Source organism: Methylobacterium sp. ap11 (assembly GCF_900110515.1).
GTDB classification, from domain to species: domain Bacteria; phylum Pseudomonadota; class Alphaproteobacteria; order Rhizobiales; family Beijerinckiaceae; genus Methylobacterium; species Methylobacterium ajmalii.
Map to the genome: position 1 here is coordinate 223233 of NZ_FOEB01000005.1, position 111704 is coordinate 334936.

Annotated in this window: 111 protein-coding genes (2 of these 111 cut by a window edge); 57 read left to right on the forward strand and 54 right to left on the reverse strand. The window is 70.9% G+C overall.

Annotated features, from left to right (window positions below; translation table 11 throughout):
* Positions 1–5, forward strand: the end of a protein-coding gene (locus BMX97_RS09475) for a cyclase dehydrase (RefSeq protein WP_091748535.1). 553 nt of this gene lie to the left of the window's left edge; only the last 5 of its 558 coding nucleotides appear in the window; its start codon lies beyond the left edge, outside the window; the stop codon is at positions 3–5.
* Between the two features lie 92 nt (positions 6–97).
* Here the strand turns inward: BMX97_RS09475 and BMX97_RS32780 are convergent, their stop codons facing one another.
* Positions 98–262 (reverse strand): hypothetical protein, encoded by a 165-nt coding sequence (locus BMX97_RS32780; protein ID WP_177202169.1) that lies wholly within the window; start codon positions 260–262, stop codon positions 98–100.
* 308 nt (positions 263–570) lie between these two features.
* On the opposite strand from BMX97_RS32780, the gene BMX97_RS09480 reads away from it, so the two are divergent.
* The gene (locus BMX97_RS09480; protein WP_091748538.1) at positions 571–1515 is read left to right on the forward strand and encodes a hypothetical protein; all 945 of its coding nucleotides are present in this window, start codon (positions 571–573) and stop codon (positions 1513–1515) included.
* 299 nt (positions 1516–1814) lie between these two features.
* On the forward strand, positions 1815–2672 hold the full coding sequence (locus BMX97_RS32785) for a GNAT family N-acetyltransferase (RefSeq protein WP_244538355.1): 858 nt from the start codon (positions 1815–1817) through the stop codon (positions 2670–2672).
* Between the two features lie 66 nt (positions 2673–2738).
* Here the strand turns inward: BMX97_RS32785 and BMX97_RS09490 are convergent, their stop codons facing one another.
* Positions 2739–4361, reverse strand: a complete 1623-nt coding sequence (locus BMX97_RS09490; RefSeq protein WP_091748544.1) for a hybrid sensor histidine kinase/response regulator — start codon at positions 4359–4361, stop codon at positions 2739–2741.
* 385 nt (positions 4362–4746) lie between these two features.
* On the opposite strand from BMX97_RS09490, the gene BMX97_RS09495 reads away from it, so the two are divergent.
* The gene (locus BMX97_RS09495; RefSeq protein ID WP_091748547.1) at positions 4747–5274 is read left to right on the forward strand and encodes a peroxiredoxin; all 528 of its coding nucleotides are present in this window, start codon (positions 4747–4749) and stop codon (positions 5272–5274) included.
* On the opposite strand, the gene BMX97_RS09500 is transcribed toward BMX97_RS09495, so the two are convergent.
* Positions 5256–6170, reverse strand: coding sequence for a LysR family transcriptional regulator (locus BMX97_RS09500; RefSeq protein ID WP_091748550.1), 915 nt, complete (start codon positions 6168–6170; stop codon positions 5256–5258). The genes BMX97_RS09495 and BMX97_RS09500 overlap by 19 nt on opposite strands.
* 100 nt (positions 6171–6270) lie before the next feature.
* Between BMX97_RS09500 and BMX97_RS09505 the strand changes: the two genes are divergently transcribed.
* Positions 6271–7413 carry an aldo/keto reductase gene (locus tag BMX97_RS09505; protein WP_244538356.1) on the forward strand — a complete coding sequence of 381 codons (1143 nt, stop codon included), beginning with the start codon at positions 6271–6273 and terminating at the stop codon, positions 7411–7413.
* A gap of 3 nt (positions 7414–7416) precedes the next feature.
* On the opposite strand, the gene lpxB is transcribed toward BMX97_RS09505, so the two are convergent.
* The 15 genes from lpxB to BMX97_RS32015 form a co-directional block, all read right to left on the reverse strand.
* Positions 7417–8607, reverse strand: coding sequence for a lipid-A-disaccharide synthase (gene lpxB / locus BMX97_RS09510; protein WP_244538357.1), 1191 nt, complete (start codon positions 8605–8607; stop codon positions 7417–7419).
* Complete coding sequence (gene lpxI / locus BMX97_RS09515; RefSeq protein ID WP_091748560.1) at positions 8604–9533, reverse strand: LpxI family protein; 930 nt, start codon at positions 9531–9533, stop codon at positions 8604–8606. Before lpxI ends, lpxB begins: the two co-directional genes overlap by 4 nt.
* Positions 9533–10381 carry an acyl-ACP--UDP-N-acetylglucosamine O-acyltransferase gene (lpxA, locus tag BMX97_RS09520; RefSeq protein WP_091748563.1) on the reverse strand — a complete coding sequence of 283 codons (849 nt, stop codon included), beginning with the start codon at positions 10379–10381 and terminating at the stop codon, positions 9533–9535. Before lpxA ends, lpxI begins: the two co-directional genes overlap by 1 nt.
* Positions 10378–10842: a 3-hydroxyacyl-ACP dehydratase FabZ gene (fabZ, locus tag BMX97_RS09525; RefSeq protein ID WP_048434935.1), complete on the reverse strand. Its 465-nt coding sequence runs from the start codon at positions 10840–10842 to the stop codon at positions 10378–10380. Before fabZ ends, lpxA begins: the two co-directional genes overlap by 4 nt.
* A gap of 175 nt (positions 10843–11017) precedes the next feature.
* Positions 11018–12073, reverse strand: a complete 1056-nt coding sequence (lpxD, locus tag BMX97_RS09530) for a UDP-3-O-(3-hydroxymyristoyl)glucosamine N-acyltransferase (protein ID WP_091748567.1) — start codon at positions 12071–12073, stop codon at positions 11018–11020.
* Positions 12074–12249: 176 nt separating this feature from the next.
* Positions 12250–14790, reverse strand: coding sequence for an outer membrane protein assembly factor BamA (gene bamA, locus BMX97_RS09535; protein ID WP_091748570.1), 2541 nt, complete (start codon positions 14788–14790; stop codon positions 12250–12252).
* Between the two features lie 340 nt (positions 14791–15130).
* Positions 15131–16291 carry an RIP metalloprotease RseP gene (gene rseP, locus BMX97_RS09540; protein ID WP_091748573.1) on the reverse strand — a complete coding sequence of 387 codons (1161 nt, stop codon included), beginning with the start codon at positions 16289–16291 and terminating at the stop codon, positions 15131–15133.
* Between the two features lie 139 nt (positions 16292–16430).
* Positions 16431–17594, reverse strand: coding sequence for a 1-deoxy-D-xylulose-5-phosphate reductoisomerase (dxr, locus tag BMX97_RS09545; RefSeq protein ID WP_091748576.1), 1164 nt, complete (start codon positions 17592–17594; stop codon positions 16431–16433).
* The gene (locus tag BMX97_RS09550; RefSeq protein ID WP_091748578.1) at positions 17591–18454 is read right to left on the reverse strand and encodes a phosphatidate cytidylyltransferase; all 864 of its coding nucleotides are present in this window, start codon (positions 18452–18454) and stop codon (positions 17591–17593) included. The genes dxr and BMX97_RS09550 overlap by 4 nt, the downstream gene beginning before the upstream one ends.
* Complete coding sequence (locus tag BMX97_RS09555; protein ID WP_091749003.1) at positions 18454–19260, reverse strand: isoprenyl transferase; 807 nt, start codon at positions 19258–19260, stop codon at positions 18454–18456. Before BMX97_RS09555 ends, BMX97_RS09550 begins: the two co-directional genes overlap by 1 nt.
* 80 nt (positions 19261–19340) lie before the next feature.
* Positions 19341–19904, reverse strand: a complete 564-nt coding sequence (gene frr / locus BMX97_RS09560) for a ribosome recycling factor (protein ID WP_091748581.1) — start codon at positions 19902–19904, stop codon at positions 19341–19343.
* A gap of 181 nt (positions 19905–20085) precedes the next feature.
* Complete coding sequence (gene pyrH, locus BMX97_RS09565; RefSeq protein WP_091748585.1) at positions 20086–20844, reverse strand: UMP kinase; 759 nt, start codon at positions 20842–20844, stop codon at positions 20086–20088.
* Positions 20845–21104: 260 nt separating this feature from the next.
* Positions 21105–22028, reverse strand: a complete 924-nt coding sequence (gene tsf / locus BMX97_RS09570) for a translation elongation factor Ts (RefSeq protein ID WP_091748589.1) — start codon at positions 22026–22028, stop codon at positions 21105–21107.
* Positions 22029–22175: 147 nt separating this feature from the next.
* Positions 22176–23225, reverse strand: coding sequence for a 30S ribosomal protein S2 (locus BMX97_RS09575; protein WP_060848112.1), 1050 nt, complete (start codon positions 23223–23225; stop codon positions 22176–22178).
* 730 nt (positions 23226–23955) lie between these two features.
* Positions 23956–24219, reverse strand: a complete 264-nt coding sequence (locus tag BMX97_RS32015; protein ID WP_143074596.1) for a hypothetical protein — start codon at positions 24217–24219, stop codon at positions 23956–23958.
* A 112-nt stretch (positions 24220–24331) separates the two neighbouring features.
* Between BMX97_RS32015 and BMX97_RS09585 the strand changes: the two genes are divergently transcribed.
* On the forward strand, positions 24332–26458 hold the full coding sequence (locus BMX97_RS09585; protein WP_091748595.1) for an FkbM family methyltransferase: 2127 nt from the start codon (positions 24332–24334) through the stop codon (positions 26456–26458).
* 469 nt (positions 26459–26927) lie between these two features.
* Here BMX97_RS09585 and BMX97_RS09590 read toward each other — a convergent pair whose 3' ends face one another.
* The 4 genes from BMX97_RS09590 to ispG all read right to left on the reverse strand — a co-directional run bounded on the left by BMX97_RS09590 (position 26928) and on the right by ispG (position 31964).
* The gene (locus BMX97_RS09590) at positions 26928–27134 is read right to left on the reverse strand and encodes a hypothetical protein (RefSeq protein WP_091748598.1); all 207 of its coding nucleotides are present in this window, start codon (positions 27132–27134) and stop codon (positions 26928–26930) included.
* 98 nt (positions 27135–27232) lie between these two features.
* Positions 27233–28453 carry a bifunctional phosphopantothenoylcysteine decarboxylase/phosphopantothenate--cysteine ligase CoaBC gene (coaBC, locus tag BMX97_RS09595; protein ID WP_091748602.1) on the reverse strand — a complete coding sequence of 407 codons (1221 nt, stop codon included), beginning with the start codon at positions 28451–28453 and terminating at the stop codon, positions 27233–27235.
* 6 nt (positions 28454–28459) lie between these two features.
* Positions 28460–30430: a potassium transporter Kup gene (locus BMX97_RS09600; RefSeq protein ID WP_091748605.1), complete on the reverse strand. Its 1971-nt coding sequence runs from the start codon at positions 30428–30430 to the stop codon at positions 28460–28462.
* A gap of 214 nt (positions 30431–30644) precedes the next feature.
* Complete coding sequence (gene ispG, locus BMX97_RS09605) at positions 30645–31964, reverse strand: flavodoxin-dependent (E)-4-hydroxy-3-methylbut-2-enyl-diphosphate synthase (protein ID WP_091748608.1); 1320 nt, start codon at positions 31962–31964, stop codon at positions 30645–30647.
* A gap of 420 nt (positions 31965–32384) precedes the next feature.
* Here ispG and BMX97_RS09610 point away from each other — a divergent pair, with 420 nt between their 5' ends.
* From BMX97_RS09610 to BMX97_RS09615, 3 genes are all read left to right on the forward strand, one after another.
* Positions 32385–33518, forward strand: a complete 1134-nt coding sequence (locus tag BMX97_RS09610; RefSeq protein ID WP_091748611.1) for a patatin-like phospholipase family protein — start codon at positions 32385–32387, stop codon at positions 33516–33518.
* 57 nt (positions 33519–33575) lie between these two features.
* Entirely contained in the window at positions 33576–33704 is a 129-nt protein-coding gene (locus tag BMX97_RS34165; RefSeq protein WP_143074597.1) for an acetyltransferase, read from the forward strand.
* A 317-nt stretch (positions 33705–34021) separates the two neighbouring features.
* Positions 34022–34684, forward strand: coding sequence for a LuxR C-terminal-related transcriptional regulator (locus BMX97_RS09615; protein WP_091748615.1), 663 nt, complete (start codon positions 34022–34024; stop codon positions 34682–34684).
* Positions 34685–34761: 77 nt separating this feature from the next.
* Here the strand turns inward: BMX97_RS09615 and BMX97_RS09620 are convergent, their stop codons facing one another.
* Complete coding sequence (locus tag BMX97_RS09620) at positions 34762–36006, reverse strand: DNA topoisomerase IB (RefSeq protein WP_177202170.1); 1245 nt, start codon at positions 36004–36006, stop codon at positions 34762–34764.
* A gap of 135 nt (positions 36007–36141) precedes the next feature.
* Here BMX97_RS09620 and BMX97_RS09625 point away from each other — a divergent pair, with 135 nt between their 5' ends.
* From BMX97_RS09625 to BMX97_RS09635, 3 genes are all read left to right on the forward strand, one after another.
* On the forward strand, positions 36142–37293 hold the full coding sequence (locus BMX97_RS09625) for a glycosyltransferase (RefSeq protein ID WP_091748617.1): 1152 nt from the start codon (positions 36142–36144) through the stop codon (positions 37291–37293).
* On the forward strand, positions 37293–37937 hold the full coding sequence (locus BMX97_RS09630) for a class I SAM-dependent methyltransferase (protein WP_091748620.1): 645 nt from the start codon (positions 37293–37295) through the stop codon (positions 37935–37937). Before BMX97_RS09625 ends, BMX97_RS09630 begins: the two co-directional genes overlap by 1 nt.
* A 265-nt stretch (positions 37938–38202) precedes the next feature.
* Positions 38203–38991 (forward strand): GGDEF domain-containing protein, encoded by a 789-nt coding sequence (locus BMX97_RS09635; RefSeq protein WP_177202171.1) that lies wholly within the window; start codon positions 38203–38205, stop codon positions 38989–38991.
* Positions 38992–39007: 16 nt separating this feature from the next.
* Here BMX97_RS09635 and BMX97_RS09640 read toward each other — a convergent pair whose 3' ends face one another.
* The 5 genes from BMX97_RS09640 to BMX97_RS09660 all read right to left on the reverse strand — a co-directional run bounded on the left by BMX97_RS09640 (position 39008) and on the right by BMX97_RS09660 (position 44630).
* Positions 39008–39850, reverse strand: a complete 843-nt coding sequence (locus BMX97_RS09640; protein ID WP_091748626.1) for an ABC transporter permease — start codon at positions 39848–39850, stop codon at positions 39008–39010.
* Between the two features lie 7 nt (positions 39851–39857).
* Positions 39858–40715, reverse strand: coding sequence for an ABC transporter permease (locus BMX97_RS09645; RefSeq protein WP_210187628.1), 858 nt, complete (start codon positions 40713–40715; stop codon positions 39858–39860).
* A 62-nt stretch (positions 40716–40777) separates the two neighbouring features.
* Positions 40778–41845 carry an ABC transporter ATP-binding protein gene (locus BMX97_RS09650; RefSeq protein WP_091748633.1) on the reverse strand — a complete coding sequence of 356 codons (1068 nt, stop codon included), beginning with the start codon at positions 41843–41845 and terminating at the stop codon, positions 40778–40780.
* A gap of 363 nt (positions 41846–42208) precedes the next feature.
* Entirely contained in the window at positions 42209–43384 is a 1176-nt protein-coding gene (locus BMX97_RS09655) for an ABC transporter substrate-binding protein (protein ID WP_091748636.1), read from the reverse strand.
* A gap of 343 nt (positions 43385–43727) precedes the next feature.
* A complete protein-coding gene (locus BMX97_RS09660) occupies positions 43728–44630 on the reverse strand; it encodes a GGDEF domain-containing response regulator (RefSeq protein WP_091748639.1) in 903 nt (300 codons plus the stop codon).
* Between the two features lie 102 nt (positions 44631–44732).
* Here BMX97_RS09660 and BMX97_RS09665 point away from each other — a divergent pair, with 102 nt between their 5' ends.
* Positions 44733–45098 (forward strand): hypothetical protein, encoded by a 366-nt coding sequence (locus BMX97_RS09665; RefSeq protein WP_091748642.1) that lies wholly within the window; start codon positions 44733–44735, stop codon positions 45096–45098.
* 7 nt (positions 45099–45105) lie between these two features.
* Here BMX97_RS09665 and BMX97_RS09670 read toward each other — a convergent pair whose 3' ends face one another.
* Entirely contained in the window at positions 45106–46074 is a 969-nt protein-coding gene (locus BMX97_RS09670) for an IclR family transcriptional regulator (protein WP_244538358.1), read from the reverse strand.
* 316 nt (positions 46075–46390) lie between these two features.
* On the opposite strand from BMX97_RS09670, the gene BMX97_RS09675 reads away from it, so the two are divergent.
* The 5 genes from BMX97_RS09675 (at position 46391) to BMX97_RS09695 (ending at position 51716) form a co-directional block, all read left to right on the forward strand.
* Complete coding sequence (locus tag BMX97_RS09675) at positions 46391–47590, forward strand: branched-chain amino acid ABC transporter substrate-binding protein (protein ID WP_091749009.1); 1200 nt, start codon at positions 46391–46393, stop codon at positions 47588–47590.
* Between the two features lie 292 nt (positions 47591–47882).
* Positions 47883–48836, forward strand: coding sequence for a branched-chain amino acid ABC transporter permease (locus BMX97_RS09680; RefSeq protein ID WP_091748645.1), 954 nt, complete (start codon positions 47883–47885; stop codon positions 48834–48836).
* On the forward strand, positions 48833–50161 hold the full coding sequence (locus tag BMX97_RS09685; RefSeq protein WP_091748648.1) for a branched-chain amino acid ABC transporter permease: 1329 nt from the start codon (positions 48833–48835) through the stop codon (positions 50159–50161). Before BMX97_RS09680 ends, BMX97_RS09685 begins: the two co-directional genes overlap by 4 nt.
* Positions 50162–50187: 26 nt before the next feature.
* The gene (locus tag BMX97_RS09690; RefSeq protein WP_091748651.1) at positions 50188–50979 is read left to right on the forward strand and encodes an ABC transporter ATP-binding protein; all 792 of its coding nucleotides are present in this window, start codon (positions 50188–50190) and stop codon (positions 50977–50979) included.
* A 14-nt stretch (positions 50980–50993) separates the two neighbouring features.
* Positions 50994–51716 (forward strand): ABC transporter ATP-binding protein, encoded by a 723-nt coding sequence (locus BMX97_RS09695; protein ID WP_091749012.1) that lies wholly within the window; start codon positions 50994–50996, stop codon positions 51714–51716.
* A gap of 114 nt (positions 51717–51830) precedes the next feature.
* On the opposite strand, the gene BMX97_RS09700 is transcribed toward BMX97_RS09695, so the two are convergent.
* Together BMX97_RS09700 and otsB are read right to left on the reverse strand one after the other, a co-directional pair.
* The gene (locus tag BMX97_RS09700; protein WP_060845649.1) at positions 51831–52250 is read right to left on the reverse strand and encodes an FKBP-type peptidyl-prolyl cis-trans isomerase; all 420 of its coding nucleotides are present in this window, start codon (positions 52248–52250) and stop codon (positions 51831–51833) included.
* An 81-nt stretch (positions 52251–52331) separates the two neighbouring features.
* Entirely contained in the window at positions 52332–53084 is a 753-nt protein-coding gene (otsB, locus tag BMX97_RS09705; protein WP_060845650.1) for a trehalose-phosphatase, read from the reverse strand.
* A gap of 516 nt (positions 53085–53600) precedes the next feature.
* Here otsB and BMX97_RS09710 point away from each other — a divergent pair.
* Positions 53601–55559 carry a putative bifunctional diguanylate cyclase/phosphodiesterase gene (locus BMX97_RS09710; RefSeq protein WP_091748653.1) on the forward strand — a complete coding sequence of 653 codons (1959 nt, stop codon included), beginning with the start codon at positions 53601–53603 and terminating at the stop codon, positions 55557–55559.
* 278 nt (positions 55560–55837) lie between these two features.
* Here BMX97_RS09710 and BMX97_RS09715 read toward each other — a convergent pair whose 3' ends face one another.
* The 4 genes from BMX97_RS09715 to BMX97_RS09730 all read right to left on the reverse strand — a co-directional run bounded on the left by BMX97_RS09715 (position 55838) and on the right by BMX97_RS09730 (position 59363).
* Positions 55838–56464 (reverse strand): hypothetical protein, encoded by a 627-nt coding sequence (locus BMX97_RS09715; protein ID WP_091748656.1) that lies wholly within the window; start codon positions 56462–56464, stop codon positions 55838–55840.
* Positions 56442–56960, reverse strand: a complete 519-nt coding sequence (locus BMX97_RS09720; RefSeq protein WP_091749015.1) for a c-type cytochrome — start codon at positions 56958–56960, stop codon at positions 56442–56444. The genes BMX97_RS09715 and BMX97_RS09720 overlap by 23 nt, the downstream gene beginning before the upstream one ends.
* A gap of 86 nt (positions 56961–57046) precedes the next feature.
* The gene (locus tag BMX97_RS09725; protein WP_091748659.1) at positions 57047–58816 is read right to left on the reverse strand and encodes a PQQ-dependent dehydrogenase, methanol/ethanol family; all 1770 of its coding nucleotides are present in this window, start codon (positions 58814–58816) and stop codon (positions 57047–57049) included.
* Between the two features lie 88 nt (positions 58817–58904).
* On the reverse strand, positions 58905–59363 hold the full coding sequence (locus BMX97_RS09730) for a copper chaperone PCu(A)C (protein ID WP_091748661.1): 459 nt from the start codon (positions 59361–59363) through the stop codon (positions 58905–58907).
* Positions 59364–59623: 260 nt separating this feature from the next.
* On the opposite strand from BMX97_RS09730, the gene BMX97_RS09735 reads away from it, so the two are divergent.
* Positions 59624–60073 carry a cupin domain-containing protein gene (locus tag BMX97_RS09735; RefSeq protein ID WP_091748664.1) on the forward strand — a complete coding sequence of 150 codons (450 nt, stop codon included), beginning with the start codon at positions 59624–59626 and terminating at the stop codon, positions 60071–60073.
* 53 nt (positions 60074–60126) lie between these two features.
* On the forward strand, positions 60127–60927 hold the full coding sequence (locus BMX97_RS09740; protein WP_091748665.1) for an SDR family NAD(P)-dependent oxidoreductase: 801 nt from the start codon (positions 60127–60129) through the stop codon (positions 60925–60927).
* Between the two features lie 28 nt (positions 60928–60955).
* Here the strand turns inward: BMX97_RS09740 and BMX97_RS09745 are convergent, their stop codons facing one another.
* The 4 genes from BMX97_RS09745 to BMX97_RS09760 are packed head-to-tail and all read right to left on the reverse strand — an operon-like array spanning position 60956 to position 64050.
* Positions 60956–61738: an ABC transporter ATP-binding protein gene (locus tag BMX97_RS09745; protein WP_091748668.1), complete on the reverse strand. Its 783-nt coding sequence runs from the start codon at positions 61736–61738 to the stop codon at positions 60956–60958.
* Between the two features lie 14 nt (positions 61739–61752).
* Positions 61753–62463 (reverse strand): ABC transporter permease, encoded by a 711-nt coding sequence (locus BMX97_RS09750; RefSeq protein ID WP_091748671.1) that lies wholly within the window; start codon positions 62461–62463, stop codon positions 61753–61755.
* Positions 62460–63164, reverse strand: coding sequence for an ABC transporter permease (locus tag BMX97_RS09755; protein ID WP_091748674.1), 705 nt, complete (start codon positions 63162–63164; stop codon positions 62460–62462). Before BMX97_RS09755 ends, BMX97_RS09750 begins: the two co-directional genes overlap by 4 nt.
* 31 nt (positions 63165–63195) lie before the next feature.
* The gene (locus BMX97_RS09760) at positions 63196–64050 is read right to left on the reverse strand and encodes a transporter substrate-binding domain-containing protein (RefSeq protein WP_091748677.1); all 855 of its coding nucleotides are present in this window, start codon (positions 64048–64050) and stop codon (positions 63196–63198) included.
* A 260-nt stretch (positions 64051–64310) separates the two neighbouring features.
* Here BMX97_RS09760 and BMX97_RS09765 point away from each other — a divergent pair, with 260 nt between their 5' ends.
* Positions 64311–64811, forward strand: a complete 501-nt coding sequence (locus BMX97_RS09765; RefSeq protein ID WP_091748680.1) for a GNAT family N-acetyltransferase — start codon at positions 64311–64313, stop codon at positions 64809–64811.
* Between the two features lie 4 nt (positions 64812–64815).
* Here BMX97_RS09765 and BMX97_RS09770 read toward each other — a convergent pair whose 3' ends face one another.
* The 3 genes from BMX97_RS09770 to BMX97_RS09780 form a co-directional block, all read right to left on the reverse strand.
* Entirely contained in the window at positions 64816–65463 is a 648-nt protein-coding gene (locus tag BMX97_RS09770; protein ID WP_091748681.1) for a pyridoxamine 5'-phosphate oxidase family protein, read from the reverse strand.
* A gap of 153 nt (positions 65464–65616) precedes the next feature.
* The gene (locus tag BMX97_RS09775; protein WP_060846219.1) at positions 65617–66222 is read right to left on the reverse strand and encodes a PepSY domain-containing protein; all 606 of its coding nucleotides are present in this window, start codon (positions 66220–66222) and stop codon (positions 65617–65619) included.
* Positions 66223–67008: 786 nt separating this feature from the next.
* Positions 67009–67227, reverse strand: a complete 219-nt coding sequence (locus tag BMX97_RS09780) for a DUF6894 family protein (RefSeq protein WP_091748683.1) — start codon at positions 67225–67227, stop codon at positions 67009–67011.
* Positions 67228–67399: 172 nt separating this feature from the next.
* Here BMX97_RS09780 and BMX97_RS09785 point away from each other — a divergent pair, with 172 nt between their 5' ends.
* The 3 genes from BMX97_RS09785 to eutC are packed head-to-tail and all read left to right on the forward strand — an operon-like array spanning position 67400 to position 70440.
* Positions 67400–68266 (forward strand): transglutaminase-like domain-containing protein, encoded by an 867-nt coding sequence (locus BMX97_RS09785; protein WP_091748684.1) that lies wholly within the window; start codon positions 67400–67402, stop codon positions 68264–68266.
* Between the two features lie 21 nt (positions 68267–68287).
* Entirely contained in the window at positions 68288–69658 is a 1371-nt protein-coding gene (locus BMX97_RS09790; protein WP_091748685.1) for an ethanolamine ammonia-lyase subunit EutB, read from the forward strand.
* Positions 69655–70440, forward strand: coding sequence for an ethanolamine ammonia-lyase subunit EutC (eutC, locus tag BMX97_RS09795; RefSeq protein ID WP_091748686.1), 786 nt, complete (start codon positions 69655–69657; stop codon positions 70438–70440). Before BMX97_RS09790 ends, eutC begins: the two co-directional genes overlap by 4 nt.
* Before the next feature lie 37 nt (positions 70441–70477).
* Here the strand turns inward: eutC and mtaB are convergent, their stop codons facing one another.
* Together mtaB and dapF are read right to left on the reverse strand one after the other, a co-directional pair.
* Entirely contained in the window at positions 70478–71725 is a 1248-nt protein-coding gene (gene mtaB, locus BMX97_RS09800; protein WP_091748687.1) for a tRNA (N(6)-L-threonylcarbamoyladenosine(37)-C(2))-methylthiotransferase MtaB, read from the reverse strand.
* Positions 71722–72609: a diaminopimelate epimerase gene (gene dapF / locus BMX97_RS09805; RefSeq protein ID WP_091748690.1), complete on the reverse strand. Its 888-nt coding sequence runs from the start codon at positions 72607–72609 to the stop codon at positions 71722–71724. Before dapF ends, mtaB begins: the two co-directional genes overlap by 4 nt.
* A gap of 271 nt (positions 72610–72880) precedes the next feature.
* Between dapF and BMX97_RS09810 the strand changes: the two genes are divergently transcribed.
* Entirely contained in the window at positions 72881–73669 is a 789-nt protein-coding gene (locus tag BMX97_RS09810) for a GyrI-like domain-containing protein (RefSeq protein WP_091748693.1), read from the forward strand.
* Between the two features lie 78 nt (positions 73670–73747).
* Here BMX97_RS09810 and BMX97_RS09815 read toward each other — a convergent pair whose 3' ends face one another.
* The 3 genes from BMX97_RS09815 to BMX97_RS09825 are packed head-to-tail and all read right to left on the reverse strand — an operon-like array spanning position 73748 to position 75284.
* Positions 73748–74347, reverse strand: coding sequence for a DsbE family thiol:disulfide interchange protein (locus tag BMX97_RS09815; protein ID WP_244538359.1), 600 nt, complete (start codon positions 74345–74347; stop codon positions 73748–73750).
* Positions 74344–74514, reverse strand: coding sequence for a heme exporter protein CcmD (gene ccmD, locus BMX97_RS09820; RefSeq protein ID WP_091748696.1), 171 nt, complete (start codon positions 74512–74514; stop codon positions 74344–74346). The genes BMX97_RS09815 and ccmD overlap by 4 nt, the downstream gene beginning before the upstream one ends.
* Positions 74515–74516: 2 nt before the next feature.
* The gene (locus tag BMX97_RS09825; protein WP_060847474.1) at positions 74517–75284 is read right to left on the reverse strand and encodes a heme ABC transporter permease; all 768 of its coding nucleotides are present in this window, start codon (positions 75282–75284) and stop codon (positions 74517–74519) included.
* A gap of 147 nt (positions 75285–75431) precedes the next feature.
* On the opposite strand from BMX97_RS09825, the gene BMX97_RS09830 reads away from it, so the two are divergent.
* The 4 genes from BMX97_RS09830 to BMX97_RS09845 all read left to right on the forward strand — a co-directional run bounded on the left by BMX97_RS09830 (position 75432) and on the right by BMX97_RS09845 (position 76870).
* Complete coding sequence (locus tag BMX97_RS09830; RefSeq protein ID WP_048429188.1) at positions 75432–75605, forward strand: DUF1328 domain-containing protein; 174 nt, start codon at positions 75432–75434, stop codon at positions 75603–75605.
* A gap of 141 nt (positions 75606–75746) precedes the next feature.
* On the forward strand, positions 75747–76208 hold the full coding sequence (locus BMX97_RS09835) for a GNAT family N-acetyltransferase (RefSeq protein WP_091749020.1): 462 nt from the start codon (positions 75747–75749) through the stop codon (positions 76206–76208).
* A gap of 79 nt (positions 76209–76287) precedes the next feature.
* Positions 76288–76563, forward strand: a complete 276-nt coding sequence (locus tag BMX97_RS09840; RefSeq protein ID WP_091748699.1) for a BrnT family toxin — start codon at positions 76288–76290, stop codon at positions 76561–76563.
* A complete protein-coding gene (locus tag BMX97_RS09845) occupies positions 76550–76870 on the forward strand; it encodes a BrnA antitoxin family protein (RefSeq protein WP_091748702.1) in 321 nt (106 codons plus the stop codon). Before BMX97_RS09840 ends, BMX97_RS09845 begins: the two co-directional genes overlap by 14 nt.
* A 2-nt stretch (positions 76871–76872) precedes the next feature.
* Here BMX97_RS09845 and ccmB read toward each other — a convergent pair whose 3' ends face one another.
* Positions 76873–77541 (reverse strand): heme exporter protein CcmB, encoded by a 669-nt coding sequence (gene ccmB, locus BMX97_RS09850; RefSeq protein ID WP_091748705.1) that lies wholly within the window; start codon positions 77539–77541, stop codon positions 76873–76875.
* Entirely contained in the window at positions 77541–78188 is a 648-nt protein-coding gene (ccmA, locus tag BMX97_RS09855; protein ID WP_091748708.1) for a heme ABC exporter ATP-binding protein CcmA, read from the reverse strand. Before ccmA ends, ccmB begins: the two co-directional genes overlap by 1 nt.
* A 412-nt stretch (positions 78189–78600) precedes the next feature.
* On the opposite strand from ccmA, the gene acnA reads away from it, so the two are divergent.
* The 10 genes from acnA to BMX97_RS09905 all read left to right on the forward strand — a co-directional run bounded on the left by acnA (position 78601) and on the right by BMX97_RS09905 (position 89565).
* Entirely contained in the window at positions 78601–81300 is a 2700-nt protein-coding gene (gene acnA / locus BMX97_RS09860; RefSeq protein WP_091748711.1) for an aconitate hydratase AcnA, read from the forward strand.
* 147 nt (positions 81301–81447) lie between these two features.
* Positions 81448–81753, forward strand: a complete 306-nt coding sequence (locus tag BMX97_RS09865) for a hypothetical protein (RefSeq protein WP_048429181.1) — start codon at positions 81448–81450, stop codon at positions 81751–81753.
* 73 nt (positions 81754–81826) lie between these two features.
* Positions 81827–83029: a glycosyltransferase gene (locus BMX97_RS09870; protein ID WP_091748714.1), complete on the forward strand. Its 1203-nt coding sequence runs from the start codon at positions 81827–81829 to the stop codon at positions 83027–83029.
* 229 nt (positions 83030–83258) lie between these two features.
* Positions 83259–83978, forward strand: coding sequence for a metal ABC transporter permease (locus tag BMX97_RS09875; protein ID WP_244538360.1), 720 nt, complete (start codon positions 83259–83261; stop codon positions 83976–83978).
* A 354-nt stretch (positions 83979–84332) separates the two neighbouring features.
* Complete coding sequence (locus BMX97_RS09880; RefSeq protein ID WP_091748717.1) at positions 84333–84545, forward strand: NepR family anti-sigma factor; 213 nt, start codon at positions 84333–84335, stop codon at positions 84543–84545.
* Positions 84546–85097: 552 nt separating this feature from the next.
* Positions 85098–86330 carry an alpha/beta hydrolase gene (locus tag BMX97_RS09885; protein ID WP_091748720.1) on the forward strand — a complete coding sequence of 411 codons (1233 nt, stop codon included), beginning with the start codon at positions 85098–85100 and terminating at the stop codon, positions 86328–86330.
* 130 nt (positions 86331–86460) lie between these two features.
* Positions 86461–87066 carry a glutathione S-transferase gene (locus tag BMX97_RS09890; protein WP_091748723.1) on the forward strand — a complete coding sequence of 202 codons (606 nt, stop codon included), beginning with the start codon at positions 86461–86463 and terminating at the stop codon, positions 87064–87066.
* A 221-nt stretch (positions 87067–87287) separates the two neighbouring features.
* On the forward strand, positions 87288–87521 hold the full coding sequence (locus BMX97_RS09895; protein WP_244538361.1) for a hypothetical protein: 234 nt from the start codon (positions 87288–87290) through the stop codon (positions 87519–87521).
* A gap of 128 nt (positions 87522–87649) precedes the next feature.
* Positions 87650–88438 carry an SDR family NAD(P)-dependent oxidoreductase gene (locus BMX97_RS09900; protein ID WP_091748729.1) on the forward strand — a complete coding sequence of 263 codons (789 nt, stop codon included), beginning with the start codon at positions 87650–87652 and terminating at the stop codon, positions 88436–88438.
* Between the two features lie 239 nt (positions 88439–88677).
* On the forward strand, positions 88678–89565 hold the full coding sequence (locus BMX97_RS09905) for a DUF3313 domain-containing protein (protein WP_060847486.1): 888 nt from the start codon (positions 88678–88680) through the stop codon (positions 89563–89565).
* A gap of 125 nt (positions 89566–89690) precedes the next feature.
* Here BMX97_RS09905 and BMX97_RS09910 read toward each other — a convergent pair whose 3' ends face one another.
* Positions 89691–90872, reverse strand: coding sequence for an amidinotransferase (locus tag BMX97_RS09910; protein WP_091748732.1), 1182 nt, complete (start codon positions 90870–90872; stop codon positions 89691–89693).
* A gap of 297 nt (positions 90873–91169) precedes the next feature.
* On the opposite strand from BMX97_RS09910, the gene BMX97_RS09915 reads away from it, so the two are divergent.
* From BMX97_RS09915 to BMX97_RS09940, 6 genes are all read left to right on the forward strand, one after another.
* Positions 91170–92258, forward strand: a complete 1089-nt coding sequence (locus BMX97_RS09915; protein ID WP_091748734.1) for a lysylphosphatidylglycerol synthase domain-containing protein — start codon at positions 91170–91172, stop codon at positions 92256–92258.
* A 4-nt stretch (positions 92259–92262) separates the two neighbouring features.
* Positions 92263–92907 carry an MlaC/ttg2D family ABC transporter substrate-binding protein gene (locus BMX97_RS09920; protein WP_244538362.1) on the forward strand — a complete coding sequence of 215 codons (645 nt, stop codon included), beginning with the start codon at positions 92263–92265 and terminating at the stop codon, positions 92905–92907.
* A gap of 116 nt (positions 92908–93023) precedes the next feature.
* A complete protein-coding gene (gene hpnI / locus BMX97_RS09925; protein ID WP_091748740.1) occupies positions 93024–94208 on the forward strand; it encodes a bacteriohopanetetrol glucosamine biosynthesis glycosyltransferase HpnI in 1185 nt (394 codons plus the stop codon).
* Positions 94209–94302: 94 nt separating this feature from the next.
* The gene (gene hpnJ / locus BMX97_RS09930) at positions 94303–95739 is read left to right on the forward strand and encodes a hopanoid biosynthesis associated radical SAM protein HpnJ (protein WP_091749026.1); all 1437 of its coding nucleotides are present in this window, start codon (positions 94303–94305) and stop codon (positions 95737–95739) included.
* Between the two features lie 192 nt (positions 95740–95931).
* Positions 95932–96792 carry a hopanoid biosynthesis-associated protein HpnK gene (hpnK, locus tag BMX97_RS09935; protein WP_091748743.1) on the forward strand — a complete coding sequence of 287 codons (861 nt, stop codon included), beginning with the start codon at positions 95932–95934 and terminating at the stop codon, positions 96790–96792.
* Between the two features lie 70 nt (positions 96793–96862).
* A complete protein-coding gene (locus BMX97_RS09940; protein ID WP_177202172.1) occupies positions 96863–97654 on the forward strand; it encodes a molybdate ABC transporter substrate-binding protein in 792 nt (263 codons plus the stop codon).
* A gap of 51 nt (positions 97655–97705) precedes the next feature.
* Here the strand turns inward: BMX97_RS09940 and BMX97_RS09945 are convergent, their stop codons facing one another.
* Entirely contained in the window at positions 97706–100840 is a 3135-nt protein-coding gene (locus BMX97_RS09945; RefSeq protein WP_091748749.1) for an autotransporter family protein, read from the reverse strand.
* Positions 100841–101173: 333 nt separating this feature from the next.
* On the opposite strand from BMX97_RS09945, the gene BMX97_RS09950 reads away from it, so the two are divergent.
* The 8 genes from BMX97_RS09950 (at position 101174) to BMX97_RS09985 (ending at position 108202) form a co-directional block, all read left to right on the forward strand.
* Entirely contained in the window at positions 101174–101599 is a 426-nt protein-coding gene (locus tag BMX97_RS09950) for a DUF2852 domain-containing protein (RefSeq protein ID WP_091748752.1), read from the forward strand.
* Between the two features lie 178 nt (positions 101600–101777).
* On the forward strand, positions 101778–103028 hold the full coding sequence (locus BMX97_RS09955) for a GTP cyclohydrolase II (protein WP_091748755.1): 1251 nt from the start codon (positions 101778–101780) through the stop codon (positions 103026–103028).
* Positions 103029–103087: 59 nt separating this feature from the next.
* Positions 103088–104317 carry a URC4/urg3 family protein gene (locus BMX97_RS09960; protein ID WP_244538363.1) on the forward strand — a complete coding sequence of 410 codons (1230 nt, stop codon included), beginning with the start codon at positions 103088–103090 and terminating at the stop codon, positions 104315–104317.
* 38 nt (positions 104318–104355) lie between these two features.
* A complete protein-coding gene (gene upp / locus BMX97_RS09965) occupies positions 104356–105018 on the forward strand; it encodes a uracil phosphoribosyltransferase (RefSeq protein ID WP_091748761.1) in 663 nt (220 codons plus the stop codon).
* An 87-nt stretch (positions 105019–105105) separates the two neighbouring features.
* Positions 105106–106113: an NAD(P)H-quinone oxidoreductase gene (locus BMX97_RS09970; protein WP_091748764.1), complete on the forward strand. Its 1008-nt coding sequence runs from the start codon at positions 105106–105108 to the stop codon at positions 106111–106113.
* A 111-nt stretch (positions 106114–106224) separates the two neighbouring features.
* Complete coding sequence (locus BMX97_RS09975) at positions 106225–106542, forward strand: hypothetical protein (RefSeq protein ID WP_091748768.1); 318 nt, start codon at positions 106225–106227, stop codon at positions 106540–106542.
* Between the two features lie 206 nt (positions 106543–106748).
* Entirely contained in the window at positions 106749–107660 is a 912-nt protein-coding gene (locus tag BMX97_RS09980) for a dienelactone hydrolase family protein (protein ID WP_143074598.1), read from the forward strand.
* A 122-nt stretch (positions 107661–107782) separates the two neighbouring features.
* A complete protein-coding gene (locus BMX97_RS09985; RefSeq protein ID WP_060847500.1) occupies positions 107783–108202 on the forward strand; it encodes a response regulator in 420 nt (139 codons plus the stop codon).
* A gap of 5 nt (positions 108203–108207) precedes the next feature.
* Here BMX97_RS09985 and BMX97_RS33600 read toward each other — a convergent pair whose 3' ends face one another.
* The 3 genes from BMX97_RS33600 to BMX97_RS10000 are packed head-to-tail and all read right to left on the reverse strand — an operon-like array spanning position 108208 to position 110211.
* The gene (locus BMX97_RS33600; RefSeq protein ID WP_244538364.1) at positions 108208–108684 is read right to left on the reverse strand and encodes a RidA family protein; all 477 of its coding nucleotides are present in this window, start codon (positions 108682–108684) and stop codon (positions 108208–108210) included.
* Positions 108685–108709: 25 nt separating this feature from the next.
* Positions 108710–109159: a hypothetical protein gene (locus tag BMX97_RS33605; RefSeq protein WP_091748771.1), complete on the reverse strand. Its 450-nt coding sequence runs from the start codon at positions 109157–109159 to the stop codon at positions 108710–108712.
* A gap of 23 nt (positions 109160–109182) precedes the next feature.
* A complete protein-coding gene (locus BMX97_RS10000; protein ID WP_244538368.1) occupies positions 109183–110211 on the reverse strand; it encodes an AI-2E family transporter in 1029 nt (342 codons plus the stop codon).
* A gap of 336 nt (positions 110212–110547) precedes the next feature.
* Here BMX97_RS10000 and BMX97_RS10005 point away from each other — a divergent pair, with 336 nt between their 5' ends.
* The 3 genes in view from BMX97_RS10005 to BMX97_RS10015 are tightly spaced (at most 24 nt apart) and all read left to right on the forward strand, a layout consistent with a single transcriptional unit that may run on beyond the window.
* The gene (locus BMX97_RS10005; RefSeq protein WP_060847504.1) at positions 110548–110835 is read left to right on the forward strand and encodes an acyl carrier protein; all 288 of its coding nucleotides are present in this window, start codon (positions 110548–110550) and stop codon (positions 110833–110835) included.
* A 24-nt stretch (positions 110836–110859) separates the two neighbouring features.
* The gene (locus tag BMX97_RS10010; RefSeq protein ID WP_091748777.1) at positions 110860–111324 is read left to right on the forward strand and encodes a 3-hydroxyacyl-ACP dehydratase FabZ family protein; all 465 of its coding nucleotides are present in this window, start codon (positions 110860–110862) and stop codon (positions 111322–111324) included.
* On the forward strand, positions 111321–111704 hold the start of the coding sequence (locus tag BMX97_RS10015; RefSeq protein WP_091748780.1) for a beta-ketoacyl-ACP synthase. 768 nt of this gene lie beyond the right edge of the window; 384 of the gene's 1152 nt are visible here — the first part of the coding sequence; its start codon is at positions 111321–111323; the stop codon falls past the right edge of the window. Before BMX97_RS10010 ends, BMX97_RS10015 begins: the two co-directional genes overlap by 4 nt.

The following is a 111704-nucleotide window of genomic DNA, read 5'->3' on the forward strand; positions in this document are numbered from 1 at the left end:
GGTGAGGGCGAGGCCCTCGCTTCCGGTCACGCAGGCCGGTGCCAAAAAAGAGAGGGCCGCCTTTCGGCGGCCCTCCTGCTCCGGTCGGTCTCGACGCTTATTCCTTGTCGCCGCGATGGATGCCCTTGTCGCGGTTCTCCTTCAGCCGGCCGTCATCCGAATGCTGGACGGTGCCCTGGTTCGGCGCATCGGGATTCTTGTGGTTATGGCGACCGTTGTCGTCAGTATTGTGCGACTGAGACTGCTGCTTATTGTCGGCCATATCCGTATCTCCCGTGATATGCGGCGCACCGCGGTGAGTGTCTCGATAACATATGATCGGGATGCGGGTTCCTGGGCGAATCGCGTGACTGCGCGCGGCGGAGCGCGACATTCCGTCGGGCGTCGTTTCTCGTCGCAGGGGGCCGGATAGACCTTGAATTCGAGCCGAGCCTTGCCAGGCGGCATCACGCGGCGGCGGGTCTCCGCACGGCGCGCGGCACCCGCGATTCTGCCTGTCAGGACGGCGTTGACGAGCGGAATGGTCGTGCCTATCAATTATAGCAACAGCTATAATGATGAGCCGTTGCGATGCGCCATACCTGTGTCCCGCTTCCCTTCCGCATCGCAGGTTTCGTCCTGCCCCGCTTCATCCTAGCCTGCCTCGCGGCCGGGATGGCGGGCTCGCCCGCCCGCGCCCAGTCCCTGCCCACCGCCGCCGAGAACCTGACCCCCGGCGACCTCGACAGCGAGCACCTGTTCGGCTTCACCGAGGGCAGCGACCTCGGCGTGCCCGGCGAGGCGGAGCTCGAATGGGAGACGAGCGGGCGGCTCGGCCGGCGCCTCGGCCGCTTCCTCGCCGTCGACAGCGGCCTCGCCGTGAAGGTGCCGCTGACGAACGACTTCCGCCTCGCGCCGGGCCTCACCTTCAGCGCCCATAACATCGGGCATGACATCGGGGCGCCGGATGCCCCGGCCCGGACCACCGGAGGCATCAACGGCGGCTTCCTCGAGACCCGCCTGCGCCTGATGGACCGTCGCGCCGCGCCGTTCGGCCTGACGCTCGGCATCGTGCCGGGCTACGGCACCGTCGATGGCGGCTCCGGCGCGCCGGCACGCAGCTTCGGGACCGATGTCGCCCTGCTTGCCGACCGGGAGCTGATCCCCGGAACCCTGGTCGCCGCGGTCAATCTCGGCTTCGCCGTCTCGTCGACCCGGCCGAAGGCCACGGACGAGCAGGTGCTCGGATCGGGCCTCGAGGCGTCCGGGGCGCTGTCCTACCGGGTCTCGCCCGGCCTCTTCGCCGGCGCCGAGGTTCGCTACGCCCGGGCCTACGAGGGCCCGGCCCTCGGCCGGCTCGTCGGCGAGGCGGTCTATCTCGGGCCCACCCTCTACGCGACCCTGTCGCCGCGGGCCTGGGCCTCGTTCACCTGGGGCGTCCAGGTCGCCGGGCGGGCGGTCGACGCGCCCGGCCCCCTCGACCTGTCGAGCTTCGACCGGCACCAGATGCGCCTGCGCGTCGGCTACAGCTTCTGACAATGGGTGCGCGCCGCACCCGGGTTTCCGTTGCCCTCGTCGACAATCTCCCGTAGCGTCATCGCATGAGCCCGACCCGCCCGACGATGACCGTCCGAGGCCGACGCTGCGTTCGACGCGGTCGGCGTGACGGGGGCGTGTAGCTCCTCGCCAGCTTGAGCGGCCTTCGCGCTGCTCGCTTGCACCCACACCGGATCGCGTCCTCCCGAGCCTCGCGGCCGTGAGCGCGGCGGGGCGTCACCTGCCCCGTGCGGTGGAGCCCGATCCCTCGGGGCCGGGGCGCAAGAAGGCGAACACCCGTGAAGACCATCAACCCGCCGAGCGTCTGGACCGTGCCGGAGCCGTTCCGCACGATCTACACCCACGCCGCCGAGGCCCCGGCAGGCCGCAGCCTCTTCGTGTCCGGACAGTTTGGCGTCGCGCCGGACGGGCGGATGCGCGAGGATTTCGCCGGGCAGCTCGCGCAGGCGATGGACAACGTCGAGGCCTTGCTCGCGGCGGCCGGGATGGGACGGCCCGACATTGCCAAGGCGACGTTCTTCCTCACCCGCTCCGGCGATCTTCCGGGGCTCGGCGAGATGCGGCGGGCGCGCTGGGCCTCCGACACGCCCGCCGCCGTGACCGTCCTCGTCGTCGCGGGCCTGGCGCGGCCGGATGCGCTGGTCGAGGTCGAGGTGACGGCCGTCGCGACCCCGCCGGACGCGCTCGCCCTCGGGACCCTGCGCCCCGCGACGAGGGCGGACGTCCCGGCGATCCGGTCCCTGGTGCGGGCGGCCTACGCGAAGTGGGTGCCGGCGATCGGCCGGGAGCCCGTGCCGATGACGGCCGATTACGCGCAGGCCGTCCGCCTGCACCGCTTCGACCTGCTGGAGCGGGACGGCGCGCTCGTCGCCCTGGTCGAGACGATCCCCCGGCCCGACCATCTCTGGGTCCAGAACCTGGCGGTCTCCCCCGCCCATCACGGCCAGGGCCTCGGCCGGGCGATGCTGCGGCGGGTCGAGGACGTCGCCCGCTCGCTCGGGCACGGTGCGATCAAGCTGGTGACGAACCCGGCCTTCGCCGGCAACGTCGAGTTCTACCGGCGGGCGGGCTTCGTCGTCGAGCGCGAGGAGCCGTTCCGGGGCGGCGTCGCGGTCCACCTCGCCAAGACGCTCTGACGAGGCGCCCCGAGCGCAAGCCGGCCCGGCACCGGGCCGGCCCTGCGACCGTGCGCGCGGGGGTCGCTACCCCACCCCCGTCGGCCCGTCGAGCGCCAGCCGCACCCGGCGCGCCAGCTCCATCCGGCGGTAGGGCTTGTTGATGATCTCGAACTCGCTGCCGCCGGCATCGGTGCGCTCGATCGAGGCCTCGGCGTAGCCGGTGGTGAGCAGCACCCGGATGCGGGGCTGGCGTTCGCGGGCGGCGCGGGCGAGGAGCACGCCGTTCATGCCCCCGGGCATGATCAGGTCGGAGAACAGGAGATCGACCTTCTCGCTCTCGTCGAGGAGGTCGAGCGCCTGCCGGGCGTCGTGGGCGACGAGCACCGTGTAGCCGAAATCCTGCAGGATCACCTTGGCGGTGTCGGCGACGTCCTGGCGGTCGTCGACCACCAGGATGGTTTCGGTGCCGCTGCGGTCGACGGCCCGCGGCGCCGGGCGGCGCTCGGCGGTGACGACCTGGTCGGTGGCCGGGAAGAGCAGCCGCACGGTGGTGCCGCGGCCGACCTCGGAGGTGATCCGCACGGTGCCGCCGGACTGCTTGGCGAAGCCGTACACCATGGCGAGGCCGAGACCCGTGCCGCGGCCCTCCTCCTTGGTGGTGAAGAACGGCTCCATCACCCGGGCCAGGATCTCGGCCGGCATGCCGAGGCCGGTATCCTGCACCTGCACCACCGCGTAGGGGCCCGGCCGCACCATCAGCAAAAGGCCCATCTCGTCGTCGATGGTCAGGTTCTCGGTCTTGATCGTCACGGTGCCGCCGCCCGGCATCGCGTCGCGGGCGTTCAGCAGCACGTTGAGGAGCGCCACCTCGGCCTGGGTCGGGTCGATGCGGCAGTTCCAGAGCTCGGGCGACAGGTCGGTCCGCATCACGACGTGGTCGCCGAGCGTGCGCCCGGTGATCTCGTTCATGCCGCGCACGAGGTTGTTGAGGTTGAGCGCCCGCCCGTCGAGGCGCTGCTTGCGGGCGAAGGCGAGGAGCTGGTGGGTGAGCCGTGCCGCCCGGTCGGTCGCGGCGCGGATCGCCGCCCCGGCGCCGAGAAGCCGGGTCACGTCGATCGTCGGGTGCTCGGCCAGCGCCAGCACCACGTCGGTGTAGCCGCTGATGACCTGGAGGAGGTTGTTAAAGTCGTGGGCGATGCCGCCGGTGAGCTGGCCCAACGCCTCCATCTTCTGGGCCTGGTGCAGCGCCAGCTCGGCGTCGCGCCGGCGCGACACGTCGAGCTGCGAGCCGAAGAAGTAGACCAGGTCGCCCTTCTTGTCGTAGACCGGCGAGACGAACAGCGCGTTCCAGAAGGTCGAACCGTCCTTGCGGTAGTTCAGGATCTCGGTGGCGATCTCCTTGCGCTCGGCGATGGCGCGGCGCACTTCGGCCACCGTCTCGCGATCGGTCTCCGGTCCTTGCAGGAATCGGCAATTGGTGCCCACGAGCTCTTCCGGCGTGTAGCCGGTCATGCGCAGGAAGGCCTGGTTGGCGAAGATGATCGGGTTGTCCGGCTGGTGCGGATCGGTCACGATCATCGGCATCCGCGTCGTCTCGACGGCGGCGAAGAAGATGTCGGAATGAGTGTCGTTCACGGCGCGCGGCCCGCGCGAGGTCACGGCCGGCCCCAGCCCGCCGAGGTCCGGCTTCTCCGATATATCCACCATCCGGGGCCTCCTAGCCGCTGGCTCAGCCTCGCGACACGCGGTCAGGCCTCTATCCGCCTGACCAGATAGGCACGGGCGAAGGATATCAACCGACCCTAAAGGATAGTGCACGACTTCCCGGAGCGCGACTTTGTCGCGGGATCCTTACGGAACGATCGCGTGAACGGTGGGAGTGGCATGGTCCCGTCCGATCTTCGGGCAAGGGCGCTGCCGATGCCTGGGCCCGACTTGCCTGCATCCGGGAGGGTGTTCCCAAGAGACCGGCCCGATCTGACGCGGCGGGCCGGTTTTGCCGTGGCGGCGGAGGGTTTCCGGGGCTAATCTTGCGGCGCGCGTTTCAGTCGTACGCGATCCGTTTTCCACCTCTCCAGCCCGCGAGGTTCCGATGCCGCCCGCCACCGTCCCGGATGTGACCTTCCACACCCGCGTCAGGAACGACGCCCTCGGCGGCCCCAACCCGTTCGAGTGGAAAGACCTCACCACCGCCGAAGTGTTCGGCGGGCGCAGCGTCGTGCTGTTCGCGCTCCCCGGCGCCTTCACGCCGGCCTGCTCGGACGACCACCTGCCGGGCTACGAGCAGCATGCCGACGCCTTTTCCGCCCTCGGCATCGACCAGGTGATCTGCCTGTCGGTCAACGACGCCTTCGTGATGTTCCAATGGGCGAAGTCCAAGGGCATCGAGAAGGTGTTCATGCTGCCCGACGGCAATGCCGACTTCACGCGCCAGATGGGCATGCTGGTCAAACGCGGCCGCCAGGGCATGGGGATGCGCAGCTGGCGCTACTCCATGCATGTCGAGGACGGCCGGATCGCCAAGATGTTCGTCGAGCCGGGTTTTCGCGACGACCCGCCGGGCGTCGGCCTGACGGTCTCGGATGCCGGGACGATGCTCGCCTACCTCCGGAGCCGGTAGGCGTCGGGTCGGGCGCGCATCGCCTCGACGAAGGCCCGGAACGCGGCGCTCGGCTGGCGGCGGCTCGGGTAGTACAGGTGGTTGGGCGGCAGGACCGGCGCCCACCCGGCCAGCACCTCGACGAGGGCGCCGGCCGCGATTCCGTCCTCGACGCAAGCGAGCGGCAGGCAGGCGACGCCGAGGCCGGCGAGCGCGGCATCCCCCATGACCCCGACGTCGTTGGTGACGAAGGCGCCGGGCACCGCGCGCTCGAACCGGTGCCCGTCCCGCACGAACTCCCAGACGTGGACCGTGCCCGACGAGGTGTAGCGGTAGCACAGGCAGCGGTGCCGGCCGAGATCCCCCGGCTCCCGCACGCCGCCGTGGGACGCCAGGTAGGCCGGGGCGGCGACGAAGACGAGCGGTACGGCCGCGCTGATGCGGACCGCGATCATGTCGCGCTGCAGCGCGACCTCGTGCCGGACCCCGCAATCGAACCGCTCGGCCACGATGTCGGTCAGGCCGTCGTCGACGACGAGCTCGACCGAGACGTCCGGGCAGGCGGCCGCGAAGGCGGGCAGGCGCGGCAGCACGACGTGCACGGCCGCCGTGCGGTGCGCATTGACCCGGATGCGGCCGGCGGGCCGGGCGCGGGCGGCGTCCAGGCCGCCGAGCGCCTCCTCGACCGCCGCCATGGCGGGGCGCAGGCTCAGCAGCAGGTCCGCGCCGGCCTGCGTCGGCGCCAGCGAGCGGGTGGTCCGGTCGAGGAGCCGCACACCGAGCTTCGTCTCGAGGGACCGCATGGAATGGCTGAGCGCGGAGGCCGACAGGCCGAGCCGGACGGCCGCCCGGGCGAAGCTGCCCGCCTCGACGATGGCCGCGAAGGCGGCGAGCCCGGACCAGAGATCACGATCCACTGCTGAGAATCCTTCAGCAACCCGTGCGGTCAGCCCCGTCTAATCCGCAGGCCGGACCCGGTCCATCTCGGGGGCAGCCCTCCGAGCGGCGATCCCTCGGATGCCCCGCCCCGACGAGACAGGATTCTTCCCGATGGACCTCCACTCGCTTCGCGCCCTCGGCCGTTCCGGGCTGCTCGTCAGCCCGCTCGCGCTCGGCACCATGACCTTCGGCACGCCGCGCTGGGGTCTCGACGAGGCCGGCAGCCGCGCGGTGTTCGACCGCTACGTCGGCCTCGGCGGCAACGTCATCGACACCGCCGACGTCTATGCCGGCGGCCGGTCGGAGGAGATGGTCGGCCGGTTCGTCGCCGAGGCCGGCCTGCGCGACCGCTTGGTGATTGCGACGAAATCCGGGTTCGCGACCGGGCGGGGCCCGCATGCCGGCGGCAACGGCGTGCGCCACGTCCGCGCCGCCCTCGACCGGTCGCTCGCGCGGCTGCGCACCGACTTCATCGACCTCTACTGGGTGCATGTCTGGGACGGGATCACCCCAGCCGAGGAACTCCTGGAGACGATGACCGCGCTGATCCGGGCCGGGAAGATCCGCTACTGGGGCCTGTCCAACACCCCGGCCTGGTACGCGGCCGAGATCGCCACCATGGCGCGGCTGCGCGGCCGGCCGATGCCGGTCGGACTGCAGGAATTCTACAGCCTGGTCGAGCGCGGGGCGGAACGGGAGCACCTGCCCTTCGCCCGGTCGGCCGGCCTCGGCCTCGTGCCGTGGAGCCCGCTCGCCTACGGGCTCCTGACCGGCAAGTACGACCGCGCCGCGGTCGAGGCCGGCTCGCGCCGCCGGGACGGCGTGCCGAACGAGGCCGCGGCGGCCGAGACCGCACGCCCGGCCGACGACAAGCGCCTCGACGGCGACAACCCCTTCGGCGACAGCCTGTTCACCGCGCGCAACTGGGACATCGTCGAGGTCTTGAAGCGCGTCGCCGCCGAGGCGGGCGAGACGCCGGCCCGGGTGGCGCTCGCCTGGGTGATCGGCCGGCCGGGCGTCGCCTCGACCCTGATGGGGGTGAGCCGGGCCGATCAGGTGAGCGACAACGCTGCGGCGCTGACCCTCGCGCTCTCGCCCGAGCACCTGGCGGCGCTCGATGCGGCGAGCGGCGGCGGGCCGATGCTCTCCGGCCTGTCGCGGCCGCCCTTGCGCGATCGGGTCGTGTTCGGCGGCGCGGCCGTCCGCGGCTGGGGCGAGTAGGGGTCAGGCCGGAGAGCGTCGGCCCGCCGCCGCCAGCACGATCCGGGCGGCGCTGCGGCTCGGATCGTCGCCGTCGGGCAGCCGCATCGTGGCGTCGAGGCGGGCGAGCGCGCCCTCCTGCGCCGCCCGGGCCGGACCGTCGGGCAGGAGGGGCCCGAGCGCCGCCGCCAGCCGCTCGGGCGTGCACTCGGCCTGGATCAGCTCGGGGATCGCGTTCTCGCCCAGGATCAGGTTCGGCAGCACGATCGTCGGCACCTGGATCAGGCGGCGCACGATCACCTCCTCGATCTTGGGCACCTGGTAGGCCACCACCATCGGCACGCCGGCGAGCGCGAGCTCGAGGGTCACCGTGCCCGACGCCGCGAGCGCCGCGCGCGCGCGCCGGAAGGTCGCGAGCTTGTCGGCCTCGCCGTCGATCAGCCGCGGGCGCAGAGGCCAGGTGGCGGAGAGGCGCTCGATCAGGGCGCGGTGGCGGGCGACCGCCGGCAATTCGACCGTGAAGGCGTGGCCCTGCGCCCGGATCCCGGCCAGGGTAGCGCCGAAGACCGGCATCAGCCGCTCGATCTCGCTGCGGCGCGAGCCCGGCAGCACCGCCAGAACCGGCTCGGGCCCCCGGCGGGCCTGCTGCTCCGCCGGGTCCGGGCGCAGCTCGCCAAGGCGCTCGATCAGCGGATGACCGACATAGGTGCAGGCCGGACCACCGAGGCGCCGGTGGGCGTCGGGCTCGAACGGCAGCAGGGCGAGCACGTGGTCGATGTAGCCGCGCATGGTCTTGGCGCGCCACGGCCGCCAGGCCCAGACGCTCGGGCTGACGTAGTCGACCACCGGCAGGTCCGGCAGCTGGCGGCGCACCCGGCTCGCCACCGCGTGGGTGAAGCCCGGGCTGTCGATGATGACGAGCACGTCGGGACGGGCGGCCACGCAGGCCCGCACGGTCTGGCGGATGCGCCGCATCAGCAGGCGGATGCGGGCGGCGACCGCCAGGTAGCCGATCACCGCCACGTCCTCGAGGGGAAACAGCGAGGCCATGCCCTCCGCCGCCATGGCGTCGCCGCCGACGCCGGCGAGCGCGAGGGGACGGTCCGAGACGGCGTTGAGCGAGCGGATCAGCTTGGCGCCGAGCTGGTCGCCGGATTCCTCGCCCGCCACCAGCCAGATCGTGAGGGGACGCCCGGTCGGGGCCGCGTCGCTCACGGTGCAGGCTCCCGGGACGCCCGGTCCCATGGGGCAGGCTCCGGATCGGGCGGCAGGCCGAGGAGGAAGAGGCCGAGCCGGTCGGCCAGCGCCGCCGTCTCGGCGCGGTCGAGCACCAGGGTGTCGCCGGCCCCGACCGCGATGCCGATGCAGCCGGCCTGCGCGGCGCGCTTCACCGTGCGCGGGCCGATCGCCGGCAGGTCGACCCGGAGGTCCTGGCCGTCCTTGGCCCGCTTCACCAGCACCATCGCGGCGGGTGCGCGCCCGAGGCCGAGGGGGCGGCGGGCGAGCGTCCGCGCGCGATCGAGCATCCGGTCGGTGCCCTCCGGTCCCTCGACCGCCAGCACCCGCCGGCTCGCCACCACGGCGGCCTGGCCGACATCGTGCGGCGACAGGCTGGCGAGCAGCGCCCGGCCGGCCGCCACCGAGGCGTCCGCCGCCTCGTCGGGCCCCAGCGCCCCGAAACGGCCGACCGGCGCCATCAGGCCGGGGGCGAGGTCGCGCACGCCGAGCACCTGCAGGCCGTGCTCCTCGAGCAGCGCCAGCACGCCGCGCAGGAGGTGGTCGTCGCCGCCGGAGGCCAGCGAGCGCAGGGTCTCGCGGTTGCGGTAGGCGGCCAGCGTGTTGAGGAGGGCGGCGGGGCTCGGCCGCGCCACGGCGCCGGCCAGCGTCACCCCGGCGGGAGTCCAGCCGCACAGGGTGTCGAGGGCGCCGCGCACGTCGAGGAGATCGACCGTGGCATCGGCCCGCCGGCGGGTCGCCGGGTCGGCGAAGCCCCGGATCGCCAGCACGCGGCAGGGCCGGCCGGCCCGTTCCAGGGCCTCGACGATGAGCAGCGGCAGCCGGCCGGAGCCGGCCACGATGGCGACCGGCCCGGATGCTTGCGAGGCGGGCGGGCGATCGGCGCGGGCCGCCGCGGCGGCCATCACGCCGGACCCGGCGCCTCGCGCGGGGTGCAGACCGAGCGCTTGCCGCCCTCGCGGATGAAGGCCAGGATCTCCTGCACGATCGGGTGCTGGTCGAACTCCGTCGCCACGTCCTCGACCCGCTCCATCAGGGTGCCTTCGAGGGCGAACAGCAGGCGGTAGGCCTTGCGCAGCGCGTGGATCTCCTCGCGGGAGAAGCCGCGGCGCTGCAGCCCGATGATGTTCAGCCCCGACAGGTGGGCGCGGTTGCCCACCGCCATACCGTAGGGGATCAGGTCGTTCTCGAGGCCCGACAGGCCGCCCACGAAGGCATGCGCGCCGACCCGGGCGAACTGGATCACCGCGGCGCCGCCGCCGAGGATCGCGTAGTCCCCCACCTGGCAATGGCCGGCCAGCATCACGTTGTTGGAGAACACGACGTGGCTGCCGACCCGGCAATCGTGGCCGACGTGGCTGTTGGCGAGGAACGCGCAGGAATCGCCCACCACCGTGGCGAGACCGCCGCCGGCGGTGCCGGGATTCATCGTCACGCCCTCGCGGATCTGGCAATCGGCGCCGATCGTCAGGGTCGAGTCCTCGCCGCGGAACTTCAGGTCCTGCGGCGGGTGGCCGATCGACGCGAAGGGGTAGATCCGGGTGCGGGCACCGACGGTGGTGCGGCCGGCCACGACGACGTGGCTCACGAGCCTGACGCCGTCGCCGAGCGTAGCCTGCGGCCCGACATGGCAGAACGGCCCGATCTCGACGCCGGCGCCGATCACCGCGCCGTCCTCGACCACCGCGCTCGGATGGATGCGGGTCTCGGGCAGGTCGTCCTGCCGTCCCTCGCCGGTCTGGATCTCGCTCATTCGGTCACCAGCATCGCGCCGATCTCGGCCTCGGCCACCAGCACGCCGTTGACCTTGGCCTCGCCCTTGAACCACCACATGAAGCGGCGGTTGCTGGTCTTGCGCATGTGGTACTCGACCACGTCGCCCGGCACGACCGGCTTGCGGAACTTCGCCTTGTCGATGGTCATGAAGAAGACCTTGCTCGGCTTGGCGTCGCCCTTGAGCTTGTGGGCGCAGCAGATCGCGCCGGCGGTCTGGGCCATGCCCTCGATCAGCAGCACGCCCGGGAAGACCGGGGCGGCCGGGAAATGGCCGGTGAAGTGCGGCTCGTTGATCGTGACGTTCTTGATGCCGATGCAGCTCTCGTCCCGGTCGATCTGCACGATCTTGTCGATCATCAGGAACGGGTAGCGGTGGGGCAGGAGCTCCATCACCCGCAGGATGTCGGCCGTACCCAACTCGGCAGGCATCTCGGTCATGGTGTCTGGCTCCCTCATGGCGGCCCCGGAGACGCTCCGGTCGTCGGTGCGTCGTCTTTGGCGAGAAGCGGCGCGGATGCAAGCGATTTGCGGCGGGAGCGCGGCGGAGGCTCCGCTCCCGGTCCACGCCCCGTCCCGTGCCCCGGAATCCCGCTCCCGGCCGGCCCGACGGGCTTCAGCCCTCGCCGCCCTCGTCGCGGGCGCGCGCCGCGAGGTTCTTGAGCGTCGTCATCTCGCGGAACCACTCGCGCACGGGCTTGGCCGGCGTGCCGCCCCAGCGCGAGCCCGCCGGCACGTCCTTGTTGACGTTGCTCGACCCGGCGATCTGCGCGCCCATGCCGATGCGCAGGTGGCCGACCACCCCGACCTGGCCGCCGAGCACGACGTAGTCCTCGAGCGTGGTCGAGCCCGAGATGCCGACCTGGGCGACGATCACGCAGTGGCGGCCGATGACGACGTTGTGGGCGATCTGCACCAGGTTGTCGATCTTGGTGCCCTCGCCCACAACCGTGTCGCGGCTCGCGCCCCGGTCGATCGTGGTGTTGGCGCCGATCTCGACGTCGTCCTGGATGATGACCCGGCCGACCTGCGGCACCTTGAGATGGCCGCCCGGCCCCATGGCGAAGCCGAACCCGTCCTGGCCGATACGGGCGCCGCCATGCACGATCACCCGGTTGCCGAGGAAGGCGTGCAGCACCGAGGCGCCGGGGCCCACGGCGCAGCCCCGCCCGATCCGCACGCTGGGGCCGACGACGCAGCCCGCCGCCAGCACCGTCCCGGCGCCGATCTCGGCCTCGGGCCCGACCACTACGCCGGGATCGACCACCACGCCGGGCTCGAGCCGGGCGGTCGGGTGGACGAAGGAGCCCGGCGACACGCCGGTGGCGCCGAACAGCGAGGTCGGGCGCGCCGCGCTCGGAAAAAGCCGGGCCAGCACCTGCGCGAAGGCGCGATAGGGCTGGGGCGTCACCAGGGCGACCGTGCCGGCCGGCACCCGGGCGGAGAAGCGCGGCGAGACCAGGCAGGCGCGGGCGCGGGTCGCCGCCAGCGCGTCGCCGTACTTGGCGTTGTCCATGTAGGCGAGGTCGTCGGGACCCGCGCTCTCGAGCGGGCTCGCGGCCCGGACCACCGCCTCGCCGTCGGTCCCCGGCGGCAGGGTCGCACCGGCGAGCGCCGCGATCTCGCTCAGGGAGACGGGGCCCGAGAGGGGGAAGAAGACCGGTTCCGACATCGCCTGCATCCACTGGGGCCGGGTGCGCCGGAGGGTCGGCCCGCCCGTCCTTATCGAGGGGAGGGCGCCCGGACTAGCGGCATAATCGGATGGGTACAAACGAAAACGGCCGCCGGGCGGGCTGCCCGGCGGCCGTCGATCCCGGCGGGGGTGCCATCGGCACCCCCGCGATGTCCTCAGAAGCGCGAGCCGCCCGAGAAGCGGAACGCCTGCGTCTGGTCCTTGCCGACCTTGCCGAAGTAGGTGCCGTCGGCGCCGAAGACCTTCTGGCCCTCATCCTTCGAGAGGGCGTAGGCGTAGTCGAAGCGGATCGGGCCGAGCGGCGAGTTCCACAGGATCGAGGCGCCGACCGACGAGCGGATCGTGGCCTTGTCGCGGACGTTAACGCATTCCGGCTCGACGGTGATCGCCGTCGCGCTGAAGTTGCAGCCGCCGGTCGGGCTGAAGCCGTTGATGAAGCCGTCGCCGTTGACGTCGAAGGACCGGCGGCCCTTGTAGCCGAACAGCGTACCGGCATCGGCGAAGACCGCGCCCTTCAGGCCCAGATCGCGCGGCAGACCCCAGATCGGGAACTGCACCTCGACCGAGGCGCCGACATAGGTCGTGCCGCCGATCGCGTTCGAGCGGGCATCGCCCGAGCCGACGTCGCGCGGGCCGATGCCGTTCGGCGCGAAGCCGCGCACCAGCGACGGGCCGAGGAAGAACTGGTCGGTGACGCGGAGCGAGTTGCCCTCGGTCGGCTGGACGTGGCCGCCCTGGAACTTCACGAAGCCGACGACGTCCTCGTACAGCTCCTTGTAGTAGCGGGCCTCGCCGGTGACGCGGAAGAACTTCGAGTCGCCGCCGATGCCGGCGTATTCGGGCTTCAGCTCACCGTAGAAGCCGTTGCGTGGCAGCTGCAGGTTGTCGAGGGTCGAGTAGGCGAGCGTCACGCCGGCGAGCGAGGTGAGGGTGGAGCCCACCGCCTCCTTGAGCGCGATCGACGCTTCGCCGTCATAGGCGCAGTTCGGGTAGGCCGGGAGGCCGCCGACGTCACGACCGTTGTAGATCGTGCCGGCGGGGTTCAGCGCCGTGTAGCCCGGGATCCCGAACGAGCAGTCGTTGTACGGCCGCTTCAGGGTGTTCGGGATCTTCAGGTCGGTGTTGTAGATCGAGTAGCGCAGCGTGATGCCGAACTCCTCGGTGATCGGCAGGCCGAGGCGGAGCTGGCCGCCGACCACGTCGGTCACGTAGCGCGAGTAACGGGTCTGGTCGCTGTACTTGTTGAAGACGTCGAAGCCGGCCGCCAGGCGATAGCCCAGGAAGTACGGCTCGGTGAACGAGAAGTCGACGCCGCGGGTGTACTGGCCGGCGGTGCCGGCGAGGCGGACGTACTGGCCGCGGCCGAGGAAGTTCGACTCGGAGACCGAGACCTCGCCGATGATCCCGTCCGCCGTCGAGTAGCCGCCGGCGACCGAGAACGAGCCGGTCGGTTGATCCTCGACGTCGATGTTCACGACGACGCGGTCGGGGGCGGAGCCGGGCTCGTTGGAGAACCGCACCTTCTTGAAGAAGCCGAGGCCGTTCAGGCGCCGCTCGGCCCGGTCGACCAGGACGCGGTTGTAGGCGTCGCCCTCGGTGAGGTCGAGCTCGCGCCGCACGACGTAGTCGCGGGTGCGGGTGTTGCCGCGCACGTTGATGCGCTCGATGTAGACCTTCGGGCCGTCCTCGACGATGTAGCCGAGGGCGACGGTGCCGGTGGCGCGGTCGCGCTCGCCGGTCGGGCGGACCTGGGCGAAGGGATGGCCCGAGCGGGCCACCGAGGTGGTGACGCCGGTCAGCGTCTTCTCGACGTCCTCGGCGTTGTAGACGTCGCCCACGCCGGTGCGCAGCTCGTCGCGCAGGACGGTGCCGTCGACGCCCGGGATGCGCGAGTCGACCGAGACCGCGCCGACGCGGTACTGCTGGCCTTCCTCGACCGTGATGGTGACGATCCAGCCGCCGGCGGCGTCGTCGTAGCGCGAATCGGCCGAGGCGATCCGGAAGTCGGCGTAGCCGTTCTTCAGGTAGTAGCGCCGGATCAGGTCGAGGTCGTTGGCGAGCCGGTCGGGGTCGTAGACGTCCGAGGTCTTGACGAAGCTGAGGAGGTTCATCTCCGACAGCGTCATCAGGTCCTTCAGGCGACCGTCCGAATAGGCCTGGTTGCCGACGAACTTGATCTCCTTGATGCCGGTCTTGTCGCCCTCGTCGACGGTGTAGACCACGTCGACGCGGCCGTTCGGCAGGTCGACGGTGCGCACCGAGACCTTGGCCGAGCCGCGGCCGGCGCGGCGGTACACCTCGCGGATGCGCTCGAGATCCGAGTTGACCTGCGCCTGGCTGTAGGGCCCGCGCGACTTCGACTCGACGATGCCCTCGAGCGTCGCCTTCTCGACCTTCTTGTTGCCTTCGAAGAAGACGCGGTTGATCGTGTTGTTCTCGCGCACCGAGACGACGATGCGACCGGCGCTGTGCGACACGCGCACGTCCGAGAACATCCCGCTGGCGATCAGGTTGCGGCGGCCCTCCTCGGGCGACACGCCGACCACGTAGGAACGGACCGTCTCCGCATCGATCCGGGAATTGCCCTGGACGACGATCTGCTGCGCGAAGGCGCTGCCGCTGGCGGCGATGGTAGCGGCCATGACAATGGCGCCCTTCGCCGACGCACGCCGGCGCTTACCCGTCATCGACATCATAAATGGCCCGTCTCATTTTTTGTCGGCACGGGTTTGCACCCGCAGACGATCGAACTCTCGCGAGGTCGAAGTCCCCTGGTCCTAGCCCTGCTTCTATCGGGAATCCCCGGCGACGCAAACGCCACGCTCCCGACCTACCGGGATTTTGCCCAGACGTTGCCTTCCTGTCACGGCCCACGGCCAAGCTTTTCACAAGGCACGGTCAGCGCGCGATGAATGCCGCCCCGGAGCGAAAGCCCCGGAATGGAACGCTTTTTACGAAAATTGCGTCGATTCGCGAAAAGCACCGCCCGCGGGTCGCGCGGGCGGTGCGGCCTCCCGGGGGGAGGGGAGTCCGGCCTCAGGTGCCGCGGTTGAAGGCGGCGCCGATGTGCAGGATGTCGTTCCAGGTCGCGAACAGCATCAGCATCAGCACCAGCGCGAGCCCGATGCGGAAGCCGATCTCCTGCGCCCGCTCGCTCAGGGGGCGGCCGCGGATGATCTCGACGGCGTAGAACATCAGGTGCCCGCCATCGAGCATCGGCACCGGGAAGAGGTTGATGAGCCCGATCGAGACCGACAGGACCGCGATCAGCCCGACGAGGGCGCCGATGCCGCCGACCTTGGCGGCCTGGCCCGAGACCCGGGCGATGCCCATCGGCCCCGAGAGCTGGTCGGCGGATTCGCGTCCCGTGATCAGCTTGCCGATGTAGCTGAAGGTGCGGTCGACGACGAAGTAGGTCTCGGCGACGCCGATCTTCAGCGAGTCGAGGGCGCCGTACTGCACGAGCTTCACGTCGGCGGCGTCCCGCGGGCCCTGGATGCCGAGCCGGCCGATGCGCTGGGTGCCGAACGGTGTCTTGTCCTCGTAGACGTCGGGCGTCGCGGTGAGCGGGGTGGTGACCCCGCCGCGCTCGACCGTGAAGTCGAGCCGGTCGCCGGCCGCGCCCGAGACGGTGCGCTGCATGTCGGCGAAGTTGTGGATGGCGCCGCCGTTGATCGTCAGCACCACGTCGCCGGCCTGGAAGCCGGCCCGCTCGGCCGCGCTGCCGGCCTGCACCGCCGAGACCCGGGGCGCCACCTCGTAGCGGCCGGTGGCGTAGACCGCGCCGGCGAAGACCGCGATGGCGAGGAGGAAGTTGGCGATCGGCCCCGCCGCCACGATGGCGACCCGCTTCCAGACGTTCTTGCCGTGGAAGCTGACCGCGTGGTCGGCCGGGTTCATCCGCGCCATGGCGCCCTGGTCCGGCACGCTGGCGCCGTTCATGTCGCCGACGAACTTGACGTAGCCGCCGAGCGGGATCGCCGAGAGCTTCCAGCGGGTGCCGCGGCGGTCGTTGAAGCCGACGATCTCGGGCCCGAAGCCGATCGAGAAGCTGGTCACCCCGACGCCGCACCAGCGCCCGACCAGGAAGTGGCCGAGCTCGTGGATGAAGACCACGACGGTCAGGACGAACAGGAACGGCACGATGTAGCCGAGCAGGTTCGTCGTCGCGCCGCCGACGGCGTTGAGCAGATCCATGGTCACCTCGATGCGGCGCGGCGGGCCCTCCCTGGCCCGATCCGGCCACCTTGCCGATCGTCATTCATACAGAGTCCACGGGCCTGCGAACAGGCTCCGCGTCGACCGAGGGTTAACTTGACGGAAGCTTGACGGGCGCTCAGGCGGCGAGTGCCGCCGTGCTCCAGCCGCGCACCTCGGCGTCGATGGACAGCGCCTCCTCGACGTCCGCCGGCGCCGTGGGGAAGCGGGCCGCGAAGTGCTCGCAGGCCCGTTCGACCAGGGCGGCGATGTCGTAGAAGCCGATGCGCCCGGCGATGAAGGCCGCGACCGCGATCTCGTTGGCCGCGTTCATCACCGTCGGCTGGGCCCCGCCCGCCGCGAGCGCCGCCTTGGCGATGCGCAGGCACGGGAAGCGCTCCTCGTCCGGACGCTCGAAGGTGAGGCTGCCCGTCGCCGCGAGGTCGAGGGGCTTGCCGCGGGCGATCGTCAGGCGCTCGCCCAGCCCCAGGCAATGGGCGATCGGCACCCGCATGTCGGGGACGTAGAGGCCGGCCGTGACGGAGCCGTCGCGCCAGGTGACGAGGGCGTGGACGATCGATTGCGGGTGCACCACCGCGTCGAGGCGCTCCGCCTCGATGCCGAACAGGTGGTGGGCCTCGATCAGCTCCAGACCCTTGTTCATCATCGTGGCGGAATCGATGTTGATCTTCATCCCCATCGACCAGGTCGGGTGGGCGGCGGCATCCGCCGCGCTCGCCGCGGCGATCTGCTCGCGGCTCGCGGTCCGGAACGGCCCGCCCGAGGCGGTGATGGTCATCCGGGTGATCTCGTCGATCCGCCCGGTGCCGATCGACTGCTCGAGCGCGTTGTGCTCGGAATCCATCGGCAGGATGCGGGCGCCGAACGTCTTGGCGTCGCGCATGAAGGCGTCGCCGGCGCAGACCAGGCTCTCCTTGTTGGCGAGCGCCACGGTGCGGCCGAGCCGGATCGCCGCGCAGGTGGGAGCGAGGCCCGCCGCGCCGCTCACCGCCGCCACGACGAGGTCCGCGTCCCGGGTCGCCGCCTCGATCACCGCCGAGGGGCCGGCGCCGTTCGCGATGCCGGAGCCGGACAGCGCGTCGCGGAGCGCCGGGCCGGCATCGGGATCGGCGATCGCCGCGAACTCGGCGTTCAGCTCGCGGGCGACGCGGGCGAGCGCCTGCGCGTCGCGGCCGCCCGCCACGGCGCCGACCCGGAACCGGTCCCGGTGCTGGTCGAGCAGGTCGGCGGTGGAGCGCCCGATCGAGCCGGTGGCCCCCAGGACGGATACGGTGAGGGTCATGGATGTCCCGTGAGAGAGAGGCCGGCGAGCAGGAGGCCGGCGAGGAGCGCGACGGCGAAGAAGCCGTCGAGGCGGTCCATCACGCCGCCGTGGCCGGGGATCAGGCGGCCGGAATCCTTGGCGCCGTAGGCGCGCTTGAGGGCCGATTCGGCGAGGTCGCCGCCCTGGCTCATCACCGAGGCGACGGCGGAGAGCGCGCAGGCCAGCGGCAGCGACAGGGCGTCGGTGGCGCCGAGGTGACGGGCACCGGCCGCCACCGCGCCGCCGACGATCGTCGCGCCGAGGAGCCCGCCGCAGAAGCCCGACCAGGTCTTCTTCGGGCTCACCGCCGGCCACAGCTTCGGCCCGCCGAGCGAGCGGCCGGTGAAGTAGGCGGCGATGTCGGTGGTCCAGACCACCCCGAACAGCCAGAGCGGGCCGGCGAGCCCGATGCGGGGATCGTCGCGCAGCAGTACCGGCACCAGGGTGACGACGAGGGCGCAGGCGAGGCTCGCCGGCGCCCAGATCCGTCCCGCGGCGGGCCGGGCGAGGAGCGCCAGGAGCGCGAGGCCGAGCGCGGTCGCGCCCAGGAGCCAGGGCGTCGGGACCGGCAGCCGCGCGCCGGCGACGACGCCGAGGAGCACGAGGCCGGCGATCGCCAGGAGCGGCCGGTGCGGTGCCGTCCGGGTGATGGCCATCCACTCGCCGACCACAGCGAGGCCGGCCAGGAACCAGACCACCGCGAAGATCCAGCCGCCGTTGAGGGTGGCGCCGAGCACCAGGAGGCCGAGCACGATGCCCGACACCGTGCGGGCGCCCAGTTCCGTCGCCGGCCAGGCCGGGCGGCCGCCCGGGAGTTTCGTCCCGTCAAAGCCCGCCATCAGCCCGCCCGGGCGCTCAGGCCGCCGAAGCGGCGGTCGCGGCTCTGGAACTCGCCGATCGCGGCGAGGAAGGCGGCGTGGTCGAAGTCCGGCCAGAAATCGGGCACGAACACGAACTCGGAATACGCGGTCTGCCAGGTGAGGAAGTTCGACACCCGCTGCTCGCCGGAGGTGCGGATCACCAGGTCGGGGTCGGGGATGCCGTCGGTGTCGAGCGCGCCCGTCATCGTCGCGGCGTCGATCGCCTCGGGCGGGAGGCGCCCCTCGGCGACCGCCTGGGCCAGCTTGCGCACGGCGCGCAGGATCTCCTGGCGGCCGCCGTAGTTGAATGCCACCACCAGCGTCAGCTTGGTGTTACGGGCGGTGCGCTCCTCGGCCTCGCGCAGGAGGCCGGCGATGTCGCCCGGCAGGCCGTCGCGCTCGCCGATGATCCGCACCCGCACGCCGTTGGCGTGCAGGTCGGCGAGGTCGCGGCGCACGAACAGCTTGAGCAGGCCCATCAGGTCCGCCACCTCGGCGGCGGGCCGGCGCCAGTTCTCGGACGAGAAGCTGTAGATCGTCAGGTAGGGGATGCGCAGGTCGATCGCCGAGCGCACGGCCCGGCGCACCGCCTCGACGCCGCGGCGGTGGCCCTCGACCCGTGGCAGCCCGCGGCGCGCGGCCCAGCGGCCGTTGCCGTCCATGATGATGGCGACGTGGGCGGGCATCGTCCCGGGATTCACGCCGCCGGCTTCGGGACACGCTCCGTCCCGGCCCTCGGCCCGGCCTGCGTCCAGCAGGGTCACCGTCTCGCTGTCGCCTGCCATGCTGGCCCCGACCCCGGCGGAGCCGTGATCCGGCTCCGCGCTCTCCACGCCGTCGCTTCCGTCATGCCGGTCCGAGACCCTCAGACCTGCATGATCTCCTTCTCCTTGGACGCCAGGGTCTGGTCGACCTCGGCGATGTGCTGGTCGGTCGCCTTCTGCACCTGGTCGGCCTGGCGCTTCTCGTCGTCCTGGCTGATGGCGCCGTCCTTCTCGAGCTTCTTCAGGAGGTCGAGGCCGTCGCGCCGGACGTGGCGGACCGCGACGCGGGCCTCCTCGGCATACTTGTGCGCGACCTTGACCATCTCCTTGCGGCGCTGCTCGTTCATCTCGGGGATGCGCAGGCGGATGGTCTGCCCTTCGGTCATCGGGTTGAGCCCGAGGTCGGATTCGCGGATCGCCTTCTCGACCGCCGTCACCATGCCGCGGTCCCAGACCGAGACGCTGAGCAGGCGCGGCTCCGGCACGCTGATCGTCGCGACCTGGGCCATCGACATCGCGGCGCCGTAGGCGTCGACCTGGATCGGGTCGAGGAGCGAGGGCGTGGCGCGCCCGGTGCGCAGCGAGCCGAGGTCGTGCTTCAGGGAGTTGATCGCGCCCTGCATGCGCCGCTTGATGTCGTTGAGGTCGAAGGAGGGTGTAGCCATTCCTGCGCGTCCCGAGGCGTCGTGAGGAGAGGGGGAGGGGCGGGCCCGAGGCCGAACCCTTGCGGGCGGGCCGGGGCCGCGCCCCGATCGGGCTTCAATGAACCAAAACCCGACCCGCCGCAAATCGTCGGGCGGCGGATTTCGCTCGGGGATACGGAGGATTTCGCGCGCCGCGGGCTCCTCAGGGGGCCACCAGGGTCGAGGGCGCGGCACCCGTGAGGATCGCCGTGACCGAGCTCGGCGCGTGGACCGAGCCGACGATCAGCGGCAGCCTGCCGTCGCGGGCGAGCGCGAAGGCGGCGGTGTCCATCACCTTGAGGTCGCGGGCGATCGCCTCGTCGTGGCTCAGGCGCTCGTAGCGCACGGCGTCGGGGTTGGTCTTCGGGTCGGCCGAGTAGACGCCGTCGACCTGCGTGGCCTTGAGCACCGCGTCGCATTTCAGCTCGGCGGCGCGCAGGACCGCGGCGGTGTCGGTGGTGAAGTACGGGTTGCCGGTGCCGCCGGCGAGCACCACGACCTGGCCCTTGTCGAGGTGGTGCAGGGCGGGCTGACGGGCATAGGTCTCGCAGATCGTCGGCATCGAGACCGCCGACATCGTGCGGGCGGTGACGCCGGCGGCGTTGAGCGCGGTCTCGAGCGCCAGCGAGTTCATCACCGTCGCCATCATGCCGAGGGAATCCCCGGTGGCGCGGTCGATCCAGCCCGCGGCCGAGACGCGGGCGCCACGGATCACGTTGCCGCCGCCGACCACGAGGGCGATCTCGAAGCCCTTCTCCACCGCCCGGGCGATGTCGTCGGCGAGCGCCGCGAGGGTCGGGGGATGCAGCCAGTAGCCGTCGGGGGCGGCCAGCGCCTCACCGGAGAGCTTCACCAGCACGCGGCGGAAGCGCGGCGCGCCCTGCGCCGTCAGGGAAGGGTCCGACAAGCGATGGTCTGGCATGGGGGCTCCTCTGGCCCGCCCCGGTGGAGCGGCCGCCGCCGGCGTCAAGGGTCGATGCGAGTCGGGCCGGGTTCTAGCCTGTCGCTCCCGGCCCGTCGAGGCATCGGCGCGCCGGAATCGGCACGTCCGGACGACGCGCGCCGGACGCGGTCCCGGCACGGAGCCCACCATGCAACCCGGTATGAAAAAGGGGGGCCCGCCTGAGCGGGCCCCCCTGATGGCGTGCCGGGCGTCGCCGGGGGCGACGCCGACGGCCGGTGTCAGCCCTTGGCTGCCGCGGCGACCTCGGCGGCGAAGTCCGGGGCCTCTTCCTTCTCGATGCCCTCGCCGAGCGCGTAGCGGACGAAGCCGGTGAGCTTGACGGGACCACCGGCCTTGCCCTCGGCCTCCTTGAGGACCTGCGCGACGGTCTTCGAGCCGTCGTGCACGAAGGGCTGATCGAGGAGGGTGACCTCCTTGTAGTAGCTCTTCAGGCCGCTCTCGACGATCTTGGCCATGACGTGGTCCGGCTTGCCGGCGTTCTTCTCGCGCAGGATGTTGCTCTCGCGCTCGACCGTGGCGGCGTCGACGCCCGAGGCGTCCAGCGCCACCGGGTTGGTCGCCGCGACGTGCATGGCGATCTGGCGGCCGAGCTGGCTCAGCATCGTCACGTCGCCGGCCGACTCGAGGGCGACGAGCACGCCGATCTTGCCAAGGCCCTCGGAGACCTGGCCGTGGACGTAGGAGGCGATGACGCCCTTCTCGACCGACAGCTTGGCGACGCGGCGCAGGGTCATGTTCTCGCCGATGGTGGCGATCAGCTCCTGCAGCTTGTCCTTCACGGTGCCCTCGGCGCCCGGGAAGCGGGCGGCCTCGAGGGTCTCGATGCTGTCGCCGGCGGTGAGCGCCAGCTTGGCGGCCTCGCGCACGAAGGCCTGGAAGCCGTCGTTGCGGGCGACGAAGTCGGTCTCGGAGTTCACCTCGAGCACCGCGGCGTGGTGGCCGGCGGACTCGACCGCGACCAGGCCCTCGGCGGCGACGCGGCCGGCCTTCTTGGCGGCCTTGGCGAGGCCCTTCTTGCGCAGCCAGTCCACGGCCGCCTCGAGGTCGCCGGCGGTCTCGTTGAGGGCCGACTTGCAGTCCATCATGCCCGCGCCGGTCTTCTCGCGCAGCTCCTTGACCATCGCTGCCGTGATGTTGGCCATCGTGGGATCCTCTCGATTGGCGCCCCCGCGCGCCCCGAAGGCCGCGCCGGTCGGCGGATAAAAGGGAACCCGGCGCCGTGGCGGCGCCGGGCTTTGGAAGAGCATCGGGTCGCGGGGCTCTCGCCCCGCCGGGTCACCGAACCGACGTTACGCGGCGGCGGCGGCCTCGACGAAGCCGCGGGCCTGGTTGACCCAGCCGTCGCGGTCGAAGCGGCCGTTGAGCTTCAGGTCGCCGTCGACCTTGGCGACGTCCTCGGGGCTCATCGCGGCGATCTGCCAGTAGTGGTAGATGCCGGCGTCGTTGAGCTTCTGGACCAGCTGCGGGCCGACGCCCGTGAGCTTGGTCAGGTCGTCCGGGGCGCCGCGCGGGGCGGCCAGCAGCTCGAAGGGCTCGCCGACATACGGCTCGGTGACGTCGACGGGGGCGACCTCGGGCTCGTTGGCGAGGGCGGGCAGCTCCTCGGCCATCGGCTCCTCGGACTCGCCGAGGTCGACGCCGAGCGCGCCCTGGCCGCGGGAGATGCCGTCGATCGCCGCGCGGGCGACGAGGTCGCAGTAGAGCGCGATGGCGCGGCCGGCGTCGTCGTTGGCCGGGACCACGTAGGTGATGCCGTCCGGGTTGCAGTTGGTGTCGACGATGGCGGCCACCGGGATCTTGAGGCGGTTCGCCTCCTTGATCGCCAGCTGCTCCTTGTTGGTGTCGATCACGAACAGCAGGTCGGGCACGCCGCCCATGTCCTTGATGCCGCCGAGCGCCTTCTCGAGCTTGTCCTTCTCGCGGGACAGCATCAGGCGCTCCTTCTTGGTGAGGCCCTGGCCGCCGCCGGCGAGGGTCTCGTCGACCTTGCGCAGGCGCTGGATCGAGCCCGAGATGGTCTTCCAGTTGGTCAGCGTGCCGCCGAGCCAGCGCGAGTTCACGTAGTACTGGGCCGAGCGCTTGGCCGCGTCCGCGATGGTGTCGGCCGCCTGGCGCTTGGTGCCGACGAACAGCACGCGGCCGCCCTTGGCGACGGTGTCGCTCACCGCCTGCAGCGCCTGGGCGAGCGCCGGCACGGTCTGGGCGAGGTCGATGATGTGGATGTTGTTGCGGGTGCCGAAGATGTACGACTGCATCTTCGGGTTCCAGCGGTGCGACTGGTGGCCGAAGTGCGAGCCGGCCTCGAGCAGCTGGCGCATGGTGAAATCGGGAAGGGCCATGGTCTTTGTTCTCTCCGGTTGTCTCCGCCGCGGAGGAAGCGACCGGCGCCCCAGGGACTTGCCGAGAGACAAGAAGCGAGAAGCGACCGGCCACCGGAAGCGCCTCATTCAGGCATGAGGCCGGCTCCGCGTGTGGGATGGGCGGGCCTTTATCGGATCGGGGGTGGGATGGCAAGGCGGCCCTGACGGTGACGGGCGCGGCGTCGCGGGGCGAACGGTGGGTGCGGCGACGTCCGTTCCGGGGCCGTCTCGATTCTCCGGGTCCAGGTGATGGGTGTCTTGCGACCGTCGACGTAAGCGCTTGAGACGAGCTGCGGCGACGAGGATCTGCCGGCGGATGGCCTTCCAGAGGCCGGGCGGGTCGCTGGCGCTGCGAGCGGCCTTGCGACGGATACGCGCGTCGCGGCCGGCCGGCTCGGCACGCGTCGTCGAGAGTCTCGGTCCGCTCGCCCGGTACGTCCGGATGCACCAGGGGGATTGTCACGAGGGGCGATGGGCCGGGCAGCCGCGCGAGCTTCATTGTATCGATATCTGCAGGACTCAATCTATCTGACAGCGTGGTGTCAAAGAAGTCTGTAAATATTTGATATCGAATGTCTTGAGCTACCTGAATAAAAACGGACTTCACTTGGCTTCCTGTGTCTGTGCATATTTCAGGTTTGGATTTCGGAACATTTTTTATTTTTAACTTTTAAAATTGGCGAGCCGACTATGCGGCAATTCATCCGATTCAAAAATTCTCAATAGTGCCATCGATGACGAAGTGTCCTATCGGTTCTTCCGCAAAGAACAGATCGAGTCGGTCGACCGTGTCGTCGACAGCTTCGAGGGCAACCCGCTCTGCCTCAATCTGATGGCCGCTGAGTTGTTGCGGCGGCTGGAACGGGCCTGCGAGGCGCTCATCCGGGCCGAAGATAGCTGCGATCGGCTCGTCGCGGTGCTTCGGTTGCCGAATCTTGCCCGAGAGTAACCTCTGCCGCGTAGAGCGGTACATCGGGGCACCGTGCTCATCCTCCGGACTTGCCGGACGGGCCGCCCCGGACGTCCGTTGGTTGCGAGGCGGGCGTCTCCGCGGTTCATTTGCCGACCGACAAGAGCGGTTGTATATGACCGCCGGAGCTGCGCTCGATGTAGAAATGACGGAATACGTTATGATTGCGGAAGATCACGTCGCGTCGATTGTCGATCGCTATCTGTCGGGATCTCAAGAGGACAAAAAAGCAGTCATAGCTGAATTTGCTTCGAATTTTGACGATCCGGAATGGATGATGGTTCCGTTGCGCGCTCTTGAACTCATGCGCGCTCGGGCGTTTTTTCGAAATGTCGCGGATCTTGCTGATGAAATATTGAGTATCGGCGGAATCAATGATGGCGCAGTGTTCGGCGTATGCTGGACGTCGTGTGTCGCCGGGCATCCAGAGCGTGTGATCATGCATCTGGATCAGGCTTTCCAGCGGGGCATCCTCGATGGAGATCAGATATTATTCCTGTCTGTACAGCACGCACGATTGAACGACGATCCGAAGGCGCTCGAACTGATCAAATTTGTCGATGAAAATTTCGATCACTTGTCTCAAGAGGTGGAAATACATCGACAGTTCATAGATTTTTACAGAAAAAACAATCAAAACGCTGCGTCTGCAATGCTCAATGATATTATTGGTAGATTCAGGCGCCGTGAGGTAGGCGAACTGGAGGCGGAGATTCGCCGCGCTCTCGAAGAGAGGCGACCATACTTGTTGCTTCGGCTCGGCGACGGCGAAGGCTCAGTCATTCGCATCAACGATCATGATACGAGCAACTATGCGGCGTATTACGCGGCAAATCAGCGAGAATTTCTAAAAATATGGTTTGATGACGAGTCCGTCGGCGAAAGTCGCCGATTCGACGCAATCATCGACGAGTTCAATACCGTCATCCAGCACGCCGATGCCATCGGCGGTATCTATGGCAGTGCGGTGACGCACGAATATAGGTTGGGGTCCCGGCGCGGTATCGCCTGGGTGGTGAATACGATGCGCAAGGTTCTCGCCTTGGCCGAGAGCCGCCCCGATTGGGCGGGGCGAACATCCATTCATGAACTCGGTGTCCATTACGACTTGTTGTTGAGTGGTGCTCTGGCGCGATTGCTTCAGGGGCGTAAGCATGTCGGCCTCATAAGCTGCCAGGACGAACTTCCGGATGCGTTGAAGCGCACCTACAATATCGGCGAGATAGAATTCTACAAGGTTCCAGGCGAGAAAATACATATTCATACACTTGGTCAGACGGCGATCGAAGGAAATCACTGGCCGGAGCGATTTTTCGAGTTGTGTGATGTAATCGATAAATCTCCCGACCGTTCCGGGCAGCTGTTCCTTGTCGCAGCGGGGATGCTCGGAAAAATATACGCCAGCAAGCTGAAGGCAGCCGGGGCCGTGGTGCTGGATATCGGGGCCGTCGCGGATCTATGGATGGGTAAGATGACGCGGACTTTTCCCAGTGTCCCGGACGAGTTCGCCCTGACACCATCGGGTCGATCGCTGCTCGTCCTGGTCGATGTCGGTGGCTTGGGCGGCATCGGCAGTGAATGGAATCCCTACCGCGATCGTATCAGGCCGGTCGTGTTCGAACCCAATCCGCCCGAGGCGGCGGCGATTCGCCAGCAGATCTCGACGATCAACGACGGCCTTGTCGTCGAGGCCGCCTTGAGCAACGGGCAACAAAGGCGCAGCTTGAATGTCACGAAAAGCCTCGGCTGCACATCCCTGCTCGAGCCAAACGTGGATCTCCTGAGCAATTATTCGGTCGAACCTGCATTCAGGGTGACACATACGGTCGAGGTCGACTGCATTCGATTCGACGAACTGATGCTGGCGAAGGGGCTGCCGCAACCCGATGTCATCAAAATCGATGTGCAAGGGTTCGAGTTCCAGGTCCTCGAAGGGTTTGGCGACGTGCTCAACTCCTGCCTTGGCGTGAAGCTGGAGGCGCACCTGTACCCGATTTACAAGGGGCAGAAGCTCCTGCACGATCTTGTCGCCCTGCTCGAAGGCTACGACCTGGTTCTACGGAAAGTCATTCCCGTCGACCACTTCGACGGCGACTGCGTCGAGGTCGACGCCTGGTTTACCTGCGGTCTTCGTCGGTCGTCCAATCTCGACGAGGTGTCCAGAGACAAGCTCGCGTTGATCGAGCGAGCGTGGGAAATCAATCCTCGTCGTAGGGTGTTCTCCGCCGAGCAATTCGCGTAGCGTATGACAGCGAGAGCTGGTGATTGGCTCCCGGCGCCCGCAACGACATCGACGCGATGAGCGAATCGAGCGCCGGAATCGATCTCGATAATTCGTGGCGTGATGTCGGTATCGCTTTTTCGGCCATAATGTTTGAAGTGTGAAACGTGTCGGAGAGATCGGCCTCGACCGTTGCCGGGCTTGCGACGGCCCGATCACCTCGGCGGCCCCTCGAACAGCGTCATCTGGTCTAGGCGGGAGCCGGGATCGGCGGATGCCGTCGATCTCGTCCGGCACGTGCTTCCGTCCGGCCCTTCGCGCTCGGCATCCCGAGCTTTGCCGGGCCTCCACCGCCCTGTACCCGTCGGCTCTTTCCCCTGACGGGCACCCTCCGGACGGCCGTGACCGACGCTGTGCGGGGCACCGGGAGGTCGGGCGCGATTTGGAAAAGGATGAGCGGCAGATGTTCGGGTGGGCCAGGCGGTGTCGCCTACCGCCGCCGCTCGCACAGCGTCTTCACGTACGTCCCCGCTTCGGTCCCGCGGCCCGAACTCGCCGCGATGGCGGGACCCAGCAGCAGGCATTCCTGCGGCGTGTGCGCCGGATGGGTGATCACGTCCTGGGCGGTGTCGCGGGTGCAGTCCTTGGCGGACAAGGACGACGCGCAGATCAGGGTGACGACGAGGATGGTGGGCAAGGCGGCCTCCCGGATGAAGGAGGCGGTCCTCCTCGTGGGGGAGGAAGGATAGTGCCGGACGTCGGCATGCCAAACCGGTTGGCCGGCGTTATCTTGCCTCAGGGGGAGGGCGCCAGTTCGGCCAGTCGCGCGACGAGACGGCGGGCGACCTCGTCCTTGGGCAGGTCCGGCCAGGTCTCGAGCGCGCCGTCCCGGCCGATCAGGTGGACGCTGTTGCGGTCGCCCCCCATGACGCCGGTCTCGGCCGAGACGTCGTTGGCGACGATGAGGTCGCAGCCCTTGCGGGCGATCTTGGCCCGGGCATGCGCGATCACGTCGGTGGTCTCGGCGGCGAAACCCACGACGAGCGGCGGGCGCCCCCCGGTCCGCTGCGCGATGGTGGCCAGGATATCGGGATTCTCGGTGAGTTGCAGGGGAGGGGGCCCCTCCGGTCCCTTCTTGATCTTCTCCTCGCCGAAGGCGGCCGGGCGCCAGTCGGCGACGGCGGCGGCGAAGACCGCGATGTCGGCCGGCAACGCCGCCTCGACTGCCGCCAGCATCTCGCGGGCGGTCTCGACCCTGACCACCGCGACGCCCGGCGGATCGGGCAGGGTGACGGGGCCCGACACCAGGGTCACCCGGGCACCGGCGGCGGCGGCAGCAATCGCGATGGCGTGGCCCTGCTTGCCCGACGAGCGGTTGGCGAGGTAGCGCACCGGGTCGATCGGCTCGTGGGTCGGCCCCGAGGTGACGAGGAGGCGGCGGCCCGACAGCGGCTTTGCCTCCTGCGGCCCCGCGAGCAGAACTTCCACCGCGTCGGCGATCTCGTCCGGCTCGGCCATCCGGCCGGGACCGGTCTCGGCCTCGGCCATCCGGCCCACATTGGGTCCGACCACCGCGACGCCGTCGCCCGTCAGCAGGGCGAGGTTGCGCTGCGTCGCCGGGTGCAGCCACATCCGCACGTTCATCGCCGGGGCGATCAGGATCGGCAGGGTGGTGGCGAGCAGGATCGTCGAGGCGAGGTCGGGCGCGTGGCCGCCGGCCATGCGGGCCAGGGTGTTGGCGGTGGCGGGCGCCACCACCACCGCGTCGGCGTCGCGGGCGAGCTTGATGTGGCCTATATCGGCCTCGTCGGCCCGGTCGAACAGGTCGGTATGGGCGCGCTGGCCGGCGAGCGCCGCCGCAGCGAGCGGGGTCACGAATTCCTGCGCGCCCTTGGTGAGGACGCAGCGCACCGAGGCGCCGCGCTCGCGCAGGCGCCGGATCAGGTCCAGCGACTTGTAGGCCGCGATGCCGCCGCCGATGACGAGGAGGATCCGCTTGCCGTCGAGCGCGCCCATCTCCCGCTACACCGTCACCTGGGTCCCGACCTCGACCACGCGGCCGGTCGGGATCTGGAAGAAGTCCGTCGCGTCGTTGGCGTTGCGGGCGAGCGTGATGAACACCCGGTCCTGCCACAGCGGCATGCCGGACTGCGCCGCCGGGCGGATCGAGCGCCGCGACAGGAAGAACGACGTCGCCATGATGTCGAACTTGAAGCCCTGCTTGCGCAGGAGCGCCAGGCCCTTCGGGATGTTCGGCGATTCCATGTAGCCGAACTTCATCACGACCTTCCAGAAATGCGGCCCCATCGGCTCGATCCGGACCCGGTCGGCATCGGCGATGCGCGGCAGGTCGATGGTCTTCACCGTGAGCACGACGTTCTTCTCGTGCAGCACCTTGTTGTGCTTCAGGTTGTGCAGGAGCGCGGCGGGCGCGGTGTCGGGGTCGGAGGTGAGGAAGACGGCGGTGCCGCGGACGTGGTGCGGCGGGCTCTTCTCCAGCATGGCGACGAGCTCGGTCAGCGGCACGTCGGTCTTGCGGGTCTTGTTGAACAGGATGGTGACGCCGCGCACCCAGGTCCACATCAGCAGCACGAGGCAGCCGGCGAGCAGCAGGGGCATGTAGCCACCCTCGAACACCTTGAGCAGGTTCGAGACCAGAAAGAGGAGCTCGACGGCGATGAACGGCACCATCGCGGCGCCGGCGGCGAGCGGCGACCATTTCCACACCCGCCACAGCACCAGGAAGGCGAGGCCGGCGGTGATCAGCATCGTGCCGGTCACGGCGATGCCGTAGGCCGAGGCGAGCGCCGAGGAGGAGCGGAACAGCACCACCAGGATTACCACGCCGATCATCAGCAGCATGTTGATCTGCGGCAGGTAGATCTGGCCCGAATGCGATTCGGAGGTGTGGCGGATCTCGAGCCGCGGCAGCAGCCCCAGCTGCACCGCCTGGCGCGAGAGCGAGAAGGCGCCGGTGATCACCGCCTGGCTGGCGATGACGGTGGCGGCGGTGGCGAGCAGCACCATCGGCAGCAGGCCCCATTCGGGGACGAGCTGGTAGAACGGGTCGGTCGTGTCGGGGTTCGACAGCACCAGGGCGGCCTGGCCGAGATAGTTGATGGCAAGCGCCGGGCCGACGAGGACGATCCAGGCGGTCTGGATCGGCCGGCGGCCGAAATGGCCGAGATCGGCGAACAGCGCCTCGGCCCCGGTCACCGCCAGGAACACCGCGCCGAGCGCGACGAGCGCGCCGGTGCCGTGGCCGAGCAGGTAATGCACGGCGTGCCAGGGGTTGAGCGCCCACAGGACCTGCGGCGTGCGGGCGATGTGCGGCAGGGCCGCGAGCATCAGCACCGAGAACCAAACCAGCATGATCGGGCCGAAGAACGTCGCCATCCGGGCGGTGCCCCGGCTCTGGACCAGGAACAGCGGCAGGATGATCGCGATGGTGATCGGCAGGACGTAGTGGTCGAGGGCCGGCGTGACGAGCTTCAGGCCCTCCACCGCCGACAGCACCGAGATCGCCGGGGTGATGATCGCGTCGCCGTAGAACAGGGCGGCGCCGAACAGGCCCAGCATGAACACGATGTGCGAGCCGCCCAGCGCCTTGCGGGCGAGCGCCATCAGCGAGAGGATCCCGCCCTCGCCCTTGTTGTCCATCTGCAGGAGCAGCAGGACGTACTTGATGGTGACGATGAGCACCAGCGCCCAGAGCAGCAGCGAGACGGTGCCGAGCACCTCCTCGCCGGTGAGCACGCCGTCGGCCCGGCCGGGGGCCAGCGCCTCGCGGAAGGCGTAGAGCGGGCTGGTGCCGATGTCGCCGTAGACGACGCCGACGGAGCCGAGGAAGAGCGTCCAGAAGCTCGCCTTGGCGTGACCGTGGCCCTCGGCCTCGTCGACGGTGCCGGCCTTGGTCGGCGGGCCGCCGCTCGGCGGGGTGAGGCTGTCGGTCGGCGCGGCGGAACCGTCCGTGGGTGCGGCTGACTGGGTCATGTCTGATCGGGGATGCGCCCGCGGGCGGACGGACTGGCCGCCAAGCGCGCTGATGGGCCGGGTGGCGGGCTCAAATCCTTGGCGGCCCGGCGCGTCCGCCGGGTCGGAATGTGTCAAGATTGTAGCACGGAGCCAGTGGGGCGCAAGGCGGACCGCCTGCTGCCCCACCGTTGACCGGCATCACCTCGTCGGGCGTGGAGGACCGCGCCTCGCCTCACTCGGCGGCGCTGCGGTTGCCCAGGCCTTCTCCGGTCCCCTTGCCGAAGCGGCGCTCGATGTAGTCGACGACGATGCCCTCGAAGTCCTTGGCCAGCGTCGGGCCGCGCAGGGTCATCGCCTTCTTGCCGTCGATGAAGACCGGGGCGGTCGGGGTCTCACCGGTGCCGGGCAGCGAGATGCCGATATCGGCGTGCTTCGACTCGCCCGGGCCGTTGACGATGCAGCCCATCACGGCGACGTTCAGCCCCTCGACCCCCGGATAGGTCTTGCGCCACTCGGGCATCGAGGTGGTGATCCAGTTCTGGATGTCGCGGGCGAGTTCCTGGAACACCGTCGACGTGGTGCGGCCGCAGCCCGGGCAGGCGGCGACCAGCGGCACGAAGGTGCGGAAGCCCATGGTCTGGAGCAGTTCCTGGGCCACCTTCACCTCGACGGTGCGGTCGCCGCCGGGCTCCGGGGTCAGGGAGTAGCGGATCGTGTCGCCGATGCCCTCCTGAAGCAGCACGCCGATCGCCGCGGAGGCTGCCACGATGCCCTTGGTGCCCATGCCGGCCTCGGTCAGGCCGAGGTGGATGGCATAGTCGGAGCGGCGCGCCACCTCGCGGTAGACCGCGATCAGGTCCTGCACCGCGGAGACCTTGGCCGAGAGCACGATGCGCTCCTTGGGCAGGCCGATCTCCACCGCCCGGTCGGCGGAGAGGAGGGCGGACTGCACCATCGCCTCGCGCATCACCGCGCGGGCGTCGCGCGGCTTCGCCGAGTTGGCGTTCTCGTCCATCATGTGGGTGAGGAGCGCCTCGTCGAGGGAGCCCCAGTTGGCGCCGATCCGCACCGCCTTGCCGTAGCGGGCCGCCTGCTCGACGATGGTGCCGAACTGCAGGTCCTTCTTCTCCTTGAAGCCGACGTTGCCCGGGTTGATCCGGTACTTGGCCAGCGCCTCGGCGCAGGCCGGATGGTCGGTCAGGAGCTTGTGGCCGATATAGTGGAAGTCGCCGACGAGCGGGACGGGGACGCCGATGCGGTCCAGGCGCTCGCGGATCTTCGGCACGGCCGACGCCGCCTCGTCGCGGTCGACGGTGATCCGCACGACCTCGGAGCCGGCCCGCGCCAGCGCGGCGACCTGGGCCACCGTGGCGTCGATGTCGGCGGTGTCGGTGTTGGTCATCGACTGCACGACGATCGGGGCGCCGCCGCCCATCACCACCGCGCCCTCACCCTCGCCGATCCGGACGCCGACGGTGCGGTGGCGGGGGCTCGGGCCGGCGATCTCGGGGGCGGCGGTGTCCGCCGGGGCGAGGGCTTCCATGGCTTCCATCGGATACCTTCAGGGGGTCGTTCGCAGGAGAATCGTGACGAGACGGTCGGGCGCGGTCGCCGGGACCGCGGTTTGCCCTCCGTCTAGAGCATTTCCGGGCGCGGTGGAAATCGCCTTCCCCGCATGAAATCCCGGCGCGATCAACGGGCTACGCCGGTCCCCGGCGGAATGCCGCGACATCCTTGCGATTTCCTTCGCGGGAAGACGATCTTTCGCTGGGACTTGGCACGGCGCGCCACCTACCGGAAGTGCATCGCCCCGCTCCACCGTCTTGTCTTTAGCTGAGGATGCCTGACAGGCGCGTCAAGCGCATGACGCCCCGGCGGGCGTCGGACCGTCGAATTCCCTCGTCGGGTTCCCCTGCGCGACTTTGCGGCGCACCATTTGGCTTTCGCAGTGCGGCACACCACATCCCCGGTCATGACGGATACAGCCTCGTTCCCGGAACCGGATCGGAGCGCGGGTGACCGCGGTCCCGTCCCGCCCGCCGCTCCCGAAGCCGGCTCGCACGCCGCCACTGGGCCTCTCGGCCGCGGCCTCGTCGGCCCGCGGGCCGAGAAGCCGATCGCCCTGGCGCTCCAGGGCGGCGGCGCCCACGGCGCCTTCACCTGGGGCGTGCTCGACGCCCTGATCGAGGACGGGCGCCTCGCCTTCGAGGCGATGACCGGAGCGAGCGCCGGCGCGATGAACGCCGTCGTGATGGTCGATGGATGGCTGCGCGGCGGTCCCGACGGCGCGCGTGAGCGCCTGGAGACGTTCTGGCGCGAGATCAGCCTCGACGCCGACCTGTCGCACGCCCAGCAGACCGTCATCGACGGGGTGATGAGCTTCTGGAAGAAGACTCCGGTCGGGGCGTTCTGGAACGCCGTCGCCAGCCCGTACATGACGAACCCGCTCAACATCAATCCGCTGAAGCGGGCGCTCGCCGACACGGTCGACTTCGAGGCGGTCCGCCGCGACGGGCCGGCCGACCTGTTCATCTCGGCCACCAACGTGTGGACCGGCAAGATGGCGGTATTCGAGCGGCCGAACCTGACGATCGACCACCTGATGGCCTCGGCCTGCCTGCCGACGGTCTTTCAGGCGGTGGAGATCGACGGCGTGCCGCACTGGGATGGCGGCTATCTCGGCAACCCACCCCTCTATCCGCTCTATCACGGTGCCCGGTCGCCCGACATCCTGCTCGTTCAGATCAACCCGGTCGAGCGCCGAGAGACCCCGCGCAGCCCGGCCGAGATCCGCGACCGCCTCAACGAGATCAGCTTCAACGCCAACCTCCTGCGGGAATTGCGGGCGATCGACTTCGTCGACGACCTGATCGAGGACGGCGTGCTCGGGCGCTCCAACGCCTACAAGCAGGTGCTGCTCCACCGCATCGACGGCAGCGGCTCGGCCCTCGACGACGCCTCGGCTTCCTCGCGGCTGCGGGCGCAGTGGCCGTTCTTCCTGCATCTGCGCGATGCCGGACGGGACGCGGCCAAGGCCTGGCTGGCGGAGAACTACGACGCGGTCGGGCGCGAGAGCACCCTGAACCTCAAGGCGATGTACACCTGAGCCCGCGGCACCGGCCGCCGATGCCCCCGTCGTGCGGGGGCCGGTGCCCGGGTCGTCGTGCTCGAACGCGGTGACCGCACCGTCGAGGCTCTGAGCCTCTACAGTCGAGCGGGCTTCACGCCGCGCGATCCGTTCCCGCCCTATCGCGCGTCGACCGCCAGCGCGTTCCTCGAGAAGGCGGTGTGACGGCCGGAGGCGGCCGCCCATTCCCGGTCCGGTCCAGCGTCTCGCCCGATCCCGATGCGGGAAAGTACCGAGGCCGACGTTCCAAACTGAGGCGTCGCGCTCGGACCCGCCGCGCGGCCTGCCGCCTCCCCGCGCGCGGCGATTCGCGACATCCTGCCGCGGAGTCGGTCTACCTAGGCACTCTTCCCCTCGGGAGCGCCGGTCCGTCGCTCGCCGGGAGGCCGCACGCCGCCCGGCCCGGCCGGGATGGAACGCCGCTTGAACAGTCTCCGGCATGGACACCGCGCTTGTATCGCGCTGGAACGGAGGCAAGCGGCATGAGTGACGCCGTCAAGGTTCTGATGATCAACGAGCCGTCGGATCTCGGCGCCGCCTTCCGGGCGACGCTGGAGCACGACCCCGCGCTGCGGACCATCGGCGAGGAGGAACTGGCGGAGCCGGGCGCGGCCTGCGTCGTCCTGGCCTTCGCGCCGGAGGTCGGCCCGGCCGCGGTGGCCGCCCTGCGCGAGCGGGCGCCGCAGGCCCGCATCCTGGTGGCGTTCCAGGCCGCCGACGCGGCGGAGATCGGCCGGTTCGCGGCCTCCGGCGCCGACGCCTTCGTGGCCCGCTGCGCGCCCGCCCGCGAGATCTGCGCGGCGATCCTGGCGCTCGCCCGCGGCCTGCCGCTGCACGAGGGCGACGCCGAGGCGCCGGCCCCGGAGACGATGGCGGCCGAGAGCCTGGGCCTCACCCCCCGGGAGGCCGAGGTGCTGCGCTTCCTCAGCGCCGGCTTCAGCAACAAGGAGGTGGCACGCCGCCTCACCGTCAGCGTCCGCACCGTCGAGACCCACCGGCTCAACCTGCGGCGCAAGACCAAGACCGGCCGCTTGAAGGACCTGGTGCAACTCGCCCGGCAGATCGGGCTGGCACCGGTCCTCGACAGCGAGGCCCGTCCCCTGCGGCGCCTCGCCCACGAGGCGCACCGCGCCGTCCCTCACTGAGGGGCGGTGCGGGACCGGGCGATCGAGGAACGGATCGCCGATGCGCGGGACCGGGTCCGGACGGCCCGCCGGCGCGGTCAGGCCGCCTTGCGGGCCGCCGACCGCCCGCCGCGGGACGCGACACTCCGGGTGCCGCCGGACGGGTCGCCGCTCGCCTTGCCGCTGCTCGCCTTCCCGCCGACCGAGCGCTTCTTCGCGGCCTTCGCCCGCGTGCCGGACCTCGCCGCCTCCTCGACCCGGGCGAGGCGGCCCTGGAGCAGGGCGAGCACCGCCGTCTCCTCCGGGCGCAGGGTGGCGATGTCGTCGCGGAGCGCCGCCTGGACCTCGTCCTTAACCTGGAGCAGCAGCTCGCCCTCGAGGTAACAGCCTAGGACCTCCGGGTGGACGTAGCACTTGCGGCAGACGGTCGGAGTGTTGCCGAGCCGCTCGGCCACCCGTTCGATCGCCGCGCGCACGTTGCGCTTGGCCATCGCCTCGCTGTCGAAGGCCTCGAACTCGCGCAGCGCCATGGCGGCCAGCACCGTGCCGGACCAGGTTCGGAAATCCTTCGCGGTGATGTCGCGGCCGGTGATCTCGCGCAGGTAGGCGTTCACGTCGGCCGAGGTCACGTCGCGCTGCACCCCGTCCTCGTCGAGGTACTGAAACAGCTCCTGGCCGGGCAGGTCCTGGCAGGCCTTGACGATCTTCGCCACCCGGCGGTCGTGGATCGACACGTCCCAGACCTTGTTGCTCTTGCCCTTGAACCGGAAGGTCAGCGCCTTGCCCTCGACCGTGACGTGCGGGTCGCGCAGGGTCGTGAGGCCGAAACTCTTGTTCTGCTTGGCGTAATCGTCGTTGCCGACCCGGATCAGGGTGGTCTCGAGGAGATGCACCACCGTCGCCAGCACCTTCTCGCGCGGGAGCCCGCGCCGGCCCATATGCGCCTGGATCGTCGCGCGCAGGCCCGGCAGGACCTCGGCGAAGCTCATCATGTGGGTGAACTTGGTGCTCTCCCGGGCCTCACGGAACCCGGGATGGTAGCGGTACTGCTTGCGGCCGCGGGCGTCGCGCCCGGTCGCCTGGATGTGGCCGTTGGCGTGGCGGCAGATCCAGACGTCGGTATAGGCCGGCGGGATCGCCAGCGCCCTGATGCGGTCGAGCGTCGCCTCGTCGCGCACCCGGACGCCCTTGGCGTCGACGTAGGTGAAGCCGCGGCCGCTGCGCTTGCGGCGGTAGCCCGGCTCCTCGTCGCCGACGTAGCGCAGGCCCGCCTCGCGGGCGGCCTCGCGGGTGTCGACGCGATCCTCGGCGGCGCTCGCCGCCATCTCGGGATCCGACAGCATGGGCGTTCCGACCTTCGATGCGTTCCTGGTCGGTCTCAACCGGCGCCCGCCCGCGCCGGTTCCGGCGCGGCGCAGCCGTTCCCCCGCGCCGCGCCGCCCTGTAGGGAAGGGGGAAGCGACAGCGGGAGAGACCGGGTGCAGCCACAGGACGACGGCGCGGAGAAGAAGCGGGCGCACATCGCCTTCGTGGTGACCGAGGACTGGTTCTTCGCCTCGCATTTCCTGCCGATGGCCCGCGCCGCGGTGGCGGCCGGCCATCCGGTCTCGGTCGTCACCCGCGTCCGGGCCCACCGGGACGCGATCGCGGCGACCGGGGCCCGGGTGGTGGAGCTCGAGGCCGAGCGATCGAGCCTCAACCCGATGGCGGCGGGCTACGCCGCCGGCCAGCTCGCGGCGATCCTGAAGGCGCTCAAGGCCGACATCGTCCACTGCATCGCGCTGCGCGGCATCCTGGTCGGCGGCGCGGCGGCGGCGCTCGCCGGCATCCCGTCCCGGGTCTACGCGCTGACCGGCCTCGGGCTGATCGGCGCGCGCCAGAACCGCGCCGGACGCCTCGCCCGCACGGCCCTGCGCCTCCTGATCCGCGGCCCGCTCGAGACCGCCCGCACCCGCTACCTGTTCGAGAACCCGGACGACGCCCGGCTGCTCGGCTTCTCGCCCGACGATCCCCGCGTGACGATCGTCGGCGGTGCCGGCATCGACCCGGAGGCGTGGGCGCCGGGGCCCCTGCCGCCCCACCCGCCGCTCCGGATCGCGCTGATTGCCCGGATGCTGTGGTCGAAGGGCGTCGACACCGCCGTCGAGGCCGCCCGCCTCGCCCGGAGCCAGGGCGCCACCCTCGAACTCGCGCTCCACGGCGCCCCCGACCCGTCGAACCGCCGTGCGATCCCCGAGGCGACCCTGCGCGACTGGTCGCGGGACGGGGTGACCTGGCACGGCCCGACCGACGACGTCGCCGGCGCCCTGGCGCGGGCCCACGTCGCCTGCCTGCCCTCGCGCGGCGGCGAGGGCCTGCCGCGGGCTTTGCTCGAAGCCGCGGCGAGCGGCCGGGCGATCCTGACCACCGACGTGCCGGGCTGCCGGACCCTGGTGCGCGACGGGATCGAAGGCCTGGTCGTACCGCCGGACGATCCCCGGGCGCTCGCCGCCGCGATGGTGCGGCTATCTTCCGATCCGCCCCTCGTCGCCCGGATGGGGGCCGCCGCCCGCGCCCGCATCGTCGAGGGCGGCTTCACCGAGGCGGCGGTGACGCGGGCCGTGCTCGCGCTCTACGCGGACCTCGCCTGATGGAGCCCGAAGCCTTCGTCCGCGCCCATACGGCGCTCCGCCCGGTGCCGCACGCCCCGGCGATCCGCCTCCACGTCGCCGACGAGGCGACGGACTTGTGGGGCCGCACCGAGGAGGAGCTGGGCGAGATCGGCCTGCCGCCGCCGTTCTGGGCCTTCGCCTGGGCCGGCGGCCAGGCGCTCGCCGCCTACGTGCTGGAGAACCCTCGGACCGTGGCGGGCGCCCGGGTGCTCGACTTCGCCTCGGGCTCGGGCCTCGTCGCCATCGCGGCCGCCCTGGCGGGGGCGGCGTCGGTCGAGGCGAGCGACCTCGATCCCTTCGCGCACGCGGCGATCGCCCTCAACGCCGCCGAGAACGGCGTCGCCGACCGCATCGCGGTGCAGGCCGGCGACCTGATCGGCCGCGACGACGGCTGGGACTGCGTGCTGGCCGCCGATATCTTCTACGAGCGCGACCTCGCCGCCCGGGTCGGCGACTGGCTGGGGGGCCTCCACGCCCGCGGCGCACGGGTTCTGCTGGGCGATCCCGGCCGGGCCTACCTGCCGAAGGATAGGCTGGAGAATCTGGTGACCTACGAAGTGCCGGTGACCCGGGCGCTGGAGGATGCCGAAATCAAGCGGACGGGGGTATGGCGGTTTCGATGAGGACGGGCGGTCCCGATGACGGAGGGATATATAGACATAAATTCTTATATCAGATCGATTCCAGAGTTTTGCGCCGAACGGTCCCGCCCTGAGATCCCCCACTCACCTTGGAAGATTTTATCTCGACAGGCCAAACGCCACTTAGATATCGCACAACATCCATTATTCGATCGAATTCGGCGGCGATCTCCCCCGTCGTTAGCAAAATATTAGCGCTATCGCAGCGACAATCGGGCCCGTCACGAAGGTCGAGTCGATGGATCTGGTGCATGCATACGCAGTCGCCCTGTATGCGCTGTCGCTAGGATGCGCTGTCTTCGCGTCGTTCCAGACGATGGCGATCATGCGGCTCGTGCAGGCGCCCCGGCTCAAGCTGTTCTGGTGCAGCGTCACCGGGGTGAGCATCGCCGTCGAGGCGTTGCACGCGGTCTTTACGGTGAAGATCGCGTTCACGCCCTCGACCCCCGACCTCGCGTTCTCGGCCACGATCCTGTTGGGCGCCGGCGGCATCTTCGCCAGCCTGACCCGGTGCATGCGCGCCTCGATCCTCGACGTGCAGCAGGTGGCGACCTTGAAGCGCCTCGCCTACCACGACCCGTTGACCGAGATCGGCAACCGCCGCGCCTTCGACGCGAGCATGGCCGAGGGCGAGACGAGCGAGCGGCCGGCGACGGTCATCCTGTTCGACGTCGACCACTTCAAGTCTTTCAACGACGGCTACGGCCACGACGTCGGCGACTTGGTGCTCAAGCACCTCGCCCGCTTGATCAGCGCCACCGCCCCCGGCTACTCGGTCTACCGGATCGGCGGCGAGGAATTCGCCATCGTGGCGCCGATCCGGCTCGAGGAGGCGGCGATGCTCGCCAATCTCTGCCGGGCCTCGATCGAGCTCGTCCCGCTCATGCACATGGAGGAGCCGATCCACATCACGGCGAGCGCCGGCGTGGCGCAGTTCCGGCCGGGCGAGACCGTGTCGTCGGTGATGCGCCGGGCCGACCAGGCGCTCTACGCGGCCAAGCGGGCGGGCCGGAACCGCGTGATCGAGGCCGCCTGAGCCTCGACGCACCTCGTCAATGGGCCTCCTGGCGCTTCGCCCGCGCCACGATCTGCGTCGGGTTGACGAAGCGCAGGGCCACGATCAGCCAGACGAGCGTCAGCGCCATGTAGACCACCGCCATCGCGTCGATCGACTGCCCGGCCCGCACGCCGGCGGCGAAGACCGCGTAGTAGAGCGCCACCACCAGGGTCTGGCTCGTCGGCCCGGCGACCAGGAAGGTCAGCTCGAACATCGCGATGGTGCGCACCAGCACCAGCAGCAGGGCGGCCAGGATGCCGGGGATCAGCAGCGGCAGCAGCACCCGCAGGAAGAGCTGGCCCGTGCCGGCGCCGAAGACCCGGGCGGCGGCCTCGATGCGCGGGTCGATCTGCTCGATGAACGGAATCATCACCAGCACCACGAAGGGGATGCTCGGCACGAGGTTGGCCAGCACCACGCCCCAGAGCGTGCCAGCGAGCCCCGCCCGGTAGAGCACGGTGGCGAGCGGGATGCCGTAGGTGATCGGCGGGACGAGCAGCGGCAGCAGGAAGACCAGCATCACCAGCCGCCTGCCCGGAAAGTCGCGCCGCGCCAGCGCGTAGGCCGCCGTGACCCCCAGGAGCCCGGAGAGCAGGACCACCAGGAACACCACCTGGAGGGTCACCACCAGCACGTCGCCGAGCTGGAACTCGTCCCAGGCCGAGGCGTACCAGCGGGTGGTGAAGCCGAGCGGCAACCAGGTGCCGAGCCAGCGCGTGGCGAAGGAGTTGAGCACCACCGCGGCGATCATCGCCAGGAGGTTGAGGCAGAACAGCAGCGTGACGGCCCAGACCGCCATCCGCCACAGGCGCGAGCCGGGGCCGGTGTCGCGGATCATCGCTCGATCATCCCTTGGTGCCCCCGACCGGGCCGGTATAGAGCAGGCTGCGCCCCCACAGCACCGCCGCCACGATGGCGAGCTGGACCGCGCCCATGATCATCGCGATCGCTGAGGCCAGCGAGTAGTCGTACTCCTCGAACGCCGCCTGATAGGCGGCGATCGAGATCACCCGCGTGGCGCCGGCCGGCGCCCCGAGCAGCACCGCGGACGGAAACACCGAGAAGGCCTGGACGAAGGACAGGCAGAAGGTGACCGCGAGGCCCGGCAGGATCAGCGGCAGGATCACCGCCCTGAAGCGCTGCCAGGCATTGGCGCCGTGGGTCGCCGCGGCCTGCTCCAGCGCCGGATCGATGCCGGTGACCGCCGAAAGCGTCAGCAGGAACGCGAACGGGAAGCCGGTGATGAGCAGCGAGGCGAAGACGCCCCAGTAGTTGTTGGTGAGCTTGAGCGGGCTGCCGATCACCCCGAGCCAGACCAGCGAGCGGTTGAACCAGCCCTGCGGGCCGAGGAAGTTGAGCAGGCCCTCCGCCACCAGCACGGTGCCCAGCGTGATCGGCAGGACCAGGATGGTGGTGAGCAGGCGCTGGTGGCGCATCAGCCGCACGCGCAGGGCGATCGGCACCGCCAGGACGAGGTTGAGCACCGTCACCGGCAGCGCGAGGCGCAGCGTCGCCGCGATGGTGTCGTACAGGAACGGATCGGAGAAGAAGCGGGCGTAGTTCGCCCACCAGGCCCCGGCCTTGGGCTGGAGCGACAGAACGAGCCCGTAGGCGAAGGGATAGACGAACAGCCCGAGGATCGCGAGGAGCGCCGGCAGCACCAGGAGCGTGGTGCCGTCGAGGCCGCGGGCGGCGAGCCGCACCGCGAGCGGCGGCGTCTCCTCCCGGGGCGTCGTCGGCGCGGCGGTGGGGAGCGAGGTCGCGCTCACGCGGCCTCCCCGGGGAAGACCAGGACCCGCGGCGAGGCGGCGGCGAGGCGCAAGGGCTCGTCCTGCGCCACCGCGCGGTCGGAGCGGAAGAAGAGTTCGGTCCCGTCCTGGGCGACTGCGGTGCCGAAGAAGGCCCGGCCGCGATACTCGACGCTGGCGACCCGGACCGGCACCCCCTCGGCGGCCGGCGTCAGGTCCTCGGGGCGGATCGCCGCGACCGCCGGGGCGCCCGGGTCCAGCGTCTCGCGCAGGGTGCCGGCGAGGCGGGTGCCGCAGACCTCGACCTCGGCCCGCGCGCCGTCCACCGCGATCGCCCGGCCGCGCAGGCGGTTGCGGAAGCCCATGAAGTCGGCGACGTCCGGGTGGGCCGGCCGCTCGTAGAGGTCCTCTGGCGTGCCGACCTGGCGGATGCGTCCGTCGCGCATCACCACGATCCGGTCGGCCATCGACAGGGCCTCGTCCTGGTCGTGAGTGACGTAGATCGTGGTCGACCCGATGGCGTCGTGGATGCGGCGGATCTCGGCCCGCATCTCGAGACGCAGCTTGGCGTCGAGGTTCGACAGCGGCTCGTCCATCAGCACCACCGGCGGCTCGATCACGATCGCCCGGGCGATGGCGACCCGCTGCTGCTGGCCGCCGGACATCTGGCCCGGGAGCTTGGCGGCCTGCGATTGCAGCCGCACCATCGCGAGGGCGTCGTCGACCCGGCGCGCCGCCGCCTCGCCCTTGACGCCCCGCATGGCGAGGCCGAAGCCGACGTTCCTCGCGACGGTCATGTGCGGGAAGAGGGCGTAGCTCTGAAACACCATGCCGAAGCCGCGCTCCTCCGGCTTCAGCCGGTCGATGCGGCGCTCGCCGAGATGGATCGACCCGCCGGTGAGCGGCAGGAGCCCGGCGATGCAGTTGAGCGCCGTCGACTTGCCGCAGCCGGACGGCCCCAGGAGCGCGACGAACTCGCCGCCCTTGATCGTCAGGTCGAGCCCGTCGAGGGCGGTCATCGCGCCGAACCGGCGGCTCAGGCCGCTCAGGCGCAGGTCCTGCGGCGCCTCGTGATGGCGTGCCATCGGTGTCCTCTCCTGCCGCGTCGCCTCTTCCGAGCGACCATTGCGGCGTTAGATCATTTCCCGACGAAGCGGAGACTGGCTCGTCATAGAAAATGCGGTACAATAAAATATATAGAGTAGCGACCAATTGCAACGCCACCGTACACGACGGGACGGTTCACGTGCGATACCGGTCCTTCCCATCCGAGACCTCATCCTGAGGTGTCAGTCGATCTTCGATCGACTGACCTCGAAGGAGGACTTCAGAAATCTCAGAGCCAACTGGAGCCCTCCTTCGAGGTCAGTCCATCTCTGATGGACTGACACCTCGGGATGAGGTTGCGGGTGGGATAATGCCGGACGCTGTCGTGTATCGAGCGCGACTCAGCGCTTCTTGCCGGAGCCGACCTGCTCGTCCCAGCGGCGGAAGGCCACCACCATCCGGTCGGCGTCGAGCGGCATCTCGATCGGGTGGTCGGCGATCATCTTGTCGTATTCCGGCCGGCCGAACTCCTTCAGCGCGGCGCGGCTCTCCGGCGGCGCCATGTCGAGGGTGACGCCCTTCACGGCGGGGCCCGGATAGAAGTAGCCCTCGTCGTAGGTGTAGGCCTGCTGGGCCGGCTGGAGCAGGAAGGCCATCAGGTCGAGGACGACCGCCAGCTTCTCCTCCGGCACGCCCTTCGGCACCGCCATGTAGTGGGCGTCCGCCACCCAGCGGAAGTTCTTGAGCGTGCCGACCTTCGCCTCCGCCGGCACGATGCCCAGGACGCGGGGGTTGATGTCCCAGCCGGTGGTCGAGACGATGATGTCGCGGCTGCCCTCGCCGAGCTCCTTCATCGTCTGCGAGGTGCCGCCCGGATAGTAGTCGACCGTCTCGCCGATCGCCTTGAGATAGTCCCAGGTCTTGTCCCACCCCTTGTCCGGGTCCTTGGGATCCTTGTCGCCGAGGATGTAGGGCAGGCCCATGATCCAGGTGCGGCCGGGACCGGAATTGGCCGGGCGGGCATACATGAACTTGCCCTTGTTCTGGCGTGCCCAGGCCAGGAGCTCTTCGGCGCTCGTCGGCACCGTCTTCACCCGGTCGGGCATGTACTCGATCAGCGGGCCCGACGGGTACCAGGCGACGCACAGGCCCTGGTCCTGCGCCAGGCCGTTCAGCCGCAGCGCGGCGGGCTGGTAGATGTCGGCGGGTTTCGGCAGCTGCCCGGCATGGGGCTTCAGGTCGACCCACAGCTTCTGCTCGATGCCGGCGGCGATGCCGTCGGTGCCGGTGAGCACGAGGTCGATGTCGACCCGGCCGGCGGCCTGCTGCGCCTTGAGCTTCGAGGGCAGTTCGGGGGCCGGCGCCTTGGTGAAGGCGAAGCGCGAGACGATGCCGGGCCGCGCCCGGCGATAGGCCTCGATCGCCTTCTGGGTGAGCGCCAGGTTGCCGGCCACGTCCACCACCGTGACGACGACGGGCGACGTCGGCAGGGCGAGGCCGGCCCGGGCGCGCCCGCCGAGGGCGAGCCCGGCCCCGGCCGCGAGCCCCACGACCGCGCTGCGGCGTGTGATCGTCATGTTTCCCCCCTGGTTCGCACCGGGCTCTGGCGGCCCGCGATCGTGGACGGATCGCTGCGTGCTTTCCCGGCATTGGTGCACTAATGTTTTAGCGCGTCAAGCCTGCCGGGAGGGAAAGGCCGGGCTCGTGGTGCGGGTCATGGATCGGGTCCCGCTCCCGCGGATCATAGAGAGCCGGCGCGTCCGCGCGCCCGATAGACGTGCGACGGCCGCCGATCCGGGGCGTGCCCGGCCGGCGGTCGTCGTTGTCGCGATCCTGTTGGATCCGGATCCCGCGTTCGCGGCTCGGGCACGACCCTGCGGGCCTCAGCCGGCCCGGGAGGTCTCGCCGGCCCGAGGGGCCTCAGCCGGCCCGGGCCAGGATCAGGTCGGTGGCCGCCGAGACCACCCGGTTGCGGCCGGTGGTCTTGGCCTCGTAGAGGGCGATGTCGGCGCGCTTGAGGAGGCCGCCCACGGTCTCGCCCTCCGACCAGGTGCTGACCCCGAAGCTCGCGGTGACCTGCACCGGGCCGCGCTGGCCCTTGAAGCGCAGCTGCGTGCAGCGCAGCCGCAGGCGGCCGGCGGCGGCCTCGGCCTCCTCCAGGCTGCGGCCGGGAAGCGCGAGGGCGAATTCCTCGCCGCCGAGGCGCCCGGCGATGCCGCCGGCCTCGGTCAAGAGCTCCTGGGCGACGCCGCGGATCACCGTGTCGCCGACGTCGTGGCCATGCTGGTCGTTGACCGCCTTGAAGTGGTCGATGTCGATCAGGATCATCGAGATCCGCCCGTGGGCGCCGGCCCGGTCCGCCGCCTCGCCGGCCCGCTGGAGGAAGGCGCGGCGGTTGAGGAGCCCGGTCAGGGCGTCGGTCTCGGCGAGCCGGATCAGCTCGCGCTGCATCCCGGTCATCCGCTCGGCGGCGCGCAGGCGGGCGTGGAGCTCCTCCGGGCTCGGCGGCTTGTCGATGAAGTCGTCCGAGCCGCTGTCGAGCGCCTCCGCCAGGTTGCGGGCGTTGCGGGCCGACGACATGGTGATGATGTAGAGCGGGCGGTGCGCGTCCGCGAGCAGCCGGGCCGACCAGCACAATTCGAGGCCGCCGATCGGCCGCACTTCGAGGCTGGTGATCAAGGCGGTCACCGAGGCGTTGTCGGTGACGAAGTCCAGAGCCTCGCGCGAATCCGTGAAGGTGTCCACGGTGTGGCCGCGGGGGGTAAGGAGCCCGCTGATGACCTTGAGCACGACCCGGCTCGGATCGACGACGACGATGTGCATGACGCCCCCAGGCAGGAGGACAGGCCCCCGCATCCCGCGAAAAGGTTGCGCCCGAAGGTTTAACGTCGCCTCAAGGCGGCCCGCACAATCGTCGAGCTTACGGTGACGCAGCGCCAGGTTCCTCCGGCCCCGCGCGCGACGCCGCCGGTCACGCCGGACGGCCGCTACATCGTCGTGCGTGGGCGGCTGTGGCGGCGCAGCGATCCCGGCCTCGCGCCGGAGGAGCGCGAGGCCCTGGTGGCCGCCCTGATGCGGGCCCGCCGCGCGGTCCGCGACACCAAGGCGGAGGGCGGTACGGCCCTGGCGGAGGCCCGCGCCGCGGTCGACGCGGCCAAGCACGGCCTCGGCGAGCGCGGCCCGCCCTGGTGGACCGACGGAGCGCCGGACTTCAATCGGCACCTCGCCCGCACCACGCCCTACGCGGCGTGGTTCGCCGGGCTCGGGGATGAGGGAGGGGGGGAGGGGTAGCGCGGGCTCAATCGACGATGCCGAGCGCGCGCATGCGCCCGATCGTCTCCATCAGCCGCGGGCCGGTATCCTCCCGCAGCACCGCCTCGGTGAGCAGGAAGGCCGGGCCGCTGATGTTGAGGGCGAAATGGCCCCGCCCGCCGGGGGCCTGGATCGGCGCCGCGACGGCGTTGATGTCCTGGTGCCAGATGCCGATCCCGACGCAGAACCCGCGCTCGGCAACCTCTGCGGCGCAGCGGCGGTAGGTGTCGTCGAGGCGCGCCGCGTCGGCGCCGTCGCGGCGCAGGCGGGTCATCAGGGCGGTCCGCTCGTCCTCCTCGAGACTCGACAGCGTCGCCATGCCCATGGCGCTGCGGGCGAGCGGCAGCCGGTAGCCGACCTCGCTCGACAGGACGATGCGCTGGCCCTCGCCGCGCCAGAGCTGGACGTAGACGCTCGACAGCCCGTCGAGCAGGCCGAGCGCCACGTGGGCCTGCACGGCGGTGGCGAGGTCCTGCAGGAACGGCTTCACCATCTGCGGGAACGAATTCTGGCGCAGGAAGGCCGAGCTGAGCGCCAGCACCGCCGGCCCGAGGCCGTAGCGCTCGCCCTCCGGGTCGTGGACGAGGTAGCCGAGGGAGAGCAGCGTGTGGGTCAGGCGCGACACGGTGGGCTTGGGCAGGCCGGTGCGGGCCGCGATCTCGCGGTTGCCCAGCATCTCGGCCGCGTCCCGGAAGACGCGCAGCACCTGCAGGCCGCGGGCGAGCGCGGTGACGAACTGCCGGTCGCCGTCCTCCGGCTCCGCCGCCTCGTCCCGGGCGGAGGGCTTCGCCGCGGCCTTCGGGGCGAGAACCCCTTGAGCCAGAACCTCTTGCGCCAGAACCTCGTGGGCCAGAGCTTCCTGGGCCAGCGCTTCCCGTCTCGGAGCCTCCTTCGCGTCGTCCTTCGTCGCGCCCCGGGTGATCGTGCCGGCGCGCGCCGCCATCGCCTGTGCCATGCCGCCGCCTCCCTCTCGTCCCGGGGCCTCTCGGCGCGCTCCGGGTTGTGCCCCAAGGTGACCCGAGGACGGCGGATCGGCAACTTGTTTCGCGATGCGGATCGACATTTCGCGACTTGACCGGTCCCGGGCGGGGAGGCAGTGTCGGGAGCGAAAGGGGCGTGGACCCCTGGGCGACGCCGAACGGCGCGCCGACAACGAGCCCGGACACTCGAATCCCGGGCGATAAAGAATCCCGAGCGAGAAGCCCCGGGAACGCCATTCCAGGAGGGACGCCTTGGTCAAGACCCTTGCGCGCATCACGGCCGCCGGCCTCATGGCCCTGGCGGCCTCGACTGCGCTCGCCGCGCCGATGAGCCTGAAGATCGCCTTCGTCGATCCGCTCTCCGGCGGCGGCGCCAGCACCGGCGAGGCCGGGCTGAAGACGTTCCAGTTCATGGCCGACCAGCTCAACGCCAAGAACGCGGACCTGAAGCTCGAGGTGACGGGCTACGACAACAAGCTCAACCCGCAGGAGAGCCTGGTCCAGCTCCAGAAGGCGATCGATTCCGGCGCCCGCGTCGTGGTGCAGGGCAACGGCTCCTCGGTCGGCGCCGCGCTGATTGATTTCGTCGGCAAGTACAACGATCGCAATCCCGGCAAGGAGATCCTGTATCTTAACTATGCTGCGGTCGATCCGGCGCTGACCAATGCCAAGTGCAATTACTGGCACTTTCGGTTCGACGCCAATTCCGACATCAAGATGCAGGCCCTGACCAATTACATCAAGGGCAAGCCGGAGATCAAGAAGGTCTACCTGATCAATCAGGACTACTCGCACGGCCAGGCGGTGCGCGCCGCCGCCCGCGCGATGCTGAAGGAGAAGCGGCCCGACATCCAGATCGTCGGCGACGAGGTGGCGCCGCTCCAGAAGGTCAACGACTTCTCGCCCTACATCGCCAAGATCAAGGCGTCGGGCGCCGACACGGTGATCACCGGAAACTGGGCACAGGACATGGCGCTGCTGCTCAAGGCTGCGGGCGATGCCGGGCTGCAAGCCAATTTCTACACCTATTACGGCGGCGGCAGCGGCGGACCGACCGCGATCAAGCAGGCGAACCTCCCCGACCGGGTCTTCCAGATCTCCGAGGGCTACGCCAACATCGACTACAAGCCGGCCCACGACTTCGAGGCCGCCTTCCGCGCCAAGACCGGCCAGGAGGTCACCTACGCGCGCGTCGTCAACCTGATGAACGTGCTGTCCAAGGCGACGCTCGCTGCCAAGTCGACCGATCCGAAGGCCATCGCCAAGGCGATGGACGCGATCCACCAGGACACGCTCTACGGCAAGGACAGCTTCATCCGGTCGGACGACCACCAGATCTTCCAGCCGATCTACATCTCGCGCTTCGGTCCGGTCGACACCGCGAAGGTGCTGGACAGCGAGAATACCGGCTGGGGCTGGACCGGTACCGGCGAGATCGCCGCCCAGGACACTCTGCTGCCGACCACCTGCAAGATGGACCGCCCGAGCTGAGGCGGGGAGGGCGCCCCGGATTCCGCCGGGGCGCCGCACCGATCCTCACGCCGAACGGCCCTGTCCGGGCCGAGCGCTGCCTCGGCGGACAGGAGATCCGGGATCCGGCGCAGGAGGCCGCGAAGCGTCCGTCCGTCCGCGACGTCGCGAAGACCGCGCCGTGTCGCGACATCTCCCTCCCGGATCCCGGATCTCCCTCCGCTTCACGCATCCGGGCAAGGGGAGCGAGCCAGATCTCGCCGGCGGGCGCGCTCGCCAGGCCCTATCGCCCCGCACCGGCAGGAGACCCCGCGTGCTCGAACTCGTCATCATCTCGACGCTGAACGGCGTGCTCTACGGGATGCTGCTCTTCCTGATGGCGAGCGGCCTGACCCTGATCTTCAGCATGATGGGCGTGCTCAACTTCGCGCATGCCAGCTTCTACATGCTGGGTGCGTTCTTCGGCTACCAGATCAGCAAGTTCACCGGGTTCTGGGTCGGCCTCGTCGTCGCGCCCGTCGTGGTCGGCGGCATCGGCGCGCTCATCGAGCGCTACGGCCTGCGCAACGTCCATCGCCACGGTCACGTGCCGGAACTGCTCTTCACCTTCGGCCTCGCCTACGTGATCGAGGAGGTGGTGCAGATGGTCTGGGGCAAGCTGCCGGTCGATTACCGGGTGCCGGCGGTGCTCGACTTCCCGGCCTTCACGGTGTTCGGCACCAACTACCCGGCCTACAAGCTGTTCATGCTGGTGATCTCGGTGGTGATCTTCATCGCCCTCTTGGCGGTGCTCACCCGCACCCGGGTCGGGCTGATCATCCAGGCGGCGCTGACCCATCCCAACATGGTGGCGATGCTCGGCCACGACGTGCCCAAGGTGTTCATGCTGGTCTTCGGCGTCGGCACGGGCTTGGCCGCGGTGGCCGGCGTCATCGCCGGGCCGGCGCTGGTCACCCAGGCCAACATGGCGGGCCTGCTGGGGCCGATCCTGTTCGTGGTGGTGGTCGTGGGAGGGCTGGGCTCCCTCACCGGCGCCTTCGCGGCCTCGCTCCTGATCGGGCTGGTGCAGACCTTCGCCATCTCCCTCGACGTCTCGGTCGCCAGCGTTTTCCAGGCCATGGGCATCGACGCTGCGCCGTCCGGCGGCGTGCTGGGTGATCTGTGGAACGTGACGATCGCCCAGATCGGGCCGATCATCCCCTATCTCCTGCTGGTCCTCGTGCTGATCGCGCGGCCGACCGGTCTGCTCGGGAACCGCGAAGCATGAGCGACCTCGCCGACATCGCGCCGTCCGGCGCCCTCGCGCAGGCCGGCTCCCGCCCGACGATCCGGCCGAAGGGCGCCGGAGCCGTCGCGCAGGTTCTGCCCTGGCTCGCCGCCGCGGCGATCCTCGTCGCGGCGCCGCTGATCTTCACCAGCGGCACGGCGCTGACCATGATGAGCCTGATGGGCATCATGGTGGTGTTCTCCCTGTCCTACAACATGCTGCTCGGCCAGACCGGTCTCCTGTCCTTCGGCCACGCGGTCTATTACGGGCTGGGCGCGTTCTTCACCGTCCACGCGATGAACCTCGTGACGTCCCTGCGCCTGCCGGTGCCCCTGCCGCTGCTGCCGGTGGTGGGCGGGCTCGCCGGCCTCGCCTTCGGCATCCTGTTCGGGGCGATCTCGACCCGGCGCGCCGGCACCGTCTTCGCGATGATCTCGCTGGGCATCGCCGAACTGGTCTCGTCGGGCTCGCACATCCTGCACAGCTTCTTCGGCGGGGAAGAGGGCATCACCGCCAACCGCACCAAGATGCTGCGGGTCTTCGATCTCAGCTTCGGGCCGCAGATCCAGGTCTACTACCTGATCGCCGCCTGGTGCCTGGTCTGCGCGGTGGCGATGTACGCCATCACCCGCACGCCCCTCGGGCGCCTGTGCAACGCCGTGCGGGAGAACCCCGAGCGGGTCGAGTTCCTGGGCTACGAGCCGCAGGCGATCCGCATCACCGCCTTCTGCCTCTCGGCGATGTTCGCGGGCGTCGCCGGTGCGCTCGCGGCGATCAACTTCGAGATCGCCAACTCGGCCTATCTCGGCGTTCACCAGTCCGGCGTGGTGCTGCTCGCGACCTTCATCGGCGGCATCGGCACCTTCGTCGGCCCGGTGGTCGGCGCGGTGGTGGTGACGCTGCTCCAGGTCTCGCTCAGCGACCTGACGGAGGTCTGGCAGCTCTATTTCGGGCTCCTGTTCATCGCCATCGTGATGTTCGCCCCCGGCGGCATCGCCGGCCTCGCCCTCATGCACGGCCCGCTCCTACGCGCGGGCACCGCCCACCGGCTGCTGCCGGCCTACCTGCTGGCGCTCGGGCCGTTCCTGCTCCTGCTCGCGGGGTCGATCGCGCTGATCGAGATGGCCTTCCGGATGCTGGTCAAGGCGAGCGACGGCACCGAGATGAGCCTCGTCGGCATCTCCTTCGACGCCGCCCACATCCTGCCCTGGCTCGTCGCCGGCGCGATGGCGATCGGGGGCGGGCTCGCCTTACGGGCCGTACTGCCGCGGGTCGCGGCCGCCTGGCACGAGGCCTCCGCCGCCGCCAAGGAGAAGCTGGCATGAGCCCCGCTGGCATGAGCCCCGCTGGCATGAACCCCGCTGGCACGAGCCCCGCGAGCACCGGCCCGGCGATCGAGCTGTCCGGCGTCAACAAGAGCTTCGGCCCGGCCAAGATCATCAACGGCGTCGACCTCACCGTCCCGGCCGGGGAGCGCCACGCCATCATCGGGCCGAACGGCGCCGGCAAGTCGACGCTCTTTCACCTGATCAGCGGCCGCTTCGCGCCGACGAGCGGCACGATCAGGCTGGAGGGCCGCGACATCACCGGCTGGCGCCCGGCGGCGATCAACCGGGCCGGGCTCGCCCGCAGCTTCCAGGTCACCAACATCTTCCCCAAGCTCAGCGTGTGGGAGAACGTGCGCTGCGCGGTCTTGCGGGCGATGGGCCACGGCCCGTCCTTCTGGCGCGGGGTCGAGGGGCTGCCGGGCGTCGCCGAGCGCACGGAAGAAATTCTCGCCCGCATCCGCCTCGGCCATCGCGCCTCGGTGGCGGCGGGGCTCCTGGCCTATGCCGACCAGCGGGCGCTCGAGATCGGCATCGCCATCGCCAGCGACGCCAAGGTCATCCTGCTCGACGAGCCGATGGCCGGGATGAGCCACAGCGAGAGCGAGCACGCGACGCAGCTGATCCGCGAGGTCACCACGGGCCGCACGCTGCTGATGGTCGAGCACGACATGGCGGTGGTGTTCGGGCTCGCCGACCGCATCTCGGTGCTGGTCTACGGCCGGATCATCGCCACCGACACCCCAGCCCGCATCCGGGAGAACCGCGCCGTGCAGGAAGCCTATCTCGGGGTCGCGACCGGGGAGGAGGCCGCGTGAGCGCCGCCCCGGCGATGCCGGCCCACAGCCCGGCGCCCACGCTCCTCGAGGTCGAGGACCTGCATGCCTATTACGGCAAGAGCCACATCCTGCAGGGGGTGAGCTTCCGGGTCGGAGCCGGCGAGATCGTGTCGATCCTCGGCCGCAACGGCGTGGGCCGCTCGACGACGCTCAAGGCGATCATGGGCGATGTGCCGCCCCGCGGACAGATCCGCTTCAAGGGCCAAGCCATCGCCGGCCTCAAGCCCTACGCGGTCGCGCGCCGCGGCCTCGGCTACGTGCCGGAGGAGCGGGCGATCTTCCCCAAGCTCACGGTGCGGCAGAACCTGGCGCTCGGCGAGAAGGGGGGCAGGCGCGGCAGTCGCTGGTCCTACGCCGACATCTTCCGGCTGTTTCCGCGGCTGGAGGAGCGGATCGACACGCCCGGCGGCGTGCTCTCGGGCGGCGAGCAGCAGATGCTCACGATCTGCCGCACCCTGATGGGCGATCCCGATCTCATCATGATCGACGAGCCGACGGAAGGGCTGTCGCCCCAGATGGTCGCCCGGGTCGCCGAGATGATCGGCGAGATCGCGGCCCGCGGCGTCGCGGTGCTGCTGGTCGAGCAGAAGCTGACCATCGCGTTGAAGCTGTCGCAGCGCCTCTACGTCATGGGCCACGGCCACGTCGTGTTCGAGGGCACGCCGGCCGCGCTCTCCGCCAACGAGGCGGTGAGACGGGAGTGGCTGGAGGTGTAGTTGTTCGGCGTTTCGTCGACGGACCTGACATCCTGCGTCGTCATCCCGAGGCCGCGACAGCGGAATCCGGGATGACGCAGTGAAGCGGAAGACCGGGCTGACGCCGCCGATCGCTCAGCGAACGCCGAGCAGCTCGACGTCGAACATCAGCGTGGCGTTCGGCGGGATCACGCCGCCGGCGCCGCGGGCGCCGTACCCGAGCTCGGGCGGGATGATCAGGGTGCGCTTGCCGCCGACCTTCATGGTCGACAGGCCCTCGTCCCAGCCCTTGATGACCTGGCCGGTGCCGACCGCGAAGTTCAGCGGCTGCTTGCGGTCGAGCGAGCTGTCGAACTTCGCGCCCTTCTTGCCGTCCTGGTAGAGCCAGCCGGTGTAGTGGACGCTGACGGTCTGGCCGGCATTCGGCTGCGGACCGGTGCCGACCACGTCGTCCTTGACCTGGAGGCCGGACGGGGTGGTGGAGAACGAGGCGGCGGAGGCTGAAGCGGTCATGGCGATCGTGAGGGCTCCGGCGAGGAAGAGGGAACGGCGCATCGACGGGATCGGTCCTGTGCGTGACGTCGGGGAGGAGTTAGGGCATCGCGGCGCCCGCGGATAGGCCGCGCCGCCCGCTCCTCACGCCGGGGGCAGGGATTCCGGGTCGATCGTTCCGCCGTCGGCCCAGCCCATGAGCAGCGCCCGCACCGCCGCCGGATCGGCGAGGCGGTGGCGGGCGACCGTGTCGCCGGGCCCGACCCGGATGGTGATCCCGCCATCCTCGTTCACCGGCACGAAGGCCTTCTCGTCGGTGAGGTCGTCGCCGATGAAGATCGCGCGCCGGCCGGCATAGGGCGCCTCGCCCAGGAAGGCCCGGATGGCGTGGCCCTTCGTGGCGCTCGCCGGCAGGATCTCGGCCACCGCCTTGCCCTGCTGCAGCCGGTAGGCCTCGCCGAGGATGCCGGCGACCGAGGCCGCGGCCGATTGCGCCCGGACGGCATCGGCCTCGTTCGCGAGCCGCCAATGCACCGCGACCGAGCAGCCCTTGTCCTCGATCAGCACGCCGTCGAGATCGGCGACCGCCCGCTGCAGGGTCTCGACGCCCGCCCGCAGGGCGGGATGCGCCGCCGGGTCACCGCCGGCCACCCGGCCGTCGCGGCGCTGCTCGACCCCGTGCAGGCCGGCGACGTCGAAGCGCTCCGGCGCCAGGAACCCGTCGATCGTGGCGATCGGCCGCCCGGTCACGAGCGCCATCGCCCCGCCGAGCCGCCCGCGCAGCCGCGCGAGGCCGGCGGGCAGGTCGGGCGGGACCACCACCCCGTCGGGCCGGGGCGCGATCTCCACCAGGGTGCCGTCGAAGTCGAGGAAGAGGGCGAAGGCGGTATCGGTCAAGGGATCGGGTCTCCCGTCGCTGGCACGGACCGCCGCGGGGATGCGGCCGGTCCGCATCCCGTTCCGTGGCGATGCCTGGCCTTGGCACCGCCGTCGCGCGGGGCGGCGACGTCACGGGGATTTGGCGGGACGGTGCCGGATCGCAACCCGCGCCGCAAAGCGACGGCGGAGAAGCGACATCGTGTCGCGCGATCGGGGGCGCTCCTCCCGCGACGCCGCACCGCGCGCCCGGGCGGACAGTAGTCCTAGGGCGCGATTCAATGCCACGACGCACCCGGCACGGCGACGGTAAGCTCTCCCGTCGTCCCACCGCTGGGGAAAGCGGCGCTCGGGGCTGCGGCCGGACGCCTGGAGTGTCGCTCTGGGCCGCGGCGGCGGCGCACGGAACGATCTTACCCGGATCTTACTGCGATGCGGTGGTCTCGAGTTGCAGCGTAACCTTTGATTCAATCGCGCGTGATTACTGATAGGGTGACGCGGTGGGCGGTCGGCACGGCCGAGCGGGGTGGATGCGCAGTGCGGCGGCTTCTGACGATCATCGACCTCTTCCGCGTCGACACCTCGAACCCGGACCTGATGCGGGCGCAGATGCGTGCCCTGCACAACCAGGTGCCGCTGCTCTACGTGATCCTGGCCGTCAACTCGACCGCGGTCGCGTTCACGCATCTGGGCGTCGCGCCGAACGGGGTCACGCTCTACCCGCTCGCGGGGCTGCTGTCGGTCTGCGCCATCCGTCTCGGCTTGTGGCTGCGCCGGCGCCGGCAGCCGCTCGAGATGGAGGGGATGCCGCTCAAGCTGCGCGCCACGGTGGCGCTCGCCGGCATCCTGGCGGTCTGCTTCATGAGCTGGAGCGCCGCCCTGCTGTCATACGGGGACGCCTACGCGCAGGCCCACGTCCTGTTCTACGTCGGCAACACGATGATCGCCTGCGCATTCTGCCTCGCGCATCTGCGGGCGGCGGCACTCCTGGTCATCGCGGTCGTCGCGGTGCCGTTCTGCCTGCACCTCAGCTCCTTGGACAACCACGTCGTACGAGCCATCGCCCTCAACCTGCTGGTGGTCAGCGGCGCGCTCGCCTTCGTGCTTCTCGCCTATCACCGCGACTTCACGCGACTGATCGGGCAGCAGGTCGAGCTCGAGCGGCTGAGCCGGGAGAACCTGCGGCTCGCCAACCTCGATACCCTGACCGAGCTGCCCAACCGCCGCAGCTTCTTCACCTCCCTGGAGGCGGCGGCCCAGGCGGCCCAGGCGAGCCGCGACGGATTCGTCGTCGGCCTCGTCGATCTCGACGGCTTCAAGCCGGTGAACGACGCCCATGGTCACGGCGCCGGCGACGCGGTGCTGCAGGAGGCCGCCCGCCGCCTGCGCGCGGTGATGGGGGACACCGCCGTGGTCGCGCGCTTCGGCGGCGACGAGTTCGGCCTGATCCTGCCCGGCCGGAACGCCGCCGCCGCGCTCGCCGGGACCGGGGACGCGATCTGCGGCGCCCTGGCGGCGCCGTTCCGGCTGCCGAACGGCGGCAGCGCCCAGATCGCCGCCTCCGTCGGCTTCGCGGCCTGTCCGGAGGCCGGGTACCGGGCGGAGATCTTGGTCGAGCGGGCGGATTACGCCCTCTACTACGCCAAGGCGAACCGGCGCGGCACCGCGGTGCTGTTCACCGAGGAGCACGAGCGTCTGTTGCGCACCCAGAGCGTGATCGAACAGGCCCTGCGCCACGCCGACCTCGCGCAGGAATTGAGCCTCGTCTACCAGCCGATCGTCGACGTGCAGAGCGGCCGCACGATCGCCTTCGAGGCGCTGGCGCGCTGGAGGAGCCCGGAGCTGGGCCAGGTCTCCCCGGCGGTGTTCGTGCCGATCGCCGAGCGCTCCGGGCTGATCACCCGCATCACCGCGGTGTTGTTCGGCCAGGCCCTCGCCGCGGCCCGGGCCTGGCCCGAGTCGGTCGCCCTGTCGTTCAACCTGTCGATGGCCGACATCGCCTCGCCCCAGGCCGCCGCCGGGATCGTCGCGGCGGTCAAGGCGAGCGGCCTCGGCCCCGGTCGGGTGATCCTGGAGGCGACCGAGACCGCGCTGATCCAGGACGTGGCGCAGGCCCAGAAGGTGCTGGGGACCCTCAAGGCGAACGGCATCGCCATCGCGCTGGACGATTTCGGCACCGGCTACTCGTCCCTGAGCTACGTCCACCGCCTGCCGCTCGACAAGCTCAAGGTCGATCGCAGCTTCATCAGCGAGATCACCACCGATCCGGCGAGCCGCGACATCGTCACGTCGATCCTCGGTCTCGCCCGGAACCTGAAGCTCTGCTGCGTCGTCGAGGGCATCGAGACCGCCGAGCAGGCCCACCTGCTGGAAAGCCTCGGCTGCGTCCAGATGCAGGGCTACCACTTCCACCGGCCGATGGGCTTCGCCGACACGCTGCGCTACCTCGACGCCGAAGCGGTACGGTCGATCCGCCGGGTCCAGGCCGTCGCCTGAGCAGGCACCGCCCGCGACAGGGGGCGGGCGGCTTCGCCCTCGTGTCGCGCACCAACCGCGCCGCGCGCTCGCGCGCCTCGTCCATCGCCCGCCCTTCAGGAGTCGCCAGGGCAAACGATCGGTTCGGAACGCCAAGCCCCTGTCACCGCCTTCCGTCACCCAATCGCCCTGGCGATGCTCCGTCGCACCCGAGATGCCATCGATCGAAGGCTTGCGCGCCTCCGGGCGCGGTCCGTCCGTGCCAGTCGGCCTCGGCTGCCCTCTGGCCCCCGCTCCCGTTACCGCGTCGCCGCCACCACGATCCGGGTCCGGCTGATGAAGGCGCGCGGGTCGGCGCCCTGGTGGCCGTAGAGGTCGCGGGTGACCGTCACGCTCTTGGGGCCGAGCGCCTTGCGGCACTCCTCCTTGACGAAGGTCTCGCCGAGCGGCGTCTCGTCGCCGGCGGGCTTGGCCTCGGCGCAGCTCCAGCCGTCCTCGCCCCAGTGGCCCCGGGCCTGGATCCCGAGGAGATGGCCCTTCTTGCGCAGGTAGAGCGGCACCGCGTCGTCGGTCTCGATCACCAGCCCGTCCACCCGCGCGTCGTCGCCGACCAGCAGCGTGAGGCGGGCCGGGTGCCCGGCGACCCGGGTGCCGTTGCGGGTGGTGCCGTCGGCGTAGGAGAAGCCGATGGCGTGCAGCCCCTTGGCGTCGGCCGGGCAGGCGCGCCAATCGGTCCAGCCGGCGAGGGGCTTGGCCGGGCCTTCGCGGCAGGCGAGGTCGCCGTAGCCCTTGGGCGAGATCTCCGAGACCGGCATCCCGACCTTGATGTCGCGCAGGTCCGCGATCTCGGGGCCGGCGGCCAGAGCCGGGCCGGCGCAGGTCAGGGCGGCGAGGATCGCCAGGTCAGTGCGAGACGGTCGGCGCATCGGAGCCCTCCTTCTTGCGGTAGACGTCGCAGGCCCGGGAGGTGGTGCCGAAGAAGGCGGTGCATTCCTCGAAGGTCGGCTCGCCCTTGCCCTTGAGCTGGGTGGCGACGTAGGTCGCCACCGCGTCGATCTCCGCCGGGCGTAAGAAAACCGCCGTCTCCGGCGGCATGCTGCCGGCCATGTCGGCCTTCAGCGAATCGTAGCACTTCACAGAATCGTAGGCGCCGCGCAGGTGGTAGGGCATGCCGGTCCCGGGCCGGCCGCAGCGCACCACCTCGGCGACCTGGTCCTTGTCGAGCTGCGTCTTGCGCAGGGACAGGGCCTCGCCGCCATAGCCTCCGCCGCCGCCGCCATGCCATTTGTGGCAGCCCGAGCAGGCCTTCTTGAACACCGCGAGATCGCCCTCGCCGCCGCCGCTCCGGACGCCCTGCGCCCAGGCCGCCGGGGAGGCGAGCGCCAAGCCGGCGAGCAGTGCCGGCACTACCAGTTTCCGCATCCGCATGAACCTCTTGCGTGACCTCGTGCGCGGGGATCCCGCGCGTGGCGGGGCGCCGCCGGCGCCCCGCCTCAAGGAATGTCGGCTCAGAGCGCGAAGACGTAGAGCATCGAGCCGGTCTGGATGTTCTTGAGCTCCGGGGTGGAGTCGATGAACCACTTGTCCCAGGCGCCGCCGAGACCGACCAGGATCGCGACGTACTGCTTGCCGTCGACCGTGAAGGTCATCGGGGGGGCGTTGACGCCGCTGCCGGTGCGGAACTCCCACAGCTTCTCGAGGCTCTTGGCGTCGAGCGCCATCACGCCGCCGCCGGGCTCGCCGGTGAAGACGAGGTCGGGCGTCGCCAGCATGCCGCCGAGCAGCGGGAACTGGGTCTCGTGCTTGCCGGCGACCTTGCCGGTCTTCACGTCGATCGCCGTCACGCTGCCGGTAATGCGGAACGGGTTGGTCGGCCCGCCGCCGGTGAAGAACTCGCGGGGTTTCAGGTTGGCCTGCGTCATCGCCTCATGGGTGACGCGGTTGCAGCTCTCGATGACCGGGATGTACCAGTATTGCAGGTTCGGATTGTAGGCGGTCGGCGGCCAGTTCTTGCCACCCATGTTGCCCGGGCAGAAATCGGCGGTCTTGTTCTCGGCCGAGGGGGTGGCTGCCGGGTTGTAGCGCTGCACGTCCTTGTTCGGGTCGTACTCGAACGGCTTGCCGGTATCGGGATTGATGCCCTTGGTCCAGGTCACCTTCTTGACGAACGGCGTCGCCCAGACGAACTGGCCGTTGGTGCGGTCGACCGCGTAGGCGTGGCCGTTGCGGTCGGCCTCGATGGCGAGCTTGCGGCCGCCCGCATCGACCAGGAGGTTCTCCGACACGCTGTCGTAGTCGTAGGGGTCGTTCGGCGTGTGCTGGAAGTGCCACTTGATCTTGCCGGTCGTCGCGTCGAGGGCGAGCGTCGAGTCGGTGTAGAGGTTGTCGCCCGGGCGGTAGGCATTGTCCCAGTCCGGACCCGGATTGCCGGTGCCCCACACGATGGTGTCGGTGTCGGGGTCGTAGGTGCCGGTGACCCAGGTCGAGCCGCCGCCGCTGACGGCCGCGTTGTTGTTGCCCTTCCAGGTCTCGTAGCCCGGCTCGCCCTTGCCCGGGATGGTGTGGGTGCGCCAAACCTCCTTCTCGGTCTTCAGGTCGGTGGCGGCGATCCAGCCGCGGATGCCGTACTCGGCGCCGCCGACGCCCGAGATCGCCATGCCCTTCACGATCAGCGGTGCGCCTGTGATGGTCTCGCCCTTGTCGGGATCGGCGACCTGACGCTGCCAGGCGACCTGGCCGGTCTCCTTGTTGGTGGCGATCAGGCGCCCGTCGAGGGTGTGGCTGACCACGAGGTCGCCCCAGAGCGCGACGCCGCGGTTGTTGACGCCGCAGCAGGCGACCGCGCCGGCCCATTCGCGGTCGGTCTTCGGATCCATCTTCCAGAGGAGCTTGCCCTCGCCGCCGCGCGTGTCGATCTTGTAGACCGAGCCCCACCCGTCGGTGACGAACATCATGCCGTTCTCGACGATCGGCGTACCCTCGAGCCCGCCGTGGCTCCAGATGCCGCCGGATTCGATGCCGCCCAGCGCCATCGTCCAGGCGACCTTGAGGCCCTTGACGTTGTCCTTGTTGATCTGGGTCAGCGTCGAGAAGCGGTGGCCGGCGAAGTTCTTGTGGTGCTGGATCCAGTTGCCCTCCTCCTTGTCGGCGTTCAGCAGGCGCTCCTGCGTGACGCCGCCCTCGGCGGCGAGCGCCGGGGGAAGGGAGAGGGCACCGGCGGTGAGCGCGGCGAGGGAGGTGGCGGCAAGGATGCGCCGCGCCGTCCGGGACGTCGTCATAGGGGGTCTCCTCCGGGCCGCCGTCTTTTGGGATATTTCGCCACGCCGCGGGCAGCCTCGCGACCGGCGTATTTTTAAGAAATAAATCCTAGTTCGCGGCGCGAACCTCGACCGGCACCTCGACCGAGCCGGCCTTGCGGAAGCTCGCCGAGCAGGTGAAGCGCTCGCCGGCCACCAGCGGTTGGCGGGTCTGCAGCAGCATCACGTGCATGCCCTCGGGCGTCAGCGCGGTCTCGCCGGAGGCCTTGAGGGCGATGGCCTGGACCGGGCGCTTGGAGGGCGGGCCCTCGCCGCCCTTGTCGACCGTGACGCGCTCGCTGAAATTCGCGAACGGGCAGCGGAAGCGCACCAGCGAGTCGGCCTCGGCGGCACGGTTCATCACCGTCAGGTGCAAGGGCACGTCGGACCCGACCTTCTCGGTGGGGGCGACGGAGGCGTGCAGCACGTCGATCTCGCCGGCCAGGGCCGGGACACCACCCAGCAACACAGCAAAGGCCACGCTCACCGTGCGGCTGCGGCAGTCGAGAGACGCTCTCAGCGACGGCATGGCGTAGCCGTCCGGGCGTCAAGGCGCGACATGGATGACGACATCCATTATCCTCCCTCTCGTGTCAGCTTCGCCTTTTGGCGGCGAATTGTCCGCGAGGGTAGCCGTCGGGGTCGCGTCGTCAAGGTCTTATTATAAGGCTCGCATAAAAATTGCCCGCGACGGATCGGCCGGGAGAGCCGCCCCCTCGCACACTCGTCCGCAACGCCCTAGCTGCCGGGGACGGCGCCGAGCGCCGCGACCGACGAGGGAGATGCGCGATGGCGAAGACCGATCCGACCGAGAAGGCGACGAGCGGCCGCTTCGACGTCCGGGCGATCGCCGACGCCCTGCCGGCGAGCGCCGCCACGATGCTGGTCGACAGCTACCTGACCGACCGGCCGGCGGCGAGCGCCCGGGTGTTCCGGGTCTACCGGCCGACGCCGGCGCATTACCACGAGGGGTGCGACGAGTACCTCTACGTGCTGTCGGGCCGCGGCACGTTCTGGATCGGCGATGCGTCCGACGAGGCCGAGTTCGGACCGGGCCAGCTCCTGTTCTTCGAGCGCGGCGTCGTCCACGCGCTGCCGCGGCTGATCGAGGAGCCGGTGGTCTTCCTGTCCGTCGACACGCCCCGCCGCGCGCCGACCGACGTGATCTTCGTCGATGCCGCGAGCGGCTCGGCGGAGACCTTCATGGCGCGCAACGCTGCCGAGCCCGATCCGGCTTGACCTCCCCGGCTCCGGCCGCGATGCACGGAGCATAACACGCGGGAGGACGCGACATGACGGGCGTGAGCGGGACGGGCGCGGGCCGGGTGGCCCTGGTCACCGGGGCTGCGCGGGGCATCGGGCTCGCGGCGGCGCGGCTCTTCCTGGAGGAGGGCTGGCGCGTCGCGCTCCTCGACATCGATGGCCCGGCCCAGGAGGCCGCCGCCGCCGAGATCGCCCGGCCGGACGACACGCTGACGCTCACCGGCGACGTCGCCGATCCGGAGGCCGTCGCGGCGGCGGTGGCGGCCGTCGAGGCCCGGTTCGGCCGCCTCGACGCGCTCGTCAACAATGCCGGCACGGCGGTGTTCAAGCCGCTCCTCGACACCACCCCGGCCGAGTGGGCCCGGGTGCTCGCCGTCAACCTGACCGGCCCGTTCCTGTGCGTGCAGGCGGCCGCCCCGCTGATGGCCCGGGGCGGCGGCGGGGCGATCGTCAACATCACGTCGATCTCGGGCCAGCGCGCCTCGACCCTGCGGGTCGCCTACGGCACCAGCAAGGCGGCGCTCAAGCACCTGACCAAGCAGCAGGCGGTCGAGCTCGCGCATCTCGGCATCCGGGTGAACGCCGTGGCGCCGGGCCCCGTCGACACCGCGATGGCCAAGAAGGTCCACAGCCCGGCGATCCGGGCCGACTACCACGATGCCGTGCCGCTCAACCGCTACGGCCTGGAGCGCGAGATCGCCGACGCCATCGTGTACCTGTGCGGCGCGCGGGCGAGCTACGTCACCGGCCAGACCCTGGCGGTGGATGGCGGCTTCGACGCCGCGGGCATCGGCCTGCCGACCCTGCGCCGGGACCTCGCGGCGCGCTGACGGCGTACCCGGCGCGACCGGCGCCGGGTCACTCCCCCCGGGCCAGGAACTGCCGGAAGCGCTCGGAGCGCGGCGCGGAAAACACCTGCTCGGAGGGGCCGTCCTCCAGGATGCGGCCCTCGTGCAGGAAGATCACCCGGTGGGCGACGTCGCGGGCGAAGGCCATCTCGTGGGTGACGACCAGCATGGTGCGGCCCTCCTCGGCGAGCGCCCGCATCACCCGCAGCACCTCCGCGACGCGCTCGGGATCGAGGGCGGAGGTCGGCTCGTCGAAGAGCAGCACGCGGGGATGCATGGCGAGCGCCCGGGCGATGGCGGCGCGCTGCTGCTGCCCGCCGGAGAGGTGGGCCGGGTAGTGGTCGCGCTTGTCGGCGATGCCGACCTTGGCGAGCAGCGCCTCGGCCTCGGCGACGCATTCGAGCTTCTTGCGGCCGAGCACGTGGATCGGCGCCTCGATCACGTTCTCCAGTACCGTGCGGTGGGACCAGAGGTTGAAGCTCTGGAACACCATGCCGACCCGGGCGCGGATGCGGTCGACTTGTCGGGTATCCGCCGGAACCCGGCCGCCGCGCTTGGCGCGCCAGGCCACCGCCTCGTCGCCGACCACGACCTCGCCGGCCTCCGGCACCTCCAGGAGGTTGATGCAGCGGAGCAGCGTCGACTTGCCGGAGCCCGACGAGCCGAGGATCGCCACCACCTCGCCCTCGCGGGCCGAGAGCGAGACGCCGCGCAGGACCTCGAGATGTCCGAAATGCTTGTGCAGGTCGCGGACCGCGACGGCCTCGGGACGGGTCGGGGAGGGGGCGAGCATGGTCGGGTCCGGGGTCAGGCGGGGCGGGCCACCGGCCGCGGGCGCAGGTCCGGGGAGAGCCAGGCCTCGGCGAGCCGCAAGGCGCCGATGATCACGAAGGTGAGGGCGAGGTAGAAGGCGCCGGCGCAGACGAAGACCTCGAGCGCCCGGAAGCTCTGGGCGATCAGCTTCTGGGCGAGGCCGGTGATCTCCATGAGGGTGATGGTGGAGGCGAGCGAGGTCGCCTTGACCACCGAGATCACCTCGTTGCCGTAGGCCGGCAGGGCCTGGCGGGTGGCGAGCGGCAGGGTGACCCGGCGAAACAGCAGGAGCCGCGGCATGCCGCAGGCGCGGCCCGCCACCAGAGCCCCGTACGGCACCGACAGGACCGCGCCGCGGAAGATTTCCGCCGTGTAGGCGCCGGTGTTGAGAGCGAGCGCCAGGAGCGCGCACCAGTACGGCTCGCGGAAGAACGTCCACAAGCCCCAGGCCTGGAGCGTCGGCCGGAACTGCCCGAGCCCGTAATAGATCAGGAAGATCTGCACGAGCAGCGGCGTGCCGCGAAACACGAAGATGTAGAGCCGGGCGAGCCAGTCGGCGGGCGCGACGCCCGAGAGCCGGCCCCAGGCGGCGAGCGCCGCCAGGACGCCGCCCAGCGCCACCGAGCCGGCGGTGAGGCTCAAGGTGAGGGGCACGCCGCCGAGCAGCGTCCGGATCGTGGAGTCGAGGAACGCGACGTCGATCATCGGGTCCCCCGGCGCGCGTGCGACTCGGCCCGGGAAAAACCCCAGGTCGAGAGCGAGGTGATGGCGAGGTAGAGGGCGCCGGCCGCGAGGTAGAAGGTGAAGGGCTGGCGGGTCGAACCCGCCCCGACCTGGGCCTGGCGCAGCAATTCGACGAGGCCCGTGACCGAGACGAGTGCCGAGTCCTTGAGCAGAATCTGCCAGACGTTGCCGAGGCCGGGCAGCGCGTCGCGGGCGACGAGCGGCCCCACGACCCGGCGCAGGATCAGCCCGCGATGCATGCCGACGGCGCGGGCCGCCTCGATCTGCCCGCGGTCGAGGGCGAGGTAGGCGCCGCGGAAGACCTCCGCCTGGTAGGCGCCCGAGATCACCCCGAGCGCCACGACGCCGACCCCGAAGGCCGGCACGCCGATGAACCCCTCGACGCCGAACCAGCCCCCGACCACGCCGAGGGCCGCGCTGCCGCCGAAATACATCAGGTAGATGACGAGCAGGTCCGGCACGCCGCGCAGGAGCGTGGTGTAGCCGTCGGCGAGCGCCCGCAGGGGCAGGACGCCGGAGAGCTTGGCGCCGGCCGCGAGGCCGCCGAGCACGGCTCCGAGGAGGAAGCCGCACAGGGCGAGCGCCAGCGTGGTGCCGGCGGCGACGAGCAGCGCGCCGCCCCAGCCGCCGGGGCCGAAGCCGAGAAGGGTGAAGGCGCTCACGCGGATGCGGCCCCCGTCCGATGGCGTGCCATCAACCCTGCGGGGTCATGTCGGCCTTGAACCACTTGAGCGAGAGCTTCTTCAGGGTGCCGTCGGCGATCACCGCGTCGATGCCCTCGTCGAGCTTGGCCTTCAGCTTCGCCTCGCCCTTGCGCAGGCCCATCGCCACGCCGCGGCCGAGGATGCCGCCGCGAAAGCGCGGCCCGGCCAGCATCACCGTGTCGGCGAATTCCGGCTTCTCGACGGTCGCCCGCAGGGGGGCGTCGTTGGCGAAGATCGCGTCGATGCGGCCGGCGGCGAGGTCGAGGTCGTGCTGCTCGGTGGTCTTGTACTCGCGTACCTCGACGGTGCCCTTGAGGTACTTGTCCATGAAGGCGGCGTGGATGGTCGAGACCTGGACGCCGACGGTCTTGCCCTTGAGGAGCGGCTTGATCGCGTCGAGGGCCTTGCCCGCCTCGGCCTCGTCCACCAGGCTGAACTTCTGGCCGCCCAGCGGCAGCTTGGCGAGCGGCCCGTTGCGGTCGACCGCGAAGCCCGAGGAATCGCCGCTATAGGGCTTGGTGAAGTCCACCACCTTCAGGCGGGCGTCGGTGATGGTCATGCCCGACATGATGGCGTCGAACTTCTTGGCGTTGAGGCCCGGCACCACGCCGTCCCAGTCCTGGGCCACGAACTCGCACTTGATCTTCGCGCGGGCGCAGATCTCGCGGCCGAGCTCGATTTCGTAGCCGTCCAGCGTGCCGTCCGGCTTGGTGAAGTTGTAGGGCGCGTAGGCGCCCTCGGTGGCGATCCTGACCGTCGCCGGCACCGTGTCCTCCGCGCGGGCCGCCCCGGCGCAGCCGACGGCGAGGGAGAGGACGAGGGCGAGAGCAGACCTGATTGTCATTGTGGCGTCGTTCCCGGACCGTTGAGGCGTTCCCACGCGCAGCTAACCCGCAAGCCCTGCCTCAAGGCAAGCGCTTGCATGCCCGCACGATGCGAACGGCATGCCACCGGAGGTTTGCACTCACAGGCAAGCGCTGCTATGGCGCCCCGCGGGCAGAGCGCCCGCCAGGAGTTGAGCGATGGCCCCGAGGGCAGAGGCGCGACGACGGATCGGCTGACCGATCCGCCCTTCCTCATCGACGCCCGCCCGAGAGTGTGCCCGTGACCACGCTTCCCCTCGTCATTCGTCCCGAATCCCCGCGCGACAACGACGCCATCGAGCGCCTGCACGAGCGCGCCTTCGGGCCCGGACGCTACGCCCGCACCGCCTTCCGGCTGCGCGAGGGAGTCGCCCATCTCCCCGACCTCTCGTTCACCGCCCTCGTCGGCACCCTGCTCGTCGGCTCGATCCGGGTCTCGCCGGCCCGGGCCGGCGCGAGCCCGCTCCTGGTGCTCGGGCCGCTCACCGTCGATCCGGCCTTCGGCAGCCGCGGCATCGGCGGCGCCCTGATGCGCGCCTCTCTCGATGCCGCGCGGGAGGGTGGGCACGGCCTCGTCATCCTGGTCGGCGACGCGCCCTACTACGCCCGCTTCGGCTTCCGGGTGCTGCCGCCGCGCAAGCTCACCCTGCCGGGCCCGGTCGATCCGGGCCGGTTCCTCGGCCTCGAGCTGCGTGAAGGCGCGCTCGCCGAGGCCCACGGCAGCGTCGTCGGCGGGGCCTGAGGCCTCAAGCCGGATCGGCCTCGCCGCGATAGGCGTCGAGCGGGATCGTGCCGCCCTTGCGGGCGACCTGTTGCTCGTCGCCCGCCGGCAGGGCCCCCTCGAAGAGGTCGATCCGCTTCCAGGCCGGGAAGGGCTGGTGCCCGTCCGCGTCGGGCAGGTGGGGCGACAGCTTGGTGCCCCGGCTCCGGTGGATGTAGCGGCCGCAATTGACGAAGATCTTTTCCACCGCGATCCGCACGACGTGGTCGGCGCCGGGATAGAGCGCAAGCAGGCCGGGATCGTCGGCGAGCGCCGCGGTGCCGTGCACCCGCAGGCGGTGCGGGTTCTCGAAATCGATGAAGAGCAGGCCGATGCGGGGATTCTGCCCGAGATTGCCCAGCGTCAGGAACATGCCGTTGCCGTCGTAGCTCGGAAAAATCAGCTCGCTCGGGCCGGTGATGCGCACGAAGCCCGGGGGGCCGCCCTTGTAGGAGACGGTGGGCTGGCCGCTGCCGTCGACGGTGCTGAGGAAGACCATCGTGGCGCCCGCGATGAAATCGCGCTCCGGCGCCTCGAACGCGTCGTGCGCGTGCGCTTCCAGCCGGTCGGCGAGACGGCGCGTGCCGTGCTCGTCCTGCAGGCGCCGGTGGCTCTCGCCGAAGAAGGCGCTCATCGTTTCCCCCTGGCTCTTCGGCCGTTCGCGGCCGTTGCCCCGGTCTAGCACGGGGGCAGGGGGCCGTCGCACCTGCCCTTACGGCTGCGGCGCGACGGATCTCGCGAAGGCCGGCGCCCCGTCCCAGGGACGGCGCGCCGATCAACGACCGCTTCAGTCCTTCATGATCTGGCCGTCCGGCCCGACCTTCACTTCCTTCTCGTTGTCGGCCAGCGCCACCTTGATCTCGTAGGCGACGGCCGACCCCTCGCGCTCGACCTCGGCCTCGTAGGCCTTGCCGCCGCCGGCCTGCTTCTCGGCGATCGCCAGGGCGTCCTTCAGCGAGACCTTGGCGTTGTTGAAGTCGGCGACCTTCAGGCGGGTGAAGTAGCGCTCGATCGGCTGGTTCTCGCTCTTGTAGAGCTCGCCGGTGTCGGCGTTGATGCCGTGCTCGACCAGCTTGCCGTCCGGATAGACGACCTTGATCGACCAGTGGGTCGGGTTCTTGCCGTCGGCCTTCTCGAAGTCGGCGTCGATGGCGCGGCCGTTGCCGTCCTTCTTCTCGGCGGTGGCGATGGCGTCGGCCAGGCTGATCTTGGCAAGCTTGACGGCCTGCCACTCCTTCATGTCCTTCATGTCTTTCGTCGCGACCGGGGCGGTGGTCGTGCCCATCGGGGCGGTGCCCGGCGCGGTCGGGGCGGTCGGCGCCGTCGTCTGGGCGAGGGCGAGGCCGGTGGTGAGGGCGAGGGCGCCGGCGGTGGCGAGGAAGCGGGTCAGCATCGTGGTCTCCGGGGGCGTCTGAGCCATCCATCAGGGACACCTGAAACGCCGCTCCCCCGACTTGGTTGCCCATTGGGCAACATGCTCGCGCACGAGGCAGGGCCGAGCCCGGACCGCCGATACTGCCCGCCGGTAAAAGGGACGACCGCGGCCCCGGTGCGGCCGGTCGACGGCCGATGTCCCGCGGCCCCGCCCTGCACGGATATCCGTGGAATCGGCGACATCCCGCGGCGCGATTGCTTCGCCTTCGCTCTGCTGACGATCTTGAATATTGCGAAATTCTATTTTATTATCTTATACAGATTTTGTGCGCGCCATGTCGATCCGGGGCTGCTCGGCGGGGTCCGGAACGACAAAGAGGGTTTCAAGTCCGTCGACCGGGCCAGACAGGCTCCGACGGCCCATCTCTCGATCCTGGCCTCCGCAACCGACCGGATGATCGCGGATCTGCGGGATCGAGGGTGATGCCGGGCCCGGATTGCCTGATGGATCACGCACACGACACGGGGGTCAAGCCCTTTTGCGTCAAGGCTTTCCCATACACCACCCCATCCTGAGGTGCAGGCGATCGAAGATCGCTGAGCCTCGAAGGAGGCCCCCAGAAATCGCAGCGACATCTGGAGGTCTCCTCCGAGGTCGGTCGATCTTCGATCGCGTGCGATCTCTGATCGCCGACACCTCAGGATGAGGTCGCGGGTGGGAGAGGTAATCATCGCGGATTCACGTCACTGTCGTGTGCCGTGCTGACGGATGACGGCGGCGCCGTCACCCGTCGGCCGCGCCCGCTCACCGCGGCGCCAGCGACACCCGGAAGAGCGTCCGCCCGGTCTCGTCGCGGACGTTCATGGCGAGGGCGGCGCCGGCGGAGCGGGCCGGGTCGAGGGAGCAGGAGCGCAGGGCCTGGACGGCCTCGGCATGGGCGGCGCCGGCATCGACCAGCACGACGCCGATCGTGTCGCGGGCGTCCCAGGTTCCGGCTTCGAGGTCGAAGAAGTAGCGGTGCACGGCATGTCCTCCCTGCTCGCCCCGGTCTTGCCGGGCCCCACGACAATCGGCCTTAACGCAGGCTAAGCCTTGCCTGGCAAAGTTCGGGCCGCACCGGTGCGGCTTGGGAGACCGGCCGTTTCGGCGCGGCTCTTGCGTGACCCTAGCCCGCCAGCGGGAAGGGACTCAAGCCGTGCGCTACACTTTAGGTTGTCGTCTCTCCTACGAGGTCGAGACGGAGACGGTTTTCATCTTCAACCTGGAGGTCGCACGGCTGGCGCGCCACGGCGACCTCTCGGAGACGCTGCGGCTCGCCCCGGATCTCGCCCTGCGCCGTCACGAGGCGCCGGAGACCGGCAACCGCTACGTCGCCGTCACGGTGCCGCCCGGCCGCTTCAGCCTCGACTACGAGGCCGCCGTGACGCTCGATCCCCACCGGGCCGACCCCGCCGGGATCGGCGAGACGCCGGTGAAGGACCTGCCGCTCGCCATCCTTCCCTACCTGCTGCCGAGCCGCTTCGTCTCCTCCGACCGCCTCGCGGCCTTCGCCGAGGCGGAGTTCGGCGACGTTCCCCCGGGCTTCGAGCGGGTGAACCGGATCTGCAACTGGATCCACGACCACATCGCCTACGTGCGCGGCGCCAGCGACGAGGAGACCACCGCCGACGAGACGCTGCTGAAGCGGGCCGGGGTGTGCCGCGATTTCGCGCATCTCGGGGCCGCGTTCTGCCGGGCGCTCGGCATCCCTGCCCGCTTCGTCAGCTGCTACGCCTACGGCCTGGTGCCGTGCGACTTCCACGCGGTGTTCGAGGCCTATCTCGACGGGCGCTGGTGGCTGTTCGACGCCACGCGGCAGGCCAACCTCGACGGGCTGGTGCGGATCGGCGTCGGGCGCGACGCGGCCGAGATCGCCTTCTCGACGCCCTTCGGCGAGATGAAACCGACCGGCATGGAGATCCGCATCGAGCGGGCCGACGGCGCGCCGGAGACGGGCGAGCGCACGGTGGCGGCGATCTCGACCGCCGAGGAAGGCCCTGACGCCGGGGGCGGCCTGCGCTAGGTTCGACCCGGGAGGCCCCGCATGAGCTACCGCCACGTCGTCGGACCCCGGACCTTCGTCTTTTCCGACCTCGCCGAGCTGATGGCGAAGGCGACCCCGCCGCGCTCCGGCGACCGGCTCGCCGGCCTCGCCGCCGAGAGCGCCGAGGAATGCGTCGCGGCGCGCTGGTGCCTCGCCGAGGTGCCGCTGTCCGAGATCCTGGCCCGGCCGCTGATCCCCTACGAGGCCGACGACGTGACGCGGCTGATCCTCGACACCCACGACGCGGCGGCCTTCGCGCGGATCGGACACCTGACCGTCGGCGACTTCCGCGAGTTCCTGCTCACCGCCCCGTCCGAGACCCTGGCGGCGATCGCCCCGGGGGTGACGCCGGAGATCGCCGCGGCGGTCTCGAAGATCATGCGCAACCAGGACCTGATCCTGGTCGCCCGCAAGGCCCGGGTGGTCACCCGCCTGCGCAACACCATCGGGCTCCCCGGCACGATGGCGGTGCGCCTCCAGCCCAACCATCCGAGCGACGATCCCGCCGGCATCGGCGCCGCGATCATCGACGGGCTGGCCTATGGCTGCGGCGATGCCTGCATCGGCATCAACCCGGTCTCGGATTCGGTGCAGGGGCTCGCCGGCCTGCTGCACCTCCTGGCCGAGACGATCGAGCGCTTCGACATCCCGACCCAGGGTTGCGTGCTCACCCACGTCACCACGACGCTCGAGGCGATGAACCGCGGCGTGCCGGTCGACCTCGTCTTCCAGTCGATCGCCGGTACGCAAGGAGCCAACGCCTCGTTCGGTGTCACCCTGCCGCTCCTCAAGGAGGCGCACGAGGCGGCCCTGGCGCAGAGGCGCGGGACCCTGGGCGACAACGTGATGTATTTCGAGACCGGCCAGGGCTCGGCGCTCTCGGCGAACGCCCACCACGGCATCGACCAGCAGACCTTGGAGGCCCGGGCCTACGCGGTGGCCCGCGCCTTCCGGCCGCTCCTCGTCAACACGGTGGTGGGCTTCATCGGGCCGGAATACCTCTACGACGGCAAGGAGATCATCCGGGCAGGGCTCGAAGACCATTTCTGCGGCAAGCTGATGGGCGTGCCGCTCGGCGTCGACGTCTGCTACACCAACCACGCCGAGGCCGACCAGGACGACATGGACACGCTGCTGACGCTGCTCGGCACCGCCGGGGTGACCTACGTCATGGGCATTCCCGGTGCCGACGACGTGATGCTGAACTACCAGTCGACCTCGTTCCACGACCAGCTCTACCTGCGCGAGGTGACGGGCCTGAAGCGCGCGCCGGAATTCGCCGCCTGGCTCGCCCGGATGGGCCTGACCGACGCCGACGGCGTGCTGCGGCCCGGAGGCGGGGCGCCGCTGCTCTCGGGGATCGCCGCGTGAGCCGCGAGGACGAGGCCGCAGGGGCCTGGCGGCGCCTCGCCGCCCTGACCCCGGCCCGGATCGCCCTCGGCCGCGCGGGATCCGGCCTGCCGACCCGGGAGGTGCTGCGCTTCTCCCTCGCCCATGCCCAGGCCCGCGACGCGGTCCACACGCCCCTCGACGTCGAGGCGGTGCGGGAGGCGATCGCGGCGCTCGGCTTCGAGACCCTGGTGGCGGCCTCGGCCGCGCCGGACCGGGCGACCTACCTGCGCCGGCCCGACCTCGGGCGGCGCCTCGACGAGGCCTCCGCGGCGGCGCTCGCGGCGGCGGCGAGCGATCCGGTCGACCTCGCCCTCGTGGTGGCGGACGGCCTGTCGGCCCGCGCGGTCCACGAGGGGGCGGAGCCGCTGCTGGCGGCGCTCCGGCCGGCGCTCGCCGGCGCGGGCCTGAGCCTCGCCCCGGTGGTCGTCGCGACGCAGAGCCGGGTCGCGCTCGGCGACGCGGTCGGCGCGCTGCTCAAGGCCCGCGCCGTCGCGGTGCTGATCGGCGAGCGGCCCGGCCTGTCCTCGCCCGACAGCCTCGGCGTCTACCTCACCTTCGGCCCGCGCCCCGGCCGCACCGACGCCGAGCGCAACTGCCTGTCGAACGTGCGCGCCGCCGGGCTGCCGCCGGACCTCGCGGCCTTCAAGCTGTCCTGGCTGATCGATCAGGCGCTGACCCGGGAGCTGACCGGCGTGGCGCTCAAGGACGAGAGCGACCGGCTGATCGAGGGACCGGCGGAGCGGCAGTCGCTGGGGCGGTGAGGCGGTGTACCGTGAGACCCGGCGACGATTTCCCGCCTCACCCCGCCTGCAGCCTGTGTCCCTGCAAGAGCTGCCCGTCATGCCCGGCGATCCGCAGGTCGATCAGCGTCCCGGCCTCGACGCCCTCCGGCAGCCGGACCGGCAGAAAACCCTCGGTGCGGCCGGTGCCGCCGCGCTCGGCCAGGACGCGACGGGTCTCGCCGACCTCGCGGTCGAGGCGGCGGGCGAAGGCGGTCGCGCCGGCCTCGCGCAGGCGCGCGGCGCGCTCCTTGATCGCCGCAGGCGCCACCTGGGGCATCCGCGCGGCCGGGGTGCCGGGGCGGGGCGAGTAGGGGAAGACGTGGAGCTGGGCGAGGCCGCATTCCGCGACGAGGGCGAGGGAGCGGGCGAACTGCGCCTCGGTCTCGGTCGGGAAGCCGGCGATCAGGTCGGCGCCGAACACCGCGTCGGGGCGAAGGGCCCGGATCTCGGCGCAGAACCGGATCGCGTCGTCCCGGCCGTGGCGGCGCTTCATCCGCTTGAGGATCAGGTCGTCGCCGGCCTGGAGCGAGAGGTGGAGATGCGGCATCAGCCGCGCCTCCTCGGCGAAGGCCGCCACCAATTCGGGGTCGGCCTCGACGGAATCGATCGAGGACAGGCGCAGGCGGTCGAGGTCGGGCACCCCGCGCAGGATCGCCCGCACCAGGGCGCCGAGGCCGGTCTCGCCGAGGTCGCGGCCATAGGCGGTGAGGTCGACGCCGGTCAGCACCACCTCGCGGGTGCCCTCCGCCACCAGCGCGCGGACCTGTGCCACGACGTCGGCGGCCGGCACCGAGCGCGAGTTGCCGCGCCCGAACGGGATGACGCAGAACGTGCAGCGGTGGTCGCAGCCGTTCTGCACCGGCAGGAAGGCGCGGGTGCGCGCCCGCATCGCCGTCGCCGCGGGCACCGGATCGGGGCCCAGCGCCATCACGTCGTCGATCCGCACCCGCTCGGGCGCGGGGCCGGTCCAGGTCGCCGGGTCGAGCTTGCGGCGGTTGCCGACGATCTCGGCCACCTCCGGCATGGCGACGTAGGCGTCGGTCTCGACCTGGACGCCGCAGCCCGTCACCACCACCCGGGCCGCCGGATTGGCGCGGGCGGCGGCCCGGATCGCCTTGCGGGCCTGGCGGCCGGCCTCGGCCGTGACCGCGCAGGTGTTGACGAGGAGGAGACCGGTGCGGCCCGCGCCTTCCGCCTGCCGGCGCATCGCCTCCGATTCGGCGGCGTTGAGGCGGCAGCCAAAGCTCAGGACCTCCACGCTCACGCGGCGGCCTCGAACAGCGAGGGGGCGAAGGTGCCCTCGTGCTCCAGCTCGGTCGGGCCTGTCATGCGGACGTGGTCGTCCTCGCCCCAGACGATGCGCAGATCGCCGCCCGGCAGGGTGACGGTGGCCTCGCGGTCGGTGAGACGCAGGCGCGCCGCGGCGACGAGAGCGGCGCAGGCCGCCGTGCCGCAGGCCCGGGTCAGGCCGGCGCCGCGCTCCCACACCTTCAGGCGGATGTGGCCGCGGTCGAGGACCCGGGCGAGGGAGATGTTGGCCCGGTCCGGGAAGATCGGGTGGCATTCGAGCAGCGGCCCGACCCGGGCGAGGTCGTAGCCGTCGGGGTCGCGCTCGACGAAGAACACCGCGTGCGGGTTGCCCATGCTGACCGCCCCCGGCGAGTGCAGCAGCGGATCGTCGATCGGCCCGACCTGCAGCTCGATGCGGCGGGTGTCGGGAAAGGGCTCGGCGAGGGGGATCTCGTCCCAGCGCAGGCGCGGCCGCCCCATGTCGACGGTGAAGTCCACCGGCGACACCCGCACGACCGCGAGGAGGCCGGGCCGGGTCTCGAGAACCAGGTTCTCCCCCAGCGGCGGGCGCGCCATCGCGGGATCGTCCAGCATCGCCCAGGCGACGCAGCGGGTGCCGTTGCCGCAGGCGCCGGCCTCCGACCCGTCGGTGTTGTAGATCCGCACGAAGGCGTCGGTGCCCGGGGTGACGGGATCGTGCAGCACCATCATCTGGTCGAAGCGCGAGGCCGGGTCGGCCGCGATCGCCCGGGCCTCGGCGGGCTGCACCCGCACGTCGCTCCCGCGCAGGTCCAGCACCACGATCTCGTTGCCGAGCCCGTTCATCTTCAGGAAGCGGCGATGGGCGAGGGGGGACACGGGCGGGGTTCTCCGGCGGGCGCAAGATGGGGGCCGCGCGCTGTATGGACCAGAACCGGCCCGCAGGCGAGACGAGGCGGGGGCCGCCCGGGCGAGGGCCATGGCGCTCACGGTCTCGCGATGAGGGCGCAACGGCTTTACGCTTGACGCGTTCGACCGGGCCGGCGATGCCGGCCCACGCCACAACCGGCCCGTCCCCGCGACGGCCGGTCGATGCCAGTGCCGGCCGGCCTGGCCGGCCCATGCCAGAGCCCGGAGCGTTCCGCCCGTGATGAAGACCCGCCTCCCGACGATCGCGATCGGCCTCGCCGCGTCCCTGGCCTGCGGGGCCTCCGTTCTGGCCCAGCAGCCCGCACCGGCTCCCGCGCCCGCCCCGTCGCCGGCCGCGCCCCCGGCCGCGACGCCCTCGCCGGCCCAGACGACCCCGCTGCCGACCACCACGGCCCCCGGCCCGGGCCCGGGCACCAACCAGGCGCCGACCCCGCCCGCCCCCGAGAAGGCGCTGCCACCCGGGACCCCGGCGGTGCCGCCGGCAGGCCAGGCGCCGTCGAGCGCCAACCGGCCGCCCCTCGTCGCCAATCCGGGCGACCCGTCGGACGTCGACGAGGTGACGCTGCCGGCCAAGCCCGCGGCGATCCTGTCCGGCACCGCGAAGTGGGACCAGGCGGTGCCGAGCCTCAAGGAGGCGATCGCCAAGGTCGAGGCGGCTTTGGCCCAGGCCGGCATCAAGGCCAACGGCAAGCCGATCTCGGTCTTCAACCGCACCGACGACGACGGCTTCCAGTACGAGGTGATGGTGCCGGTGGAGGCGGTGCCGACCCCGCGCCCGGCCGGCCTGCCCGACGACCTGCGCTTCGGCGCGACCCCGAGCGGCAAGGCCCTCCGCTTCACCCACAAGGGCCCCTACGAGGGGATCGACCAGACCTACGAGACGGTGACGGCCTATCTCGACGCCAAGGGCATCCTGGTCCAGGACGCCTTCGTGGAGGAGTACCTGACCCCGCTCGCGAGCCCGTCCGACGAGGCGCTCGAGGTCAACATCTACGCCCTGCCGAAATAGGAAGCGCTCCCCGACCCGGACGACCGGAGCGTGGACGGAGAGGGATGTGCGACGGGGGCGGGGTCCGGACCCCGCCCCTTATTGCATCGCCCGCACCCGGGCCAGGAAGGCGTCGTAGGTCTCCGGCGTCAGGATGCCGACGAGCTTCTCGCGAATGCGCCCGTCCGGGCCGATGACGAAGGTCTCCGGCACGCCGTAGACCCCGAGGTCGATGCCGACGCGGCCGGCCTCGTCGGCGCCGACGGCGCGGAACGGGTTGCCGTGGCGGCCGAGGAAGCGGCGGCCGTTCTCGGGCTGGTCCTTGTAGTCGATGCCGACGAGGTTCACCCCGTCGCGGGAGAGCCGCATCAGCATCGGGTGCTCGATCTGGCAGGGCGCGCACCAGGACGCCCAGACGTTGAGCACCGTCACCTTGCCCTTCAGGTCCGCCGCCGTCAGGCCCGGCACCGCGGCTCCGTCCACCGCCAGGCCGGGAACCGGCGGCAGCGCGAAGTCCGGCACCGGCCGGCCGATCAGCGCCGAGGGGATGGCCGAGGGGTCGTAGCCCTTGGTGAGCAGCTTGCCGAGGAAGATGCCGGCGAGCGCCGCGAAGGCGAGGAGCGGCAGCAGGAAGATCAGCCGGGACCGGCGCGGCGCCTCGTCGGCGGGCTCGATCGGATGCAGGGGGGCGTCGCTCACCGGGCGCCCCGCGCGGCGTCCCGTTCGAGCGGCTCTTTCGCCAGGCGGCCGAGCGCCCGCTCCTGCGCCCGCTGGTCGAGGACCGCGTGCGCGACGAGGCCGAGGATCACCAGGGCGGTGAAGCCGTAGGCGCCGAGGATGAAGGCCGAGTGGGGTCCGAGATCCATGGTCAGGCCGCCTGCGGCGCCATCAGGGCGGCGTCGAGCCGCTCGGCCTCGAGGATCGTCAACGTGCGCACGCGCCGGCGCAGGATCTCGGTGCGCATCGCCTGGAGGTGGAGCGCGATGCCGAGCACCGAGGCGGCGGCGATCATGACGAGCAGGGGATAGAGCATCGAGGCGTAGATGGTCGGCCCGCCCATCCGCAGGATCGAGGCCGGCTGGTGCAGGGTCGACCACCAGTTCACCGAGAACTTGATGATCGGCAGGTTGACGGCGCCGACCAGCGTCAGGATCGCGACCGCCCGGGCGGCCCGGCTCGGGTCCTCGATGGTGCGCCACAGGGCGAGCAGCCCGCAATAGATCAGGAAGAGCACCAGCATCGAGGTCAGGCGCGCGTCCCAGACCCAGTAGGTGCCCCACATCGGCTTGCCCCAGAGTGAGCCGGTGACGAGGCAGATCAGCGTGAAGGCGGCGCCGATCGGGGCGGCGGCGCGCTGCGCCACGTCGGCGAGGGGATGGCGCCAGATCAGGGTGCCGAGCGCCGAGACCGCCATGGCGCCGTAGAAGAACACCGCCATCCAGGCCGCCGGGACGTGGATGTACATGATCCGCACCGTCTCGCCCTGCTGGTAGTCGGGCGGCGCGACGAACCAGGTCAGGTACTGGCCGACGGCCAGCAGCACGACCGCGAGACCCGCCACCCAGGGCAGCAGGGCCCCGGACCAGCGCATGAAGTGGCCGGGCTGCGCCAGCCGGGTGAGGAGACCCATCGCCATGGTGGCGGTGTAGCCCGCGCGGGCCTCCCCGGGCAATGCGGACGAACGGCGCAGACGGGCGCGGCACGCCGGGACGGCTGCCGGAACGAAGCGTGGCGGTGGCGGTTATCGCTGCGACTTGTCGCAAGGCACCGGAGTACCGCCGCGATGTTGAAATGGGCGATCATCTTCTTCGTGATCTCGCTGGTGGCCGGCGGCCTCGGCTTCACCAACGTGGCGTCGGGCGCCCGCGGCATCGCGCGGCTGCTGTTCGGGCTCTTCCTGGTGATCGCGGTGGTGATCGTGATCGCCGCGGTGCTGATGGGCCAGGCGGTGTTCTAAGCAGATTTCGCCGAAGTGGTTGCCGGTTCGGCGCCGAAAATCTGCGACAAAACAAGAGCCTGAGCAGACTTGCGTTGGCAGGCCGACGCAAGTCTGCTCAGCCGCGGCGCCGCTCCCCCGGTGCGCGGCGCCGGGGGGCGCATGGCGTACGCGATTCGCGGAGCGGTGACGGACGATGCGGCAGCAATCAGCCGCGTCGTCCTCGCCGCATTGCACGAGACCAACGCCCGCGATTACGGCCCCGAGACCATCGCGCGGATCGCCGGCGGCTTCACGCCGGACGGAATCTCCGCGCAGATCGCGGCGCGACAGGTCTTCGTCGCCCTCGACGGGAACCGCATCCTCGGCACCGCGAGCCGCGACGGAGGGGTGGTACGCGCCGTCTTCGTGACGCCCGAGGTGCAGGGACGCGGCATCGGCAGGCGCATGATGGCCGAGGTCGACCGCGCCGCCCGTGCGGCCGGCCTCGAAACGCTGACCCTGCAATCCTCGCTGACGGCGGTGGGCTTCTACGCGCGGCTCGGGTTCCGGGCGGTGCGCGAGCACCGGCACGGGCAGGAGCGGACGGTGGTCATGGAACGGGATGTCCCCACGACGGCATGATCGCCACGAGCCCTACAGATACGTCGCGATTGCTGCAGCTCATGTTTTCGTATATACGAAAATATGAAGGATACGAACCATGACGTTCGTGTGGGACGAGCCGAAACGACAGGCAAACCTGACGAAGCACGGCTTCGACCTCGCGGATTTCGAGGATGCGTTCAGCTTCGAGCGCTTCCTCACCATCGATGCTGCACAAAGCGAAACCGGACGTACCAGATTCAAGCTGATCGGCACCTGGTACGGAGAGGTCGTCGTGGTGGCAATCGTCTCTCCGCTCGGGTCGGAAGCCACCGCTGTCGTCAGCGTCCGCCGCGCCAACAAGACCGAGAGGGCCGCCTATGCCGTCCCATGACCACGCACCCGGATACGTCCCGAACCCGCTCTACTCGCAGGACGATTGGGATGAGGTCTCCGACACCCCGCCGCTGACGGGCGAAGAGTTGGCGCGGGCACGTCCGGGGCCCGACGGGATGCCGGACGAGATGGCGGCCGCGTTCCGGAGCCGTGCCGGCCGGCCAAGGTTGGAGACGCGGCGCGTTCCGGTGTCGTTGCGGATCGATCCCGAGATCCTCGAGACCTTCAAGGCCACCGGTCCGGGCTGGCAGACGCGCATGCACGAGGTGCTGGCCGAGGCGGCCCGAAGGCTGAAGGCGGCCTGAGCCTACTCCCCCCACCGCAGCGCCGCCGCCGCCGCCAACGTGCCGACCACTCCGGCCGCGAGGCTCAACGCGCCGAGGATCGCCAGCGGCGTCGTGAACGGCACGGTGCCGCCGAGCGCCGCGTCCGTCGCCGAGACGCCGAAGATCAGGGTCGGCACCATCAGGGGCAGCACCACCACGGCGAGGATCAGGCCGCCGCGGCGGATCGAGGCGGTGAGCGCCGCGCCGACGGCGCCGATGAAGGTGAGCGCCGGGGTGCCGACCAGCAGCGTCAGGCTGGTCGCCGCCATGCCGGTCGGGCTCAACGCCACCAGGAGCCCGAACAGCGGGGTGGCGAGCGCCAGCGGCAGGCCGGTGGTGAGCCAGTGCGCCGTGACCTTGGCCAGCACCAGCAGTTCCAGAGGCGCCGGGGCGCCGGAGAGAAGGTCGAGGGAGCCGTCCTCCTCGTCGGCCTGAAACAGCCGGTCGAGGCCGATGAGCGTCGCCAGCACCGCGGCGATCCACAGGATGCCAGGGCCGATCCGGGCCAGCAGGTTGAGGTCGGGCCCGAGTCCGAACGGCACCAGGGCGACGATCATCAGGAAGAAGACGAGGGACAGGGCGCCCGAGCCGCCGATGCGGCCGGCGAGCCGCAGGTCGCGGGCGACCACCGCCAGGAAGGCGCGACCCATCACATCACCTCGGCGAAGGGATCGGCGGCAAGCTCGGCCCGGCCGGCGCGAAATTCCTCGACGGAGAGTTCGCGGGCCTCCTCCAGCCCGAGGGCCTGGTGGGTCGCGGCGATGACGAGCCCGCCCCCCGCCAGATGCGCCCGCATCAGCCCGGCGAGCGCGGCTTGCGAGGCGACGTCGAGGGCGGCGGTCGGCTCGTCGAGGAGCCAGAGCGGGCGGCGGCAGACGAGGAGCCGGGCGAGCGCCACCCGCCGGCGCTGGCCGGCCGAGAGATAGGCGACCGGCAGCCCGGCCGCGTGGGCGAGGCCGAGGCGGGCCAGCGCCGCGCGGGGCTCGAGGTCGGCGTTGCCCAGGAGGTCGCGGGCGAAAGCGAGGTTCTCCTCCGCGGTGAGGGCGCCCTTGAGCCCGTCGCGGTGGCCGACGACGTGGAGGCATTCGGGGATGGTGCGCTCGCCCACGTCCTCCGCAGCCAGCCGTCCGGCCTCCGGCCGCAGCCGCCCGGCGAGGATCGCGAGCAGCGACGACTTGCCGGCGCCGTTGCGGCCGGTGACGGTCAGCGCCTCGCCGGCCTCCAGGGTGAAGGAGAGCCCGGCGAAGATGCGGCGGCCGGAGCGCCGGCAGGCGAGGTCCTCGGCGATCAGGCGCAAGGGCGGGGGTCCAAGGGCAAGGGCTCCGAGGGGAGGGGCTACGAGGGGAGGGGGGCTCCGCGGGCGGGGAGGAGACCGCCCGCGTTTACGCTATGGCTGCCCGGGCGGGAATGACCGATCGCGCGGCCGAGAGACCCGTAGCGGCCAGTTTCGAAGTGTTCTATACGCATCCCCGGCTGCGCCGCGCGACCTTCAGAGGCGTCCAAACCGTCCTTCGCGCATCCCAGTCCGGGCACCCCCGGGGCGGCGCGCGCACCGTTCGATTCTCGGCCGACGAGGCGAGGGCGAGCGGCAAACGGGCGCGTTCCTTGCGTCGAGCAGGACCGACCCCGCAGCGCATCCGGCCGAACACTTCGTTGTGGCGCAGGCCCTGCCTGTGCCGTGTTCGACAACCCCTCGCGAGGACCACGCCGTGGCATCGATCGACAGCTTCAAGGCCCGCCAGACCATCCAGGCCGGCGCCAAGACCTACACCATCTACGCGATCCCCGAGGCCGAGAAGAACGGCCTGCCGGATGCGAGCCGCCTGCCCTTCTCGATGAAGGTGCTGCTCGAGAACCTGCTCCGCTACGAGGACGACCGCTCGGTCAAGAAGGCCGACATCGAGGCCGTGGTCGGCTGGCTCGAGAACCGCGGCAAGACCGAGGTCGAGATCGCGTTCCGTCCCGCCCGTGTGCTGATGCAGGACTTCACCGGCGTGCCGGCGGTGGTCGATCTCGCGGCGATGCGCGACGCCATGGTGGCGCTCGGCGGCGACCCGCAGAAGATCAACCCGCTGGTGCCGGTCGACCTCGTCATCGACCACTCGGTCATCGTCGACGAGTTCGGCACCCCGAAGGCGCTCGCCGACAACGTTGCGCTCGAATACGAGCGCAACGGCGAGCGCTACACCTTCCTCAAGTGGGGCCAGTCGGCCTTCGACAACTTCTCCGTCGTGCCCCCGGGCACCGGCATCTGCCACCAGGTCAACCTCGAATACCTGTCGCAGACCGTGTGGACCAAGCCCTTCGAGGGCCATGAGGTCGCCTACCCGGATTCGCTCGTCGGCACCGATTCGCACACCACGATGGTCAACGGCCTGGCCGTGCTCGGCTGGGGCGTCGGCGGCATCGAGGCCGAGGCCGCGATGCTCGGCCAGCCGCTGTCGATGCTGATCCCCGAGGTCGTCGGCTTCAAGCTGTCGGGCAAGCTGCCCGAGGGCACCACCGCCACCGACCTCGTGCTCACCGTCACCCAGATGCTGCGCAAGAAGGGCGTGGTTGGCAAGTTCGTGGAGTTCTACGGCCCGGGCCTCGACGACATGTCGGTCGCCGACCGCGCCACGATCTCCAACATGGCGCCGGAATACGGCGCGACCTGCGGCTTCTTCCCGGTCGACCAGAAGACGATCGACTTCCTGAAGGTCACCGGCCGCGCCGACGACCGGATCGCGCTGGTCGAGGCCTACGCCAAGGCGCAGGGCATGTGGCGCGACGCGGCCACCCCGGACCCGGTCTTCACCGACACGCTCGCCCTCGACATGGGCGACGTGAAGCCCTCGCTCGCCGGCCCGAAGCGTCCCCAGGACCGGGTGCTGCTCGACGGCGCCAAGCCCGGCTTTGCCGCCTCGATGGAGACCGAGTTCAAGAAGGCCGCCGACATCGCCAAGCGCTATCCGGTCGAGGGCGCGAACTTCGACATCGGCCACGGCGACGTCGTGATCGCCGCGATCACGTCCTGCACCAACACCTCGAACCCGAGCGTGATGATCGGTGCGGGCCTTCTCGCCCGCAACGCGGTGGCCAAGGGCCTGCGCTCGAAGCCCTGGGTGAAGACCTCGCTCGCCCCCGGCTCCCAGGTGGTGGCGGAGTATCTCGACAAGGCCGGCCTGCAGCCGAGCCTCGACGCGCTCGGCTTCAACCTCGTCGGCTTCGGCTGCACCACCTGCATCGGCAATTCGGGCCCGCTGCCGGCGGCGATCTCGAAGTCGATCAACGACAACGACGTCGTGGCCGCCGCGGTGCTCTCGGGCAACCGCAACTTCGAGGGCCGGGTGAACCCCGACGTGCGGGCGAACTACCTCGCCTCGCCGCCGCTCGTCGTCGCCTACGCGCTCGCCGGTTCGATGCAGATCGACATCACCACCGAGCCCCTCGGCACCGGCTCGGACGGCAAGCCGGTCTACCTGAAGGACATCTGGCCCTCGACCGCCGAGGTCCAGGAGTTCATCGAGGCCAACATCACCTCGACCCTGTTCAAGTCGCGCTACGCCGACGTGTTCGGCGGTGACCAGAACTGGAAGGACGTCGAGGTCACCGAGGCCGAGACCTTCGCGTGGAACGGCGGCTCGACCTACGTCCAGAACCCGCCCTACTTCGTCGGCATGGAGAAGACCCCGAAGCCGGTGGAGGACGTGGTCAATGCCCGCATCCTCGGCCTGTTCCTCGACTCCATCACCACCGACCACATCTCGCCGGCCGGCAACATCCGGGCGGCGTCTCCGGCGGGCGCCTACCTGCAGGAGCACCAGGTCCGGGTGCAGGACTTCAACCAGTACGGCACCCGCCGCGGCAACCACGAAGTCATGATGCGGGGCACCTTCGCCAACATCCGCATCAAGAACCAGATGGTGCGCGACGAGGCCGGCAACGTGGTCGAGGGCGGCTACACCCTGTACCAGCCGTCGGGCGAGCGGATGTTCATCTACGACGCCGCGATGCGCTACGAGCAGGAGGGCACCCCGCTGGTGGTGTTCGCCGGCAAGGAGTACGGCACCGGTTCGTCGCGCGATTGGGCGGCGAAGGGCACCAAGCTGCTCGGCGTCCGCGCCGTGATCGCCGAGAGCTTCGAGCGCATCCACCGCTCGAACCTCGTCGGCATGGGCGTGGTGCCGCTGGTGTTCCAGGGCGACGCCTCCTGGGACTCCCTCGGCCTGAAGGGCGACGAGACCGTGACGATCGAGGGCCTGGCCGGCGAGCTGAAGCCGCGCCAGACGCTCACCGCCAAGATCACCTCGTCCGACGGCTCGGTGAAGGAGGTCCCGCTGACCTGCCGCATCGATACGCTCGACGAGCTCGAGTACTTCCGCAACGGCGGCATCCTTCCCTACGTCCTGCGCCAGCTCGCCGCGTAAGGACCGGGTTCCGGCCGCTCCTCCCCGGGGGAGCGGCCGACTGCCGATCCGGGCCCTCGTGGCGGGGGCCCGGCCACCAGCAACCGGCGACGGGGGCCTTTTCCGAGCGGGAAGGGCCCCTTTCGCATCTTCGGGAGACCCCGCGCGATGAGCCAGGACGACAAGATCACCGGCCTGACCACCCTCTCGGCCCATCACGGCGAGATGATCGCCCGGCTGTCCGAGGCGCAGTCCGACGTCGCCGTGAAGCAGGTGGCCCTGCAGATGGCGGTGCGCTTCGTCGCCGGCATCCTGCGCGGCATCGATTCCGATCATTACCGCCACCAACTCGGCAGCTACCTCGCCATGCTGGAGGACGCCCTGAACCGGGAGGATCCGGATTCCGACCTCGCCCGGCGGGTGCTCGAGACCGTCAAGGCGACCCTGGAGCCGGAAGAGGCCGAGGAGGAGTAGGCTCTTCGTCGATCGGGCCGTGCGGCTCCCTGGGCGAGGCCGCTTTTGCAAGTCATCCGTCGCGAGGCATGCCGTGAGCCTTCCCGAGATCGTCGTCATCGGACGCAGCGCATTCGACATCAAAAGTCCCGGCCCCGATATCGACGTCGAAACGAGGGAATTGAGCTGCTCGTTCTATCCGGACGATCGCGACCTCGAACGAATCCTCGTCGCCAAGCGGCCGCACGTCATCGCGACGTTCGGAGAGGAGGCCAGGTTCCAGAACCTGATGCACGCGCCGTACGAGGTCCGCAAGCGCTGGATCAACTTCGCGGCGGACGTCGATGCCGAGGAGATCGGTCGGCAGATCTTCTACTGCTTCCTGGACAATGCGACCGCCTTTCGACGCTCGCGCCCCCTGGTGAGCGTCTTCACCCCGGCCTATCGGTCGGGAAGCCGGATCCTGCGGCCGTTCCGCTCCCTGCGATCCCAGACCTACGTCGATTGGGAATGGGTCATCGTCGACGACTCCGACGACGACGGTGCGACCTTCTCGGAACTCGAGGCGCTCGCGACCCAGGACCACCGCATCCGCGTGTATCGCCCGCACCGCCCCTCGGGCCGCATCGGCGACGTGAAGCAGACCGCCTGCCGCTTGGCCGGTGGCGACCTCCTCCTCGAGCTGGACCACGACGACGAGCTGACGTCCGGCAGCCTGGAGGCGGTGGCGCTGGCCTTCCACCAGCATCCCGAGGCCGGGTTTCTCTACACGGACTGGGCCGAGGTCTTCGAGGACGGGCGCAATGCGACCTACGGCGAGCATTGGGCCTTCTTCTACGGTAAGGACCGGACGGAATCCTACAACGGCCGAGAGTACATCGTCCACGAAGCGCCGAAAATCAACGCCAAGACGATACGGCACATCGTCTCCGCCCCGAACCACATCAGGGCGTGGCGCAAGGACTTCTACCACGAGATCGGCGGGCACAATCCGGACCTGGCCGCCGCCGACGATTACGAACTGTGCGTGAGGACATTCCTCCACACGAGGATGATTCTTCTGCGAAAATTCTGCTATATTCAATACTACAACACCGTCGGCAATACCCAGAGATTGCGCAACAAGGACATTCAACGACTGACGCGGGCGGTCAGCGAGAAATACGATGCACGCATCCATCGACGTTTCGTCGAGCTCGGCGTCGACGACTTCACCTGGGATGCCGGCCGCCATGCGACGGACTGGTCGCGCGCCAACCCGGCCACCGAGCCGCATTGCAGCCTGCTCGTCGGCTGAGGGCGGCGCGCGATACTCCCGCCCCCGACCCCGCCGACGACAGGAAACCCCGCGAGGGATCGCGAATCGCGGCGCCCTGCCGTCGTCTCTCGTCACCGGGGGAGCCGAGCGACGCCAATGGCGGGGTCCTACGCCCGTTCACGTGTGCGCGAGACGCATATCCTCCGCCGCGAGGCGAACCATAACGGCTGGGGCACAGATCCCTGAGCCCTGCTTCCCGGAGTTTCCCATGCCCCTTCTCAGGACGATCGCGGCCGCCGGCCTGATGCTCGCCGCTGGCGGCCCGTTCGCCGCGGCGCTCGCCGCCCCGCAGGTCGAGCGCCTGCGCGGCACGATCGAGCGCGTCGAGGGCGACGCGGTCACCATCCGCACCCGCGCTGGCACGATCGAGACCGTGCGGCTCGGCACCGGTACGCGGGTGGCGCAGCTCGCCCCGGCGAGCCTCGACGACGTCAAGGACGGCAGCTTCATCGGTACCGCCGCCAAGGCCGGGCCGAAGCCCGGCGACCCGCCGGTCGCCCTCGAGGTACTCATCTTCCCCGAGGCCCTGCGGGGCGCAGGCGAGGGGCACTACCCCTGGGACCGCCTGCCCGACGGTGCCGCCAGCGGCCCGGTCGAGACCAGCATGACGAACGGCACCGTCAAGGCGCCGGAGGTCGAGACCAGCATGACGAACGGCACCGTCAAGGCACCGGGGGTCGAGACCACCATGACCAACGGCACCGTCGCGGGCGCGCCCGGCGCCGCGCGCAGCCTCACGGTGTCCTACAAGGGCCAGAGCCTCGCGGTCGCGGTGCCGCCGGGCACGCCGATCGTGCGGCTGGAGCCCGCCGACCGGGCGGTGCTGGTGCCGGGGGCCAAGGTCTTCGCCTCGGCCGTGCGCGAGGGCGACCGGCTGGAGGCGCGCAGCGTCTCGGTCGGCAAGGACGGTCTGACGCCGCCGATGTGAGGTGATCGGCAGACAACCAGGCCGTGTGACGCGAGGGGGCGCGACGCGCCGCCCGTGACGGTCGGGCGAGGCGATGCGGAAGCGCCAAGTCGAGCGATCGAGGCGCTTCCGCCGACCGACCTCAACCCTCCTGTTCTCAAGACGGAATCGGCCGAGGTACTGGACTTCGTCACCATCCCCGCGGCCGCCGGACCGGCCGTCCCCGAAAAATCGGCGCAACTGCACCCCTTGACGCGCGTTGATCCGGCGAACCGGTAATTCGGTGTCTCCATAACCTGCACGGGTACGGGCCCCGTGTACCGAACGCCGACCTCGTCTTGACGGAGCCGGGACCGTGGTCCCGTTTGACGCGCCATGAAGCTGATCCCGAGCAATCACGCCGCGAGCTACGGCCAGACGCACACCACCGCGTCGTCGCTTGCCGACGCGTTGCTGCTGGCCAAGCTCGGGCACGATCTGCGGGCCATGTACACCGACGTGGCCGACGCGCCGGTGCCCCGCGAGCTGGACGCCCTGGTCGAGCAGCTGAACGCCGTGCTGGGCGACGAGCCCGATCGGCTGCGCTAGAGCGCATCACGATCGCGTTGCACCACGGACCACGACACCGGCCCTGGCCGGGCTCCCCGTTCATTGTCGGCCAACCCCTTTCCCGGATGACTGGAGCGTCAGCGGAAGGAGATCCGGGATCCCGCATGACAAGCCGCGAAGCCTCCGTGCGTCCGCGACGGTGCACCCTGCAGAGCCGCTTCGCGGGACATCCTGTGCAGATCCCGGATCTCCTTGCGCTGACGCTCCAGTCGTCCGGGAAAGGGGGGAGCCTTCATGAAGCGCCCTCGGACGTCCTTCACATTCTCAGTGTCGCGTATCGTGGCGTTGCACTCGCGAAGCTCTCTCGTTTTTTATTTTTCCGCATTGTCTTCGACGAACCGGAGTCCACTTCGTCAAAAAATGCTCTGGGCGTGCAGCGAGGGATCGCTTGCCTCCGCCGGCCGTGGGAGCGTGACTGTACCGCGGAAGCGACAAGACCGGCAGGAACGGGACCGGCCCGAGCGATCGTGCCTTGAGTACGGGCGCGAAACAGTGTGGGGTGCGGCTCCCGAGCCGCAAGCCCCCAGCCTCATGCCGTCGCTTCCCTTCATCCGCCTCGCCCTTCCGCTCGCCCTGGCCTTCGCGGTCCTCGGCGGCGCATCCGGCGCCGGTGCCGCCACGCCGCCCGCCCAGCCCAAGGAGGGGCCGGGAGGCCAGGCCTACGCCGCCGCGAGCGTGGTGAAACGGGTGCTCGGCCGGGCCGGCGCGGTCACGCTGGCCTATTACGGCAACGGCGCCGCTCCGGCGCAGGGGCGGCCGGTGGCGGTGATGCTGCACGCCTGGGGGGCGGTGAACCCGCAGGCCTACGGTTCGTTCATCGAGCACCTCGCGCGATCGGGCTACCTCGTGCTGTTCCCGCGCTTCCAGGAGGTGGGCCGCACCCGGCCGGTGGATGCGAGCGGCCTCGCCGCGAATCTCGTCAAGGACGCGCTCGCCGAGCTCGCCGGCGACCAGGAGGCCAAGCCCGACACGACCCGTGTGGCGCTGATCGGCCACCTCGCCGGCGTGCCGCTGGCGGCCAACCTCGCGGCCCACGCGCGTGAGACCGGACTGCCGGTGCCGCGGCTGATCTTCGGCGCCATGCCGGGCGGCATCGCCCGGGACGACAAGGCCCGGGGCATCGCCCTCCACGACCTCAACGACATCGACCCCGCGACGCTGATCGTCACGGTGATCGGCGACCGGGACGCCCGGGCCGCCGACGTCGCCGCCCGTCGGGTGATGCGGGAGGCGAGCGCCGTGCCGACCGACCACAAGCTGATGGTCCGCGCGCTCTCGGACGACCATGGCTTCCCGGCGCTGTCGGCCACCCTGGCCTCGCCCGCCGGCGTCAACGCGGCCTACGACGTCGCCCAGCTGAAGCTGCCGACCCCCGATCCGAAGCAGAAGCCGGCCCCGTTCAAGTGGTCGGCCGACATGACGCTCACCGGCGAGCAGACCGTGCTGGTGGGGCAGATCAACGGCGCCGGCACCGACAGCCTCGACTACCTCGCGGTCTGGAAGACCTTCGACATGGCGGCGGCCGCCGCTTTCTCGGGCCAGACCGCCACCAGCCTGAAGGGCAACCCGCGCTTCACCGACATGGAGCGCTGGAGCGACGGCTGGCCGGTGCGCCGGCTCTCCGTCGAGACCCCGCGCCCGCCGGCGCCGCCGAAGCCCGGGGCGGCGGTCGCCGCGCCGGCTCCCGTCAAGCCGGCGGCGACCCCTGGCAAGCCCGGGGCCAAGCCGGCCGCGAAACCGGCGGGCTCGGCCCGGGGGCAGTGAACGGCCGGCCGACGACGGCGACCGGAACGGGTCCCGCCGTCGCGCCCGCACCGTGACGGGGCGCCTCGTCCGCCGAGCGGAGGAGACGTTCCGCCGACGACGAAAAACAAGAGAATCCGGAGGAGACCCGATGAAGCTGTTCTACGCCAAGGCCTCGCCCTTCGTCCGCAAGGTGCTGGTCGCCGCCCACGAGCTCGGCCTGGCCGACCGGATCGAGCTGCTGCCGGCGGCCGCCCACCCGATCAACCGCGATGCGACGATCCGGGCGCAGAATCCGCTCGGGCAGGTGCCGACCCTGATCCTCGACGACGGCACCGCGCTCGCCGACAGCCGGGTCATCTGCGAGTACCTCGACCATCTCGGGCAGGGCGACCTGTTTCCGGCGGCGGGGCCGGCCCGCTGGGCGGCGCTGACCGCGCAATCGACCGGCGACGGCCTGCTCGATGCGGCGCTGCTCTGCGTCTACGAGACCCGGGTCCGCCAGGAGGGCGAGCGCTCCGCCGGCTGGGTGACCGGCCAGCGCGAGAAGATCGGCGATGCGCTCGCGCGGATCGACGCGGCGGCGGGCGAGTTCGGCGAGCGGGTCGACATCGCTACCATCACGTATGGCTGCGCCCTCGGCTACCTCGACCTGCGCCTGCCCGACCTCGGCTGGCGCGACCGCGCCCCGGCGGCGGCGGCCTGGTACGCCCGCTTCGGCGAGCGCCCGTCGATGCAGGCGACCCGCCCGGACTGAGCGACGCTCCCGATCGCCGCCGTCGCCGGGCCCGGCGGCGTCGGCCCGAGCGGCGAGCCATGAGCGGTACCGAGGCGCCGGGAAGACGTGTGCCTCCGGGAAGACATATGCCGCCGGGAAGACTTGGCGCGGCCCTTGCTGGGCTTCGGGGCGACGGCCCGGCACAAGCCTGGCCGCGCTACCCTGGCGCCGCGCCGTCCCGCCCGCGGGGCGGCGCAAAGGTGTCCTCGCCCACGGGGGTCTCGCTCGTGCACGACTTCGTCGCCCTCCTCCTCGCCGCCCTGACCTTCTGCCTCGGCTACTGGATCGCCGGGACCCTCGTGCGCCTCGCCGTGCGGCACGACCTCGGCCACGCCCATCTCGGCGAGGGGAGCCTGGCGCAAGTCGCCCTCGCCCTGGTGGCGGCCCTGGCGGCATGGCGATGGGCCCGGGGCGTCCGGTCCGCCGGGGCCTGATCCTCCCCCGCCGGGATCGGCGATACCGGTGAAGACATGCGGGCCGAGACTGGCCGCCCTGCTTCCCCGCCGGTTGCGCGCCCACCGCATTTGCCGCGAGTCTCGCCGCCGAGCGCGGAGGCCGGGCCATGTCGACACGCCTGCTGAAGAAGGTCGCGATCGTGTTTGGGGCCGGGTCGTCCGGCACCGGCTGGGGCAACGGCAAGGCCGTCGCCGTCGCCTTCGCCCGGGAGGGCGCCCGGGTGATCTGCGTCGACCGGGGGCTCGCCGCCGCCGAGGAGACCGCGCAGATCATCGCCGAGGAAGGCAACGAGGCCGAGGCGCTCGCCGCCGACGTCACCGATTACGACGCGGTGGCCCGGGCGGTCGCCGCCGGCGAGGCCCGCTTCGGCCGCATCGACATCCTGCACAACAACGTCGGCCAGCCCGAGGCCGGCGGGCCGGAGGACCTCGACGAGGAGAGCTGGCACCGGGCGATCGAGGTGAATGTCGGCGGGGTCTGGCGCACCTGCAAGGCAGTCCTGCCGGGAATGCGGGTGCGGCGCTCCGGCGCCGTCGTCAACATCTCGTCGATCGCGGCGCTGCGCTGGGCCGGGGCGCCGTCCTTCGCCTACGCGGCCGCCAAGGCGGCGGTGAACCAGGCCACCGTGTCGGTGGCGATGCAGTACGCCCGCGACGGCATCCGGGCGAACGCGATCCTGCCGGGGCTGCTCGACACCACGCTCGCCGACGAGTGCCGCGGCGCCGGCACCCCCGAATCGGGCCGCGACCGCCGGGTGCCGCTCGGGCGCCTCGGCGAGGCCTGGGACATCGCCCACGCGGCGGTCTTCCTTGCCTCCGACGAGGCCCGCTTCATCACCGGGGTCTGCCTGCCGGTGGATGGCGGCCAGAGCTGCAGCATGGCGGCCCTGGCGTGAGCGCCCGTTAGGGGTTCGGCGAGCGGAAACAATGTGGCCGAAGCGTTACAGGCCGGAGCGAAGCGCCGGCTCCGGCCAAGCTCGGCTTTCCGGCCCGCGCGGCGAGGGTTAGTCTTCAGGACATAACGGTGCGGTGGCCCCTCGCGGGGCTCGCCCTGCACCGCCGGGAGCCGGCCTCCGGGAAGCCTCGCCAGGGGCGTCCGCGGAACCGGCTTCGCGCGATCCGGGAAAGCGACCGAATGCGGACGACCATCAAGGCTGGCTTGGGCGCGCGGGCCGCCCGCCGCGTCGCGGCCGTGACGACCCTGGCGCTGCTCGCCGGCTGCGCCACGCCGGTGCTGACCCAGACCGGTCTCCTGACGAGCTACGCCCACCTGACGCCGAGCGAAGCCACCGCCACGAAGTCGCGGATCTTCATCGACAAGGCGGCGATGGCGCGGGTGCGCACCGTGCGCATCATCCCCACCACCTTCCCGGCCGCGGTCGCGGGCCCGACCCTGACCGACAAGGAGCGCCACGTCGTCGCCAACGCGGCCGACCGGGCGCTCTGCTACGAGCTGTCGCTGCGCTACGACGTGGTGTCGTCGGGCCCCGCCGACCTGACCGTGCGGGCCAACGTCACCCGCGCCGGCCTCACCAACGTGCCGGCCTCCGGCGCCGCCATCGGCGCCTCGGCGGCGATCACCATCGCGGCGCAGGTCGGCGTCGGCTTCGCCGACACGATCGGCAAGGTGCCGGTGCCGCGCCTGCCGATCGGGCTCGGCGACCTCACGATCGAGGCCGAGGCCCTGGATGCGCGGCGCCAGCAGCGCGCCGCGATGGTCTGGGCCGGGGGTGCCAACTCCTTCACCAACCAGGCCCGGTTCTCGCAGATCGCCGACATCTACGACCTCGCCGGCGATTTCGGCCAGGATTTCGGCTCCTACCTCGCCACCGGCGAGGACCCGTTCGAGTCCGAGCTGACGATCCCGACCTACGAGCGCATCCGCGTGACGATGCTGGGCGAGATGCCCCGCGATCCCGATTGCCAGGCCTTCGGCCGGGCGCCCGGCGTCGACGGCATCGTCGGCGATTCCTTCGGCCTGCCGCCGGACTGGACCGACAAGGGCGCGACCGCCGGGCGCTGACGACCGGAGCCGGCGCGTCCGCGCAGACAAAAGGAGGCCCGCCACCGGAAGGTGGCGGGCCTCTTCGCGTTTCGGCACTCCTGACGATGCCCGGCCCGCTCGAGGCGGGCCGGACACGCCGATCCTTAGAAGTACGACTTCAGCGGGCCGCGCCGGCGCACGTCGAGCGTGGCGCAGTGGAACGAGCCGCCGAACGGGCCGTAGGACAGGAACGGCGTCGGGATCGGGTCGAAGCCCCAGTCCTTGAGCGCCTTGATCAGCGTCGGCTGGCTCGCATCGACGACGATCTTCTTCTCGTCGATGGCGAGCACGTTGATCGAGGTCCAGGGCGAGCACATCGAGATCTTGCTCATGAAGCCCTCGACGGGGTCGGGGCGGGGCGCGATCAGCACGTCCCACTTCTTGAGCACCGCCGGCAGCTTCTCGACGTCGATGTAGTCGGGGTTGACCAGCACCTTGCCGGGGGCGAGCGGCATGAACGACGAATCGATGTGCATCGGCTGCGGGCAGCGGCTCTCGATCTCGTGGATGCGGAAGCCCGGGCCGAGGTGGCGGCGCAACCACTCGATGCCCATCAGGTTGGTCACGTTGGAGCGGGTGACGAACAGGTCGCGGCCGCAGCGCACGAAGTCGGCCGCGTCGAAGACCGGCTCGAACTCATTGACCGTGAACTGCATCGGTTCGCCGGCCTTCAGGTTCGGCACCCGGTAGTCGTAGTTGTAGAGCTCGTCGGTGAGCTGGGGCCGCGGCGCCGAGGTCCAGCGCGCGCCGGCCCGGAAGTACTCCTTGAACAGCGAGCGGTAGGCGTCGCCCTCGAAGTAGCGCGAGCGCCAGCACATCGGGCTCTCGATGATCTCGTCGCCGATCACCAGGTACGGGTCGCGCGGGCAGGCGACGCAGAAGCCGCGCGAGGACCAGCGCGGCGCCTTGAACTTCTTCGAGAAATCCACCGAATCGGGACGGCGGATCTTCACGCCCTCGCCGGCCAGGATCTTGATGAAGCCGTCCAGCTCCTGCTGGGCGAGCTTCTTCATGAAGCCCGGGTACTTCCAGCCGGAGGCGAGCCGGTAGAACGGCTGGGCCGCCCGCGGCAGGTTGAAGATCACCGTCAGGTGGTGGGTCGGGATCGTGGCGCCGTCGAGCGAGCCGACGATCACCTCCTCCAGCGGGTCCCACTCGTTCCAGGCCATGACCGGCGATTGCGGCGCCGGGGCGCGGTCGGCGCCGCCCTGGAACGCCGAAAGGTCGTGCGTGGCCGCATCGTCGAGCGCGCCGCGCTCGGCCTCGAAGGTCGTCTCCCGGTCCATGCCTCGTCCATCCCTTGACGGCCGTCACAAAGCGGCCATTCCTCGCGCAACCCGGCCCCGCCGGCGTGGCGCCGGCCGGTCTGGAAGACGCGCCATAACATAGGCTTGCGGCGATGCTTGGGCGGGCTCGCCGCGCCCGCGGATCGTGCCGCTTTCACCGGCACTGTGTCCGGGCGGTGATAGACAGGGCCCATCAAAGCTGCAACGTGCCGGGATGCAACGGCGCTGCTTTGTTTCGACTCCGTTGCCGGAATGGCGCGCCCCCGGGGCCGCCGCCGCGACGACAGAAAGAGGGTCATGAAGCGACTGACGACACTGGGCCTGATCGCCGGCCTGTGCACCGTGATCGGCCTGTTCGTCTCCTCGGGACCGGAGGCGGTCGCGGCGGCCCTGTGGGCGTCGGGCTGGGGCGCGGTGCTGGTCGTCGTGGCGCGGTTCGTCGCCGTGGCCTGGGCGGGCTTGGGCTGGTGGGTGGTGTTTCCCCGCGGCGAGAGGCCGCTGCTGCGCGACTGCGTCAACGTGCGCTTCGTGCGCGAGGGGGTCAACACCCTGCTGCCGGTGGCGCAGGTCGGCGGCGACCTGATCGGCGCGCGGCTCCTCACCCGCTACCGGGTCTCGGGCGCGCTGTCGGGCGCGACGACCCTCGTCGACCTGATGGTCCAGGCGCTCACGCAGTTCCTGTTCACGGTGGCCGGCCTCGGCGTGCTGGTGGCGCTGGGCGGCGACGGGCCGATCGTGCACTACGTGGGCCTCGGCCTCGTGATCGCGGCCCCGGCGCTCGTCGCCTTCTACCTGATCCAGCGCCGCTTCGGGCAGAGCCTGCTCCAGGCCGCCATCAACCGCTTCGCCGGCGGGCGCGAGTGGCGGATCTTCGGCGCCGTCGACGTGCTGTTCGAGCGCCTGCGCGGCCTCTACGCCGCCCGCGGCCGCATTCTCACCGCCATCGGCACGCATCTGTTCGGCTGGATCATCGGCACCCTCGAGGTCTGGATCGCGCTGCGCTTCATGGGCTACGAGGTCGGCTTCCTCGAGGCGATCGTGATCGAGAGCCTGGCCCAGGCCGTGCGCGGCGCCGCCTTCGCGGTGCCGGGTGCGCTCGGGGCCCAGGAGGGCGGCCTGATCGCGCTCTGCGCGGTGTTCGGCATCCCGGCCGAGGCGGCGCTGGCCCTGTCGCTGATCAAGCGGCTCGCCGACCTCGCGGTCGGGCTGCCGAGCCTGATGCTCTGGCACGCGATGGAAGACGACAAGGCCGAGCCGGGCCGCCCCGCGGCCGGGTTCGGCGCGGCCCTGCGCGCGTTCATCCGCCCGCGCCGGGCCGGTGGCGGCGGGACGCACGCGCCCGCCTTCGGCTATGCCGCGGCGCCCGCCGACGGCAAAGGAGAGTGACCCGGTGCAGACCCGACGCGAGACCCTGCGCAGCCTGACGATCGCCGCCTGCCTGGCGGCGGCGTGGCCGGCCCTGGCCCAGACCCCCGCGCCCGCCCCGGCGGCCGGGGAGGGCGACCCGGCGGTCGCGACCGTGCGCAAGATGACCGACGCCCTCGAGGCGGCGCTGAAGGCCGGCGACGTGCGCGCCCGGGCCGAGACCCTGTCCGGCCCGATGAAGGAGACCTTCGACCTGCCGGCGATGCTGCGCCTGGGCGTCGGCACCCGCTGGAAGGACATCCCGGCCGCCAAGCAGCAGGAGCTGACCGCGGCTTTCGGCCCCTACCTGTCGGCGACCTACGCCACGCGGCTCGGCGCCGCGGCCGGCAGCACCTTCGCCATCGACCCGAAGAGCGAGGCCCGCGGCGCCGGCCGCATCGTGCACGTCACGGTGACGGACGGCAGCGGCGACACCTCCCCGGTCGACTACGTGCTGAACGCCGACAACCGCATCACCGACGTCTTCCTCCAGGGCACGGTCAGCGAGGCCGGCACCCTGCGCACCGGCTTCTCGGAGCCGCTGCAGGAGGGCGGGGCCGACGGCCTGCTCGCCCACCTGAAGAAGTCCACCGAGACGATGCTCGCGGCGCCGGCCCCCAAGGCCAAATAGGCGCCGGCCTGCCTCCCGACGGCCGGCGGCATACCGGCCGTCAACCCTCGGACAAGCATCCTCAACAATACTACCCGCCGCGCACCCAGCGCCGCCAACTCCTCCCAGGGATCGCCATGGACTGGACCTGGATCTCCACACTCCTGCTCGTCCTGGCGCTCGCCGGGTGCGGCTACGGCCTGACCACCGCGTGGCTCGCCGGACGGCTCGCCCGGCGGCCGGTGCCGCGCCTGCCCGCCGACGCGGCCCGCCCCACCGTGACCCTGCTCAAGCCGCTCTGCGGCGACGAGCCGAACCTGCACCAGAACCTGACGACCTTCTGCACCCAGGCCTATGCCGGCGCCGTGCAGGTGATCTTCGGAGTGCAGAACGCGACCGACCCGGCGATCGCCGTGGTGCACCGGCTCCAGGCCGAGCACCCGACCCTGCGCATCGACCTCGTGGTCGATGCCCGCCAGCACGGAGCGAACCGCAAGGTCTCGAACCTCATCAACATGGCGGGGCTGATCGCCCACGAGATCGTGGTGCTGGCCGACAGCGACATGGTGGTGGCGCCCGACTACCTGGAGCGGATCGTCGCCGAGCTGGCGCGGCCCGGCGTCTCCGGCGTCACCTGCCTGTATCACGGCGTACCGGCCAATCGCGGCGTCTGGGCGCATCTCTCGACGCTCGCCATCGACACCCAGTTCCTGCCCAACGTCCTGATGGGCACCGGGCTCAAGCTCGCCGATCCGTGCTTCGGCTCGACCATCGCGTTCCGCACCGCGTGCCTTGACCGCATCGGCGGCTTCGAGGCGATCCGCGACGATCTCGCCGACGACTACGCGCTCGGGGCGGCTTTGCGGGCCGAGGGCGGGATCGTGGCGATCCCGAACTTCACCATCGGGCACACCTGCGTTGACACCTCGCTTTCCGGCCTATGGCGCCACGAGACGCGGTGGAACCGCACCATCCGCAACGTCGATCCGGCCGGCTATGCCGGCACCCTCGTCACCCACGCCTTCCCGCTGGCGCTGATCGCTGCGCTCCTGCCGGATGCCGGGGCCTACACGCTCGCCACCGCCGCGCTGGCGCTCGCCTGCCGGATCGTGCTGTGCATGCGGGTCGAGCGGGCCTTCGGCCTCGAGCCGCACCCGTACTGGCTCTTGCCGATCCGCGACCTCCTGTCCTTCGCCGGCTTCGTCTGGTGCTTCGCCTCCGGCGCCGTGACTTGGAAAGGTCATGATTATCGGGTCGTTGCGGACGGTACGCTGATCCCGGAAACCGGCCTCGCCCGCGAGTCCGGCGCTCCCTCGACTTAAACACACCTCATCGGGCCGCCCGGCGGCCTCACCGGCCGCGACGCGGCCCCACCGGCCGCAAGCGGCCCCGATCAAGAAGACGACACTCCCGATGATGCGGACCCTCTTCCTCCAGGCCCCCACCTTCGACGGCTTCGACGGCGGCGCCGGCTCGCGCTACCAGGCCAAGCGCGAGATCAAGTCGTTCTGGTACCCGACCTGGCTCGCCCAGCCGGCCGCCCTGGTGCCGAACTCCAAGCTGATCGACGCCCCCCCGCACGACATCAAGCTGCCGGAGATCGTGGCCCAGGCCAACGACTTCGACCTCGTGGTGCTGCACACCTCGGTCCCGTCGTTCAAGTCCGACGTGAAGACCATTGAGGCGCTGAAGGCCAAGAACCCGAAGCTGATCGCCGGCCTGATCGGCGCCAAGGTCGCGGTCGACGCCGCCGGCTCGATGGCCCAGGCCCCGGCGGTCGACTTCTGCGCCCGCAACGAGTTCGACTTCACCGTCAAGGAAGTCGCCGACGGCGTGCCGATGGCGGAGATCAAGGGTCTCTCGTACCGCAACGCCGACGGCGTCGTGGTCCATAACGAGGACCGCGAGATCATGACCGACATGGACCAGCTGCCGTTCGTGACCTCGGTCTACAAGCGCGACCTGGAGATGGAGAAGTACTTCATCGGGTACCTGAAGCACCCCTACATCTCGTTCTATTCGGGCCGGGGCTGCAAGTCGCGCTGCACGTTCTGCCTGTGGCCGCAGACGGTCGGCGGCCACACCTACCGCACCCGCTCGGTCGCGCACGTGATCGAGGAGATCAAGTACTGCCTGAAGGAGTTCCCCCAGACCAAGGAGTTCTTCTTCGACGACGACACCTTCACCGACAACCTGCCGCGCGCGGAAGAGATCGCCCGCGAGCTCGGCAAGCTCGGCGTGACCTGGTCGTGCAACGCCAAGGCCAACGTCCCGCGCAAGACCCTCGAGGTGCTCAAGGCCAACGGCCTGCGCCTGCTGCTCGTCGGCTACGAGTCGGGCAACCAGCAGATCCTCAACAACATCAAGAAGGGCATGCGGGTCGAGGTCGCCGAGCGGTTCACCCAGGATTGCCACGAACTCGGCATCGCCATCCACGGCACCTTCATCCTCGGCCTGCCGGGCGAGACACGCGAGACGATCCAGGAGACGATCGCCTTCGCCAAGCGAATCAACCCGCACACCATCCAGGTCTCGCTCGCCGCGCCCTATCCGGGCACCTTCCTGTACAAGCAGGCGGTGGAGAACGGCTGGCTCGACAAGGACAATGCCGAGCTCGTCGACGAGAACGGCGTGCAGATCGCGCCGCTGCACTACCCGCACCTGTCGCACACCGAAATCTTCAACTCGGTCGAGGCGTTCTACAAGAAGTTCTACTTCCGCGCCCCGAAGATCGCCTCGATCGTCAGCGAGATGGTGCGCTCGCCCGACATGATGAAGCGCCGCCTGCGCGAGGGTGTCGAGTTCTGGCACTTCCTGCGCGAGCGCCAGGGCGTGGCCAAGAAGGCGGCGTAAGCGTCCTGGAGACTAGAGCATTTTCCGGCGAAGTGGATGCCGGTTTGTCGAAGAAAATGTGGCAAAACAAATACTTAGAGGGCTTCGCGATCGCAGCGCGATCGTGAAGTGCTCTAGGCGTCCCGCCTGGAGCGGGTGCGAGCCTCCCCGTCCGGCCGGACGGGGAGGCTCTTTCACGTCACGAGACCGAGCATGAGCACGCCCACATCCGCCAAGCGCCTCGTCGTCACCTCGGACGATTTCGGCCTCTCGCCCCAGGTCAACGAGGCGGTCGAACGGGCGCATCGCGACGGCATCCTCACGACTGCCAGCCTGATGGTGTCGGCGCCCGCCGCCGCCGACGCGGTGGCCCGAGCGCGCGCCCTGCCGTCCCTGCGGGTCGGCCTCCACCTCGTGATGGTCGAGGCCTGGCCGACCCTGCCGGCCTCCGAGCTCCCGGACCTCACCGACGGCGCCGGGCTGATGCGGGCCGACCAGGCGACGCTCGGGCTCGACCTCGCCCGCCATCCGCGTGCGCGTCGCCAGCTCGCCGCCGAGATCCGGGCGCAGTTCGAGGCGTTTCGCGCGACCGGGCTGCCGCTCGACCACGTCAACGCGCACAAGCACTTCCACATCCACCCGATCATCGCCGGGATGGTGCTGCGGATCGGGCGCGACTATGGCATGCGGGCGATCCGGGTGCCGCGGGAATCGCGCGAGACCCTGCGCCGGGCCGAACCGGGGGCGAAGCCCGGCCTCGCCCTCGACACCGCGCCCTGGGCGGCGCTGCTCCGGTTCCGGGCCCGGCGCGCCGGCCTCCTCGTGCCGGACGGCGTGCTCGGCCTCGCCTGGTCGGGCGCGATGACGCCCGCCCGGGTCGAAGGCCTGCTGCGCCACCTGCCGGACGGGCTGACCGAACTCTACCTGCACCCCGCCACCGCGGGCGGCTTCCCGGGCGAGGCACCGGGCTATGCCTACGCGGCGGAACTGGCCGCGCTCACGGCGCCGGAGAGCCGGGCGGCGCTGGCGGAATCGGGCGCGGTCAGCGGCGGCTTCTCGGATTTCGCTCGCTGACGGGGAGGGCGGTCGGCTACCGAAGGGGCAGGGGCCGGAGACGCGGCTCGTCCGCCGGGAGCCTCCGCGTATGCGCCGCACCACCACCCTGACCCGAATCCGGCGACGCGCGAGCGGGGCGGGGTGCCTCGCCCTCGCGGTGCTTGCCACGCCGGCCCGGGCGGCCGAGATCACGCTTCTCACCACGGGCGCCTACAAGCCGGTCGCGGCGGCTTTGGTCCCCGGCTTCGAACGGCGCACCGGCCACCACGTCGTGATCCGCAACGAGACCGCCGGGGCGGTGGCCCAGGCGATCCGCGACGGCGCCCGGGCCGACCTCGTGGTGCTGACGCCGAACGGGTTCGACGCGCTGATCCGCGACGGGCGCCTGTCCGGAGCGCCGCCGGTACCGCTGGCCCGGGTCGGGATCGGGGTGGCGGTGCGCGCCGGCGCGCCCGTGCCCGAGATCGGAACGGTGGCGGGCTTTCGCGAGGCGCTGCTCGCGGCCCGCGCGGTCGCGATGGTCGATCCGGCCTCGGGCGGCTCGAGCGGCATCTACCTCGCGGGGCTGTTCGAGCGCCTCGGCATCGGGGAGGCGATGAAGGCCAAGCTCGTCCTGGTGCGCGGCGGCCTCGCCGCTGCGCGCCTCGTCACCGGCGAGGCGGACATGGCCCTGCAGCAGACGAGCGAGCTGCTCGCCGTCGAGGGCGCCCGCCTCGTCGGCCCGATCCCCGCGGAGGTGCAGGCCTTCACGATCTACGCGGGGATGGTCCCGGCGGGAGCCGCGCAGGCCGAGGCCGCGTCGACGCTCCTGCGCGATCTCGCCGGCCCTGGCGCCGCACCGGTCCTGGCCGCGAAGGGGATGACACCGCCGGCCCCATGATGGGGAAGGGCGCGGCTCGCGCCGCGCCCGTCACCGGGTTCGTCCTCGGGCTCAGAACCGGTAGGTGAAGCTACCCTTCACCGCGTGATCCTCCGCCCGCGATCCGACCTGGCCCGTATACGACACGCCGAGCGTCGCCGCCGCCGAGACCCGCAGGTCCACCCCCGCCGAGGCCACCAGCGCGTCCCGGGTGATCGGGATCCCCGCCGTCACGAAGCTCGGGCCGGTCCCGAAGGCCAGCAACGCCGTCGGGATCACGTCGCCGAACGCGCGGCGATAGCCCACCAGCCCGTGCAGCGACACCGGGGCGCCGAAGCCCGGATCCACCTCGGTCTGCCCGCGCACGCCCGCCGTCAGGGTCGGGATCTCGGCAAGACGCGAGGCGCCGGTCAGCGCCGCGACGCCCCCGGTCTCGGCGAACCGGTCGCGGTCGATGCCGACATAGGCCCCGCCCACGAACGGCTCGATGTAGGGGAGAGGCGCGGATTGGCCGGGCAGGCCGACGCCGAGCGCGATCCGGTAGCCGATCTCGCCGAAGCCCTGCACGGTCGAGCCGCCGTAGCGGGCGCTCTCGGTCACGGAGATGCCGGGGACGATCACCGAGCGGCGCAGGCGCAGGCTGTTGTCGGCGTAGACCGCGCCGAGCCGCAGAGCGAACGGGCCGGCCTCGTACCCGCCGTAGACGCCGCCGAACCCGCTCTCGATCGACCCGCTCGCCGTCTGGCCGGGCGCGTCGAGGTTGGTGCGGGTGTAGCCGCCGGCCACGCCGAGCCGGATGCCGCTCTCGAGCCGCAGATCGGCGCCGAGCACGAAACCGGCGGTGTCGCGGTTGAGCGTCACCGCGTTGCCGTCGCTGCGCGCTTGGCCGAAGCTGCCGAAGCCCTGGCCCCACAGGCCGAACACCCGGGGATCGAGGACCCGCACCGGCACCGGGGCGGCGCGCCCGGGCAGGTCGGCGGTGTAGGTGGCGGGGAGGTTCCCGTAGTCGCGGGTCGCCTCGCCCGACCGGCGCAACCGGTCGAGGATCGCCTCGCGCACGAAGAACGCGGTCTCGTAGGAGGCCGAGACGGAACTGGCGTGGATGTCGCCGGTGAGCGCCTGGAAGGCGGCAACGGCCTCCGGGGTGGTGAGCCCGACCGTGCGGTCGTAGAGGCCCGCGCCCGCACCGGCCCCCTGGATGGCGGTGGCGACGGCGGCCTGGTTGCGGGTCCGGGCGATGGTGGCGAAGGCGACGTCGTTGCGGGTCAGCGTGAGATCGACCTCGGCCGGCTGGTAGCGCAGGGTCGGGGTGAGGAAGGCGAGGTTGGAGGAGACGCCCGCGAAGGTGCCGGAGACGCCGCCCGCGGCCGACAGGATGGTGTAGCCGGTGCGGGGGGCGTAGGCGCCGTTCTGCGCCAGCACCTGGACGGTGCCACCCTGGATCGTGGCGGTGCCGGTGGCGGCGAGGCGGTCGGACTGTCCGCTCGCATCGGTCTCGACCTGGAAGGTCGAGCCGGGTGCGAAGCTGGCGCTGCCGGCGACCGTGAGGGTGCCGAGGGAGTTGCCCGGGGCGATCGTGGCGCCGGATTGCGCCACCACCCCGCCGACCGTGCCGGTGCCGCCGAGCAGGCCGCCCGCGCCGACCGTGACCTGGCCGGTCACGGTGCCGTTGGCGAAGAGCGCGCCGGTCTGGCCCACGGTGACGTCGGTGGTCAGCCGGTCGGACGCCGCCATCCGCAGGCTGCCGATCACGTTCCCGAAGTAGCCGGCGGCGGCGTAGAGATCGACGCGGCTCCAGTAGCTCAGCGGCGTGCCGTAGAGCGCCGCGATCGCGTTCGACTCGGTGTTGACGACGATCTGGTTGATCGTGTCGGTGGCGAGGCTGCCGGCGAGGCCGCCGGTCGGGGCGATCCGCTGGGCCGCCGCCGAACTGCCGCCGTAGATCGGGGCGAGCAGGATCGAGGCGTCGGGCCCGCCCGCGGGCGCCGCCTCGCGCGGTCCTTCTGCGAAGGTCAGGGTCGGCAGGCCGAAGCTCTGGCGCTGCTGGTAGAGGGCCTGGTTCGCCGCCGAGGGCAGGTAGGGGTTGTTGGCGGCAACCCCCGCGCAGGCCGCCACCGAGGCGCCGCACTGGGCCGACAGGTAGCCCTGCATCTGCCCGGCGGCCTGGTTGTAGAGGCTCGGCAGGTCGATGGCGGTACCGGTGGTCGCCGCGTTGTTGATGTAGAGCGGGTTGGTGAAGGCCTGCGCCAGGTCGTAGGTCGCCAGCGCACGGCCGCCGATGATGTCGAGCGGGTAGTGCACCCCGAGCACGATGCGGCTCTCGCCGTATTCGGAGGCCCGCAGCAGCATGGACCGGTAGGCCTGCGGCGTGGTCATCGCCAGCAGGATGCCGTCGGTGAAGGCGTAGGTGGTGTGGCCGCTCGGGAAGGACGGGTTGGTGGCGATGCCGTTCAGCGCCGTCGGATCGAAGATCGTGTAGCGGCCCGGCGCGACCTGGATCGGCCGCGACGAGCCGTAGACGTCCTGGCCCGGTTGCGTGCTGGTCACGCCGTAGGCGAGGTCGTAGACGCTGTCGCGGGTGTTGGGCAGGCCGTTGAAGGTCGGGATGGTGTAGCCCGCCGGCGCCGCGGCCGGGACCGGCACGTAGCCCGCGGGCGTGGTGCTCGGGTTGCTGGCCGCGCCGTTGGCGAAGTAGTTCTTGGCGACGCCGAGGTCGTTGCCGGTGAAGCCGTAGGCGCGCGCCAGCAGGTTGACCACGCTGCCGAGGGGGCCGCTCGTGCCTGCGGCGCTGCCGGCGACGTAGATCGGGCCGAGCACCGGGCCGAGGCCGCCGACCGGCTGCTGCGGCGTGAGGCCGTTGATGACGGTCTGTGCCGGCAGGCCGCCGGCCAGGTTGGCGCCGGCGCCGTAGAGGCCGAGGCCCACCGACGCGAGGTTGTTCGTCGCCGAGCCGAGCAGGTTCTTGTCGCTGATCGCGAGCTGCTGCTGGCGCAGGCTCGCCCCGTTGTTGTAGCCGACCGCCCGGTCGAGGTTCGCCTGCAGGGCCGTCCGGCCGGTCGCCGTGGCGTTCAGGCTCAGGAAGGGGCCGAGCAGGTTCAGCACGTTGGCGCTGGTCGGCGCGATGGTGGCGGTCTGGGCGCGGGCGCCCTCGGTCGAGAGCGCGGCCGCGGCGAGCGCGACGAGCGAGACGCTGTGTCTGAAGAGCATGGCGAGATCCCCCGGGCCGCCGACCCTCCGGCTCCCCGTCCGAGGCGTACGCTTAAGAAATGGTCACGCTCAGCGCATGTTCATAATCTTGTCATAATTTTCGTCGTGCTCGGTTGTTGTTGCAAAAACTCGATTTGTTGCTGAATTATTGGAGAATAATTTCTAATCTGTATAAGCGAGTATGATGATTTGCCGGCTGGGGCAAAAGCCGACGCGGCCGTACCCCGCCTTTCGGAAGGCGGTGCGATTTTGGCACTGCGCCCTCCTTGAAACCGCCCGGCCGACCCCGCATGTAAATGTCGTTCACATTTACATCCCGCGGGAGATCGTGACGTGTCGTATTCCTCTGCCCCCTGGTCGAGCGGCCGCGCCTGCCGCAACGGCCCGTTCCCGCGCCGCTCCCTCGAGATCGGCGCGATCGTGATCGGTTTCATCTATGCGTGGCCGTTGGCCGCGGCCTACGTGGTGTGGAAGCTCATGGGATACCCGGCCTTGAACGAGATGAAGTCCTTCGCCGAGCGCTCCGTCCGGAACGGCTTCTCGGGGTTCCCGGGCTTCGGTGCCGCCCGCCACGACAGCGGCAACTGGGCCTTCGAGGAGTATCGCCGCAAGGAGATCGAGCGCCTCGAAGAGGAGCGCCGCCGCCTCGAGGAGGAGAGCCGCGCCTTCACCGAGTTCGTGGACGAGCTGAAGCGCGCCCGCGACCGCGAGCAGTTCGACGCCTTCATGGCCCGCCGCCGCGCCGGCTCGAACTTCTGATCACCGGAGGAGGGTGGTCCCGACGGGGCGGTTCTGCCGCTTCCTTGGGCGAAACGGCGCCTCAGGCTTGAGCTTGACGCGCCGAATCGGCTGGGCCACCCTCGGTCCGGTCAAGCACTCGACAGGCTCCTCGCGGCCCCCGCGGGGAGCCTTCTCCGTTGAAGGACGGCGCGTCCGCATGACCAGTTCCAACCGCTCGTCGCATATCCGGCTCACCTCGCACCCGGAGCCGGGCGCCGCCCGCTGGCCGATCCGCTGGGGCGCCGCCGACCCGCGCGAGCGGGGGCCGATCATCGGCACCGTCACCAACCCGGCCGACCGCAACGTGATCGGGGCCAATGGCGGCGCCTACTCGCTCTACCGGGCGCTCGCCATCGCCGGCCGGGCGCTGAACCCCCTGGCTCGGCCGGATCTCACCAACACCCACCCGGTGGTCGGCATCGGCCCGCATCCGCAATGGGCCGACCCCGAGAAGATCGTCTCCCTCGACCCCTGGGGCCACATGGCCGGCGAGGTCTTTCGCGACGCGATCGGCACCGGCACCGACATCCGCCCGACCATCGCGGTCACCAAGGCGCGGCTGAACCTGCCCGAGATCCTGGCGGCGATGGGCGCCCACCGGCTCGCCGCCGACGGCACGGTGCTGCATGCCTCCGGCGACATCTCGGTCACCAAGATCGCGGTCGATCCGGTCTGGTACCTGCCGGGCGTCGCCGCCCGCTTCGGCACCAGCGAGACGGCGTTGCGCCGCACGCTGTTCGAGCAGACCGGCGGCATGTTCCCTGAACTCGTGACGCGCCCCGACCTCCAGGTCTTCCTGCCGCCGATCGGCGGCTGCACCGTCTACGTCATCGGCGAGGTCGAGGGCCTGTCCGACCCGCGCCGGCGCATCGCCTGCCGGGTCCACGACGAGTGCAACGGCTCGGACGTGTTCGGCTCCGACATCTGCACCTGCCGGCCCTACCTGACCCACGGCATCGAGGAATGCGTGCGCGAGGCGCAGACCGGGGGCACCGGCGTCATCGTCTACAACCGCAAGGAGGGCCGGGCGCTCGGCGAGGTGACCAAGTTCCTGGTCTACAACGCCCGCAAGCGCCAGGAGGGGGGCGATTCCGCCGCCACCTACTTCGAGCGCACGGAATGCGTCGCCGGCGTGCAGGACGCCCGCTTCCAGCAGCTGATGCCCGACGTGCTGCACTGGCTCGGCATCCGCCGCATCGACCGGCTGATGTCGATGTCGAACATGAAGTACGACGCCATCACGGGCTCGGGCATCGAGGTCGGCGAGCGGGTGCCGATCCCCGCCGACCTGATCCCGCCGGACGCCTCGGTCGAGATGGAAGCCAAGAAGGCGGCGGGCTATTACGCGCCGGACGGCGTCACGGAAGCCCTCGACACCGTGAAGGGCCGCGACCTCGAGCGGTTCTGACAGCGCGAAGAGACCCCGCCCGACGACCGCGCCCGACCGAACTGCCCCTGGAGATGCCCGTGCCTGAGTTTACGACCGCCCGCAGCCTGCTCTCGGCCCGGGCGGTGCGCGCCCGCGCCGAGACCCTGCTCCAGGCCGGGCTCGACGGGCGGCTGGATCACTTCGTGGTCGACCTCGAGCGCCTGGGTGCGTGCGCCGACGCGGTGGTCGAGACCATACGCGAGGCCTATCCCGACCTCGCGATCCCGTATCACGCCCGCTGGCGCCACTTCTCGGTCGGCGGGTTCGAGCGCTGGGGCTCGCTGGTCCACGCCGCCCCCTTCGACGACCCGGCCGAGCAGGCCCGCGCCGCCTTCGACCTCGTGGTGGTGAGCGTGCTGCTCGATGCCGGCGCCGGCCCGACCTGGCGCTACGAGGAGGGCCGCACCGGCGAGACCTACGCCCGCTCGGAAGGCCTGGCGGTGGCGAGCTTCGACATGTTCGTGTCGGGCCTGTTTTCCTCTTCCCCCGAGGACCCGTTCCGGGCCGATGCGCGGGCGCTCGCCAGCCTGACCGAGGCCGAACTCGCCGAGGGCTTCCAGGCCGGCCCGACCAACCCCCTCGTCGGCCTGCCGGGCCGCACCGCTCTGCTCAATCGCCTCGGCCAGGTCGCGGCGGCGGACCCGGAAGGGTTCGGGCCCGACGCCCGGCCCGGCTTCCTGTTCGACCGGATCAAGGCCCGCTCCCGCGACGGCGAGGTCCCGGCCGAGGCGGTGCTGGAGGTGCTGCTGACCCATCTCGGCCCGATCTGGCCCGGCCGCATCGTCCTCGACGGCGTCGATCTCGGCGACACCTGGCGCCACCCGCTCGCCGGCGGGACGGGGCCGACCGAGGGGCTGGTGCCGTTCCACAAGCTGTCGCAGTGGCTCGCCTACTCCCTCTTGGAGCCGCTGGAGGAGGCGGGCCTCACCGTCACCGGCCTCGACGCCCTGACCGGCCTGCCCGAGTACCGCAACGGCGGCCTCTTCCTCGATACCGGCGTGCTGGCCCTGCGCCGGCCCGAGGAGGCCGCACAGGCCCACCCGGTCGACTCGCGCCTCGTCGTCGAGTGGCGGGCGCTCACCGTGGCGCTCCTCGACCGGCTGGCGCCGCTGGTGCGCGAGCGGCTGGAGATCGAGGATCCGGCCGACCTGCCGCTCGCCAAGGTGCTGGAGGGAGGCACCTGGGCCACCGGCCGGCGCCTGGCGAAGTCCCTGCGGCCGGAGGGCGCGCCGCCGCTCTCGATCGCCAGCGACGGCACCGTATTCTGACACCATTCGAGAGCGCGAACGTGAGCGGGGAGACGACGATGCAGGGTGCGAGTGCGCGCGGGGAGACGGGTGTGGCGCCGGTCACGGTGGTCGATCACCCGCTGGTGCAGCACAAGCTGACCCTGATGCGGGACAAGGCGCGCTCGACCAAGGGCTTCCGCCAACTCCTGAACGAAGTCGGGATGCTGCTCGCCTACGAGGTCACCCGCGACCTGCCGCTGGAGCCGGTCGAGATCGAGACCCCGATGATGACGATGCAGGGCGCCCAGATCGCCGGCAAGAAGCTCGTCCTGGCGCCGATCCTGCGCGCGGGCGTCGGCTTCCTCGACGGGATGCTGTCGCTGCTGCCGTCGGCCCGCGTCGCCCATGTCGGGCTCTACCGCGACCCGGATTCGCTGGAGGCGGTGGAGTACTACTTCAAGGCCCCGTCCGACCTCGGCGACCGCACCGTGCTGGTCCTCGACCCGATGCTGGCGACGGCGAACTCGGCGGTCGCCGCGGTCGACCGGCTGAAGGAGCGCGGTGCCCGCGACCTGCGCTTCGTCTGCCTGCTCGCCGCCCCGGAGGGGCTGGCCAAGTTCCAGGGCTCGCATCCCGACGTGCCGGTCTGGACCGCCTCGATCGACAGCCACCTCAACGAGCACGGCTACATCCTGCCGGGCCTCGGCGATGCCGGCGACCGGATGTACGGCACGCGCTGAGCCGCCTGCCCCTTGCCGTCTGCCCCTTGCCGGCTCCCGGCCCGCGCGGCAGGTAAGGGCTCACGATCCCGTCGCTCGGAGCCGCCCATGCCCTCGATCCCCGCCACCATGCGCCAGGTCCGCTTCAACGGGGCCGGCGGTCCGGAGGTGATCGGGATCGAGACCGTGCCGGTGCCCCGGCCCGGCCCGAACCAGGTGCTGGTCGAGGTCGTGGCCGCCGGCGTGAACCGGCCCGATTGCCAGCAGCGCGCTGGCAAGTACCCGCCGCCGCCCGGCGCGACCGACGTGCCGGGCTTGGAGATCGCCGGGCGCATCGTCGCACTAGGGGAGGGCGTGACCGACCTCGCCGTGGGCCATGAGGTCTGCGCCCTGACGATCAGCGGCGGCTACGCCGAGTATTGCGTGGCCGAGGCCGCGCTCTGTCTGCCGAAGCCCGGCCCGCTCTCCCTCGTCGAGGCGGCGGGCCTGCCGGAGAATTACTGGACCGTCTGGACCAACGTGTTCGAGCGCGGCCGCCTGCACAAGGGCGAGCGCTTCCTGGTCCACGGCGGGTCGAGCGGTATCGGCTCGACGGCGATCCAGCTCGCCAAGCGGTTCGGTGCCGAGGTCTTCGCCACCGCCGGATCGGCCGAGAAATGCGCCTTCTGCGAGACGCTCGGCGCCGACCACGCCATCAACTACCGCGAGGCCGACTTCGCCGCCGAGGTGAAGCGCCTGACGGACGGCAAGGGCGTCGACGTGATCCTCGACATGGTCGGCGCGGCCTATCTCGAGCGCAACGTGAAGTCGCTGGCGCTGGAGGGCCGGCTCGTCATCATCGCGTTCCTGCAGGGCTTCCAGGTCGAGAACCTGAACCTGACGCCGATCATGATCCGGCGCCTCACCGTGACCGGCTCGACCCTGCGCCCGCGCACCGTCGCCCAGAAGGCCGCGATCGCCGACGGCCTGCGCCGGGAGGTGTGGCCGATGCTCGAATCCGGCACGGTCAGGCCGGTGATCCACGCGACCTTCCCGCTGGACCAGGCGCGTGAGGCCCATGCCCTGATGGAATCGAGCGCCCATCTCGGCAAGATCATGTTGGTGACGGGCCAGTAGATCGCCCTGCCGCACGGGTGAACAGGAACCTCGGCCGATCGGTGACGTTGGCCCGTCATGACGATCACCGCTCGGCGAATTTCTCCGCCGAGCCTCAACCCGAGGTTCCCCATGGATCCCAACCGCACCGTCGAGACCCCGACCGCGGCCCGCCAGGGCGCGAAGGGCCGTCCCGTCCTCTACGTGCTCATCGGCAGCCTGGCCCTGCTCGCCGTCGCCATGGTGGCGCTGCTCGGCTGGAACGGCGCGAACGCCCCGAAGGACTACGCCAGCCAGAGCCAGGACGCCTCGCGCCAGCAGATCACCGGCTCGCCGACCGGCAGCGCCAACGGCGTCTCGTCGGCGAACAGCAGCGGCGTCCCGGCCGGCAACCCGGCCTATCCGGCGCCGGCCGAGCCGAAGTCGACGGGCTCGACCAACGCCAAGTAGGATCTTCACGTAGGATCTTATTACGGCATCGCCAGCGCGTCGATCGCGCCGGACGCGCGAAGGGCCGCCCCGCACCGGGGCGGCCCTTCGCCGTTCGGAGTGGGCCTGACCGAATCGTGACCGTGCCGGGCCCGTTCGCCCTTGCCACGCAAGCATCGGCACGCATGATCGCGCCGCGGGGCGAACCCCGATCGGGAGGGCACGGCATGGCAACGAGCGACGCGGCGCGGCAAGGTGGGCGGCAGGACGGATCGACCGATCTCGAACAGCTCGACGGCCTGGTGATCCCGCCCTTCTCCCGGCGCGGCTTCGTGATGACGAGCCTGATGACCGGCCTGACGCTGGCCACCACGCGGGTCGAGGCGCAGGCCATCCGCACCGACGAGGCCGGCATCGTCGCCGGGGAGGTGCGGATCCCGGTCGGCGACGGGCCGATGCCGGCCTACCGGGCGATGCCGGAGGGGGCCGGGCCGTTCCCGATCGTGCTGGTGGTCGAGGAGATCTTCGGGGTCCACGACTACATCAAGGACATCTGCCGGCGGCTCGCCAAGGCCGGCTACACTGCGGTGGCGCCCGAGCTCTTCGCCCGCCAGGGCGACGTCTCGAAGATGACCGACGTGCAGGAGATCGTCCGCGAGGTGGTGTCGAAGACGCCGGACGCGCAGGTGATGGGTGACCTCGACGCCACCGCCGCCTGGGCGGCCTCCGACGCCAAGGGCGACGCCGGCAAGATCGGCATCACCGGCTGGTGCCGCGGCGGGCGCACCGTGTGGCTCTATGCCGCCCACAGCGCCAACCTGAAGGCCGGCGTCGCCTGGTACGGCAATTTCGGCGGCACCCGCAGTGCGATCCAGCCGAAGACCGCCGCCGACGTGATCGCGGACATCCGCGCACCGATCCTCGGCCTCTACGGCGCTGCCGACACCGGCATCCCGGTCGCCGACGTCGACAAGGCGCGGGAGGCGGCGAAGGCCGCCGGCAAGGACGTCGAGATCGTGGTCTTTCCGGACGCGCCGCACGGCTTCCATGCCGATTACCGCCCGAGCTACCGCAAGGGCCCGGCGGAGGACGGCTGGGGCCGGATGCTGGCATGGTTCCGACAGCACGGCGTCGCCTGAGAATCCGTCCGAATCCCCGTCGGTGTCGCGGCAAGCCTTGCATTGCCGCAACACCTCGGGAAGGATGAACACAGGGTCCCGGGAGCTATGCAACCAGTGGGCCGCAAGCTCGTTCCCTGCTCATGACCGAGTCCAGCGCCGCCGCGAAGACACAGCCCGTGATCCTGGTCGTCGAGGACGAGCCGGAGGAGCGTTTCCTGGCGGCCACGCTGCTGGAGGAGACGGGCTTCCGGGTCATCGAGGCCGAGACGGCCGAGAAGGCCCTGGCGATCCTGCGCGAGCGGGGCGACGAGGTGAACGTCGTCTTCTCGGACGTGCGGACCCCGGGCCAGATCGGGGGGTTCGAGCTCGCCCGCATCATCGGCGTCACCTGGCCGCGGGTCCACGTCCTGCTCACCTCGGGCGATGCCGGCGACCAGCCGAGCGACCTACGGATGTCGGCCACCTTCATCCCGAAGCCCTGGCGCGCCCTCGATGTCCTCACCCTGGTCGAGCAGGCCGCCGGCTACCACACCGGCGGCGACGCGCGCGACGCGCACTGAGGCTCTCACCTCACCTCGAAGATCCCGTCGACCTCGACGCTGGCATTGGCCGGCAGGCTCGCGACGCCGATCGCCGTGCGGGCGTGGCGCCCGGCCTCGCCGAACAGCTCGGCCATCAGGTCGGAGGCGCCGTTGACCGCCTTCGGCACGTCGGGCCAGCCCTGCTCCACCTGAACGAAGCCGCCGAGGCGGTGGCAGCGCACCACCCGGTCGAGATCGCCGTCGAGGGCGAGGCTCAGGGACGCCAGCAGGTTCAGGGCGCAGATCCGCGCCGCCTCCCGGCCCGTCGCGATGTCGGTCACCGGCCCGGTGTAGCGCACCTCGCCCTCCCACTCGCAGATCTGACCGGCGAGCCACAGCGTGGAGCCGATGCGCGAGAACGGCAGGAAGGCGCCGCGCGGTTCTGGGACCCGCGGCAGCGCGAGGCCGAGGGCGGCGAGGCGGCGGGCGGGCACGCCGCGAAGGGTGGGGGCTTGGTTCAACGCAACCTCTCGACACGGATCCGGATCAGTAGCGGCGTGCGCCGAGGATCGGCGGCGGCACGACGAAGACCCCGCCGGGCGCTGCGGGAGCAGCGGGCGCGCCGTAGGAGGGGCCGTAATAGCGGTCGTACGGATCGTAACGGCCGCCCGACCGGGACCGGTCGTCCCGCCAGCGGCCCTCGGCGTCGCGGCGGTCGCGGTCGTCCCGGTCGCGGCCGCGGCCGTCGTCCCGGTCCCAGTCGCGGCGGCGGGGCATGATCTCGTCCGGGTCGTCCCGGCCGAAGGCGCGGCGGTCGCGCCGGTCGAGGCCCCGCCCATCGTCGTCGGCGCGGAAGCGCGGGCCGTCCCGGTCGCCTCGACCGTAGTCCCCGTCCTCCGTGCCGCGGCGGGGCCCGGTGGGCTCGTCGTCCCACTGCGCCGGCGCCGGGGCGGCGGACAAGCCGACGAGCAGGGATGCGGCGAACAGGATTCTCATCGGGGCGGCGGTCCTTTCGTGGGTCAGGCGACGGCGTGGTCGTCGCCCGCCGTATATTCGCGCCACAGCAGTACCAAAGCCGCCATCACGGCGGGCCCGAGGAACAGGCCGAGCAGGCCGAAGCTCTCGACGCCGCCGAGGATGCCCAGCAGCACCCACAGGAAGGGCAGACGGGTGGCGCCGCCGATCAGCACCGGGCGCACGAAGTGGTCGGCCACGAAGGTGACGACGAGGCCTGCCACCGCCACTACGATCGCCGCGGTGACGCCGCCCTGGGCGGCCGCGAGCAGGGCCGCGAGGCCGAAGGCGACGGGCGCCCCGAACGGGATCATCGCGGCGAGCGCCGTGAAGGCGCCGAGCAGCACCGGATGCGGCACGCCGGCGAAGTAGTAGACGACGCCGAGCAGGAAGCCCTCGCCGAGGCCGACCAGCACCAGCCCGTCGACCGTGCCGTGGACCGAGGCCGCCATCTGGCGCGCCACCCGCTCGCCGCGCGGGCCGAACAGGCGGCGGGCCGCCGAGAGGCCTTGGGCTGCGAGCCCCGGCCCGTCGCGGAACAGGAAGAACAGGGTCAGCAGGGTGAAGCCGAACAGCATCGCCCGGTGGACGATCTGGCTGCCGAAGGTTCGCCCGAACCCGACCAGCGACGAGTGGTTGATCGACTGGTCGACGCGCTTCAGGACCTCGGACGAGCCCTGCGGGTGGCTCAGGTTCTCCTGCCACCAGGCCGAGACCTGAGCGGCGCCGAACGGCAGGTGCGAGACGAAGTCCGGCACCGGCCAGCCCTGCTCCTCGATCTGGCGCCAGAACGCGACCGCGTCGTGCGCCTCGCGCGCCGCCTGGATCGCCACCACGATCAGCGGCACCAGGATCACCAGGGCGACCGCGAGCGTGAGGACGGCCGGCCACAGGAGGTTGTGCTTGCCCGGCGGCTTGATCCGCACCAGCCGCTCGCGCAGCGGCCACAGGGCGATCGCCAGGATCACCGCCCAGACCAGCGCCGGCAGGAACGGATGCAGCACCCACACACCCAGCGCCCCGAGCGCGATCACAAGCGCCGCGCGGGCAAAGGCGGATGTCCCCGTCGCAGGCGGCGGCGGGGCGGGGGGGTGTCCAGGTCCGGGGGTGGTCGGGGGCTTCACGTGTTCCATGCCGGAATCATCCTCCGCCGCGCGGCGGGTGCGTCATCCGACCTGACCTAGGGCACGCCGCGCCCACGGAAACGCCGCGCGGTTGCCGGCCCGTCCCCCCTCGTGTATGCGGGCCCCTCGACCGGGCGCTGCCCGGCGGACCCGTTTCGGGTAGGCGGTTTCGTGGCCGGGGTGCGGGCGGTGCCCGGAGGTCGCGCCGTTCGAGCCAGATCTCAGCAGGAAGACGGCTGCACGTCCATGTCCGACACCTTCGACCGCGTCGCCACCATCATCGCCGACGTCGCCGACATCCCGCGCGAGAAGATCACGCCGGAGAGCCACGCCATCGACGACCTGGGCATCGACAGCCTGGCCTTCCTCGACATCGCCTTCGAGATCGACAAGACCTTCGGGATCAAGCTGCCCCTCGAGCAGTGGACCCAGGAGGTCAACGAGGGCAAGGTTCCGGCCGAGCAGTACTTCGTGCTCAAGAATCTGTGCGAGCGCATCGACGGCCTGGTGGCCGAGAAGGCCGCCAAGGCCTGATCCGGTTCTGAAGCGGTCGCCGGGATGCGCCTCGAATATTTCGACATGATCGACCGGGTCGTCAGCCTCGACCGCGAGGCCGGGCGCCTGGTCGCCCGGTCCACGGTGCCGCAGGAGAGCCCGGTCTTCGAAGGGCACTTCCCCGGCCACCCGCTGGTGCCCGGCGTGCTGCTCACCGAGACGATGGCGCAGGCCTCCGGGTACCTGCTGCTTGCGCGTGCGTCGTTCAGCCACATGCCGTTCCTGATGGGGGTCGACAAGGCGCGCTTCCGGACCTTCGTCGGCCCCGGGGCCGAGCTGGAGGTCGAGGCGAGCCTGGAGCACGACGGCTCGGGCTATGCCGTGACCAAGGCGGTGATCCGGGCCGAGGGCAAGCCGATCTGCAACGCCGAATTGCGGTTCCGGACCATGCCGTTCCCGGATGGGCTCGGCGCGCTGATGCGCGAGCGCACCGCCCGGATCGGCCTGCCCGACGGAGCGGATTCATGACAGCGGTCCCGACCCGCCCCGTGGTCGTCACCGGCCTCGGGCTCGTCTCCTGCGCGGGCGAGGGCGTGGACGCGCATCTCGCGGCCTACCGGGCCGGGGCGGCGCCCCGCAACGACGCCGCGACCTTCGCGCCGTACCCGGTCCACCCGGTCGCGCCCTTCACCCTCGACGGCCAGATCCCGAAGAAGTCCGACCAGCGGCAGATGGAGCCGTGGCAGCGCCTCGGCGTCTACGCCGCCGGCCTCGCCCTCGATGCGGCGGGCGCCAAGGCGGATGCGGGCTTGAAGGCCGCCATGCACCTCGTCGTGGCGGCGGGCGGCGGCGAGCGCGACTACGCGGTCGACGGCCAGATCCTGACCGGGCTGCGCCAGGCGGCGGAT

Excerpts from the sequence above, each read along its gene's own strand:
- BMX97_RS32780 (WP_177202169.1), bottom strand. The coding sequence starts at position 262 with ATGGCCGACAATAAGCAGCAGTCTCAGTCGCACAATACTGACGACAAC.
- BMX97_RS09480 (WP_091748538.1), top strand. The coding sequence starts at position 571 with ATGCGCCATACCTGTGTCCCGCTTCCCTTCCGCATCGCAGGTTTCGTC.
- BMX97_RS09490 (WP_091748544.1), bottom strand. The coding sequence starts at position 4,361 with ATGGTGGATATATCGGAGAAGCCGGACCTCGGCGGGCTGGGGCCGGCC.
- BMX97_RS09495 (WP_091748547.1), top strand. The coding sequence starts at position 4,747 with ATGCCGCCCGCCACCGTCCCGGATGTGACCTTCCACACCCGCGTCAGG.
- BMX97_RS09505 (WP_244538356.1), top strand. The coding sequence starts at position 6,271 with ATGCCCCGCCCCGACGAGACAGGATTCTTCCCGATGGACCTCCACTCG.
- lpxI (WP_091748560.1), bottom strand. The coding sequence starts at position 9,533 with ATGGCCGCCGCGGCGGCCCGCGCCGATCGCCCGCCCGCCTCGCAAGCA.
- lpxA (WP_091748563.1), bottom strand. The coding sequence starts at position 10,381 with ATGAGCGAGATCCAGACCGGCGAGGGACGGCAGGACGACCTGCCCGAG.
- fabZ (WP_048434935.1), bottom strand. The coding sequence starts at position 10,842 with ATGACCGAGATGCCTGCCGAGTTGGGTACGGCCGACATCCTGCGGGTG.
- lpxD (WP_091748567.1), bottom strand. The coding sequence starts at position 12,073 with ATGTCGGAACCGGTCTTCTTCCCCCTCTCGGGCCCCGTCTCCCTGAGC.
- bamA (WP_091748570.1), bottom strand. The coding sequence starts at position 14,790 with ATGATGTCGATGACGGGTAAGCGCCGGCGTGCGTCGGCGAAGGGCGCC.
- rseP (WP_091748573.1), bottom strand. The coding sequence starts at position 16,291 with ATGGATCTGCTCAACGCCGTCGGCGGCGCGACGACGAACCTGCTCGGC.
- dxr (WP_091748576.1), bottom strand. The coding sequence starts at position 17,594 with ATGACCCTCACCGTATCCGTCCTGGGGGCCACCGGCTCGATCGGGCGC.
- BMX97_RS09550 (WP_091748578.1), bottom strand. The coding sequence starts at position 18,454 with ATGGCGGGCTTTGACGGGACGAAACTCCCGGGCGGCCGCCCGGCCTGG.
- BMX97_RS09555 (WP_091749003.1), bottom strand. The coding sequence starts at position 19,260 with ATGGCAGGCGACAGCGAGACGGTGACCCTGCTGGACGCAGGCCGGGCC.
- frr (WP_091748581.1), bottom strand. The coding sequence starts at position 19,904 with ATGGCTACACCCTCCTTCGACCTCAACGACATCAAGCGGCGCATGCAG.
- pyrH (WP_091748585.1), bottom strand. The coding sequence starts at position 20,844 with ATGCCAGACCATCGCTTGTCGGACCCTTCCCTGACGGCGCAGGGCGCG.
- tsf (WP_091748589.1), bottom strand. The coding sequence starts at position 22,028 with ATGGCCAACATCACGGCAGCGATGGTCAAGGAGCTGCGCGAGAAGACC.
- BMX97_RS09575 (WP_060848112.1), bottom strand. The coding sequence starts at position 23,225 with ATGGCCCTTCCCGATTTCACCATGCGCCAGCTGCTCGAGGCCGGCTCG.
- BMX97_RS32015 (WP_143074596.1), bottom strand. The coding sequence starts at position 24,219 with ATGTACCGCTCTACGCGGCAGAGGTTACTCTCGGGCAAGATTCGGCAA.
- BMX97_RS09585 (WP_091748595.1), top strand. The coding sequence starts at position 24,332 with ATGACCGCCGGAGCTGCGCTCGATGTAGAAATGACGGAATACGTTATG.
- coaBC (WP_091748602.1), bottom strand. The coding sequence starts at position 28,453 with ATGGGCGCGCTCGACGGCAAGCGGATCCTCCTCGTCATCGGCGGCGGC.
- BMX97_RS09600 (WP_091748605.1), bottom strand. The coding sequence starts at position 30,430 with ATGACCCAGTCAGCCGCACCCACGGACGGTTCCGCCGCGCCGACCGAC.
- ispG (WP_091748608.1), bottom strand. The coding sequence starts at position 31,964 with ATGGAAGCCATGGAAGCCCTCGCCCCGGCGGACACCGCCGCCCCCGAG.
- BMX97_RS09610 (WP_091748611.1), top strand. The coding sequence starts at position 32,385 with ATGACGGATACAGCCTCGTTCCCGGAACCGGATCGGAGCGCGGGTGAC.
- BMX97_RS09615 (WP_091748615.1), top strand. The coding sequence starts at position 34,022 with ATGAGTGACGCCGTCAAGGTTCTGATGATCAACGAGCCGTCGGATCTC.
- BMX97_RS09620 (WP_177202170.1), bottom strand. The coding sequence starts at position 36,006 with ATGCTGTCGGATCCCGAGATGGCGGCGAGCGCCGCCGAGGATCGCGTC.
- BMX97_RS09630 (WP_091748620.1), top strand. The coding sequence starts at position 37,293 with ATGGAGCCCGAAGCCTTCGTCCGCGCCCATACGGCGCTCCGCCCGGTG.
- BMX97_RS09640 (WP_091748626.1), bottom strand. The coding sequence starts at position 39,850 with ATGATCCGCGACACCGGCCCCGGCTCGCGCCTGTGGCGGATGGCGGTC.
- BMX97_RS09650 (WP_091748633.1), bottom strand. The coding sequence starts at position 41,845 with ATGGCACGCCATCACGAGGCGCCGCAGGACCTGCGCCTGAGCGGCCTG.
- BMX97_RS09655 (WP_091748636.1), bottom strand. The coding sequence starts at position 43,384 with ATGACGATCACACGCCGCAGCGCGGTCGTGGGGCTCGCGGCCGGGGCC.
- BMX97_RS09660 (WP_091748639.1), bottom strand. The coding sequence starts at position 44,630 with ATGCACATCGTCGTCGTCGATCCGAGCCGGGTCGTGCTCAAGGTCATC.
- BMX97_RS09670 (WP_244538358.1), bottom strand. The coding sequence starts at position 46,074 with ATGGCACAGGCGATGGCGGCGCGCGCCGGCACGATCACCCGGGGCGCG.
- BMX97_RS09675 (WP_091749009.1), top strand. The coding sequence starts at position 46,391 with ATGGCCCTGGCGGCCTCGACTGCGCTCGCCGCGCCGATGAGCCTGAAG.
- BMX97_RS09685 (WP_091748648.1), top strand. The coding sequence starts at position 48,833 with ATGAGCGACCTCGCCGACATCGCGCCGTCCGGCGCCCTCGCGCAGGCC.
- BMX97_RS09690 (WP_091748651.1), top strand. The coding sequence starts at position 50,188 with ATGAACCCCGCTGGCACGAGCCCCGCGAGCACCGGCCCGGCGATCGAG.
- BMX97_RS09695 (WP_091749012.1), top strand. The coding sequence starts at position 50,994 with ATGCCGGCCCACAGCCCGGCGCCCACGCTCCTCGAGGTCGAGGACCTG.
- BMX97_RS09700 (WP_060845649.1), bottom strand. The coding sequence starts at position 52,250 with ATGCGCCGTTCCCTCTTCCTCGCCGGAGCCCTCACGATCGCCATGACC.
- BMX97_RS09715 (WP_091748656.1), bottom strand. The coding sequence starts at position 56,464 with ATGCGCCGACCGTCTCGCACTGACCTGGCGATCCTCGCCGCCCTGACC.
- BMX97_RS09720 (WP_091749015.1), bottom strand. The coding sequence starts at position 56,960 with ATGCGGAAACTGGTAGTGCCGGCACTGCTCGCCGGCTTGGCGCTCGCC.
- BMX97_RS09725 (WP_091748659.1), bottom strand. The coding sequence starts at position 58,816 with ATGACGACGTCCCGGACGGCGCGGCGCATCCTTGCCGCCACCTCCCTC.
- BMX97_RS09730 (WP_091748661.1), bottom strand. The coding sequence starts at position 59,363 with ATGCCGTCGCTGAGAGCGTCTCTCGACTGCCGCAGCCGCACGGTGAGC.
- BMX97_RS09735 (WP_091748664.1), top strand. The coding sequence starts at position 59,624 with ATGGCGAAGACCGATCCGACCGAGAAGGCGACGAGCGGCCGCTTCGAC.
- BMX97_RS09740 (WP_091748665.1), top strand. The coding sequence starts at position 60,127 with ATGACGGGCGTGAGCGGGACGGGCGCGGGCCGGGTGGCCCTGGTCACC.
- BMX97_RS09745 (WP_091748668.1), bottom strand. The coding sequence starts at position 61,738 with ATGCTCGCCCCCTCCCCGACCCGTCCCGAGGCCGTCGCGGTCCGCGAC.
- BMX97_RS09750 (WP_091748671.1), bottom strand. The coding sequence starts at position 62,463 with ATGATCGACGTCGCGTTCCTCGACTCCACGATCCGGACGCTGCTCGGC.
- BMX97_RS09760 (WP_091748677.1), bottom strand. The coding sequence starts at position 64,050 with ATGACAATCAGGTCTGCTCTCGCCCTCGTCCTCTCCCTCGCCGTCGGC.
- BMX97_RS09770 (WP_091748681.1), bottom strand. The coding sequence starts at position 65,463 with ATGAGCGCCTTCTTCGGCGAGAGCCACCGGCGCCTGCAGGACGAGCAC.
- BMX97_RS09775 (WP_060846219.1), bottom strand. The coding sequence starts at position 66,222 with ATGCTGACCCGCTTCCTCGCCACCGCCGGCGCCCTCGCCCTCACCACC.
- BMX97_RS09790 (WP_091748685.1), top strand. The coding sequence starts at position 68,288 with ATGAGCTACCGCCACGTCGTCGGACCCCGGACCTTCGTCTTTTCCGAC.
- BMX97_RS09810 (WP_091748693.1), top strand. The coding sequence starts at position 72,881 with ATGAAGACCCGCCTCCCGACGATCGCGATCGGCCTCGCCGCGTCCCTG.
- ccmD (WP_091748696.1), bottom strand. The coding sequence starts at position 74,514 with ATGGATCTCGGACCCCACTCGGCCTTCATCCTCGGCGCCTACGGCTTC.
- BMX97_RS09825 (WP_060847474.1), bottom strand. The coding sequence starts at position 75,284 with ATGGCGATGGGTCTCCTCACCCGGCTGGCGCAGCCCGGCCACTTCATG.
- BMX97_RS09830 (WP_048429188.1), top strand. The coding sequence starts at position 75,432 with ATGTTGAAATGGGCGATCATCTTCTTCGTGATCTCGCTGGTGGCCGGC.
- BMX97_RS09835 (WP_091749020.1), top strand. The coding sequence starts at position 75,747 with ATGGCGTACGCGATTCGCGGAGCGGTGACGGACGATGCGGCAGCAATC.
- BMX97_RS09840 (WP_091748699.1), top strand. The coding sequence starts at position 76,288 with ATGACGTTCGTGTGGGACGAGCCGAAACGACAGGCAAACCTGACGAAG.
- BMX97_RS09845 (WP_091748702.1), top strand. The coding sequence starts at position 76,550 with ATGCCGTCCCATGACCACGCACCCGGATACGTCCCGAACCCGCTCTAC.
- ccmB (WP_091748705.1), bottom strand. The coding sequence starts at position 77,541 with ATGGGTCGCGCCTTCCTGGCGGTGGTCGCCCGCGACCTGCGGCTCGCC.
- BMX97_RS09865 (WP_048429181.1), top strand. The coding sequence starts at position 81,448 with ATGAGCCAGGACGACAAGATCACCGGCCTGACCACCCTCTCGGCCCAT.
- BMX97_RS09875 (WP_244538360.1), top strand. The coding sequence starts at position 83,259 with ATGCCCCTTCTCAGGACGATCGCGGCCGCCGGCCTGATGCTCGCCGCT.
- BMX97_RS09880 (WP_091748717.1), top strand. The coding sequence starts at position 84,333 with ATGAAGCTGATCCCGAGCAATCACGCCGCGAGCTACGGCCAGACGCAC.
- BMX97_RS09885 (WP_091748720.1), top strand. The coding sequence starts at position 85,098 with ATGCCGTCGCTTCCCTTCATCCGCCTCGCCCTTCCGCTCGCCCTGGCC.
- BMX97_RS09890 (WP_091748723.1), top strand. The coding sequence starts at position 86,461 with ATGAAGCTGTTCTACGCCAAGGCCTCGCCCTTCGTCCGCAAGGTGCTG.
- BMX97_RS09900 (WP_091748729.1), top strand. The coding sequence starts at position 87,650 with ATGTCGACACGCCTGCTGAAGAAGGTCGCGATCGTGTTTGGGGCCGGG.
- BMX97_RS09905 (WP_060847486.1), top strand. The coding sequence starts at position 88,678 with ATGCGGACGACCATCAAGGCTGGCTTGGGCGCGCGGGCCGCCCGCCGC.
- BMX97_RS09910 (WP_091748732.1), bottom strand. The coding sequence starts at position 90,872 with ATGGACCGGGAGACGACCTTCGAGGCCGAGCGCGGCGCGCTCGACGAT.
- BMX97_RS09915 (WP_091748734.1), top strand. The coding sequence starts at position 91,170 with ATGAAGCGACTGACGACACTGGGCCTGATCGCCGGCCTGTGCACCGTG.
- hpnI (WP_091748740.1), top strand. The coding sequence starts at position 93,024 with ATGGACTGGACCTGGATCTCCACACTCCTGCTCGTCCTGGCGCTCGCC.
- hpnJ (WP_091749026.1), top strand. The coding sequence starts at position 94,303 with ATGCGGACCCTCTTCCTCCAGGCCCCCACCTTCGACGGCTTCGACGGC.
- hpnK (WP_091748743.1), top strand. The coding sequence starts at position 95,932 with ATGAGCACGCCCACATCCGCCAAGCGCCTCGTCGTCACCTCGGACGAT.
- BMX97_RS09940 (WP_177202172.1), top strand. The coding sequence starts at position 96,863 with ATGCGCCGCACCACCACCCTGACCCGAATCCGGCGACGCGCGAGCGGG.
- BMX97_RS09945 (WP_091748749.1), bottom strand. The coding sequence starts at position 100,840 with ATGCTCTTCAGACACAGCGTCTCGCTCGTCGCGCTCGCCGCGGCCGCG.
- BMX97_RS09955 (WP_091748755.1), top strand. The coding sequence starts at position 101,778 with ATGACCAGTTCCAACCGCTCGTCGCATATCCGGCTCACCTCGCACCCG.
- upp (WP_091748761.1), top strand. The coding sequence starts at position 104,356 with ATGCAGGGTGCGAGTGCGCGCGGGGAGACGGGTGTGGCGCCGGTCACG.
- BMX97_RS09970 (WP_091748764.1), top strand. The coding sequence starts at position 105,106 with ATGCCCTCGATCCCCGCCACCATGCGCCAGGTCCGCTTCAACGGGGCC.
- BMX97_RS09975 (WP_091748768.1), top strand. The coding sequence starts at position 106,225 with ATGGATCCCAACCGCACCGTCGAGACCCCGACCGCGGCCCGCCAGGGC.
- BMX97_RS09980 (WP_143074598.1), top strand. The coding sequence starts at position 106,749 with ATGGCAACGAGCGACGCGGCGCGGCAAGGTGGGCGGCAGGACGGATCG.
- BMX97_RS09985 (WP_060847500.1), top strand. The coding sequence starts at position 107,783 with ATGACCGAGTCCAGCGCCGCCGCGAAGACACAGCCCGTGATCCTGGTC.
- BMX97_RS33605 (WP_091748771.1), bottom strand. The coding sequence starts at position 109,159 with ATGAGAATCCTGTTCGCCGCATCCCTGCTCGTCGGCTTGTCCGCCGCC.
- BMX97_RS10005 (WP_060847504.1), top strand. The coding sequence starts at position 110,548 with ATGTCCGACACCTTCGACCGCGTCGCCACCATCATCGCCGACGTCGCC.
- BMX97_RS10010 (WP_091748777.1), top strand. The coding sequence starts at position 110,860 with ATGCGCCTCGAATATTTCGACATGATCGACCGGGTCGTCAGCCTCGAC.